The sequence below is a fragment of the Chryseobacterium sp. CFS2 genome (genome assembly GCF_036543225.1).
Taxonomy (GTDB): Bacteria; Bacteroidota; Bacteroidia; order Flavobacteriales; family Weeksellaceae; genus Chryseobacterium; species Chryseobacterium culicis_A.
In genome coordinates, this window is sequence record NZ_JAZHQU010000002.1 from 519,043 (window position 1) to 633,958 (window position 114,916).

A 114,916-nucleotide genomic window follows, 5' to 3' on the forward strand; every position below is an offset into this window, starting at 1 on the left:
CTTCCATGCCCGAATATCTTTGCGGGAGGAATCAACTTCCACGGTCCATATGAGTATGTAGCTTTGGAAAGTATGGAAAAAGCAACCGGAGTAATTATTAATATTGTAAAAGCTTAATAAATCATGAAAAAGGTCTTAGCATCAGCTTTCATTTTCACTTTTATTTTAGGCAGTGCCCAGGTTTCTGAATTTGAAAGGGCAGATTCACGCTATGAAAGGAAGAAAACGGCTCTGTATAATAAATATCCTAAGCCTAATGATTTAAGGACCAAGAAAGAGTGGCTTTTGACAGAGGATAAAATAACCGCATACAAGACTGCTTTGGATAAAGCTTCCCTTGAGGATCAAAAAATGATCACTGCAGATCCTCCTACAAAAGCAAAAGTCAGTAAAGAAGCTGAATACGATAAAGGTAAAGCCGCCTTTCAAAAGCTTTTATATGAAGCCGTAGATCTTGTCTTTTTAAACTTTTCTTCAGATTCTTATAAAGCAACATTAAACTTTGTAGTAGATTCTAAAGGAAATGCTCTTAATCCTAATGTAAAAGGAAATAATGAAGATGTGAATGCTTTTATTGAAGCCGCTTTTTACCGGATTAAAGATAAAGGCAAATGGAAGCCGGCAGAAGACAAAGGAAAGCCTGTCTCCTCAAGTATTTCTATTCCATTAGTATTGAATTTTAAAAAATAATATAAACAAAACCCGCTATTCTGATAGCGGGTTTTTATTTTTCATATAATAGAAACATAATCAAAAATCATTATGCTGTTGATGTTAATTTAACACAATTCTTTTGTACGTTTTAAATAATTCACCTAATTTTGATTAAAACTTAAAATCACTTTATATGAAAATGAAATCTAACCACTTCAAAATTGGCAGAAAATTTTACTTTTCTTTTCTTTTATCTATTTTCTGTTTGTTTATTTTAACGTCTTGTTCTCAGGATGATCCGGCGGATCTTCCTGCTGAAAAAACTACAGAGCCTGCTCCTATGAAGACTTTGGGAAACCTGACTTTACAGAAGAATGTTATTATTCTTAATGATGAGTCAGTAAATGCAATTTCCACTCATAATGATGGAGAAATTACGTTTAGCCGCATGACTCCGCAAACTGACAGTATTTCTATAGGAACTGTTATTGTAGGGACTAAGATAGAAGGTGATCAGGTGAACACCATTCTTTCAAAAGTAAGTGCTGTTTCAAAATTGAATAACCAATTTAAAATACAGACTTCCAGTGCGAAACTTGAAGAGTTTATCTACAGCGGAACACTAAGCGGAGTGTATGACCCATCAGGGAAAGCTCCTGTTAATATTGATGGCAGAATGGTAAATTACATTCATGTAGAAGGCATGGTTTCTGAGCAAATCAACCAAAGAATACATTCTATTGAAGCGAAAAACCTTCAAAATCAGAAATTAATTACCTTCAACCGTTACAATTTCAATAAAACGTTTTCATTTCCTTTATCTTCAGCAGGAACATCCAGCGTGAATGTAAAAGGAGGATTTACGCCAAAGATTGATTATAATATCACATTCTCATGGGGACATTTATCCAATTTCTATGTTAACCTCATCATGGATGATATCAAACTTCAGAGCTCTGCTAGTATTGTAGGAAGCCTGGGCTACACCGCAAGTACTACAGACTATCTGAATATCCCTATTGTACCTATCGTTTTGGGACCTACCGGACTGATCTTAAGCCCGACTCTTTCTGCCGGACCTTTTCTGGGAGTACAGGCTACAGGAAAAGTACAGGCTCAGCTTTTGGATCTTGAGGGAAATGCTAACTTCTTAGTAAGCAAAAATCCAGAGATTAACATTAATCTTCAAAAGAAATCAGAACCTGCTATCACTGTTGCAGAGGGGAATTTATCTGCTGAAGGTGGATTAGAAGCAAAAGGAGCTGTAGGGCTGATGTTTCTTACCATTCCTATTGCCAACTCAGGGTTGAAAGGAAGAGCTTCTGCCCTTTCCTCTTTAGGATTAACAATTGTTCCTCAAAGAAAAGGAGTGATTACTGTAAAAGGTAAAATCCAGGCTGATATGTTCTATGGTTTTGGAATCGCTCCTTTAAGATATGAAGGAACCATTCCTCTTTTTACAAAAGAACGTATGCTGTATCAGAAGGAATTCAGTTTTTAAGATACATATTCTATCAATCATAAGGAAGCCACTCTTGCAGTGGCTTTTCTTCTTATAAAGCAGCTACACATAATTCATTTACAATTAATTAAGACAATTTTATTATATTTACAAAGATGTACAATTTTAACTATAACATTTAATACCTAATTAAATCATGAAAACAATGAAAAAACTTTTAAGAAAAGACTTATCTACAATTCTGGGCAGCGGAATAGATGGCTGTCATATGGGAGGCAACTCTTATAATTGTCAGGATGACTGCCAGTGCGCATGGGGATATGCCTGTGAAATGTATGAAGACGGAAATCCGGGACAATGCATTGCTGTAGGTGGTGGTGGAAACCCTGGCGGCGGCGGATGTAACCCTCCTTCTATTTGTGAAGAACAGCCTTATTAGTCATAAAAAACCGGAAGTAGTAATGCTTCCGGTTTTATTTTTTTCATCAGGAAGCAGATTTTTGTCAAAGCATCTCTGCCATTCATCAAATAAAATTTCATCCCCTACTTCATAATTGTTGTTTTGCAACAAATTATTAACAACAATTAATTTATGAAGCAGCAATTTTTAGCGCTGAGCTCCCTGTTATTTTGCATCTCCTGCACTATAGAAACTAAAGCACAGCAAACCCCAGCTTTTCACATCGGAGTAAAGGGCGGAGCAAATTTCACCAAAACATCCACGGAATCTTCTTCTTTAGAAGGGAAATACGGATTCGGTTATCAGGCAGGAGTAATGACGAGAATGGACCTCGGAAAACTATATGTACAGGGAGAGGCTCTTTTCAACAAAAGAAAAACAACCTACGAATCCCAAGACGGAAGCTCTTCAAAACTTTCATGGAACGCTATTGATATTCCTGTAGTAGTAGGATATAAGTTGATTAAAACTGATGATTTTAATGTAAGGATATTTGCTGGAGGCGTATACAGCTATGCCTTCAACAATAAAATATCTACTTCCCAGGCTCTGCTGGAAGGCTTTAAAAAGTTTGACAAGTCCAATATTGGAGTTACGGGAGGCCTGGGATTAGATTATAAGAATTTCACAGTAGATTTGAGGTATGAGACCAGTCTTTCAAGCATCAGTAAAGAATTTAAGTCCAAACCCCACAGTTTTTCCCTGGGAATAGGTTATTTCTTATTCTAAAAACTTAAATTATCTTTACCATTAGAAACTGTTTTCCCTGCAGTTTCTAATTTTTTTATAACCTATTTCCAATTCCATGACAAAATCTTTTATTGTAAAAGAATACATATTTACTTTTATTTTCTGGCTTGTTTTAGCCATTGTATTGTGGTTTAATTTCCAGAGTACAACAGAATCTTACCTTGCAATGACTCAGGCTGCGATTATTGCGGCATTCTCGTTTACATTTACTCATTTTTTAACCAATAAGTTTCTTCCGAAGGCTCTTCGTGAAAAGAAAATGAAACTGTTTCTGGTGCAGCTGGTATTGGTGATTTTCATGCTTAGTCTGGTTTTCTCCATTATATTCACCTATCTTGAAGTGGAGCCCAAAGAACAACTCCCGGAAAACTTCAGAGATCATTTACCTTTTTTGTGGAAAGGCTTTTATATGTCTCTGCCTGCCTCATTTCTGATCAACGGAGCAGCGTGTGGTGTAAAATTTTACAATGAACATGGAAGAATAGAGCGTGATCATATTCTCCTTCAGCAGGCTCATCTGGAAAACCAGCTCAAACTTCTTCAGGATCAGATCAATCCGCATGTGGTGTTTAATATCCTGAATCATATTCATATCCTGATGAAAACGGATACCCAGCTTGCCGATTTTTTACTGATGAAATTTTCGGATATTCTCCGGTACCAGCTGTATCATTGCAATCAGCCACTGGTTCCTTTGGATAAAGAAATTGAGTATCTCCAAAACCTTGTTGAGGTAGAAAAACTGAGGTGGGGAAATGAACTGGATGTAAAAGCCCAATGGCAGATCAACAACAGAAAAGCTTTTATTGCCCCCTTACTTTTGGTGCCTTTTATAGAAAATGCATTTAAATATGTTTGCAGGCTTCCGGGGCATAAAGGTTATGTGAAAATCTCCTGTAAAGAAAAGAATAACAGTCTGTATTTTTATGTTGAAAATTCCTGTTCGGATATGACAACCTATAAAAAGAAAGACGGAACGGGAGGAATTGGTCTTCAAAATGTAAAAAAACGTCTAAAATTACAATATCCGGGCTCCCATGACCTGAATATCGAATCTACTAGCCACATCTTTAAAATAACATTAATACTAACATTATCTGACAGTTATGAGCTATAATATTCCCAAAATGAAATGTCTGATTATAGATGATGAGCCACTGGCAAGATTTCATCTCAAAGAACTTGCTGATCAGATTGATTTTTTATCGGTGGAAGGAACCTGTGCTACAGCGCTGGAAGCTGATACCAAAGTAAAGGAAACAGAAATAGACCTCCTCTTCCTGGATATCAATATGCCTTACCTCACTGGCCTGGAATTTTTGGAACAGCTTGAAAATCCTCCTTTATGCATTCTTACTACAGCGTATTCTGAATATGCGCTGGAAGGCTTCCGTCTGCAGGTAGTGGATTATCTTTTAAAACCCATTGCTTTCAACCGTTTTTATCAGGCGGTAAATAAGGCACAGCAGCAGTTTATCATCAGTGAAAAGCTGAAAAAAAATACTTCTCTAGATGATCCTTTTCTGTATGTGAGGCAGTCTGATAGTTTCATTAAGGTTTCGTGGGTAGATATTCTGTACATTGAGAGTATGCAGAATTATACCAAGCTTCATTTTAAAGATAAATCACTGATTATTCATCAGACCATGAAGGCTATTGAAGAATCTCTTCCCTCAGACCATTTTTTCAGGATTCATAAATCCTACCTCATCAATATTACCCATATTGACATGATTTCAGGAGGACGTCTTTTCATTAATAAAATTGAACTTCCTATATCCCGTACCCGAAAGGAAGAATTACTTAACCAGGTGGTTTATAAGAAATTAATAAGTAAATAGCTGGAAGAGAGAAGCTGGAAGCAGGGAGTTATGAAATTCCCCGCCTCCGGCATTTTTTTTATGGAAGATTCCAGCGTAGTGATACTGCAGCGTAAAATGTGCTTGAAAATCTCGGATCAGCTATTTTTTTGTCTCTGAAAATGCTGCTGATTTTCCGGTCATTTTCACTAAAGCTTCTCAATATCGCTGTTCCTCCCGTAAGACGTACAGTGAGCTTGTCACTGATTTTTAATTCCGGTCTGAGTCCTGCGGTGATCTGCTGGTAACCTAATAACATTGATTTTCCGTTTATACTTCTCTCTGCGGTCATTCCATTCAGTTCTACAACAGCTTTTAAAGCAAATTTATCGGAGAAAAGATATCCGGCTTCCATTCCTTCCGGGAAGTTAATCTTGAATTTAATCTTTCCGTTGGTTTTCCAGTCGAAATAGATCCATGGTAAAATCATAGGGACACCAAAAGCAGTGGTAAGCACCGGTCCGGCTCCTAACGAAAGGTTAGGATTAAAATGCCTGATAAATAAAATTCCACCCTGTCCCAGCACATCATCGAAATCTATTTTTTCAAGGTCTGTATATACTCCTACAGATGCCGTCATCATCATACTCCATTTTTTACCCAAAGGTCTCATATGCTGTATTCCGACCTGTGCGTTCAGCATCTGATCCGGAAATAATGCAGTTTCGTAATTTTTGTGGGCCATCTTTGCATAAGATCCGCTTAGCAGCATAGACCATGCTCTTACTTTTCCATCCTTATCTTTTTTTACAGATAACGGAATGCTGAGGTTCAGATCTACTCTCTTAAAATCACTTTTAGAATTGGTTTTTGTGCTGTCTTCCGGACGGATATAGCTGGAAGCAGGAATGTATTCGGTTTTAAGCTCTGCGGAGATGCCGGACTGTGCATTCACCCAATATCCCAATGGCAATATACAGCATAGAGTTGTCGAAAGGGTTCTTTTCATATTTTAAATTTTATGCAAAGAGAACCCTTTAACTATTTTTTACAAAAATTACTTGATTAAGTGTCTGGATTGTATGACAACAGGATCAAATAAGGGGATTAATTTTCGGATTGGGCAACTATTGGAATAGTCACTTTTTGAGTCTTAAAAATACGATACCCGAACCACACTGCAATCAATGCCATTGCGGAACGTGTTACCACCATCGGAATGATAGAATCGGCCTCTAAAAACCCTATTAATCCTGATATTAAAAAGGTAACCATCAGCTGCATAAAACCCAATAATGCTGCCGCTGTTCCTCTTCCCTCTTTAAATGGAGATAAAGCATGAGCAGAAGTGATGGGAAACAGAATACCAATAGCTAATAATGACAGATACAACATTGCAATTTCCAGGGCCACAGAAAGGTTTTCTGCCGCAATGAGAATATGAAGGGAACAGACTACCAACAATACAATAGTAGCAGAAAATAAAAGGCTTGAATTGCTTATTCTTTTGATCAGCTTAGGCGTAATATAAGCTGCTGTTATCAATGCCAATGAATTAAAAGCGAATATAAAACTAAATGTACTGCTTGAAAAACCGTGTATCTCCATAAATAGAAACGGCGCATTTGAAATGTAAATAATCAAGGATGCAAAAGCAATGCTTCCTACCATGGTACTGTTGATAAAATCTCTGTTTGAAATGATCATTTTCAACTGCTCTTTTAATCCCTTTTCATTCAACATTTCATCATCAGAAAGATGAATTCTGGTATTGGTTTCCGGCACATATTTGTACACCATGAAGAAAGTAATCAGCCCCATGATACATAAAAAGGCAAAGGAACTGTTCCAGCCCCAGAATTTAAGGAATACACTTCCCAATAACGGGGCTATAATCGGTGCAATTCCACTGATCTGCGACTGTTGTGAAAAGATAGTGACTGCTTTATTTTTATCATAGAGATCAATGATGATGGCTCTTCCGATCACAATCCCTGCGCTGCCTCCGAATGCCTGCAGAAAACGCATGGCCCATAACACATAAATATCGGATGTAAAATAAATGGCTGTTGCTCCTATAATAAAAAGCAAAAGTCCGCAGTATAACATCGGTTTTCGTCCTTTTTTATCAGATAAAGGTCCCCATAGCAGCTGTCCGAAAGCAAATCCGGCAAAGAAAACAGAAATGGATACCTGAATATGCCCGATATCGGTATTAAAAATCTTCGCCATACTTGGAAAAGCAGGAAGATAAAGATCTATACTTAGTGATTCTAACGTGTTGAGTAGTGCAAGAATAAACACTACAATATTCAAATTCTTCTTCATAAATAACAATAAGCCTTCGCAGGCGTTTTTTTCAGCTGCAAAATTGCTGTAAAAAGTATCGTTTTTCAATAAAAGAACTGAAGGAAGAACAGCACAAACTGAGGATTGCACTATGCATCAACGCCTGAATTATTTATTTACAATAAAAAATAAAGGAACATTCTGAGGATTAACCTTTTCTATCCCTGAACCCATCAGGATTCTGCCGGGTATGTTTTTTAAAAAAACGGGAAAAGTAAGAAGCATCACCAAAACCTAATTTAAAAGCAATTTCTTTTACCGTTAAAGCTCCAAAACTAAGCTCTCTTTTGGCTTCCAGAATAAGTCTTTGGGCAATCATTTTTTTCACTGTTGTTCCCCGGGAAATCCGGACAATATCATTAAGGTGATGGGCGCTTATTTTGAGCTGTTCAGCATAAAAATCAGTGTTTTTCTGAGTGATATAATGTTCTTCTATCAGTGCTACCAGTTGCTGAATCCTCGGTTTATCATCTTCCGATGTATTCTGCATCGTAATCTGATCCGTAATAATGAGACAGAAAGCTCTCAGATAGGCTTTTAAAATTTCAACACGCCCGGATCCAAGATACTCCTTTTTGATCATTGAAATCAGCATATTTCCGGTTTCACTGCTTTCTTCATCCAAAAAGAAAGGTCTGGCTCCGTTGGCCAGAACCACTTCAGTATCGCAGGCTTCTTTGAAAATTTCTTTGCTGATAGCCAAGACAGATCCTTTTTCCTTGCGGAGTTTCATATTAAAAACCTGTCCGGGAACAATAATACAGATCTGGTTGTTTTTCACAGGATAACTCTCAAAATCCAACTCAAGACTGCTGTCTGTATGAACTTCTTTAAACCAGATAATTTCAAAAAAATTATGCCGATGAATATCCTCGAAGTTTTCCGGATGTCCATTTTCTAAGGTGTTGACCTGAAATTCTTCAGACACCAGATTATGAACAGGAATATTTTTTTCAGATGAATTCATTGCTAATGTATTTGATCAAATAAAGCAAAAACCGCAGCAAAAAGTACTACGGTTTTCTTACAATATTTAAAATTAAATATAATTTTTCGGTTTTGGTATGTTATTTAACTAAAAACAAGATAATAAATTACACTCCAGACTGTTACAAAAAACAAGACAAAAACGAAAGACTCTTTCAGATTCTGATTTCTTTTTTTTATGTAGTGCTTGTACAGGGTAACTATTATAAATGTTATAATTACTAAACATGGTAATACGGTAAAAGTATACATCTTATTGGTTTAAAAAAGCATCCCATCCCTGAGCCGTAAGAGCCACGAGCTGGTTTGAACCTCTTGCTACCATAAAGTTTCCTTCTTCTTTTTCTACTGCATGTCCTATAATGGTAAAATCCGGGTGATTTTTAATTTTATCAAAGTCACCTGACGAAATGGTGAAAAGTAATTCATAATCTTCACCACCGCTTAAAGCAGTCATCACCGGATTCAAGTTCATTTCATCCGCGGTAGAGATGGTAAGACTGTCCATAGGAACTTTTTCCTCGTATAATCTGAACCCTACATTTGACTGATCTGAAAGGTGAAGGATTTCGGAAGCTAGACCGTCAGAAATATCAATCATAGAAGTTGGTTTAATATCCAGTTCTTCCAGAATCGTTTTAACGTCTGTTCTTGCTTCAGGCTTCAGCTGTCTTTCCAGAATATAGTCGTAACCTTCCATTTCCGGCTGCATATTAGGATCTGCAAGGTAAACGGCATGTTCTCTTTCCAGAATCTGTAAGCCCATGTATGCTCCGCCCAAATCTCCTGTTACGACAAGAAGATCGTTCGGTTTTGCCCCGCTTCTCTTTACAATATTTTCTTCATTTTCAATTCCTACTGCTGTAATGCTCATTACCAATCCGGAATTGGAACTTGTAGTATCTCCTCCGATCAGATCAACTTTGTATCTTGTACAAGCAGCCTGAATTCCGGCATAGATTTCTTCTAAAGCTTCTACCGGAAAACGGTTGGATACCGCAAGAGAAACCAATATCTGTGTAGGAGTTGCATTCATAGCAGCAATATCGCTAAGGTTTACCACCACAGCTTTATATCCTAAATGCTTTAAAGGAACATATCCTAAGTTGAAATGTACACCTTCTGCCAGCACATCTGTTGTAAGAACTACTTTTTTGTTATCAGGATTAATAACCGCTGCATCATCTCCTACTCCAAGCTCCGAAGATTCATTGGATAGCGGAAAATGCTCTGTCAGATGTTTAATAAGACCGAATTCTCCTAATTTTGAAATGGGCGTCAGCTCCTGTGATTTATCTTCAAACATAATTTTTTTGTATTAATGTCCAATGTAAAAAGTATGAATGATTTAAAACTGCTTCTCAAACTCTAAACCTTGAACCTTGAATTTTAAACTTTGAATTATTTAATCAATTCTGCCGGGTCAATATTATGTGGATGGAAAGGGAATTTTTTGAAATCTTCTTTCGATAGCACAATGGTCTCCGGGCTTTTATATTTATTCATTGCTTCCACTACATCATCCGGCGGAGTGGTCATTTTTCTAAGCATCATATCAATCCATACTCCTGTAGCTTCTGCAGTAGCACAGTGCATTCCGTCAGGTGTATAGAACTTGTGTACAAAACGGTAGATAGAAGAATCTTCTGCACATCCGTCTATTTCCACACTTACGATTACGATCTGATCTGCATAGATTTCTTTGAAGAAAGAATATCTTTCATGCAGGATTACCGGGCCGATTCCCCATCTGCTCAGTTGGGTAACTCCCATTTTCTCTTTAGTCATGAAAGCCATTCTAGCTTGTGCACAATATTGTACATATGATGAATTGGCTAAGTGCTTATTGGCATCAAGATCGCTCCATCTTACTTCAAATTTATGGTAGAAAATCATATGAAAATCGTTTTGGGTCTCATTAAAATTATAATCTTCAAAAATACTCAAATAAGATGGTTTATAAAAATTGTACTTTTGAAAAAATAATCTTCCGCATAGGATTACACATACATGAAACAGATCATTATTATCGGAGGCGGTGCTGCAGGCTTTTTCTGTGCATCTAATCTTGACGAAAAGAAATATACAATTACGATTTTAGAACAGAATTCGGATGTCCTTCAGAAAGTTAAAATTTCCGGAGGCGGGCGCTGTAATGTAACCCACGCCTGTTTTGACCCAAGAGAACTGGTTCAGTTTTATCCCCGTGGAAACAAGGAATTGCTAAGTGTCTTTACTAAATTTCAGCCTGGCGACACAATGGAATGGTTTGACCAGCGTAATGTTCCGCTGAAAATTGAGAACGATAACAGAACTTTCCCTGAAAGTAATTCTTCCCAGACCATTATCAATACTTTTCTGAATGAAACACAAAAGAAAAATGTATCGGTAAAAACAAAATGTACGGTAAAAGAGATTGAAAAACTGGATGAAAAGTATATTGTAAAAACCAATTCAGGGGATTTTGAAGCAGATTATATTGTATATGCTACAGGAAGTTCTCCAAAATCGTTGAAAATCATAGAAACGCTGGGGCATAAAATTATAGATCTTGTTCCTTCTCTTTTTACATTTAATATTAAAGATGAATTGCTGAAAGATCTTCCGGGAACAAGTTTTGAAAATGCCGGAATTTCAATTCCAAAGCTGAAAACTGAAGAGAGCGGACCTTTGCTTATTACGCACTGGGGACTTTCAGGACCTGCAGTTCTGAAAATTTCTGCTTGGGAAGCCATAAGTCTGGCAAAACTTAAATATAACTTTGAAATTGAGGTCAATTTTATTTCCATAGAAATAGATGAAGCGGAAGAAATCTTCCATAATTTCAAACAAAGCAATCCTAAAAAAACTATTGGACAATCAAAGATCTTCGATATTACCAACCGGTTCTGGCAGAAGATTTTAGAGATTTCAAAAGTTGATCTTAATAAACAGGTGGCTAATATTTCCGGAAAGGAAATGCAGAAAATCCTTGAAAATCTTTGCAGGAAGAAGTTTCAGGTGACCGGAAAATCAACTTTTAAAGATGAGTTTGTGACAGCCGGAGGTGTTGATTTAAAGGAAATTAACTTCAAAAACATGTCTTCAAAACTGCTTCCTAATTTTTATATTGCCGGTGAAGTTCTTAATATAGATGCCGTAACCGGAGGATTCAACTTCCAGGCTTGCTGGAGTGAAGGATGGCTGATTGCTCAGGATCTCAACAGCTTATAAAAAAACATTATTTTTACTAAAAACTATACCCATGAAAAAAAATTTCGGTTTCATTCTTCTATTCTTCCTCTTTTTAGGATATAGTCAGGAAAAAACAATTGTTTCCGACTGGACTTCCTTCACGCAAGCTGTCAATATAGAGAATAAACAAAATTGGAACTTCCGTATAACGGCAAAAATCAGAAAAGAGAATGAGGATAATGGTTCCAATTGTGGATTATGGTGCAGAATAGATAATAAAGATCACACGGTAGGCTTTTTTGAAAACCAATATTATGGAATTCAAGTAACCAATGAGTGGAAAACGTATGAAATAAAAGGGACGATCAATGCTTCTGCACAAACTATGAATATCGGAGCTTTTGCCCAAAACAATGGCGATTTTTATTTTGACGATTTTAAGCTGGAAATCAATGATGGAAAGTCAAAAAAATGGATTGAAGTTCCGCTGGAAAACTCAGGTTTTGAAAAAGAGATTACCTCTTCCAATGGTTGGTTTGAAGGAATCCATTCCCAGAAAATAAAGCACGTAAAGCATTTTACCATTGGAAATTCGGATTACAAACCATTCAGTGGCAGCAAATCTTTGTTGATTAAAGGTCAGGGCATTATCGGAACAATGCCTGATGGGAAATTTATGGATGTTAATGGCATCAAACTATATTATGAAGTCTATGGAGAAGGAGAGCCTGTACTTATGCTTCATGGTAATGGCCAATCCATCAGCGCCTTTATGAACCAAAAAGATACGTTTGCTAAAAAATATAAGGTGATCATTGTAGATTGTCGCGAACGTGGAAGGTCTACTTATGACAAAACAAAAGAACTTACCTTTGATATTCAGACAGAGGATCTTAAGCAGTTTTTAGAGAAACTGAATATCAAAAAAACAAAAATTCTGGGCTGGAGTGACGGAGGAATTCTCGCACTGTCTATGGCCATGAAATATCCGGAGATGGTAGACAAAATAGCATGCTCAGGAGCCAATATTTTTCCTGAAGGAGTCAAAGATAATGATTTAAAATCCATGAAAGAAATGCTTGCCAGCCTTACCAAAGAGAATAAAGACCATAAAAATGATATCCTTATTGATCTTTTGAATCTGGACTTGAAGTATCCCCAATGGAAGTATGAAGACCTGAGTAAAATTCAGTGCCCATCATTGATCATTGCGGGTGATAAAGATCTTATAAAAACAGAACATACAGTAAAAATCGCAGAATCTATCCCAAAAGGACAATTAGCGATTATTCCTAATGCAAATCATTATGTTCCTGAAGAAAAACCGGAACTGTTCAATGAATTAGTGATTGATTTCTTTGAAAATAAATAACCAGAATACGATAATATTAATCATGAAAAAAATAGTAGCATTCATTTTATTTTTGGGGTTTGGGCTTGTTTTCTCACAAGCGCAGGAAACCAAAACGCTACCCACAGAAGATCATTCCAGAGATAAGTTTATTCCTGAACAAAGTAAGCAGGCAGAATATCCCGGCGGGCTTTCAGCATTTATGCGTGAGGTATCTCAAAAAATAAATACAAACCGAATAAAAGGAGCTAAAGGAAGAACAAGGTCACAAGCAAAGTTTTCTGTCAATGCCAAAGGTTATATTGAAACGATTATCGTAACCGGAGATAATGAATCCCTTAATCATGAAGTAGAAAGAGTGATGAAGTCTATGAAAACCCAATGGAAACCCGGAGAATATAAGGGGAATACCGTAATGATTTGGTTTAATCTTCCTTTCATTATTAATTTTGAATAATCAGAATGTTATCTGCCAAAAGAAATATTTCTTTTTTCTTTAAAATCCTTCTCATCATAGGATTCGGATATTTCTTTTGGCTGATGCTGAAAATCACCTTAGAATATATTCCTTTTAATCCTGAAGTCAGTTTTCTGATGATCAAACAGACGGAAGTGATGGAAAGACCGGAATATCTTGCATTTTTCTACACTCATGTGTATACAAGTATTTTTGTGCTTCTCTCAGGATTTCTGGCTATTCTCAGAAGGGATTTCGGAGTAAAAAACTTCCACCGGAATATGGGGAAAGTGTATATTTTTCTCATTCTGATTTTGGCGGCTCCTTCAGGAATTTATATGGGACTCTTTGCCAACGGAGGCTTTTTATCCAAGATTTCATTTGTTATTTTAGGCTTTTTATGGTGGTTTTCAACGTTTAGAGCCTATCAGTTGGCAAGACAAAAAAAGTTCAAAGAACACAAGCAATGGATGTGGCGGAGCTTTGCTTTTACATTATCTGCTATTACCCTGAGAATGTGGAAAGTAATTATTGTATATTTATTTCATCCCAATCCCATGGATGTCTATCAGATCATTGCATGGCTGGGCTGGATTCCCAACATCCTTATTATTGATTATTTAATCACAAAAAAACTTATATGAAAATTGTAAATTATACCTTGATTTCCTTACTGGCAGTTTCTCTGGCAAGCTGTAAGAAAGAGGGAAAAACCACTGAATCAGGAAAAGATTCTCTGACCGCCAAGAAGGACTCTGCAGTAGTTCCTGAAGTACACAAAGAATATTACGGGATTTACACGGGTGAATTTGCCGGAATGGAAAAAGTTGTTGACCCAACAGACGGCTCAGAATATGATGTCAGTAACTACAAAAGAATTTCTTTAAAGATCAACAGAATCACCAAAGACAGCGTTTATGGACAAAGTATTGTGAATGGTAATCAGCGTCCGTTTAAAGGTGTTTTCAATGAAGCTACAACATCTTTTGTGCTGGATGAACCCGGCAATGATAAAACAGATGGAAGGTTTGAGGTAAAACTGAAGGGAGACAGCTTAACCGGAAAGTGGAACGCTTTTGATAAAACTTCCGTAAAAGCTCCTTTAAAAACACTGAAACTGATTAAAAAAGAGTTTGTTTACAATCCCAACTTTATGCTGGATAAGGATTCTGATCTGGTAGACTGGTCAAATTCTAAAGAGTTTACCGAAAAGTATACGGATGAGGAAACCGGGAAAACAGAAAGCTATAAAACCACTAAAAACCGCTTCGCTTCTGAAGCCATCTTCAAACTGAATGCATCCAAGCAGAAACTCACGGAAAAAGATCTTAAAAACTTAAGAAAACTGGATCTTGAGATCATCAAGAACTCTGTATTTGCAAGACACGGCTACTCTTTCAAAAAAGAAACCTACAGAAATTTCTTTGAACAAACAGATTGGTATATCCCGGTTGCAAGCAATGTAGATCATGATCTTTCCCCTCTGGAAAAAGAAAATGTGGCTTTACTGAACCGCTTTACCAAATATGCGGAGGATAAATATGACAGTTTTGGAAGATAGGTAATAGGTAGTAGGTTGCAGGGATTAGGAGCTAGGGGTAGATGTTAAGTTTTCACTTTTTGTCATTCTTACGATAAAATAGAGAATAAGACAGCCTACAGCGTAACACAGATTATCAATCCAGGAAAAAGAATTTCCGATAACAATATACATCAGGCTTCCAGGACGGAAGCCTAGTTTTTCTGCAATATTGAAATACTGGGCAAATTCTACCAGAAATGAAAAAATCAGAATTCCCAGAATCAGTTTCTGATCATTTATTTTCACAAAGCTTTTCACGAAAGTAAAAAGGAGCATCACCACAATAACATCTCCAAGATAAGCTCTTATAAAGAAAATATCACTGAGTTTGGTGGCAATTAACACCTCCACAAGAAAAATAAATACGGTCAGAAGAAGATACTTCAGGCTGAATTGGAATTTCATTTCAAATTAAGTTTAAGGCATAAAAAATCGGTATTCCAGGAATACCGACCTTATATATGTGGCAAATATATTATTTCTTTACTTTAATGGTACACCCAATGGCAACAGTTTTAGTCATTTTTACCGGTTCTCCTTTTATCAGAGCATTTACAGCATCCTGAGCATAATATTCGGATACATCATTCGGGTTATCATAATTATTGTCGATAGCACCAATGTATTTTACAATATTCTTTCCGTTCTCTTTTTTCAGTACAAAAACATGTGGCGTTTTTGTAGCACCGTATTGCGGATAGATTTTCTGTCCTTCATCTACCAGATAAGGAAAAGTAAATCCTTTCTGCTTTGCTCTTTCAATCATCTGCTGATAACCGTCTTCCGGCTGTACATTTGGATCATTCGGATTGATCGCAATTACGGGATATCCCTGATCCTTGTACTTTTTATCCAGCTCAACAATTCTGTCTTCATATTTCTTGGCGTAGGGACAATGGTTGCAGGTAAACACCACAATAAATCCTTTGGCGTTTTTAAAATCGCTCAGGGAAACCATCTTTCCATCAATATTTTTAAGCTTAAAATCTGCAGCTTCATCCCCTACTTCATAGCCTTTTCCAGAAATGGTATGGTTCTGATTTTTGTTTTTATCGTGATCTGTCGTTGTAAAGCTCAGTAATCCCAGCCCAACGATGAATGCTGTCATTAAAATTTTCAGGTTTTTCATAGTAGATTATTTATTGTAGGTTTTCTTTAATTGTTTTTTCAAGGTCTTCCTTGCTCATTTCCCCATCATTAAAATGGAATTTAGCTCCGTTTTTATAGAACACGGTCACCGGAATATTCCCATCCCAGTCTTTTTCAAATCTAGGAATCCAGGTATTCATTCTTTTGATATCATCCAGAAGGAGTACCTCAGCCGTAAGGTTTTTATTTTTAATGAATTTCAAGACTCTTTCCTTATCAGCCAGCCTGTCCAGTGAAACCAAAATCATTTTAAACTTCTGGTTATCTGCATATTTAGAATTGATTTCCATAAAATAAGGAAGTTCTTTTACACAAGGACCACAGGTGGTTGACCAGAAATTAACAACCAGCAATTTATCTTTTTCCTGCTGAATCCGCTTCTCCAGTTCTTCATATTTTATCACAGAAACTTCAGTCTGTTGTGCTTTAAAAACCGTACAGAAGATGAATACTGTAACGACCATGATTAAATTCTTCATATTCAAAATTAACAAATGCATTCTTTCTCAATGAAAATCAACCTGTTAAAATTTGTTAATAATTTCATTCATCTCATAAAATTTCTTCACCAACCATTGAATTAATAAAAATAAAATGTAAATTAGCTCAGAATCAAAACTAAATTATCATGAAAAAATCAAACATTCAGAAAAGAAAACTGACAAAAAATGAGTTAAAGCAAATCAATGGAGGAAGAGGAACACTTTGCCCGGGAACTTGTTTTTGCAATATTGATGGTGAAATGACTATAGGTGCATGTGACACCAAGGGAAGATGCTGTTAATCTATTACAGCTTTTTATATAATATACATGAAGATTGAGGCAACCCCTCAATCTTTTTTTATGAAATAATTTTTCACCAATAAAAAAGTTAACAATTTGAATGACAATACTTTGAACGTAACAAAATAACTTGTAAATTAGCTTTTACCAAATTCAAATTATTATGAAAAATTCAAAAAATCAAAAAAGAAAGCTTAGTAAGAATGAGCTAAAAGAGATCAGCGGAGGTGCTAACAGACCCATCTGCCCAAGAGTAATAAGCTGTACAGATCCTCATACGGGAGAAGAACAATACGGAGTTCCGGGTATGCAGGACGGATTTTGCTGTTAACTAAGTTTATCCTAATTAAACAAGGGAAGATGACAAATTCAATCACTCAAAAAAGAAGACTTTCCAAAGCAGAGCTAAAGGAAGTCAACGGAGGCGCAGGTGCCTGTGCAGAAGGACTATGTAAATTAAGAGGAGTAAACCACTTTCTGATCATTGGTCCACGAGGGAAAGACGGCTATTGCTGCTAATTAAGCTTTCACTTTATTTACAAAAAAATGATTGGATTACCCTCCAATCATTTTTTTTATGGCATTCAGCTTCATTAAAGCTTCAATGGGTGTCAAAGTATTGATATCTATTTTGGTAAGCTCCTCACGGATATTCTCCAGAACAGGGTCATCAAGCTGGAAGAAAGAAAGCTGCATGTTTTCTTCTGTCACCCGTTTAACGCTCTCGGAAGTATTCCCGCTTCCCTGCGTTCTGCTTGCTTCAAGGGTTTTCAGAATTTCATTCGCTCTGTTTACCACTTTAGCAGGCATACCGGCCAGCTTTGCCACATGGATACCGAAACTGTGCTCACTTCCTCCCGGAACAAGCTTTCTCAGGAAAATGATGTTTCCTTTATTTTCCTGAATGGAAACGTGAAAGTTTTTTACCCTTTCAAAGTTAATGGTCATTTCGTTCAACTCATGATAATGGGTGGCAAATAAAGTTTTCGCCTGCGTTGGATGCTGATGAAGATATTCGGCAATGGCCCATGCAATAGAAACCCCATCATAAGTAGAGGTTCCACGCCCGATTTCATCCAATAAAATCAGACTTCGTTCTGAAATATTATTCAAGATATTGGCTGCTTCATTCATTTCTACCATGAAAGTAGATTCTCCGGCAGAAATATTATCTGTAGCGCCTACCCTTGTAAAGATTTTATCCAGCAATCCGATTTCAGCATGTTTTGCAGGGACAAAACTTCCAATCTGAGCCAAGAGACACACAATAGCTGTCTGGCGTAGAATTGCCGATTTACCGGCCATGTTCGGTCCTGTTACCATGATAATCTGCTGGGAATCTTTATCCAGGAAGATATCATTCGGGATATATTTTTCTCCTAACGGAAGTGCATTCTCAATGATTGGGTGTCTGGCTTCTTTTAAATCGATTACATAGCCGTCATTCAAAACAGGCTTTGTATAACTCTCAGAAACAGCAAGTTCAGATAATCCGGCAGCCACATCAAGCTGGGCAATTATATGGGAATTTCCTTGAATCTGATCAATATAAACCATTGTTTCCGCACATACATTTCTGTATAGCGAAGTTTCCAGAACTCCTATTTTTTCTTCGGCACCAAGAATCTGGTTTTCGTATTCCTTTAATTCTTCGGTAATATATCTTTCAGCATTCACAAGGGTCTGCTTTCTTACCCAATCGTCCGGAACTTTATCTTTATGTGTATTTCGAACTTCAATATAGTATCCGAAAACATTGTTAAAATCAATTTTTAGGCTGGTAATACCCGTTCTTTCAATCTCTCTCTGGCACATATCATCCAGAAATCCGCGGCCTTTGCTTTGTAAATTTCTTAATGTGTCCAACTCTTCAGAAACACCTTCTTTAATGACATTTCCTTTGGCAATATTTACCGGAAGCTCTTCATTAAGGTAATTTTGCAGGAATTTAATAAGCTCTTCCAGATCAAATAAAGGTTCTAACCACGCCACCACATCGGCATGAGGATGCAATAAAGCTTTGATTGTATGGATATTAACCAAACTTTGTCGCAGATATCCCAATTCTTTAGGAGAAATTTTCTCTGCAGCGAGTTTTCCCATTAATCGGTCAAGATCGGAAATTGATTTCAGAAGCTGGCAGATATCGTATTTAAGAGGATCATTTTCGTTTAAAAAATCAATCAGAGAAAGCCTTCTCATGATCTCGTCCACTGATTTTAAAGGAAGTATAATTCTTCTTCTCAACAATCTTCCTCCCATCGGAGTAGACGTTTTATCAATGATATCCAGTAATGATTTTCCCTGTGGATTACTTGGATAAACAATTTCCAGGTTTCTCAGGGTAAAATTATCCATCATAAGATACTCTTCCTGAGGAATGATCTGCAGTTTTGTAATATGGGCAAGCAGGTTATGATGAGTATCTTCTACCAGATACGCGAAAATAGCACCTGCCGCTGTAATGGCTAATGGAAGATTTTCTACACCAAATCCTTTTAAAGAACTGGTTTTAAAGTGATTGGTTAACTTTTCATAGGCAAAATTGTATTGGAAAGCCCAGTCTTCAAGCTTAAAAGCATTTTTATTTTTTATCTGCTCCGGAATCTGTGTACTTCTCTGGAAAATAATCTCACTCGGATCAAAAGTATTGATAATATGCAAAAGCTTTTCCAGGTTTCCTTCACTTACCAGAAACTCTCCTGTGGAGATATCTACCAGGGCAATTCCATATTTCTCTTTTTCTTTATGTAAAGAAAGCAGGAAATTATTCTTTTTAGAATTTAAAACCTGATCATTGAAAGTAACCCCGGGAGTAACCAACTCAGTTACTCCTCTTTTTACAATCCCTTTTACCATTTTAGGATCCTCCAGCTGATCACAGATTGCCACTCTCATTCCTGCTCTTACCAGTTTTGGAAGATAAGAATCTACAGAGTGATGCGGAAATCCGGCCAGCTCTATATGCCCATCGCCATTGGCTCTTTTGGTAAGGACAATTCCCAGAATCTGAGAAGTTCTGACGGCATCCTGCCCAAAAGTTTCATAAAAATCCCCAACCCTGAATAATAATAGCGCATCAGGATATTTACCCTTGATGGTATTGTACTGCGTCATTAACGGAGTTTCTTTCTTCGCTGCTTTTGCCATAGTAAAAAATGAGCCCCAAATTTAAAAAAATAAATTCAGGGTAAGAGAATTGTTTAGCGGTTAATCTTCCCTACTTTTCTTTATCAGTAATTAATCGTACTTTTCACCCATCAAATCACATTATTTATGGAATTTCCTGTCTTAGAGACTGAAAGACTTATTTTACGTCAGCTTACTTTTAATGATACCCAGGATCTGTTTGAGTATTTTTCTCTGGATGAAGTGATGGAATATTACGATCTGGAAACTTTCAAAACAGAAGATGATTCCCTGCGCATTATTCAGCATTTTAACGGTGATTTCGAAAAGGGAAAAGGGTTTAGATGGGCTTTGGAGCTGAAATCCAATGGAAAAGTTATTGGTACCTGCGGCTATCATAACTGGTACAGGGAACACTTTAGAGCGGAAATTGGTTATGAGCTCAATCCTAAATTCTGGCAGCAGTCTTATATGAAAGAAGCTATTCTCCCTATCCTGACTTTTGGATTTGAAACCATGAGACTTCACCGGGTAGATGCTTTCATTGACCCTTCCAATATTTCTTCTGAGAAACTTTTAACGTCAATCAATTTCAGTAAAGAAGGAACCTTGAAAGATTATTTTTTTGAAAAAGGAAAATTCGTAGACGCAACAATCTTTGGTCTGATTAATAAATAAGCGGGAAGCACGAAGCTGGGAGAGGGAAGTTTCTATGGGTCGTGTAATGGCTGGCTATCTTTTAATAAAAAGGTATTTAAGTTGTACTAAGCTCTAAAGAGTCTTCCAGCTTCCAGCCTCCTTCTTCCTCTCTTCTTTATTTTCCTGCTTTCAGATGTTTTTCCAGTGCTTCCGAACTCTTTTTATAAGCCCATTTCTGTTTATAGCTCACCCATTTGGCTTTGAAAATTTTTCGCATCAGTTTATCTGTGTACCTCATAATGAAGACATGATACAGCATGTTGGCAAAAACATTCGGCTTATTGGGAAGTGCCCGTAATGAAAGGGAAAAACCAGGCTCCAGATATCTGTTGAAATGCCAGAAAGCACCCGGAATAAAGAGCGCATCCCCATGTTCCATAAATATTTCGTATCCTTTTGCATATTTCAGCGCCGGAAACTTTTCATAATCCGGGTTTTCATAATCCACATCATAAATGGTATGAACGGATAAAGGAACTTTATATAAAAACGGAGACTGTTTCTGATCAAACAACAGGATTCTTTTCTTTCCTTCGAAATGGATATGCATAAAATCACCCAGATCAACATCATAATGCATTAAAACATGGGCTTCATTTCCTCCGAAAAATAAAGTCGGAAGTCTTTTAAAAAACTTTATTCCAAGATCCGGATAGGTGAAATTTTTCAGCAGCTCAGGAAGCCTGTCTGTGATGATATAGAAAAAGATCCGCAGATCTGAAGGTTTGCTTTTTATCGTATCAATATACTCCTTCATTTTCATATGGGTAACCGGAGCATCAGAGCTTTTCGCGGCATCAGCCGGTTTATTGTCATACAACGGAACTTCCTGGTCTCCTGCCTTTTCTTTGATATACGCAAGGTTCCATTTGTCAAAAGCATCCCATCTGCTGGCAAAATTCTTAATCAAAAGAGGTTTCTGCTTTTTAAAATAATTTTTCTGAAAATCTTCTTTACTGATATCATTTACAATATCTACGTTTTCGAGGATCATGTACTTTGTATTTAATGCGAAATAAAAATAGTATTTTTTTGAAACCTGAGAAAATTAAGTTAAAATGACTGGATGCTGGAAGAGGGATGCTGGAAGTTAAGACTTGTCTGCAAACGTCTATACATCATTCTATAAATACCTTTTTATGGAAAACTTAGAGCTCTTCTTCGGCTTCAATAACTTCCCTCTTTCAGCTTCAGACTTCCGTACTTTATTAGCAGAGCTCAGATGAAAAATTTATATTTGTGGTAATAAGCGAGTTTATGAGAGTCTACAATACCAAACATTTCATTAAAATCCTTTTCAGTTTACACAAAAGTGATACGTTAAAAATCCTTTTTCCAAGTATGATTCTTGTAGGGCTGTACTCCTGGGGAATTCAGTATTTAGAGGTTGAATATCTACACCTTACGACAAAATCCGGAGTCAGTAATGTGGGTATGATTCATTCTCTGCTGGGATTTGTTCTTTCTCTTTTACTGGTTTTCAGGACTAATACCGCTTATGACCGATGGTGGGAAGGGCGCAAGCTTTGGGGAAAACTGGTCAATGACACCAGAAATCTTGCCATAAAAATCAATACTATTCTGGGTGATAACCGCCAGGATGCTGAGCAGATTGCAAGATATTTAAAATACTTTCCTCACTTTTTAGCCAAACATCTTTCCAAGGAATCTACAAGGCTGGCATTGGATGAAGATTATTCTGAAATTGAAAGCTCGTTAAAAAATCATGGACCAAGCGAAATAGTGATTCTGCTTAGCCATAAATTGAACCAATTAAAAAAAGAAGGGAAAGTTTCAGAAGTTGAAATGCTGTACTTAGATACCCACCTTTCAGGGTTTCTGGATGTATGCGGAGGTTGCGAAAGAATCAAAAATACTCCGATTCCTTATTCATATTCTTCTTTTATCAAGAAATTCATCATTCTGTATGTTTTTGCTTTACCTATTGCATACGTTATTACAATAGGCCTTTTTATGATCCCGCTGACGGTTTTTGTATATTATGTTCTGATGAGCCTGGAGCTTATTGCGGAAGAAATTGAAGATCCTTTTAATAATGACGAAAATGATATTCCGATGGAGACTATAGCCCAGAATATTGAGAAGAATGTGCATCAGATTATGAACAGAAAATAAAAAATCAAGCTTTTAAAGCTTGATTTCTTTGAGTTCACCGTCCTGTTTTATTTCTACAAATTTGCTTTCCCTGTTGGCAGCAGAATATCCGTAAAAAAAGGTACTGTATATGGGAGTAGAATACAGATAAGCTCCATATCCGTTGTAAGCATCTGAAGTTCCGGTCTGTTGCTGATAACTTGCCGTTGCGGTAAAATTCACAATGGTTTCAAGATAATATTTACCGGGTTTCAGCTTTTCAAATTTAAACCTGCCGTGATCATCTGTTAAAGCTTCTACTCTGTATTTAAAAGCTTCTTCAGACATATATACTGTTGTTTTTTTATTTTCATATTTCTTTCTCATATCATAAAATTCCTCGAAGTAAGGAGTGACAGGAAAAAGCATGATAACGGTTCCTTTGGGTGCATAATGTTTTTCTCCAAGCAATGGTTTGATCCCCCAATTGTTTTTTTGTTTTGTAGAAGCTACTCCTTCAATGGTAGAATTTCCGAATCCAAGCATTTCTCTGGCCAGTTTTTTATCAAAAAAAGCTTGAGGATAATAGGTATTTTGTGCTTCCAGGTACATAAATCCCCATAGTAATATGAATAAGGTGAATAATTTTTTCATAGTATATTTTTGAGTCAAATATAAGTATTTTACTATTTTTGAAATAAAAATAGCTATGAAGTACATGTTTTTATTGTTTTTTTCCACTTCTGTCCTGATCATGGCTCAGAAACCTTGTGGATATAAAGACGGATTGCAGGAAGGATCCTGTAAAGAATTCTATGAGAACGGACAGGTAAAAAATGTAGTGGAATGGAAAAAAGGGAAACTGGACGGAGATGCCATTTTTTATTATGATAACGGAAAAATACAATCACAGGGAGAATATAAAAAAGGATTCAAAGTAAAAGAATGGTCATATTTTGACAAGAGCGGAGTTCTTACTTCCAAAGAGGCATTCAGAAATGGAGATAAGAATATTTATGACAACAGTCTTACGGCTACTTTTTATTCTCCTGCCGGTAAAATCATTGAAATTTCCAATTATAAATTCAATAAATTACAAGGGGAAAGCAAAACCTTCCATGAAGACGGAAAATCTATAAAAGATATTGGCCAGTACGATAACGGACTTGCTACCGGAAAATGGAAAGTATTTTATCCCTCAGGAAAATTACAGCGTGAAACTGAGCTTGCCAATGATAAAAGAAACGGCAACAGAGTTCATTACCGTGAAGACGGAAGCATAGAAAAAACAGAGGTCTATCAAGACGGAAAATTAATCTCAACAAAATAATACAATTGGTACAGAAACTAAAACTGGAAGAACTTAACAGAATAGATGTAGAAACATTTAAGAAGGTTGAAAAAATTCCGTTGGTCATCATTTTAGATAATATCAGAAGCATGCACAATGTAGGTGCAGCCTTCAGAACGGCGGATGCCTTTTTAATTGAAAAAATCATTCTTTGCGGAATTACTCCACAGCCACCCCACCGTGAGATTCATAAAGCGGCATTGGGAGCAACGGAAAGTGTGGACTGGTCTCATGAAGCAGAAACCAATACAGCCATTGCTGATTTGAAAAGTAAGGGTTACGAAATCATCGGGATTGAGCAGACAACCGACAGCCAGCTTATTACTGATTTCACCATTGACAGATTGAAAAAATATGCATTGATTTTAGGAAATGAAGTGGAAGGAATTAGTGATGAAGTTCTTCCTGATATTGATGTGTTTTTAGAAATTCCACAGCTCGGAACCAAGCATTCTCTTAATGTAAGTGTATGCGCCGGAATTGTGATGTGGGAATTTGCAAAAGCATTAAAATAAAAAAACTGCATATGTCCTTAGTAGACAGTGCAGTTTGAAATAAATCTAATAAAAAGTAAAAATGAAAGGCGACAAAGGTACTTTATTTTTTTTTACAAACAAATTTTGACGGCATTTTTTTTGTTTCATCTTAAAAAAAGTCGGGGTTTCAGAAAAAGTTTCATTTAATTTTTTATAAATTAGCACAATGTTTATCAAGGACTATATCTCAAAAGACTTTCCGTGTTTTAGCCTGTCTGACTCCATAGAGTCGGCCAGAAATACGCTAGAAGATTTTGGATATTCCCATGTTTTCATCAAAAAATCCCATCACTTCTACGGAGCTATTGCTATGGACTTTCTGTATGAAGAAGATGGTGGAACACTGAAGGATCTGGAACGCCAGATTGAGCGGTTTGCGATTCTGGAGGATAACAACGTTATGGACAGCATCCGTCTGTTTTATACTTTCAGCTCTAATGTGATTCCTGTGATTAATAAAAATGAAAAATATCTGGGGTATATTACCTGTGAAGATGTTTTTCAGGACCTTTCCCGTTATCCTTTATTTTCAGAAACAGGAGCCATTCTTACCGTAGAAACTCCGGCCAGAAAATATTCAATGACGGAAATTACCAATATTGTAGAAAGCAACAATTCCAAGTTTTACGGAGGGTTTATAAGCTTTATGTCTGAGGAGGTAGTTCAGGTCACCATAAAAATCAGTAATGAAAACCTGGCCTCGATAGATGCTACATTTGACCGGTACGATTACAGAATTGTTGAAAAATACTATTCTGATGAGAAATCCGATCTGTTTAAAGACCGTTATGGTTTTTTACAAAAATTCATAGAAATATAACATGAAGGCAGCCATATATTCTCAGAAAAAAGATCTTGATACTTTTTTATATTTAAGCAAGTTTATCTCTGAACTTGAAGCCAGAGGTGTAAAATCTGTTCTGTATGATGAAATGGCTGAAGCACTTCAGTTTTCAAAAATATTCGAAACATTCAACTGTAAGCAAGATCTTTTGGATAAAGAGGTAGATCTCTTCTTCACTTTTGGAGGAGACGGAACTATTGTAAACTCTTTAACCTTCATTGAGGATCTTGAAATTCCCGTTGTAGGAGTCAATACAGGAAGACTTGGATTCTTGGCTTTCTTCACTAAAGAAGAAGCCTTTAAAGAACTGGATTCCATCTTAAAAGGAAATGTAAAAACAAGCCGCCGATCGGTAATTGAGGTAGTTTCTCCAAAACTTGAGGGAGCTTTTCCTTATGCCCTGAACGATGTTACCGTTTCCCGAAAAGAAACAACATCCATGATTACCGTAGATTCTTATATCAACGATGAGTTTCTGAATGTCTTCTGGGGTGATGGCGTGATCATTTCAACCCCAACCGGTTCTACCGCTTACTCTCTGAGCTGTGGCGGACCGATTATTTCTCCGAATAACGAAAATTTTGTCATTACCCCTATCGCTCCTCACAATCTGAATGTGAGACCTTTAGTGGTGAATGATAAAGTGGAAATAAAATTCAGGGTGGAAAGCCGTGTACCTCAATACTCACTTTCCTTAGATTCCCGACTGATACACATAGAAACCGACAAGGAAATCATCATCAAAAAGGCAAAATTCCAGCTTCTTCTGGTTCAGCCCAATAGTTTAAGTTTCTACGAAACCATCCGTCAGAAGCTCCTTTGGGGCAGAGATAAAAGAAACTAGTAATTTCTTAAAAATGATTACCTTTACACAAAATTAAAACACCTAATAAATTTATAATAAAAAGTAAAACATGAGCAGAATTTTTCCGGCAGGAGTTGCCACAGGTCAGTTAGTTACTGATATCTTTCAGTATGCTAAAGAAAACAAATTTGCATTACCTGCAGTAAACGTAATTGGATCAAGCAACATTAATGCTGTGATGGAAACTGCAGCGAAATTGAACTCTCCTGTAATTATCCAGTTTTCAAATGGTGGAGCTGCATTCAACGCAGGGAAAGGATTAAACAATGACGGACAAAGAGCTGCTATCTTAGGATCTATCGCTGGAGCAAAACATATTCACACTCTTGCTGAAGCTTATGGAGCAACGGTAATTCTACACACAGACCACTGTGCAAAGAAATTACTTCCTTGGATTGACGGATTAATGGATGCTAACGAAGATTTCTTCAAGCAGACAGGAAAATCTCTTTACTCTTCTCACATGCTGGATCTTTCTGAAGAATCTTTAGAAGAAAACCTTGAAATTTCAGCTCAGTATTTCGAAAGAATGGCTAAACTTCAGATGACTCTTGAAGTAGAAATCGGAGTGACTGGTGGAGAAGAAGATGGTGTTGACAACTCAGACGTTGATAACTCTAAATTATACACTCAGCCTGAAGATATAGCGTATACGTACGAAAAATTAAAAGCAATCTCTGATAACTTTACGATTGCTGCAGCATTTGGTAACGTACACGGAGTTTATAAGCCAGGAAACGTAGTTCTTACCCCAAAAATCCTTGACAATTCTCAGAAATATGTTCAGGAGAAATTCAGAACGGCTGCTAAACCTATCAACTTTGTATTCCACGGAGGTTCAGGATCTACTTTAGAAGAGATCAGAGAAGCTATTGACTACGGAGTAATTAAAATGAATATCGACACTGACCTTCAGTTTGCATACACAGAAGGAGTGAGAGATTATATGGTGAACAATATTGACTATTTAAGAGCTCAAATCGGAAACCCTGAAGGAGAAGAAAAACCTAACAAGAAGTTCTATGACCCAAGAGTTTGGGTAAGAAAAGGTGAGGAAACATTCTCTACAAGATTGGTAAAAGCATTTGAAGATTTAAATAACGTAAATACTTTAAAATAAGAACTGTAAATTTGTACCAATGTAAAAAGTATTCATAAGAAATGCATTTACATTGGTACATTTTACATTTATACATTAATACAAGCAAAAATGGCATTCGACTGGTTTAAAAGAAAAGCAAAAAACATTACCACTTCTACTGATGAGAAAAAGGACGTTCCCAAAGGCCTTTGGCATCAGACTCCATCCGGAAAAGTAGTGGAACATGATGAACTAAAGAGAAATAATTATGTTTCTCCTGAAGACGGATTTCATGTAAGAATAGGAAGTGCAGAATTTTTTGACATCCTTTTTGACGGTGGTAAATTTACCGAACTGGATGCCAATGTTGAAAGTATTGATATCTTAAACTTCAAAGATACAAAGCCTTACAAAGACCGTTTGAAAGAAGTAAAAGCTAAAACCAAGCTTACAGATTCCATCAGAAATGCTGTAGGAACTGTAAAAGGAACTGAAATGGTAGTTTCTTGTATGGATTTTGCTTTCATCGGTGGATCTTTGGGTTCTGTAATGGGAGAAAAGATCAGAAGAGCAGTAGATTACTGTATCAAGCATAAACTTCCGTATATGATTATCTGTCAGTCCGGAGGAGCAAGAATGCAGGAAGCCACTTACTCTTTGATGCAGCTGGCAAAAGTTCAGGCTAAACTGGCTCAGCTTTCTGAAGCTGGACTTTTGTACATCGCTTACCTTTGTGACCCTACATTCGGAGGAATTACCGCTTCTTTCGCAATGACTGCTGATATCATCATGGCAGAACCGGGAGCACTGATCGGTTTCGCCGGACCAAGAGTAATCCGTGAAACAATCGGTAGAGACTTACCGGAAGGATTCCAGACATCAGAATTCCTACAGGAAAAAGGATTTGTGGACTTCATCGTAAAAAGAACTGAAATTCAGGATACTGTTGCAAAAACAGTGAATTTATTAGCTGTAAAAGCATAGTATCTGTAACAAAAACAATACAATCTCTCTCTAATTAGGGAGAGATTTTTATTTATGAGGACTTTTAAGATATTTTTCAATACCATCAGAAGTATGAGTTTTAAAAAGATTATGCGTCTTTTATCACTGATCCTTCCCCATCCTCTTTTTGCCTTGCTAAGTTTCCATGCTACTGTGAAGGCTTTTACCATCGCACAGAAAAAGTTCCCTAAGACAGCTTCCACTAATGGAATCGGAAATGCTTTCAGACACGCTCTGTGGTGCTGCTTCATTATGATGTACTGCTGCAAAATTTCCTCTCCTAAAAAAGCGCTGGATTTCTGCAAAAGAATAACAGATATGCATGAAGAATTATTCCCGAATGAGCCTTTGGAAACCAAAATGGATCTCCATAACAACAAAATCGGAATGGATTATTTCATGGAAATTCTTCCGGGAATTCACCGCCAGTTTTTTGAAAAGAGTTTCTTTGTTGACGCATTGGTCAAAAAAATGGATGATGCAAAGGTTCTGAAACATCTTGATGATGATTTTGAAGGGCATCTTGTTTACCTGGAAGAGTAATCCTTTTATTTTAATCGCTAGGGATCGCAAGGAAAATCTAAAAACTTAATATATATTTTTTGTTCGCAAGGGCATTCCATTCAGCAATGTTCACTAATTGAAATTCTTTGCGAAGTACTTACGCCTTTGCGAACGAGAAAACTCATTTTCCCATTATTTAGAAACTTTGCGAACATTGCGTTAAAATGGGATAAAGCTGGCAAACCATCATTAGCCCTCATACCGGAATTACAAAAGACTTTAGTTATTTTTGTGGTTTAAAGTATTTTCGATAAGTTTAAACAATTAAATCAATCAGATGGTTCTCAGCAGAATTTGGTCGGCTTTCATTATCATTGCCATTGCCATTGCCAGTATAAAATACGTTTCGTCAGGTCACTACAAAACCATTTTCAATGATATGGTGGTAGGAAAAGGAGGTGATACAGTGAAGATTGCATCACAACCGATGAACAGCCTCTCCCCTGTTGTCAGAGACAGCCTGATGAAAAAAAATGATTTTGCAGACAGCAGAATTCATTATAAAACAGACTCTTTAAAGCAAAATGTAAACGTTTATCGTGTTCAGGAAGCTGATGGAGTCATCGGAACATCCGAAACAGCGGTAAAGATCTGCCTTGGTCTTATCGGGATCATGACCTTATTCATGGGTTTCATGAGTATTGCTGAAAAAGCAGGTGGAATTAACCTTTTGAGCCGTCTGATTCAGCCATTTTTCTCAAAACTTTTCCCGGAGATTCCGACAAACCACCCCGCATTTGGCCATATGCTGATGAACTTCAGTGCCAATCTTCTGGGATTGGATAATGCCGCTACTCCGTTTGGATTGAAAGCGATGGAAAGCCTCCAGACTTTAAATCCGAATAAAGAGACCGCCAGTAATTCGCAGATTATGTTTCTGTGTCTCCATGCCGGAGGTATGACTTTGATTCCCGTCTCGATTATCGCTATCAGAGCATCTATGGGATCAAAAACACCTACAGATATTTTCCTGCCCTGTATGATTGCTACTTTTGCGGCTACTTTGGCAGCGATGATTATTGTATCCCTTTATCAGAAAATTAATCTGCTTCGTCCTGTAGTCATTGCTTATGTAGGAGGAATTTCAGCTATAATTGCTTTATTGGTTGTATACCTTGTACAGCTGAGTAAAGATCAATTGGATGACTTCAGTAAAGTCTTAAGCAATGGTTTAATCCTGTTCATATTCCTTGCTATTGTGCTTGGAGCCGTTTACAAGAAAATAAACGTTTTTGATGCCTTTATTGAAGGAGCAAAAGAAGGATTCACCACCTGTGTTAAGATTATTCCTTATCTGGTTGGAATGCTGATTGCGATATCTTTATTAAGAACTTCCGGTGTTTTCGATGTCATTATTGACGGAATGAAATGGGTAGCCAACGTTGCCAATATGGATCCAAGGTTCGTGGATGGACTTCCAACCGCTTTAATCAAACCTTTATCCGGTTCCGGAGCCAGAGGAATGATGGTGGATACTATGGCAACATTTGGGGCGGATAGTTTCCAGGGAAAATTAGCCGCTGTACTTCAGGGAAGTTCAGATACAACATTTTACGTGATCGCAGTATATTTTGGTGCCGTAGCCGTTAAGAACACAAGATATACGGTAATTGCTATGCTTCTGGCCGATCTGGTGGGTGTTATCACGGCAATTGCACTGGCTTATCTATTCTTTGCTTAATAAAAAGTTTCTGGTTGGCTAGTTACTAGTTTTTTTAATCGTTAAAAAAGATATTAATGAGTTACGAAAAACTTGATATTTATAATATTGCTTTTGAGTTATTTATTGAAACACATAAATTATCGCTCAAACTACCCAACTATGAATTATACGAATTAGGTAGCCAATTGAGACGATCAGCTGATTCAATTGTTACAAATATTGCAGAGGGATATGGAAGAAACAGTTACAAAGGTGATTTCATCAGGTTTCTCACCTACTCTCAGGCAAGTTGTGACGAAACAATTTGTCATCTATCGAAAATAACCAGACTTTATCCGGAATTACACTCAGACTTTAAAGAAAAATCAGAACAATACAAACTCTTAGGAGGGAAAATCAATAACTTTATAAAATACGTGCAGTTAAACTGGAGAACCTAACCCAAACTAGCAACTAGCAACTAGCAACTAGCAACTAGCAACAAAATACCCCATTATGATTACAGATAAAGAATTTACTCTAAGACTCATCCGTCAATTAACCCAGGCACTGGAAAAACTGATTCTGGATAAACCTGAAGAAAGTTTAATGCAGAAAGAACTGGATTTCGATACTTTGATGAGAGATATCTTCAAGATGAGCTTCACGGAAGTTTCTTCGAAAACAAAAGAAGAAATGATTGCTATCGTTAACGAAAGACAGGAAAGAGATCACAAAGACTACTATGAAATGCTGGGAAATCTTTTCTATTTTAACAGCAGACATGATCAGAATAAAGATTTTCAGGATAAAGCAAAGACATTCTATGAGCTGTACCTTCAAACCAGCGGTATTTTTGCCCTCCCGATTATCAACAGAATAAATGAATTAAAAAAAGCACTTGAATAAAGTGCTTTTGTATTTTTAGAAGGTAATTTTATACGTTCCGGTAGAAGATGTACTGGCTTTCTCTGCTTTTACATATTTCTTCACCCAGGACACTGATGTAGATGCCACACAAGGATCTGAAACACCTCCTGATCTTCTCGCAGAGACCACATTTCCTGCTTTATCTACAGTATAAGCAATCGTAATTGATCCACTTGCTGTACAGCTGTGAGAGGGTTGTGCACCACCTCTTCCCATGGTTCCCGGGATATAGCCTATCAGCTTTCTGTCTATTCCTACTTTACTGTCACCATTTCCATCACCTCCCAAAGGATCTCCTGCATTTCCAATTCCATCACCTGTTCCCTGGCTTCCGGCTTTTGTTCCTCTTCCTTTAATCAGGTTTCCAATCGCTTCATTTCCTTTTCCATCTCCATTGCCTGTTTTTGAATTGGCTGTGGCGGCACCTGCTTTTTTAGTGTTTTTAGAAGCACTCGTACTGGTGGCTTCTTTTTTCTCAGCTTTTTTTGATTCTTCCTTCTTAGGAACTGTTGCTTTTGAATTATTCCCAGTGATTACCTTTTCCTTAACGTCTGCTTTCTTAGGCTCAGGAGCAGGCTCCGGTTTTACAACAGTCTTTGTTTCCGGCACAGGTGTTTCTGCAGGTTCCGGAGTTACTTCTTCTGTTGCTGCAGCAAGGCTTCCTGGTTGTTCCGCCGGCTCTTCAATTCCTTTTCCGTTTCTGTTGTCTCCAAAGTTGACCAACATAGTAGTCACCATTTCAGGCTCTTTGTCCAGTTCAGGTTTTAATTTATACAAAAAAACAAAAAGCAAAATAGCAGCCCAGATAAGAATAGAAAGCAGGGCGCTTTTTACTCTATCTTTATTTTCTTCATTTCGGTTTGCTGTATAGCTTTTCATCTTAAAATGTAATTGTTTCCGGAAACCCGGATCTGTTATTTATCTTTAACCGTTGCAATGGCAATGTTAAATTTATGTTTTTCAGCAACTTCCATTACAAAAACCACATCTTTATGCAGCGTGTTTTCATCCGCTCTGATCGTAAACGATTTATTGGTCTGGCTGGCTAGCTTAGCTACAATAATCTTCTCCAGTTCTCCTTTATTCACAGGATTATCATCTACAAAGAATGAACCATCCGGTTTAATACTTACCGTTAAAGGATTAGGTATATTGTCTTCAACAGCTCCGGCTTTCGGCAGATTTACATCAATGGCGCTTTGATTAGCCGCAGAAGAGGTAATCATAAAGAAAATCAGCATCAACAGGATAACGTCTGTCATCGCTGCTAAACTGAATTCCGGATTTGCTTTATTTCTTCTCTGAATTTTCATCGTAAGAAAATTTATAAAGGTTTATTGATAAGGTCTAAGAATTCTCCTGACATATTCTGTGCTTTCAACACAAACTTATCAATCCTTGTTAAAAGGATATTATAACAGAAGTTAGCAGGAATAGCAACTGCCAAACCTACAGCCGTTTGTCCCAAAGCGGTATAAATACCTTCTGAAAGTGTTTTCGGTGAGAAAGATCCTGTTGCATGAGATAAGTTGAAGAAAGCAATAATCATCCCGATTACCGTACCTAATAGTCCCAACATAGGTGCAATACTCGGTACTACAGCCAAAAGGTTCAGGTTTTTCTCCATATTAGCCACCTCTACCTGAGCTTGTGCTTCCATAGCACTTACAATATCAGAAACAGGACGCCCCAATCTTGAAATTCCTTTTTCTAAAATTCTTCCTTCCGGAGAGTTTTGGGTTTTGCAGTAATCTGCAGCGGCCTCTATTTTTCCAGCTTTAATAAAGTCTTCAATATTGTTCATGAAGTTGGAATCCGTTTTTGAAGTTAATCTTTTAATAAAGAAAAATCTCTCAAAAAACAGGTATAGAGAAAATATTCCCAACAGTAATACAGTGACCATCACTATTTTAGCGAAAGCTCCTCCATGGAACATAATTTTCCAGAAAGAGAACTCTAAGTTGTCTGCAGCAACTGCAGGAGTGGCGATTTGTGCAAATAAAATCTGAGAAAGTTCCGTTAACAGCATTAAATGTGAATTTTATTAAATTTTCAACGACAAATGTAGGAGAATATTATGAATTGAACTCTTAAAAATTGCTTAAAAACAACTTAAATTTTGTTACAATTTTATAAACAGCAAATTCCTTTCCAAAAATAATTTTGAAAAGAAATTCGGTGTCAAAAAGTATAGAAGCTGTTGCTAGTCTTCGTCTACCACAATATCATCTTGTCTGAACTCGCATTTTAATCTAAATGGAATTGGAGTATCTGACCCGGTATAGAAATCATCAATGGTTCCTTTCCAGATGACCTGAAGCTCCCCTTCTTCATTTCTCTCAAAAAGAAGCTCATTATCATAGATATAGGCATCTTCGTCATCGAAAAGATCTACTTCTGTGTAGGTTTCCTCATCAGAGTCATTGATTTTGATTGTTTTCCCTTCGATTTCCGCCGATTCAATAGGAAAATCGAAAACTTCAAGTGAAAGCTGCGGAAAATTGTACTGTAGTGAATCATCATCCACGTGATCCAAACTATCATCTGTAATCACTTCAACCTCTAAAAAATGTTGCTGGTTGCTGTAAACGGCCTTACAATAAGTATTTCTGATATTGTATTTTAGCGTTTCCTCCGGATGGTAAATTTTTAAAATCCCTTTCATTTTTTCTTAAAAAAGAACTGTAATAATATGATTGTTAAACGTTTTAGACAAAGATAAAAAATTGATTCAAAGTTAAAAGGATTTTGAAAATAATTTTTTAAAATCAATACAGACCATAAGTCTGCATAACCCAATAATACTTACTTTTGCTTTCATAAAGATTCTGAAAATGAAAAACATTATATCAAAAAGCATTCTGGGATTAGGATTGATCATCGGTCTTGCATCCTGCAAAAAATCGGACTCTCCTCTTACAAAAGTGACTCCCAGCAACCTGGATTCTATCGCTTCAAACTATTATGAGCAGTATCTTAAGCTTTACCCTTTAGATGCTACAGCACAAGGAGATACAAGATATAATGACCAGCTTCCTATTAACATTGATAAAGATTTTATCTCAGGAGAAATAGCATTCTACAATTCTGTGCAGAAACAACTGGAACATGTAGATTATAAAACTCTTTCTGATGAAGATAAAGTAGTATATGATGTATTGGATTATACTTTAAAAGATAAAACAGAAGCTTATGCCTATCATCCGGAATATATTCCCTTTACTCAGTTTGGAGGGCTCCCGCTAACTTTCCCTCTGTATGGAAGCGGACAGGGTAATCAGCCTTTTAAAACAGAAAAGGACTACAGTGACTGGCTGAAAAGAATGGAAAAATTCCCGGAGTGGATGAATGCTGCAACAGACAACTTCCGTGAGGGTATTAACAATAAGATTGTATTGCCTAAAAAACTGGTTATCAAAATGATTCCTCAGATGAAGGCCGAAGAAATTATAACGTCTGATATGGAAAAGAATATTTTCTACGGACCTATTAAAAATTTCCCTAAAAGTTTCACCCAGGCACAGAAAGATAAATTCTCAACACTTTATAAAGACGCTATTTCGAAAAAAATTATTCCTGCCTATACCAAAATGGGAATCTTTTTAGAAAAAGAATATCTTCCAAAAGCAAGAGATACGGACGGATACAACAGCCTTCCTAATGGAAATGAGATCTACAACTATTATGTAAAAAGCTGGACTACCACCAAAAAATCTCCTGAAGAGATCAATAAAATCGGACTTCAGCAGGTAGCAATGCTTCGTGCAGAAATGGAAAAAGTAAAACAACAGGTAGGTTTCACCGGAACTCTGGAAGAGTTTATCACTTTTGTGAAAACAGATCCAAAGGCAATGCCTTATAAAACCTCTAAGGAAGTTTTAAATGCCTTCAACGGTATTCTGACGAAGATTACTCCGAAACTGAAAACAATGTTCAATGTAACCCCTAAAACAAAGTTTGAGATCAGACAGACGGAGAAATTCAGAGAAGCAAGTGCGAGCGCAGAATATATGCCGGGAACTCCAGATGGAAAAAGGGCTGGAATTTTTTATGTTCCACTTCCGGATCCTACTAAATTCAATGTTACCTCAGGAATGGAATCTCTTTTCCTTCACGAGGCTATTCCAGGACATCACTATCAGGTTTCTTTACAGCAAGAGAACACAAAGCTTCCTAAATTCATGCGGTTCGGATGGTTTGGAGCGTATGGTGAAGGATGGGCACATTATTGTGAAACATTAGGCCCTGAGTTCGGTTTATACACAGATCCTTACCAGAAAATGGGATACCTGAGCGATCAGATGCTGAGAGCAGTACGACTGGTAGTAGATACAGGACTTCATACCGGAAAAATGTCACGCGAAGAAGCTATTAAATATTTCTTAAGCAACATTTCTTACGACGAGGGATCTGCTACAGCAGAAGTAGAAAGATATATGGCTATGCCGGGACAGGCTTTAGGCTACAAAATAGGTTCATTAAGAATCCGTGAGCTGAGAGAAAAGTATCAGAAAGAACTTGGAAATAAATTCAATCTGGCCAGCTTCCATGATGAAGTATTAAGCCAAGGATGTCTTCCTTTAGATGTTCTGAACAGAAAAATGGAGCTTTGGGCTCAAAAACAAAAATAGTTTCTTATGAAACTATTTTTGTTTTTTATCGGTATTTTATTGATTGCTTTTAGCTGTCAAAAGGATCAACATTTTGAAAATTTTATTGTTGATAAAAGCTTACCTGCTCATGATACAATCCAGCTTTTGTCAAAGTATCCCGAACTGAAACTGTATAACAGTGAAATTGTTGAAAGTACAACTAGAACAGCTTTTATTGTTCAGAAAGCATTTTATTATGATGGACTTCTTAAAGGATCATTTCTGTTTGATGACTATAAGTGTAAAGCCCAATATCAGAATGATACTTTAAATATTCTGCTGAACAATAATAATGGGTATTTTGGAAACGGCGTTTTAGTAAAAGTCTTCAACAATCAATTTTATATAAAAGATATTGATCCTAAAACTTTAAAAGGTGAAAAAAAATACATAAAATCAAAAGTTTCGGAACAGAAACTGATTCTAAACACCAACAGATTCAAAAAAAATGACAGCATTTATGGTTTCATAGATTATAAATGCAGGGTTGATAGTTTGGTTTATAAACACTTCAGAGGATATTTTAAAACAATAATACAACAAAACTGATATGATCACAGAAAGCATCAGATCTCTTTTCAACAGAGATTTAAATAAATTAAAAACAGAGATAGAAGCCTATCAAAGTGAAGAAAATCTTTGGAAAACTGATAAAAATATTGCCAATTCCGCAGGTAACCTAACCCTTCATTTGGTTGGAAATATTAATCATTTTATAGGAGCCCAGCTTGGAAATACGGGATATATAAGACACCGTGAGCTGGAATTCTCCTTAAAAGACATTCCAAAAGCTGAACTTATCGAAAAGGTTGAAGCTACAATTGCTATGATAGATTCTGTTCTGCCACAGTTGTCTGAAGAAGATCTTAAAAAAGAATATCCCCTTGTTGTTTTTGAAAGCTCTATGACCACAGATTACTTTCTTATTCATCTGGTTGCTCATCTGGATTATCATTTGGGACAGATTAATTACCACAGAAGATTATTGGATTACTAATTACCTTTTACATGAATTTTCACCCATGTCAAGGTTTGAAACCTTGACATGGGTGAAAATTTAAACGAAGCTTAACTAAAATCACAAAGTTTATCTTAGGGAGAACCCTATTTTTCAAACATCATTTTCGTAATAAAATCCTTCTCACCTTTTCCTCTTGCCGGAGAATATTCTCTTCCATAGAAAATAATCTGAAGGTGAAGCTTATTCCACACTTCTTCAGGGAATAATTTTTTGGCATCACGCTCTGTTTCCACTACATTTTTTCCGGAGGTAAGCTTCCACTGGGTCATCAGACGGTGAATGTGGGTATCCACAGGGAAGGCAGGAAATCCAAATCCCTGGCTCATTACAACTGAGGCAGTCTTATGTCCTACTCCAGGAAGTGCTTCCAGTTCTTCATAAGTCTGAGGAACAATACCGTTATGTCTTTCCAACAGAAGTTCCGCCATTTTTTTCAGATTTTTAGCCTTTGTATTGGACAACCCTATTTCTTTGATGAGTTCTTTGATTTCAAATTCTTCCAGCTTGGCCATTCTTTGAGGCGTTCCAGCAACGGCAAAAAGATCTGGTGTAACCTGGTTGACTTTCTTATCCGTAGTCTGTGCAGAAAGTGCTACGGCCACCATCAATGTATAGGGATCGGTGTGATCTAACGGAATAGGTGTGGTGGGATATAATTTATCCAGTTCTATCTGAACGAGCTCAGCTCTTTGTTTTTTTGTCATGTAAGCCTTAAATTTGAACAAAATTAAATCATTATGCTGAAAGTTGGAGATAAATTACCTGAATTTGAAGGATTAAATCAAGACGGAGAAACGGTAACCTCATCAAAATTAGTTGGAAAAAAACTGGTAGTTTTCTTCTATCCGCAAGCCAATACGCCGACCTGTACAGTAGAAGCCTGCAACCTGAGTGATAATTATACAAAGCTTGAAAAGGCTGGATTTCAGTTATTGGGAATAAGTGGTGATACTGTAAAGAAGCAGAAGAATTTCCATAGTAAATTTGCTTTCCCTTATGATCTTATTGCAGATGAAAACCGTGACATCATCGAAAAATTTGGGGTATGGCAGGAGAAAAAAACGTTCGGAAAAACGTATATGGGAATTGTAAGAACCACTTTTATTTTTGATGAAAATGGGGTTTGTACAAGAGTGATTGAAAAAGTGACCTCAAAGACTGCTGCTGAGCAGATTCTGGAAGGATAATTCTTTTTTGAAACACAAATATCGCAAATACTTTCACAAATTGCACGATTTATACCACTGTGTTATTTGTGAAAGTATCTTTTTTTGCCTTTATTATTCCGTTTCGTAGTAATTTAATTCTTCTGTTTCACCGGGAAGTGTAACATGCTTTTTGAATTTTAATCCCAATTTTTCGATCAGTTTTTGGGAAGAAACATTATCTTTTGAAATGATTGCGGATATTTTTGTTAAGCCAAAATCATCCATCCCAATAGATTTAACCTTATGAGCGGCTTCAAAAGCGTATCCTTTGCCTTCAAATTCTTCCAATAGAGAATATCCGATATCTACAATATCAAGTCCTTCTCTTTCGAAGATTCCCACTGCTCCTACTTTTTCATTTCCGTCTTTGGTTACTAAAAGATAGTTTCCGAATCCCAGTCTTTCAATCTGGGGAGCAAATCTGTTTAGGATATAGTTTTCGGCATCTTCAATGGAATTAACATTACGATTGCCGATATGTTGAATAAATTTGGGTCTGTTATAAAGTTCAAAGACAAAATCTCTGTCTTCACGAGACATTGGGCGAAGGATTAATCGTTCAGTCTCATAGGTATTATTTGCGCTTGGGTGTTTTTTTGAGCTCATCTTTCTTTGGTTCTTCTTTTTTTTCGATTTTTAAAAGTCTCGGGTTATTAGCACATTTTTTATTATAAAGTTCAATATAAGTTCCATTGTCCTTTACATGGCTTACAGCTCCTGTGGATTTATTTACTGTTACCGTATAATGCGTTTTCTGATAAGGGCATTCCTTTGAGGTCAGTTTTCCAAGATCAAGATAATAATTCGATTGATCTTCATGATAGTTGCCTGCAAGGTCCTTGAACTCTTCATCTACCATATATCCGTCAGCACCCAATACTACTGCTGCTTCCTGAGCATTATCAATTCTGCCTACAAACTTCTTAAGATCTTCAAGATTGGTAACATAATTTACCTTACCTCCTTCTGCATAAGCAATATAGTAAAAGCTGTCTTCACTAGGAAAAAGATTGAACCCTGAGAATTGAGGAGTATAATTTACCTTACCCGAAATCTTTATTTCCTCACCTTTCCCATAACTGTTGTATATCAACACCCATGAATCTACCTTATTGCCTGGGTTGATCTGCTGTAAAACGGCAGGAATGCTTGAAAATTTTTTCTTCTCCTGAGAAAATCCTAAGACTCCCAAAAGTAAAAATGTAAGAATTGTAAATCGGGTTGCAGTTTTAATCATAATTTAAAAATCAGCAGAAAATATACCAAATATTACATAAACTTCTCGCCTTTCTTAAAGTTTTTTAAGTCAAGGACATAATCTTTAATAAGCTGATCATTATCTCGCGGGCAGATAAGAAGCGCTTTATCAGTATCTACAACAATGTAGTTTTCAAGGCCATCAATAATTACTGCCTTGTTATTATTCTTTAAACGGATGATATTTCCTTTTGAGTTGTAAGAAAGTAAATGCTTAAGTTTCACGGCATTTCCGTTCTTATCTTTTTCCGTATTTTCATATACAGAGGTCCACGTACCAAGATCACTCCATCCTAAATCTGAAGGAATGACATAAACATTCTTTGCCTTTTCTAAAATCCCATTATCAATGGAGATCTTCTGAACCTTTGGATAAATGGTTTCAATACAGCTGTTTTCTTTTTCTGAATTGTATTCACAAGCCATAAAATGCTGCATCATCTCAGGCAGATAAAGATCAAAAGCATGGTGAATGCTTTTCACATTCCATACAAAAATCCCTGCATTCCAAAGGAAATCACCACTTTCCAAGAAGCTTTGGGCAATTTCAAGGATAGGTTTTTCTGTGAACGTTTTCACTTTGAAATATTCGGATCCCTTTTTTTCTACAAACTGAATATAGCCATAGCCGGTATCAGGCCTTGTGGGCGTAATACCTAATGTTACAAGATAATCATGCTTTGAAGCAACCTCAAATGCCAGTTCCACTTTTTCCAGAAAAACATCCTCTTTAAGAATCAGGTGGTCTGCCGGTAATACAATCATCGTAGCATCCGGATTGATCTCAGCAATCTTGTTGGCCATATACAGATTACAGGCTGCTGTATTCTTCATAAGCGGCTCCCCCACAATATTCTCTTCAGGAATCTCCGGAAGCTGCTGATGAGAAACAGAAACATACTCTTTATTCGTAATTACGAATATCTGTTCTTTAGGAATTACCTTGCTGATTCGGTCATAGGTCTGCTGAATCATGGTGCGCCCTGTTCCTAAAATATCCTGAAACTGTTTTGGAAATTTCTGCGTACTCATAGGCCAGAACCGACTCCCGATTCCACCCGCCATTATAACACAGTATCTATCTGATTTTAACATTCTTAGCTACATTTTTCTACCCTCGCTAAAGGTTTGAAAGAATACTTCCTTCCAGTAGCCAGGTTCTTACAAAGATAGTTTTTTTTAACCAGACCTTCCAATAAATACTTTTCGTTGCGATAGATAAAAAATTCTCCCTTTTGAAGTTGTTCAATAAAATGAAGAGTATCATCCTGTTTCTCAGTATGGAAATATCTTACCAGATCAGGGCTTGCCATGAAATTGGCTTTGGGTGATTTTGAAAATTTTATGATGATGGGTTTTAGTTCTTCATCATAAATTTCAAGGCTTTCCATAAGCATATTTCTGAAAGTTTCTTTCCATTCGTTACCATGTGGGGAAATTTTACGGCCATACTTTTCGAAAGCAATCAAATGTGCCAACTCATGAGTCAGCACAAAGAAAAAAAGCTGTGGGGTAAGTGTAGAATTTACTGTAATTTCATGAGAATTATCCGGAAGTTTTCTGTAATCTCCCAGTTTTGAATTTCGGTTTCTCGTAACCTTTATATGTATATAATAATCTGAAAACCAGATTTTTAAATATTCAAGTGTATTTTGAGGTAAATATTTTTCTAATGATTGAATTGGCATTTTACAAACTTAATGGAATTCCTGCATAGAAATTCAATAGTTTAAGACTAAAAAGATAATTATATTTTGCCTGCGCTACTGATCCCTGTGCATTTGCATAATTATTTCTCGCCACATTTACATCATAAATGGTGGTTCTTCCTGCGGTATAACTTTTATCCGCAAAATCAAGTGCCAGTTTGGAACTTTTTTCTGCTTCTACTGCAGCCAGATAGGTTTCATAATTGGCATCAGCATCAAACTGAGCCTTCTGTACATTCTGTCTTACCGTCTGTTTCTGCTGTTCTAAGGTATTCTTGGCTATACTTTCGTTTATTTTAGACTGTTCTACCTGTAATTTTGTTTTCCCTTTATTGAAGATAGGAATATTTAGTGACAATCCTACATTTTGTCCAAACTGATCTTTATATTGTTCGAAAAAATTTCCCTGCACAGTACCTGGCATAGGATCAAATTGTCTGTTATAGAAAGTGTTAAGACCAGCGCTCGCTGTTAATGTAGGCCAGAATGCTGTTTTGCTTACCTCAGTTTGTGCTTCAGCAGATCTTATACGGCTTTCGGCTGCTTTTATCTGAGGTTGTATCTCGTACGCGGTTGCCAATACCTCATCTACATTAGCAAGCTGTAAATCAAGCTTTTCTGAAATATTTACGTCTTCCACATCAAAACCCTTATAATCTGACAGTTGTAGAAGTTGAACGATGGCGAATAAAGCACGGCCAACATTCACTTCTGCTGTTTTAAGATTTTGTTTTTCTCTTGCCAATGCTGCTTCTGCCTCTGCTAAAACCGTCTGTGCCGTTGTTCCAACCTGAGTTGTAATTTTAGCTCTGTCAAACTGTTTCTGAGCATTTCCCACAGCACTCTGAGAGATTTTAACAATCTCTTTATTCAACAAGACAGTCAGATATTGTTGAGCAATCTGAAGAGAAATATCATTTTTAATGGTTTCAATATCATATTGGCTTGCTTCAACATCAAACTGAGCTTTTCTTACATTCTTCTCTAACCTCCCATTATTATAAACCAAAATATCGGCTCCCAGACCAACACTGTTATTGAATCTATCGTTTCTAAAGCTTCCGGCTCCTAATGATCCTTGCCCGAAACTCACCCCAGTCGTCATACTCCCTGTTACTGAAGGTAAATATTCTTTTTGAGCTGCTTTAAGATTGTATTCCTGGTTTTGTTTGTTATACTGATTTTGGATAACCTGAAGATTATGCTCCACTGCATAGCTTACACATTCTTTTAAGGACCATTTCTTCTGAGCGCTTAAACCCAGATAACCTAATCCAAAAACGATGATCCAAACTTTTTTCATATGTATATGTTTATTTGTTTTTAATGGTCATATGGAATCTTGTTATCTTCATCAGTCTTGTAACTGGTAAATCACAGCGATTTCATATTAAGATTTTTCAATATTAGACGAATTAAATATAAAAAAGTTACAGATTGAAAAATTATATTTTATTTTAAAAAAACTTTTGGGAATTTTGTACCATGACAAATGAACAATATCAGGAAGCTATTGACTGGCTTTTCGTACAGATGCCCAACTATCAGATAGATGGACAGAAGGCTTATAAACCCGGATTAGACAACATTACAAAGCTGTGTGCTTTCTTTGGAAATCCCCAGGATAAGATCAAATGCATCCATATCGGAGGTACGAACGGAAAAGGTTCTTCAAGCAATATGCTTGCATCTGTACTTCAGGAAGCCGGTTATAAAACAGGATTATACAACTCTCCGCACCTTATAGACTTTACAGAGCGTATTAAAGTGAATGGAAAGAACTGTAATAAAGAATTTGTCTTTGAGTTTATTCAAAAGCTGAGAACACTTCCGGAAGATATTCGTCCTTCATTTTTTGAGTTCACCACGATTATGGCTTTTGAATACTTTTACCAGCAGAAAGTAGATTTTGCAATTATTGAAGTAGGATTGGGCGGAAGACTGGATTCTACAAACATTATTAAGCCCTTGATTTCTGCGATCACGAATGTTCAGCTGGATCATCAGAATATTCTTGGAGAAACTATTGAAGAAATTGCTATGGAGAAAGCCGGAATTATTAAAAACAATATTCCTGTTATTTCCGGTGATGAAAATGAAATAGTGAAAAATATCATCAGAGAGAAAGCAGTGAAAGAAAATGCTTCATTTACAGATGCTACTCTTATTGGTACTACTCTGGAATCGGATTTGAAGGGGAATTATCAGAAAAAAAATATCAGAGTTGTCCTGGCTGCAGTAGAAGAATTAAGGAAACTTAATGTACATATATCAGAAGAATCTCTTGAAAACGGTCTGCTTCATGTCCATCAGAATACAGGATTTATTGGCCGCTGGTTTGAATTTTCAAAAAATCCGATTACAATTTGCGATACGGGACACAATCAGGCAGGTTTGGAGTATGTATTTTCACAATTAAATTCAATTAACAGACATAAGCATGTCATTTTGGGGTTTGTGAATGACAAAAAAATAGATGATGTGATGAAATTACTTCCTGAAAATTCTGAGTTCTATTTTGCAAAACCATCCATCAACAGAGGAAGACATCCGGAAGATTATGAAAATCTGCTTCAGGAGGCGAAAATTTTTTATAAAATTTTTGATTCCGTACAGGACGCGTATCTGTCTGCAAAAGAACAATGTACAAATGAAGAAATGATTTTTATTGGCGGAAGCAACTTTGTAGTGGGAGATTTTTTAGAAAAAAATTTGGAGATTAAGGAATAAGTCGTATATTTGCACCACTCTAAACAAGAGAACAAGTCTAGAGGGTTCTTAGCTCAGTTGGTTCAGAGCATCTGGTTTACACCCAGAGGGTCGGGGGTTCGAATCCCTCAGGACCCACAGAAAAGGAAACGAAACCTTTCAAAAAAATTCGGGTTCTTAGCTCAGTTGGTTCAGAGCATCTGGTTTACACCCAGAGGGTCGGGGGTTCGAATCCCTCAGGACCCACAAAAAATCTCTCAGATTTCTGGGAGATTTTTTTATTTTATCCTTACCACTTCTCCATTATTTAAAAATCTATTTACGCTTTTTCATCCTTATCAGATAAATAATAAAATATTACACGCCAATTTCTGGCGTTGGCAAGGAATAGCTTTGCTTTAGTAACATTAAAACAAAATATTAATTACTAAAACACAGCGTATGAAAAAACAGTTTGATGATGAGTGGAGTGATGACCTCTCTGAATTTAAAGTTATTTCCATAGAAGATTTAAACAAGGGATTTGTAGGGGATAAAAATGCTTTGGGTGACCATATAATTAATAAAGATAACTCTCCAGATTACAGAAGCCCTTTCCATGATTATAGAAATACACCTTTAGGCTATTCTTATCTCACAGACAATCCTGTATCTATCTTTTCTTCAACAGGGGTAAATGAGAAAGGAGAAAAGGGATATGAGTATTATGCGGAAGTTCTTTCTTGTGAAACCGGATCTCAGGTATATGGAAGCTATCAGGCCAATGCCAGAAAGAAGCAGGCGTTATTTCTATTTTACGAAAAACCTAATCCCAACAAATCAAACTTTTCTGGTGATTTTTATATTGCCAAGATGGGAGATTACTTTGTACACCTCTTCAAGAGGTTTCCAGAACCATTACCTTCCAATGTAAATGGCCAGTTTTTCAGGAATATCACTTCTATGGAAGATGAAGCTGCCTATCTGACACAGTTGGCTTATACTTTTGAGAAAGATAAAATAGATGCTACTCTTGTTCATCAGGCTTTAATGAGGGAATATCAGTTTTATACAGGAGACAGAAGGTTTGAAGAGATTATAGGAAATATCTCATCTATTCCTGCTGATGCTATTGGCTGGTGTGCAGAAAAGCTAGAAGTGTTCAAGCCTACAGAGAAAAATTATAATCCTGATTCTAAAAATTATTCGCCATTGGTTCCTATTATTGGAGGTGTTGCAGTTCCTGTTAATATAAACAAGGCTGCACAGTTCTTTGAGAACTTAGGAAATAATCCTTTTATTCAGGGAGCTGAGGTTGCTTTTTCAAAAGTTTGGTCAATGGTAAAACAGGCAGCAAATAAAGTTAAGGATGCTTCTATAGAACATCGTCCTGATGCCTTCAAAAAGCTGATTAACAAAATTACAGGTGTCATTAATAATATTAAGTCCTTTCTTACCGATTTAGCTGATGCTATTAGTGAAATAGCTAAACAAGGAGTAGAAATCCTTAAACTAGCCAATGCTTTCTATTGCGGTGTTAATAGTGGTCTAATTAGTCTTATCCAATGTTTGCTATATATTTTAGAGTTTCTTTTACAGCCTACAATTGCTTTCTCCTATCAGCAGTATCTTGAACGAAGAGATTTAATGGAAAAAGCAGAAGATGTACTGGATTGGGTAGCAGAGAATGTTCCTAAGTTCCTGCAGGTAGTTAAAGACCTATTCAAAGCAAGTGGAGGTATTTCTCAATCTGATATGGATGGAATACTGGATAAAATGAAAAAGTATTTTGGGAATATTTCTCGTTATACAGTAGCTTATTATATAGGCATTTTTGCCTTTGAGCTGCTCATTAATATTCTACTTTTGATTTTTACAGAGGGTGCAGGAAATGTGGTAAAAGGAGCTACTTATGTACAAAAAGCTGCAAGTTTACTAAAGGTTCTTGCAAGGGAAACTGTTTCTGTAGCCACATTGGGAATTACTGATTTACTGGATTTTCTTTCAAGATTTATTATTAGATTTGGAAAGGCTTGTGCTAAAGGGTTTAGAGGTTTTATAATGTTTGTTGAAGAGTTACTGCAAGGCGCTAAAAATGGTGCTAAGGCTGAGGATTTAGCCATGACAGCAGAGGAAATTGAAGAAATTGTATTAAAAGGAAAAAAAGCTCAAAGCATTTTCAATATTCTTGCTAGTGCCAGAATAGGTTTTAAGAAGCTTGGTATTGAGATTTTAGCTAAAACAGATGGTTATCTACTGAAATGGAAGGAGAAACCTATTTTCAAAGGTGATTTCACAGAAGTCAATGCTTTCTGGAATAAAATTCTGAAACCCAGAATAGGAACAGGTACGGGTGGAATTTTAAAGTATCTTGAAGTTCTTTCCAGAAACATGATTGCTCAGGAGCATAATATGTCTTGTGTTGCAGCTTGTGTAAGACAATATTGTAAAGATTTAGGAGTAAGTAACATTTTATCTGAAAATAAAATTTTTGAAATTGTAGGTATTAAGAATCTTAATGAAGGACTTGATGAACTAGAGCTTCTTAGGATATTAGAAGATATATTCAAAGATAAGGAAGTCATTGCAAGCAATTACTTTAGGAATGTTGGAGCTAATTTTTCCGAAATAGCAAAAGATATATCTAAAGAAGGAAGTTGGATTGCATTTATATATCCTGAAAATGGCATGAAACACGCAATAATGGTAGATAAAATTATTGATAATAAAGTTTATATTAGAGATCCCTGGCCTATTGAAGGGATTGGAAAAGGGCAAGGTGTTGAAGCAATTGTGGATTTAGATGACTTTGCCTATATATGGCTAAGAGGAGGAGCTAATAGATTTAAAATTAAATAATATGACAAGTTTAGAATTAATAAAAGAAGAATTAGAAAGTGAAGGTTACTCACCTGTAATTCACAAAATAAAAGATAAAGAAATCCTTTTTTTTTCACTTGAAGATGAAAATAGAACTCCCTTAATGAATACTGTTTCAAATATCATATTTGAAAATGGCATAATTACCTTAACCTATTTTGTTAAGTTGGTTGATGTAAAAAAAGAATTTAAAACCATAAAAGAACTCATGAAGTTTGTAAGACAAGTTTTTCCAATATAGGATAACTAATTTCCTAATAAAACCACTTTTGAAGTAATAGCAAAAAAGTGGTTTTATAATCATAATTTATAATAAAAGCTAATGATGAAATATTTTGTTTGTTTAATTCTAATTTTTACAGTACATACTAACTGTTTTTCACAACGTACACAAACTGTAGAAAAAGACATAAAAGAAATCACTATTTTTTAAAGAATGATAATTTAATTTCATTTTTTAAGAAGCATCAAAGTTACAGGCAATTACTGGAGGACTATCTGAAAAATGGTGATACATTGCGATATAAGAGAATGTCTGATAGCTCGGATTATAAATATAATAATGCAATGTACAGCGATAACATTATACAAAATTTTCTTAATTGCAAAAAAGTATTTACAGTTGATAACAAAAAAATTAAGATTGACTGGAAACATTCTTTTGTGAAAGAAATTTTAATAGAGGAAAACAGAATCTCAAAAAATGATATTAACCAAGAAATTTTTATTCCCGTAAAAGTTTTGGTTTCTAATACTCAAAACAATGACTTAGTGATTATTAATGTTAGCTTAATTTATGCTAAATCGGGGCCTCTAATGTCATTTAGAATTTTGGAAGATATACATATTGGATTTTCTTCCATAAAACAGTATATGAAATTTGAAAATGAAATAATGGAAAAAATGCTAACAAATGGTGTACAAAACGGTGTTAGCAGTCACCCAAAAAGAATAGATAACTCTGAATCCTTTCCTAATATACAATCCCAAAAAACGTATGGTTCAGAAAACAATAACGCCTACAAACTAATTTTAACTTTTGAGACAAAAGAAAATACTACATTACTAAGACAGGCAAGTAGGATTATAAATGGTAATCTAAAGCAAAAATCATTTGGACAATTGGAAAACTGGGAAGGAGTTATTACCTTTAATCCATATGGTAGCGAAACCACTTGGTATATGTATGAAGATGAGAAAAAAATAACCTGCTTTTCTATTGATTCCTATATAACGGATATAGACAGGCTAGAAATGATCACTTTTAATCAAACTAAGAACGATGAAAGATAGAAGTATTATTTAAGTACTCCAAGCTTGTATAAAAGATTAAAAGGATATCTATTTTTTAAATTTATTTTTGAAGGAAGGGACAGCTTTGACAGATCTATCTCCCATAGCCGCTGATTCTCATTAATTACCCGAAGCGTTCTGTTATTCAAATCAAATTCTTCGACAAAACAACAGTATTTAAAGTGTTCTACAGTTTTCCTGATATTTATCTACCTTTGCCTACATCGAATAGCCAAACTTGAAGCAGCTCCATATCATATCATTCAATTATCCCTACCCTCCTTCATATGGTGGTATTATTGATGTATATTATAAGATCAGAGCTTTATCTGATTTGGGAATAAAAATTCACCTTCACTGCTTTGTAGACCAGATTCCACTTAAGGTTGATCCGGAAGTCAAAGAGATCACGGAAAATGTGTTTTTTTATCAAAAGAAAAAGAACCCACTTCTCTATTTTTCAGGAACACCTTTCGCAGCAACTATTAGAGATTCTGAAGTTTTACTTAAAAATCTGGAAAAGGACAAAGCGCCCATCTTGTTCGAAGGCATGCAGACAGCCCATATTATACGGTTTCTGAGAGATAATGACCACAAACTCTACCTCCGTTATCACAATAACGAAACAGAATATTACAAAGGCCTTTCTCTCTCTGAAAAAAACATCTTTAAAAAGATTGTTTACAGCATGGAATCTTTGAAATATAATGGATATCAGAAAAAGCTTTTAAAGAAATTTGAAACTGTATTCTGTCTGTCAGAAAAGGAATATAACGAGGTAGAAGCATATTCAGAAAATGCTCAGCTGATTCACCTATTCCACGGGAATCAATCGGTAAAGCAACTGGATAAAAGAGGGAAATATTTTCTTTTTCATGGAGATCTCACCACTGCGGATAACAAAAGAGCGCTGATAGAGACTATTGATTTGTTTAAAACGCTCCCACAATACAAATTAATGGTTGCTTCCGACCGTGCCAGTGAAGATATTAAAAAGAGAATTTCAGCAGTTGAAAATATCAGCCTCACCCCTATTCAAACGACAGAAAATCTTCATCAGCTTCTGGAAAACGCTCAGGCCAATATTCTGATTTCTTATCAGAATTCAGGAACAAAAGTGAAGCTGTTTAATACGCTTTACAACAGCCGTTTTGTTATTATTAACGGAAATATTACAGACGATCCTGTTTTGATGAATTTATGCCTGTTTGGACGCAATATGAACGAAATTCGCCAACAAATTATCTCCTCTGCTGAAAAAGATTATCTTAACATGGAAAAAAGAAAGGAAATCTTGGAAGAAACCCACTCTGATAAAGCTAAAGCTGAAGAGATTATTAAGATTATTTTTAAAAATTGACCCTGTCTACCACTTTCTGGATATCAAACTCTTCAAGACAAGCCCAGTCGCCTCTGTAACATTCTTTATCTCCAAAAACGGAACATGGCCTGCAGCTAAGGTCTTTTACCTGAACAACATCTTCTTCACTTTGTCCGAACCCTAAAAATCCGGCATAAGGATGAGTAGCTCCCCAAATAGACACACATCTTGTTCCTACAAGACTTGCAAGATGCATATTTGCAGAATCCATGGAAATCATTAATTCCAGCTGAGAAATTTGATTGAGTTCTTCCGTAAGATTTAATTTTCCGGAGAGGTTTTTGGTATTAGGAATCTCACGTTCCCATTTTTCCAGAGTTTCTGTCTCCTTTTTCCCACCCCCAAAGAAATATATGGTATGTTTCCGGGCAAGAATTCTGACCAATTCATAGGATTTCTCCAGAGGCAGCATTTTTCCTTTATGCTGTGCAAAAGGAGCAAAGCCGATTCCTGACTTGTGTACAGAAAAAGGTCTTAATGTATGGGAAAGTTCAACTTTGAAACCCATTTCACGAAAAACATCAGCGTAGCGTTCCACTGTTTTTTTCAGTTGCACTTTTTCCAGGTTCCAGACATCCGTAAGGTGCTCTTTCTCCTCTTTACCTTTGTTTATTTTAAAAACCTTAAGTCCTTTTCTTCTGTATATTCTGTCTAAAATCTTCGTGCGGATTACATCATGAAGGTTAGCGATACAATCCGGATTAAATTCACGGATCAGTTCATTGCTAAGTTTCCTCAATCCAAAAAGACCTTTGTAATCATCCAGATCAATTCCCTTAAAAGTTACATTAGGAACTCCCGCAAACAGCGCCTCAAAATTTTTTCTGGAAACCATAATAATTTCCACACCGGGATTCTGCTCCAGAAATTCTCTGAAAACAGGCACAGTCATCGCAACATCTCCAAATGCGGAAAAACGATATGCTAAAATTTTTGTCACGGCTATGATTTCAGTTGATAAGCAACTGCATAAAACTTGATCTGCTTTGTCATCGCCATCAGTCCGTTGGCTCTGGACGGCGAAAGAAACTCCTGCAGTCCTATTTCTGCAATAAAATCGAAATCAGAATCTAAAATTTCCTGAGTGGAATGCCCACTGTAAATACTTACCAAAAGAGAAACGATACCTTTGGGTAAAATACCATCAGAATCTGCATTAAAGAAAAGTTTCCCTTCTTTAAATTCAGCATCGATCCAAACTTTGCTCTGGCAGCCTTTAATCAGATTTTCTTCTGTTTTCCTATCTTCCGGTAAGCCTTTCAGTTCTTTTCCAAGATCAATGATATACTCATACTTTTGCTCCCAATCGTCAAGAAAAGCGAATTCGTCTATTATTTCCTGCTGTTTTTCTTTAATGGTCATTTTTAAATCAAATTTCTTTTGCAAAGATAACCAATTTTGTAAAAATTATTTACTGGATGCTTTTTCAAAAAGTTGTAGGATTTTTGTTTCTTCATTCTCCCAGCAAAAAACATCTGCAGCCTTATTCAATTCATCCTGATAATACCGTCTTCCTCTTTGAAGAATAAGATTAATTGCTTTCTCAATGGTTTCAGGTTTGTGATCCGGAATAACCTCTCCCACATCAAATTGATTTTTTATCCTTTGCATCTCCGGGAAATTAATCATGACAAGCGGTACTCTAGACTGGATATAGTCACAAACTTTATTAGGAAGTGAATAATAGTAGCTTACCCCATTGTTTTCTTCAAGGCTAAATCCTGCATCAGCAGTTTTGGTTATTTCCCTGAGGTTTTCAGGTTTCAGTTTACCCAGAAAAAATACTTTATCCTGTAGTTTCTCCTGAATAACAAGCTCTTCATATTCCTTTTTCTTCGGCCCGTCACCTGCAATTTTCAGAACAGCATCTTTAATATGATGCATGGCTACAATCATTTTTTCAATTCCTCTGGACTGATTGATGGCTCCCTGATATAAAATAATTTTAGGATGGTTGTCCGGAATTTCGGGAACAGAAAGGATTTTTCTGGGAATATTTCGGACTACTACCGGATTGACATTATATTGTTCATGAAACCATTCGGCATAGCTTTCACTTTCTGTCATCATCAATTCCATGTGAGGAACCAGTTTTCTTTCAAGCACTCTCCAGAATTTCTGAGAAAATCGGTTTTGAACTGACGGCATTTCCGTGAAAATTTCATGACTGTCAAAGACAAGCGGGATGTTCAGTTTTTTGGCAATGAGATAATTTGGCAGAAGTGCATCTATATCATTGGCATGAAGGATGGTATCTTTGTCCGCTTTTTTTTTCAGTTCTTTATATAATTTCCAGTTGAACTCAAAATAAGCAGTCTTCAGACTTTTAGATTTCAACTCAATTCTTGAAAAAGGATAAGGACGCTCCATTTTTTCATTCCCACCCCAGTCATTACCGATCAGATCTATGGAATAACCATTATCAAAAAGGGTTTTACACACTTTTTCTATCCGCTGGTCGGTATACAGATTACTAAAAGCCGACGTAATTATTTTTTTCCTCATCAACCTTTCTTTCCTAGTATTAAATGATAGATCTGAATGAAACAAATCAACCCGTTTGGAATGATAACCGGCCATAACGGCCCACTAAAAAAGCCATAAATGACAAAACAAAAACAGCCAATCATGTTGACAATTCTAATTTTTCTTACATCTTTCAGTATGAAACTCAGCACGATAAAAACTGAAGCGGAATATCCGATGTAAGTAGTAATTTCAGGGGTCATGAGAGATTTTTAAGGATAACAAACTTAATCATTTTCAATAAGATAATAAAATTTTTTACTGCCATAAAGTCATTAATTGATTTTTGGTAAAATATTTGTAATTTAGATAATGAATAAAAGGTAATGTTGCCTTTGTTCTAATGAGATATATTATGGATTATAAGTTTTCACAAGGTTTGAGCCAGGTGTTCAAACAAAGCAAAAGCGAAGCTAAACGGCTGAAAAGTGAATTTCTTAATACAGAACATCTACTTTTAGGTATTATAAAAACGGAAAACTCTGCAAAAGAAATCCTTCAAAACCTTAATGCGGATTTAACACAAATCAGAAGAAAAATTGAAACTCTAAATACAGCAAGTCTTAATCCTATTTCTGAGGAGGTTACCAATATTTCTTTCACTAAGATGGCAGATCATGCTATTAAACGTGCAGAGTTAGAATGCCGACAATATAAAAGCAATGAAATTAATACCGTTCACCTGCTTTTAGGTATTCTTTATAAATATGAGGATCCTACTTCAAATATTCTGGGAGCTTATGACATCGACTACGAAGGAGTTTCAAGAGAATACCAGACTATGCTTAAAAATTCAGGGCAGGCACCACAAATGAGTGCTTACGATGATGATGATGAGAGAGAAGAATTTGAGCAAATGAGAAAGCCTACAGGAAATCTAGGGTCTGCAAAAAGTAAAACGCCTACATTGGATAACTTTGGTAGAGACCTTACTTCTTTGGCCAGAGATGGAAAACTGGACCCAGTAATCGGGCGTGAAAAAGAAATTGAGAGAGTTTCTCAGATCTTATCACGTAGAAAGAAAAACAACCCTCTTCTTATCGGGGAGCCGGGAGTTGGTAAATCGGCCATTGCTGAAGGTTTAGCCCTAAGAATTCAACAGAAAAAAGTGTCGAGAGTTCTTTACGGAAAACGTGTGATCACTTTAGACCTGGCAAGTTTAGTTGCCGGAACTAAATACCGTGGTCAGTTTGAAGAAAGAATGAAGGCCATCATGACGGAACTGGAGAAAAACAGAGATGTCATCTTATTTATTGATGAGCTTCATACCATTGTAGGAGCAGGAAGTTCTACAGGAAGTTTAGATGCTTCCAATATGTTCAAGCCGGCTTTAGCAAGAGGTGAAATTCAATGCATCGGGGCAACAACTCTGGATGAGTACCGTCAGTATATTGAAAAAGACGGGGCTTTAGAAAGAAGATTCCAGAAAGTAATGGTGGAGCCTACTTCTATTGATGAGACTGTTCAGATTTTGAATCAGATCAAAGATAAATATGAAGAACATCACAATGTAATCTATACTCCTGAAGCTATTTTGGCCTGTGTCAATTTGACTTCAAGATATATTACAGACCGTTTCTTACCAGACAAAGCTATTGATGCCATGGATGAAGCAGGATCTCGTGTTTATATCAAGAATATGAAAGTTCCTACTGAAATCATTGATTTTGAAAAGAAAATCGAAGACATCAAAGAACTGAAACAGAAAGCGGTAAAAGCACAGGATTACCTTGAAGCAAGAAAGCTGAAAGATGAAGAGGAACGTCTTCAAATGGAACTGAATGCTGCTCAGGAAAAATGGGATAAAGATGTAAAAGAGAAAAAAGAAACCGTAACGGAAGAAAATGTAGCGGAAGTAGTTTCTATGATGAGTGGTGTTCCGGTAACGAAAGTTGGTAAGAACGAGCTTGACAAACTTGCCCAAATGGATGAGAAACTGAACGGAAAAGTGATTGGTCAGGAAGATGCTGTGAAAAAAGTAGTGAAAGCTATTCAAAGAAACAGAGCTGGTCTTAAAGATCCTAACCGCCCAATCGGTACCTTTATTTTCCTTGGAACAACCGGAGTTGGTAAAACAGAGCTGGCGAAAGTAATGGCAAGAGAACTTTTCGAATCTGATGAATCTCTGATCAGAATAGACATGAGTGAATACATGGAGAAATTTGCTGTTTCAAGATTGGTAGGTGCGCCTCCGGGATACGTAGGATACGAAGAAGGTGGTCAGCTGACAGAAGCAGTAAGAAGAAAGCCTTATGCTGTGGTTCTTTTGGATGAGATTGAAAAAGCTCACCCTGATGTATTCAATATTCTGTTACAGATTTTGGATGAAGGACACGTTACTGACAGTTTAGGAAGAAAAATTGACTTTAGAAATACCATCATTATTCTTACCTCAAACATCGGAACCAGAGATCTTAAAGACTTTGGAGACGGTGTAGGGTTCGGAACTTCTGCGAAGAAAACAACTTCAGATTCCAGAGCAAGAAGTACCATTGAAAGTGCTCTTAAAAAAGCATTTGCTCCAGAATTCTTAAACAGAATTGATGATATTGTAATCTTCAACTCTCTTGTACAGGATGATATCAAGAAAATTATCGATATTGAACTGAACAAGCTTTATGGCAGACTTGAAAAATTAGGATATAAAGTTGATCTTACTGAAGAAGCGAAAGACTTTATTTCTGAAAAAGGATGGGATAAAGATTTCGGGGCAAGACCATTGAAACGTGCCATCCAGAAGTATATTGAAGACTTATTGGCAGAAATGCTGGTAAACAAGCAATTGAATGAAGGAGAAACCGTAGTTCTTGACCTTAATGAAGCAAAAGACGGATTGATCGGAAAAACGCAAAAAGCTAAGAAATCCGCAGAGAAGTCTTCTCAATCATAAATAATTTAATTTCAAATAGAAAATCCCCGGGAAAGTTTCCCGGGGATTTTTGTTTTTATACGTTTTGGCTAAAGCCCGTTTATATTGATCAATCAAATATTAAAGTCCCACCACAAAACCGATATTCGGGATCAGGCCACTGGAAAACACACTGGAATTCTGCTTCCAAAGCACATTATACATCAAACCCAGCTGCATAAAGGAGTTATTCCCGATTCTCTGCATGTATCCTCCTCCCACATACAATGCATTTTCTTCTGTATTGTATTTATAATCATAGTACTTATCTTTATAGTCAACAAAATAATGTTGATAGTTGGCTCCCACATAAAATGATCTGGCAAAATAATAATTGACAAAAGGACCTACTCCGAACATCGTTGATTTATAATAATCAGAAGTCTGCCACGAAACACTTCCAACAACTCCACCTTCAAGATCATTGGTAAGCCTGTAGCCTACTCTGGGTGAGGCCGACAAATTAAAAGCACTATTGCTTCCGAAACCTACTCCAATTCCTCCTCCGAAAGTCCATTTGCTGTTTTCCTGTACCGGTGCACCTACTGAAACCTGGGAAAATACTGATCCTGAACCTATCAGCATCATAGAAATAATAAACTTTTTCATATCTAGATATTTTATATTTTGATGATTTTTTATCTTCCCTTCACTTGCTATCAGTGCGGTAAGATGATGATCACGATTAATATCGTTTTTATCAATGTTTAAAATTATGGTTTTTTTACGACTTTATTAATCGTATTTTTGCCGCATCAAACTAAGAACTCCCGTTAAGAGTTTCGTAAAATTGAAATACAATGAAAATAGTAGTAGGCCTCTCCGGAGGTGTAGATTCTAGTGTTACAGCTTATTTGCTGCAGCAGCAAGGCCATGAGGTAGTGGCTTTATTCATGAGAAACTGGAACGATGCTTCCGTAACATTAGAAGATGAATGTCCCTGGATTGAGGACAGTAATGATGCCCTTATGGTAGCCCAAAAGCTTGGAATTCCTTTCCAGGTGATAGATATGAGTGAACTTTACAAGGAGCGCATTGTTGACTATATGTTTGCCGAATACGAAAAAGGCAGAACTCCCAACCCTGATGTATTGTGTAACAGAGAAGTAAAATTCGATGTGTTTATGAAAACGGCAATGTCTTTGGGCGCAGATAAGGTTGCAACAGGACATTATGCCAGGGTAAATTCCACTTTTGATGAGAATGGTAAAGAAATTTTCCATCTTCTGGCTGGAAAAGATAATAATAAAGACCAGTCTTATTTCCTGTGTCAGCTAAGCCAGGACCAGCTTTCAAAAGCGTTATTTCCTATCGGAGAACTTACAAAGCCTCAGGTAAGAGAAATTGCAAAAGAAATCGGGCTGGTAACAGCAGATAAAAAAGATTCTCAGGGATTATGTTTTATCGGAAAAGTAAGTCTTCCGCAATTTTTACAACAGCAATTAAAACCCAACGAAGGTGAAATTGTAGAAATTTTCAAAGATTCACCTCTTTTTTCTGAAGAAAAACCTGAATTCTCATCTAAAGAAGAAGAACTTGAGTTTTTATCAAGAAAAATCAATTATAAAAAATCTGACGGAAAAGTAATCGGGAAACATCAGGGAGCCCAGTTTTTCACCATCGGACAAAGCCGTGGCCTTGGAATAGGCGGACACAAAGAAAGCTGTTTTATTATCTCCAGAGAGATGGAAAACAATATCATTTTCGTGGGAGAAGGAAGTCACTTCCCTGGTCTCCACAAAAAAGCACTGAAAATAGATAATTCTGAGCTGCACTGGGTTCGTGAAGATATGAAGCTTCAGAATGGAGAATCTATGGAAGTAATGGCCAGATTCCGATACAGACAGGCTTTGCAGAAAGCAACGCTGTATCAGTTTGAAAATGCATTGTATATTGAGTTTGATGAACTTCAGTCTGCAATTGCGGAAGGACAGTTTGCTTCATGGTATATGGATGAGGAACTTATCGGAAGTGGTGTGATTGCATAAGGGATCCGAGGTTCGTGTTTCGGGATTATAGAATTATCGATTTGAGGGTTCTGGAATTTTTTTAAAATTTTTCTGTAACGTTTTCTAAGTTGTCTTACTTACTGAGTAAATAACAATAAAATTACTATGAAAACAACGACAAGAAACCAGTATGCTTACGTAAACAATATCCTGATCGCTATTGTATCTGCCGTTTTTGGCTATAATTTCTATCAGGCAATTGTACATCCGGAAAACTCGAATATTGCGATCAGTCTTATTTTAGTAGTCCTGACTTCCGTTATGGTTCGAAAATATGGCTATCAGCCCGTAAAAGAAAAAAAGAAAGATATTTAATATCAACCACACATTATAAAGCCCGGAACATTTTTGTTTCGGGTTTCTTTTTTATACAGATGTATCACTTCATCTTTTTATTGACATGATTCAACATAAAAATCAATGTAACAATAATTTCTGCTATTAAAATCATAACTAAAAATCCAATGGGCTTTTCCAACATCACGCCTCTTATCAGTTTGATGATTCCCAATAGGAAAATCAGTCCCGCAAAATAAAGAGTCGTTCTTGAAATCATTTCATTCAAAGAACTTAAACAGAAAACCGAAGCATAGAACCCAATAATCAGAGTTAAATAGAAATTCAGAAAGTCTGGTCCTTTAAGAATAACCGGATTAAATGTGTGATGTACTCCTACAAGCCATACAACACTTATTACAACCGGAACTGTATGAATAATGATCTTTTTCATAATGATTAGTTTTTATCCTCCGCAGCCACCACATCCTCCACAACCCCCGCAGCCGCCTCCACAACCGCCACCTCCGCTGCAGCCAGAGCTGCCACAACTTCCTCCCTCATTGTTTGGTTTATCTTTTCTGTTAGGATCAGAAACTTCATTATTTCCTATGACAGATACGATTGTTCCCAGAATGAAAATAATCCCAAATACGACTCCTGTAACAAGGAATCCGGTAAATCCTTCTCCTTCCGTACATGAGAATAAAAGCAGTACAATAAAGATCGGAGCAAAAAAAGCCATCTTTTTTATCCAGGACTGCAGTCTTGATTTTTCTTTCAGTTCTTTCCAGATTTCTTCAGGAGCTTCCTGTTTAAATACTTCCCGGTAGTTTACCAATGTATCCTGAAACCAGTTCTGATGTTTTTCTTTCTCCCTGTTTCCTCCTTTGGAAGGATGATGATGAAGTGGTCTTTTTAGAATATGGGGACAAAACTCCTCCCAATAATTCTGGGTATAAATCAGATGCATATGCCATACTTTATCTACTATTTTGCTGGGAGAAGCCCCATGGGGAATAATACAACAGAGATAAATAAACTTTTTATATTCTTCAATCGCCTTATGGGCAAAATTAAGGCTCCAGTGTTCTTCTTTTGCCAGTTTTTTTGAGAAGGGAAAATCAACACCGGGAGCATCCAGAGAAAAATCCTGTATCCGTTTCCAAAGGATTTCGTCTTTTAATACCATTTTTGTTTCCATTGTTTTGTTTTTTATTTTCTATTCAAATATCAATGGATTTTAAAATATAAAAGTCTCTTAAAAGTCTTTTTTTGTTTGATAAAAATCTTAAATTAGTCTTATAAATAGATACCATGAAAAAGGAAGATATTCATCATCTTGAGAAACTTATGAATTTCTTAAGCCGGCAGTTTTTAAAGAAAAACCATTGGGAAGATGTTACCAAAACGGAATGGTCTTATATAAGCGCAGAGCTTAACGAACTGATTATTAATGATTATTCAGAGAAAAGCATTCAAAAAAAGCCTGATCTTCTGGGCAACAATTATCTCTATGAGCATCTGATTATCAATAAATTGAAGAAATTCAGACAGAATGAAAATGCAGTTCTGAGCAGACCTAATCTTGCTAAGCTCAGTCTTATTGTCAGGGTTCTTGGGTATTCGAACTATATAGATTTTATTAATTCCAATACAGAATCCTTCAATTTTAATGATCTGAAGATTGATATGAATAATGTGAATCTGAATACCGCTCTTTTAGACCGTTTGGTAGGCTGTTGGTATTCTTATAACAGAAATCTTCCTGACAATCCTTTAATGGCAAAAGAAGACCGTATATGGCGTTCTGCGATGGAAATTTATAAGTCTGAAACCGCCGGAGAATATTTTATTGAAAGAAGCGGCGGGGATCATCATAAATATTTCGGTAAGGTAACTGCTTATTCGGATTATGTATTTATCATCATGAATAGCAATACCTTTATCCGTCAAAGGCATTTCATTTCAAGAATAAAGGATATTAAAGAAAAGCTTAAAAATCCGGACTATAAACTCCACGAAATCCACTTCATAAGCACCTGTATCAGTTTCAATCAGGAGCCGATTGCTTTGTTTGAAATCTTCAGAAAAGCCGACAGAAAAAACTTTATTTCGGACTCCGTCAGTTTCCCTATTGATAGTGATGAGATTCCTGAATCTATTATTAAACAACTTGAAGACACAGAATCTAACAGGATTGATTACAGATAGTTACCCATCAAAAATTACTTGGGTTAATAGTTCGAAAGAAAAAGATTATTTTCTGAAAAAGCGTTGTAACGTTTTAAAAGTTGTCATACTTACTGGATAAATAACAACAAAAATATCCCTATGAAAACAACAATTAAAAACCCATCTGCTTCTGCCAATAATGCTCTTATCTTCTTCGTATCAATGCTTGCAGGATATAATCTCTATCAGGAAATTTTTCATCCGGAAAAAGCAGATCTTGTATTATGTATCCTTATGATAGCCCTCACCGCTGTTACCGTACAGCAATATGAAAATAAACCCATGGAAAAAGAATAAGAGTAAACATGCTTATCAATCTATATATTATAATCACGGAGCTGGCTTGCTTCGGGTTTTATTTTATTTCTCTTATGCCCAGAATACATTTAACCACTAAAAATCAACTGATTACCGCAATAATTCTCTAACTTGATAGTTCTAATTATGAACCCCTCAATCGTCTCGCTATGGAATATTATGAATTGTATGAAGTTTTGAAGAGTCATTTTGATTCCGGAAAAGACATGATTGAACTCAAGGAACTGAATATAACGATGGAATCAATTCCTTTTGAATCTAAAGTTTCTGATCTGCTTTATGGCTCAGAAAACCAGCATTGCAGCAAACATCAACAAAAACTTAGTATTAATGAAAAGAACTATTTCTTGTACGGCAATCCTGCTGTAGACATCAGGGATTTTGAGATTGAATGTAATAAAAAGTTTAAGTATCATATTCTGAAAAGGGCCGACACTGAAACAGCCGCCGGATGCATTTTTTTCTTCCATGGCCTGAACGAAAAGAAATGGGATAAATATCTGCCATGGGCTTATGAGCTTGCCCAAAGAACACAGAAAGCCATTATTCTGTTCCCGATTGCTTTTCATATGGACCGCGCAGAAGCGATCTGGAGTGACCGCCACCACATGATGGAAGTCGCTAATTTCAGGAAGAAAAAGTATCCGGAAAACATGAATTACTCTTATGTAAATGCAGCCATAAGTTCCCGGCTGGAAGCTCATCCTCAAAGAATTTTCTGGTCGGGACTTCAGACATATTCTGATATTACGGAGGTGGTAAAAGACATTAAAAGCGGTAAAATCAATAGCATTTCCCGAGAAGCAGATCTGGATTTATTCGGGTATTCTATAGGATCTTTTCTTTCGATGATGATCAAGATGGCAGATCCACATCGCTATTTTACCCAATCTAAAGTTTTCTGTTTCTGTGGAGGAATGACCATCGACAGAATGTTTCCGATATCCAAATACATTATGGACACTCAGGCAACGGTTAAAATGCAGTCGGTTTTTACAGAACTCCTGAGTTCGGATTTTAAGTCAGATTCCCGTCTGAAACACTATCAGACTGAAGCTTTACATCCACAGGAAAGCTGGTTCAAAAAAATGCTCCGTTACAATTATTTTCAAAAGGAAAGAGAGGAAAGAATTCAGGAAATTCAATCTCAGATCAAAGCATATGTATTGGAGAAAGATAGTGTTGCCCCACCCATAGAAGCTTTAAATACGCTGCAGGGAGGTTACAGGAATATTAATGTTGATATTGAAATCCATGATTTTCCATTTGAATATTCCCATATGGTTCCTTTTCCACTTACCCATAAGCATAAAAAAGAGGTTACAGAAGCCTTTCATCAGTTTGTAAAATCTGCCAGCGATTTTTATAGCAATTAGCTATTCCCTTAATTTTCAAGGATAAAAGATAGAAAGGAATAGTTTAAAGAATAATAATATAAGCTCCATGGTGCTTGTTTTTAAGTTAATCTTTAACTGACCAACCAGTCTTTAAAATCTTTCACACGGTCTCTGCTTACTGTAATTTCCTCTTCAGGCTGAAACTCCAGATCCACTTTATAGTAAGGCGAAGTATGAATGTTTTTGATATAATCTGAACTGATAATAAACTGTCGGTTCACACGGAAAAACTTCTTCTCATCCAGAACATCTTCCAGCTCATCAAGCGTAAAATCTGAGGGATAAGTACGATCCTCGGTCTGAAGGTAAACGATTTTATTTTCACTGAAAAAGCAGCTTATTTCGTGAGTTTGTATAATTTTTAGATTATATCCAATTTTAACCAAAACTCTTGATAGTGTAGATTTTTCTTTTCTGATCAGCTGCTTGATATCCTGAGAGCCATTGGTATCGTTAGCAGGAATGAACGACTTAAACTTTTCCACTGCACCTTCCAGATCTTCATCAAGAATAGGTTTTAAAAGATAATCAATACTGTTCAGCTTGAAGGCTTTCAGTGTGTACTGGTCAAAGGCTGTCGTATAAATAATGAAACCTTTGGTGGGTGCTTTTTCGAAGATATCAAAGGACAATCCGTCCCCTAAAACAATATCTGAAAAAATCAGCTGCGGATGCTCGTTTTCAGAAAACCAGGCCACTCCCTCTTCCACTGATTCTATTTTAGCAACTACTTCAATTTCAGGAAAAATACTCAGCATTCTCTCTAATTTCCTTGAAGCAGGTTTTTCATCTTCTATAATGACAGTTTTGATCATTGAGTTTTAATTTTGGTTTTCAGGTTTTGGAAAATAAAGTTAGATAAAAGCGGACAGATTTTAATAGTTTATTGGCTTTTTCTCTTTTTTAAGCTCTTTTTCAATCATATCTTTTTCCCATTCGGAATCAAAAAGAAACAGTTTTACCGCTTTTACAAGGATAATAAACCCCCAGATTGCAAGAATGGTATATCTGTCAAACAAATGAAATCTAATCATCTTTTCGCCAAAAATATCATCAGGAATGATAAGAACGGCAAATAGGGCAAATATAAAAATGCTTTTATAGAATTTTCTGATATTGTGGGTTCTGGTTTGGGCAGCTTCGTAATCCATGATGATATAAGTTTTTTAGTTATTATTGTTTATAGTGTTTTTATTTTCTGCTTTTGATCCTTCTCCATCAGTTCTTTTATTTTTCGTTCTTCCCAGCTTTTCCCAATTCCAAATACACTGATGGCATGAAATGCAATTCCTACTCCCCATCCCAGTGCAGGCCATAGAAACCATAAATATCCGGGCGCCGTTACAAGATTCAGGATTGCTAAAAAAGGAATAACAATACCATAAGAAGTAAGGTTTCCATAAAATTCTTTTAAGTCTTTTACTCTTCTTGATGCTTTTCTGTAAGCAATTGTTTCTTTGTCAGGTAAAATTTCCATAATGTTTGGTTTTAAAAGGTTGATTTTGTTTTTTCTTGATTCAAAGGTAGGTCAGGAAAAGGTCTCCCATCAATTTTATATTACCGAATGGTAGAATATGTTCTCCGAATGGTAAAATCCTGTAATTAATAGATAAACGGGATGAGTTTCTTAGTACTTTTTCGGTATTCAATGTATTCATCCCCGAACTGCTCCACGAGAGTCTGTTCTTCAATTTTTATCCTGTAAGCAAAGGCTAAAAAAGGAGGAACAAAAGCAAAGATCAATGAAAGCCAGTTATTTAAATACAGGCCAAGTCCAAGCGAGGTCAACAGAGAAAAAGCATAGGAAGGGTGTCTCAGATATTTATAAAACCCTTCTTTTTTAATTTTATGATCCTGTCTGATGGTAACATCTACCGTAAAATATTTCCCCAGAGATCTGATGATCACATATCTGACAATAATCCCGATAAGAATAAAAAATTCACCAAGATATAGAATCCAATTACCGTCAGCCATTGGAACATGAGTGTTATAGGACATGAATATTGAACTTGCAATAGAAAATGGAATGGCCAGCCATAAGATATTCAGGGTGGATTTATCCTTGTTCTTTTGATCTTCTTTACCGGATTTCAGCATATTCTTGTAAAGGAATTCGGTGAGAAACCAAGCGGCCATTGAAATATAAAACAGCGTTGACAAAGCATTCATTTTCAATAAATTTAAATTTAAAAGTATTTTAAAAAAAGACAATTTCTTTAGTGATCTTTCTGTTTATCCATCAGTTCCTTAATCTTCTTATCTTCCCATTTCCTGATAAAATTAACACGAGGAAGAAAAACGGTAACAGCATGTGCTGCAAGTCCTATTCCCCAGAAAGTAGCGGTAAAAAAGTTTTTAAACTGAAAATAGCTTTCACCGGGTTTCAGATTCGTATAATTGTAGACTACAATCATTGCATTCACTGCGATATAAGCGAATAAATGCCCATAAAATCCCCGTAACCTTTCTACCTGTCTTCTGGCACGTTGGTATTCAATATCGTTTTCATCGAATGTTCCCATTTTTCTATTTTTTTTGTTTGTTCATAATTTCACGAATCTTCTTTTCCTGCCATGATTCTCCTACTCCAAACACCTGGAATGCATGAGAAGCAACTCCTATTCCCCATCCCAGTACAGGAAACCAGAACCAATGATTTTTGCTGCTTGTAAAAAGATTAATAAAGATTAAAAACGAGCATACGGTACAGTAAGAAATCAAATTCATATAAAAACTTTTAATCTCTTTCACTCTTTTTTGTGCCCGTTTGTAAGCGGCAGAATCATCTTCGGGTTTTGATGTGGAAACTTGTGGCTTAGCAATCAGCATTGGAAGTTTTACTTTAAAATGATCTTCAGATTTTTCTATGAAAACATTTCTCTCCGTAAGTAAGGAATAACGCTGTACAATATTGGCAAGACCAATTCCTGAACTCTCTTTGATCTGTTCTCTTATCTGCAGATTATTTTCAATACAAAGGGTCTTTCCGTCTGAAAAAATTCTGATGGTCAAAGGTTTTGATGATGTAGCAAAATTGTGCTTGATACAGTTTTCCAACAGTAACTGCAGCGCCAATGGAACTACATATTTCTGATAATCTTCTTTGGGAACATCAAACGTGAAATCTACACTGTCTTCAAACCTTGTTTTTAAAAGTTCACAATAGGTTTTGGCAAATTCTATTTCATCCTCTACTGTTACCAGCTCTTTATCTTTCTGTTCAAGTACATACCGGTAAATCTTTGACATTGAAGCGGTAAACTTCTGAGCCTGTCTTGGGTTTTCGTCAATAAGGGAGCTTAAAACATTCAAGGAATTAAAAAGAAAATGGGGATCCAGCTGGTTCTTTAAACTTTCAAACTGCGCATTGGCGGATTTGGCGATAAGCTTCTGTTCCACCACTTCTTTTCTGGAAGTCTTTTTCAGCTCTTCCATAAAACTTCTGGCATGAAGGAAAGCTGAAATCAACAACGCAATATTGATGGTAAACCAATTAAGGAAATTATATTTTCCCAGAAAAAACTCTTCTGTAGTAGCTGCTTTTTGAATAAGTACAAAATTGACATAATTGCAAAAATAGACCAGCACAAAATTGGCAACAATAATTGAAATAATACTGATAACCGCTCTTTTGGTTGTAGCCTCCGACCATGGGATTTTTTTATTCAGAAAACTGTTCAGCATTCCGTTTCCTCCTCCCAATACAAAAGAATAAATAAAAGAGATAAGCAGGGTATATAAAAAGTTTTCAAGATTCTTTTCTTCTGTAAAGACAAAAAAGAAAAACATGGAGACTGCAAGTGATACCCAGAATAGTACGATAAAGTTTTTCCGTTTCATGATCTGTTTTCTTGACTCAAAATTAGTTTTTATTAAAGGTATCAAAAATTAATTGTTACCGAAGGGCTGATTTTCATTTCTGAATGGTATAAAAAAACCTTCACGAATGAAGGTTAATGGATATAAATACAGTGAAAATTATTTTGCTTTTTCAACAGGTAAGCTTAAGAAATAATCTGCTTCTGCTTTTCCCCAGCTGGGATCTAAAGCCGTCTTGGGTTTATATGCTTTAAATTTTGCCTGAGCATCTTTAAACATTTCCAATCCTTTGGCTTTGCTTCCTCCGTACTGTTCCGGCGTAAAATACACATCTTCTGCCTTGATAAGAGCAATTCTCGGGTTTGAAGGATCTAATTTCTCTGCAATGCTCATTTCCTCAGCAGCTCTCGCTCCATCGGTCATATAACGTTGTGCAGGATTCACCATCATTCTCAGGGAATAAGACATTTTTCTCAGCAGGTGTATTTCCGCATTATCAGTTCCGGCAAGATTCTGAGCCATGGAAAGGTGTTTTTCGGCCTGATCTGCGATACCATCCAATTCCTGCATTTTGCCGTCTCTCATCTGTGTTCTTCCTTTTTGGATATAAGAAAATGCGGCATAGTATGCCGGAAGCCATTTTGTGCTCTCTTTGCTTCCTATTCTCTGGAAATCATTGGCCAGGGTCTGGAAATCTTCCGAGGTTTTACAGGTCTCTATTCTTGCAATTTTTTCAGATATTATTTTGTCATAATCTGCCTGTGCAAAAGCTGTTAAGCTCACAAAAGCTAAAGCAAAACTTAAAAGGTATTTTTTCATGATATCAAATTTTAAAAGTGAGTTATGTTTGTGTGTTCTAAGATATGTTTTTATAAATTATTATTGATGGCATCATCTGTTTTGTCTACTCCAAAACTTATAAATGCTCCAATGAATACAAAAGTGTTGACTGGCGGAACGATGGCTGAGCTTCTGGATCCATTAGCAGAGAAATTGTAACCATATACATTTTTGGATCCTAAAATATTACTGATACTCAATACAAATACCGGAAACGCTTTTGCATCTTTTTTACCGATATTGGGAAGATAATTAATACTGAAATTCAAAGTATTGTAATCTTTTAATCTTCCTTCTGTTCGGGTATAGTTAACGGTCTGTCCTTTTTCAAATTTGGAAGCGATATCGTAGTAAGGACGTCCTTTTGCATACGTATAAGATAAATTCACTCCCAGTTTCCATTCCGGAATAAATCTTTTAGCCACTGCCGAAAGGGTATGTTCGGCAGCAAAACTTGGCTGCAGGCTTACCGGATAATTAAGAAAATCTCTTTTTGAATCCAGGTATGAGTAACTGATCCAGTAATCAATATTTTCAAATGTTTTTTTATTATCTCTCCAGAAGAATTCCACTCCTTTTGCATATCCATATCCACTGTTGTTTAAAGCAGACTGGGTTTGCTGATTTTGCTCCTTATCCGGGTTAACATTAAATGTTTTGATCAACTGATCGTATTTTTTGTAAAACGCTTCAAAACGTAGAGTTCTGCCCTCTGACGCTCTCTGAACCTGAAAAATATAATGTTGAGATTGCTGAAAGTCAAGATTTGCAGGACCATTGATGTACTTGCTTTCCGGGTTTTGGTAGAAAAGTCCGTACGCTAATGAGGTTGTCCAATCTTTTGCAAGGCGGTATGCGATCGCAAAACGAGGAGCAATATTGTTCTTTCCTAAAAATGAGGAATGCTCTGCTCTTACTCCTATCTTCGCTGACAATGCATTACTGAAACCAAGATCCGTTTCCACGAAGGCCGCAGAAATTAAATCTGTATAATGTTTCTGTATGGTCTCAAAATTCAGATTTTCATCGGTATTATTCAATTCAAATCCTCCTCTCACGGCACTTATTTTGTTGATTTTTCTTTCCAGAACAGCTTTGAAATTCAGATAATTTCCATCAGTCAGAAGCTGGCTTCTGTTCGCTTCAACATCATTCGTTTCTGTAGAAAAATGAAGGTCAGATTTATTGTATGAATAAGAACCACCCACATTCAGAAGATACTTTCCAAATTTCTGTTTAAATGACAGATTATGAAAAGTATTTTTTCCGTTCAGTTTTACCAGACTGAAAGCGGATCCGGGTTCAAGACTTTCTGATCTTACACCCATTTTATTGGAATTAAACATTCCATAGTATTTAAAGAAACCTCCTGACTTTGTTTTAAATCTGAAATTCACATCTCCGTTAAGTCCTTGTGGTGCTTCAAAAAAATCGGTATTAAAATTGAATACCTTTTGCATCAGGCTTAAAAGAGAATACCCTGCTGTAGCGCCATAGGAATAGTTTTTATTATCTCCCAGCTTTTGAAATCCGGCACTCAAGAAAATAGGTGAAACACCTAAACTGTAAGAACTCTCATCCGGAAGATCAACACTTTCCAGCATCAATGCTCCTGAAAGAGCCTGCCCATATAGCGCAGAATATCCACCACTTGAAAATATATTTCCTTTAAAAAGTGAAGTATTGAACTGATCTCTACCCGCAATCCCCGGAACAGAGTTCGAAAAATAATTGTTGATAAGACTACCATCCATAAAAATTTTAGATTCCGTTCCTGTGCCTCCGCGGATAAACAGACCTTCCGTTCCCCCTACTTTCTGCACTCCAGGAAGATAGGTCAATGCTGAAGAAATCTGTCCGTCTGCTCCTGCCGTTGTATAAATATCAATTGGGGTAAGCAGCGCTGTTGCTCTTTTCTTATCGCTGGCTTCAATAGATCCGGCAGAAACAACTACTGCATCAATCTCACTGATCTGTTCTTTAAGATCAATATTCAACGAAACATCTTGGTTTTCAATAGAAATATCTCTCTCTACATTTTCATATTTCGGATGGGCAAACGTTATTTTGTGAGGTCCTTTTTCCGAAGTTTCAAAGGTAAAATTACCCTGAGCATCTGTGGTAGCACCGTCATAAGTATCTTTTAAAGTCACGTTTACTTCACTTACTCCTTTATTTTTGAAGGATACTTTTCCTGATATTTTCACCTGGGAATATCCCATAATGGAGGTGAGAAGGAGAATCAGAAACAGGATGTTTTGTCCTTGTGTTTTCATTTTTATTGTTTTCTGGATCAAAAATAGGATAAGAAATGCCCTTCTGTAAAAAAATTATTACTGAAAGGCATTCTTTTGCTTCCGAATGGTAATTAATGAACAGGAATACAAAAATCCACGATCATCTTTCCTTCCGGATGTTCTTTAAAATTGGTGTGATAGATCTCATAGGGAAAGGTTCTTCGTGTAGAATAATTGTTCTCATTCATCCACAAAAACATAGAAACCCAGCATTGTTCAAAGTCATCCAAAGTAACTTCACCACTTCCCACAATGTATTTTCCGCCATGTATCGTTTCGGGAAATACTTCTCCCTCCTGTTTTAAAAGTCTTTCATCCAAAAGCATACAGGCATGGATTCTTACTTTATCGAGAGGTGTTATTTTGCAGCTGTCATGATACACAGAAATCATTTTCACATTCTCCCGAGGAAAAAGGCTTTTCTTTTTTGCCCAGTCTATTAAAAGGTTGAAAGAAGGTTCTACATTGGCAATTCCAAGGCTCATCACGGATGCCAGATTCATTTCCGGCATTTCTTTTACTTCGATTTTTAAATTCATTTTAGTCCAGTTTAACAGGTTTTCAATGTTGCAAATGTATTGGCTGAAAACTGTATCCACTTGTCCGTTCTTGCTTTGTATTTGTAAAATCTTGTGAAACTTCTCCGGAGCTGATCTGCGAAATTCTGTGGGAGCCAGACCGTAATATTTTTTAAATGTCTTACAAAAAACTGAATGGTTAGAGAAACCCAGATCCCAATAGATATCTTTGATTTCCCTATTTTTATGAACCGCCAGATGAAGGGCACTTTTTTCTATTTTCTTTCTGGTAATATAGTTCTGAAGGGTTTCCCCTGTAACCAGCTTAAATATTCTGTGAAAATGAAAAGGTGAATAGGCACTTACCTCTGAAACTTTTTCCAGAGACAGATCTTCATCAATATGGCTGTCAATATATTGAATTGTTTTTACAATCCGTATTTTATATTCTTCCACTTCAAAGTTGTTAGTTCACAAAGATATTTTTCCATAGCGGAATTAAGTTGTCTTTTATTGCTATTATCAGAGCCCTGTTTCATTTTTATAGTAAAATATCTTCTTCAATGTATTTAATAAGCGGCATCACCTCTTTAATTTTCTGATCTGAAGAGGCAATACAGCTATGATACTCTTTATGAATGAAAATCTCTTTGGTAAAGAACTTTTCACCCAAAATATGGCATTCATTATTGACTATTTCAAAAGAATCCAGCGGAAGCATCATTCCGGCTCCATGGGCCTTTATTACGGCTTCTTTTCGTGTCCAATACGTGAAAAATTGTTTCATCTGATCCTCAGAATCTTGGATTTCCTGAAGCTCTTTGTCGGTCATTTGAAATATAAAATCCTGATAGTTAATTTTCTGATCATTACATTCAATATCTATTCCCAAGGTATATTCTGCAATAGCACAGGCAACAAGATCTTTGGAATGGGATATATTAAAATGAAGATCATTTCCTTTTAAATAAGGTTTTTTATTAGTGAGAACATCTGTTTCAGTATCAGAAATGTTATAATAAGTCTTTAATCCATATTGTAAAAGGACTTTTCCCAGTAAGGAAAGCTGAGCATCCTGCCACCTCCTGTATCTCAGGATATTCTGTTTATTTTCCTGAGAAAAAACAGGCAGATACCTGTCAAGAAGAGACCGGTGATTTGTTTCATTAATGAATGTATACAGAATAATCATGCTCTAATTTTTGTTACTGCAGATCCTGGATTAATAAGTTACTTTCTAAAGACTAAAAATAAGCTTTTTTTCGCCTCTTTTTAAAGAAGTTATCCTTCAGACAACCTTTCAGAATTTAAGGTTAAAACAAGCCGGATTGCAGTACCGTTCAAACTAAGTTTTTCAAAAAAGAGTGAGATCATAAAGCCTTTTGGAAAATCTTTTTTAAATTTATCGTAAAATCACTATAAATCATTTAACAAATGAAAGTACAAACATTAGCATTATTGGCGGGATTTGCCGTTTTTGCCGTTTCGTGCGGAACAACAAAAACATACTCGGTAAATGCCAAAAGCGGAACACAGACAGGAGGAACAGCGAAGTTTACTCAAAATGGAAATGAAGTAACAATGAAGCTGGATATTACCAACCTTACTCCTGGAATCCATGCAGTACACATTCATGAAAAAGGAGACTGTTCTGCAGCAGACGGAACTTCTACAGGCGGTCACTGGAATCCTTCCAAGAATGATCATGGTAAATGGGGAGCTGAACATTTCCATATGGGAGATATAGGAAACCTGGTTGCTGATCAGAACGGAACTGCAACATTGACTTTCAAGACAGACAAATGGTGTCTGGGCTGTACAGATGAATCTAAAAACATCATCGGAAAAGGTCTTATTGTACACGCAGCAGCGGATGATTTCCATACTCAGCCTACCGGAAATGCCGGAGGAAGAGTGGGATGTGTAGAAATTAAGTAATCTACTGTATTCAATAAAAAAACCGCTAATTTTTCATTAACGGTTTTTTTATGTTTAGGATTTAGCTCCCATATCTGATACAATATTCATTGCTTCCTGCAGGTAAAGATCTTTTTTCAGATTCTTGATCCACATTTCAGATTTTTTCTTGAAAGCTTCATCTTTTTTCTCTCTTTCAATTTCACTTGGATACATCATGAACTGAAGTCCGTTTTCAAATTTTGTCAGAGCCTTGAACTTTTCAATCTGAGACTTTCTGTTCTTCATCAGCTCGTTGAACTTGGTGATATTCAAAGTGATATTTTCTTCTTTATCCAGTTTTTCTCTCCATTGAGCAGATTCTAATAACAACTGATAATTGCTGTTTTTAGCCATTCTGTCTGCACTTGCTTTTTCCAGCGCCTGGATATTGAAATAGTTCAGTTTCTCGAATTTCGTAGGTGGAATTTTATCCCATGCCAGCGCATAATCATCATATCGCTCTCCTACTTCAGCATAGGTAAAGAAGTCTTTCATCTGAATATCAGAAACGATTCCTTTTCTCTGTGTAGATTCTCCCGTAATTCTGTAGAATTTCTGAATTGTCAGTTTTAAAGATCCAAAATCATCTTCGGTATTCAGGAATCTGTTCAGGTCAACAAAAGTCTGAACGGTACCTTTTCCGAAAGACTGCGGAGATCCTATGATCATTGCTCTTCCGTAATCCTGCATTACTCCTGCAAGGATTTCTGAAGCTGAAGCAGAAAGTTCATTTTGCATGATTACAAGCGGACCTGTCCAGATCGGAGTTTCATTTTTGTTCTTAAGCGTCTGTATTTTCCCGTTTCCATCCTTCACCTGTACATAAGGACCAGCTTCCATGAAAAGCCCCATAATATCCCCTACTTCAGTTAAAGAACCTCCACCATTATTTCTAAGGTCAAGAATGATTCCCTGAATGTTCTGTTCTTTAAGCTTAATGATTTCATTTTTGATGTCATCAGAAGCGTTTCTTCCTTTGGCATTTTCAAAATCAGCATTAAAGCTTGGAAGGTTGATAAAACCATATTTTTTCCCATTGGGAGTATTCACTACGATACTTCTTGCGAAAGTATCTTCAATAGCTACTTCCTCACGGATCATGGTTACATCTTTAATCGTTCCGTCTTTCTTCTGAACCGTTAATGTTACAGGTGTTCCTTTCTCTCCTCTGATCAGTCTTACGGCTTCATCAGAAAGCATTCCTACAACATTTACAGCATCTTCTTTCGGTTTAGATTTTACTTTCAGGATTTTATCACCCTCAGAAAGCTGTTTAGATTTCCATGCCGGTGCTCCAATGGTAAGAGCTCCTAAATACAGGTTTCCTTTTTTCTCCTGAATCAGGGCTCCGATACCAATTACTTTTCCGGTAAACTGAGTATCAAAATCTTCTTTATCCTTTGGAGAATAATAGTTGGTGTGCGGATCGAATACCTCTGTATAAGCATTCATATACACCGTAAACCAATCCATTTTCTTTCTCTTTTTGAATCTTGTAAAGGTGTCTTTTACAAGGTCTTTTACTTCATCAGTCGCTTTTTTGATTTTTTCATCCTGAGTAAGAACTTTAAACTTGATGGTATCTTTCAGCTTGTACTTTTGAACAGAGTCTTTCTTTTCTTTCTGAGCTTCTTCTTTACTGTTCATCGACTCAACTTCCTGAAGGATGTTGTATTTGATGAATTTTTTCCACTCATTATACTGTTCTTGCTTATTAGCAGGTACTTTTTTTAGTTTTGGCTCAAGGGTAAGCGTTTCATCTTCCTGAAGATTAATAGGCTTACTGAAGATATCCTGTGTGATTTTATCAATCTCATCCACTCTTTGGTAGAGTCTGTCAATCGTAAGTTTGTAGAATGTCAGATCACCTTGCCCGATATAGTCATCAAGCTTTGTTTCATGCTTGCTGAATTCATCCATATCAGATTGCAGAAAATATCTTTTTGCTGGATCTACCAATTCGAAATAATGCTTATAAACGTCCTTCGAATAGGCATCATTGATAGACTTTGGACTATAATGCAGATAAGAAAGTGTGTTTTTTACGCTCACCATTATCGTCTGCATCTTTTCATCGTCATTCTTTGGCGAGTTGAAACAAAACATTAGACTGGTTAATGGAATAAGGAGTAAAAATTTATTCAGTTTGAAATTTTTCCACATAAACTGTCTTTATTTATTAATTTTTTTAAAATAAGTATAATAATTAGTAGCAGTAAGTTTGGTACTGTTACAAATGATCAAATTTAATACCTTATTTACAAATATCGACAGTTTTGATCATTTTTATTTAAAGAGATTTGCAAATAATCAAGACAGTATGAGTTGTTTCCTATTATCAGACAGTTTCACTATACAATCATACTGTTCATTCTTTTTCAGACATATCTGAATTTTCATTTTTTAATCAAAAAACAGAAAATACATACCACAAAAATTAAATTTCAGCCATAAAGGCATAAAATATGTAGAGAATTAACCATACAAATTCAAAATATTAAGTCATGAAAAGTTTATTATGGTTAGTAGCAGTCATCTGCATCGTTGTTTGGCTATTGGGAATGTTAGGAATAGTTCCCGGAATGAGCACAGGATATTTAATTCACGTTTTACTGGTCATTGCCATTATTGTTATTCTTTATAATATTATTTCCGGCAGAAAACCTCTCGACTAGTTTATTATTTTGTAAAACCATTTAAATTAAAACTGAAATGAAATTCATATTAAATTTACTTCATTTCAGTTTTATTTTCTGCACTTTGTACTTTTCCTTATTTATGCTTAATTCTCTATTCTATAAGCCATAGTATGAGAATCTTATTTCTCTTTTCACAACAGCCAATCCCAATCTGGTATTTTATTGCGTCTGATTTTTACCTACATTTGATGTGTTGAAAATCGGTCTGTTCAATTCTGAAAATGAACAGATTCACTCTATTTGAATAAAAAAAAATTAAAGATAATTTATGGAAAGACCACTTATTCTGGTTACTAATGATGATGGAATTACAGCTCCTGGTATCAGAAATCTTGTAAATTTTATGAATGAAATCGGAGAAGTAGTTGTTGTAGCCCCCAACTCTCCTCAAAGTGGAAAAGGCCACGCTATTACCATTAATTCTACCCTTAGCTACGAAGAAGTTACGCTGGAAGGCCCGCAGACAGATTTTTCCTGCAGCGGAACTCCGGTAGACTGTGTAAAAATGGCACTTGATAAAATTCTAACGAGAAGACCTGACATTGTAGTTTCCGGAATCAATCACGGAGCAAATTCTTCTATCAATGTAATTTATTCGGGGACGATGTCTGCTGCTGTAGAAGCAGGTGTAGAAGGAATTCCTGCGATTGGATTTTCATTACTGGATTTCAGCTGGGAAGCTGATTTTAGCCAAGCTAAAGAATTTATTCAGAATATCGTAAGAAGAACCCTGGAAAATCCAATGCCTAAAGGAATTGTACTGAATGTGAATATTCCTAAACTTCCGAAAGAAGAAATAAAAGGGATAAAAGTATGTAAACAGGCAAATGCCAAATGGGAAGAAAGTTTTGATGAGAGAATCAATCCACACGGGAAAAAATATTACTGGCTAACAGGATATTTCAACAATATGGATGATTCTGAAGATGCTGATGAAACGGCATTGGCCAACGGATATATTTCTATTGTTCCGGTAAAGTTCGATCTTACAGCCTATGAATACATGAAAACATTAGAAGAAGTGATGACTTTTGAAGGGATAAAAGAGGCAAAATAATTCTGAAATATCAGAGTCTTCTATTTAATCTACGCTAATGCAAAGCTTTTAAATAATTAAAATACGGTTTGAAAACAAGTTTTTCAAACCGTATTTTTTGTTTCATAAACCGGAAAATCCATCATCATAGAAACTCTCTGTTCAAGATTATTTACTACCTTTATTCTGACAAATAATTACAAAATGCGTATAGAATATGACATAAAACTGGGTTTCAAGGATGTAATGTTCCGCCCTAAACGTTCTACTTTAAAATCCCGTTCAGAAGTTGATTTACAAAGAGAATTTACCTTTAAACATACGAAGAAAAAATGGACAGGAGTTCCTGTAATTGCAGCCAATATGGATACGGTAGGAACTTTTGAAATGGCTGTTGAACTGGCAAAGGAAAAAATTATTACAGCGGTTCACAAGCATTATACTCCTGATGAATGGAGTCTGTTTCTGGAAAGCCAGCCTGAAAGTATTCATCAGTATATTGCTTTAAGTACAGGAACAGGAAAAGCAGATGAAGAAAAAATAAGACATATCCTCGAAAAGCATCCAAAAATTGAGTTTCTCTGCATAGATGTAGCCAATGGCTATTCTGAGCATTTCGTTGGATTTGTGAAGAAGGCAAGGGCTAATTTCCCGGATAAAATTATTATCGCAGGAAATGTGGTTACCGGAGAAATGGTGGAAGAACTTCTTTTAGTGGGTGCAGACATCATAAAAGTAGGTATTGGTCCCGGATCAGTGTGTACAACCAGAGTAAAAACAGGAGTGGGATATCCTCAGCTTTCTGCTATTATTGAATGTTCTGATGCTGCTCATGGTTTGGGAGGTCATATCATTGCAGATGGAGGATGTAAAGTTCCTGGTGATGTAGCAAAGGCTTTCGGTGGCGGGGCAGATTTCGTAATGCTGGGCGGAATGTTTGCCGGACACGACGAAAGCGGCGGAGAGATGATTGAAGAAAACGGTAAAAAATACCGTCTTTTCTATGGGATGAGTTCTAAAACGGCAATGGACAAGCATTCCGGAGGTGTAGCAGAATACCGCGCTTCTGAAGGGAAAACTGTAAAAGTGGCTTATAAAGGTCCGGTTTCAGAAACTGTAAAGGATATTTTAGGAGGAGTAAGATCCACCTGTACATATGTAGGTGCTTCAAAGCTTAAAGAGCTTTCCAAGAGAACTACTTTTATCAGAGTTCAGGAACAGGAAAACCAGGTTTTTAAGGACTAGAAATAAGATAAAAGGCTTTAGATAATATTCTAAGGCCTTTATTTATTCTTTTGTTCGGATATATTTTTTATTGAAATATTTTTGAAGCTGGTCATTTACATAGGTTTCCTGCTCTTTTACAGAAGCCATTTCATCGATATATAAAATTCTCGGAACTTCTTTGATCTTATCTACCACCACAGAATCCTGTGAAGAATTTTTAATCATATCAACTCTTTCATTCATCTCTCTTTCGTACTCCCTAAGATCTGTGGTAAAAAGCTCCATCATTATATTTTCACCATTAAAATCAATGTTAAAATAAGCATATTTCTCTGGAAAAATTTTAAGCTCAGGAAGAAACACAATACAGAGAGAAATCCACCAGACCTTTTTAATTTTTTCAAATCTAAAGAAGATAATCAGTGAAAAAGTAATTAAAAAATAGAAAAGAATACTTTCAAACTGTCTTGCAATAGAAGTAAGAATATAGCTTGTAAATAATAAAGGAAGCAATGAAACCGACCAGAATAGAAATGCTTTTTGAAATGTTATCTGAGTAGAGATTTTTTTAAGTTCTTCTTCAAAAACCTTGATAAATAATGGAAGTACCATAATCACTTTCAATCCTACATACAGGGTATCAGCACCAAAAAGAGCAATTCTTTTCAGCCATATTACCATTCCTTTTTCCTCCTCTCCCATTCTGTTGAAATTTCCCGGGGCAAGAAAACATACAAGTAAAAATAAAGTTCCTAGCAGCACCAAAAACAAATTTTCTCTATTGCGTTTCTGATAATAGGAGACTAGCAAAAGTCCTTCAAGAATTAATGCCAGAATTTCATTGGAACCCATCAGAATGATGATAAGAAAAGCTGAAGGGTAAAGCCATATTTTCCTTCCCGTATCTTCTCTTTTTTTAAGAAAATAGAGTAAAATCCCTGATAAGATAACAGGAACGAAATATACATTGGATCCCGTAATCCAGAAATAGTGCTCCGGAAGACTTACCAGAAGTATTGTATAAAAGAAAAACAAAAGGAATCCTTTCTTAACAGACTCTTTCAAAGAATAGCCGAAATATTCTTTAAAGTTTAATGCTGAAACTCCAATAAAGGACAGCATTAAAAAAACAGGATATATTTTCGGAAGAATATTATTAGGGTCGAAAAAGACAGGATTAAACATATTGATAGAATACCCGAAATATCTTCCGCCCCATTGTGTATAGGTATTTATAAAGCTTTTTAGCAGCCCTACTTTTCTGGTAGTATAGGACCAGAAATAATCATCGGTCTGATATACATTAAAAAAACTAATGTATGCCAGACCGACGCCTATTAAAACCGACAAGAATACTACTATATTCTGTGCTTTTTTCATTTTCTAAGTTAACATTCCACCGTCAACATTTAATGTCTGTCCGGTAATGTATGCTGACATTTCGCTGCCTAAGAATACACATGCATTTGCGATATCTGCAGGTTGTCCTCCTCTCTTCATCGGAATTTCCTCTCTCCATCCCTGAACTGTTTTTTCATCCAGAACAGCAGTCATTTCCGTTTCAATAAATCCGGGAGCAATAGCGTTACATCTGATATTTCTTGATCCTAATTCCAGTGCCACAGATTTTGTAAACCCGATTACCCCAGCTTTAGAAGCTGCATAGTTGGCTTGTCCGGCATTTCCTTTTACCCCTACTACAGAAGTCATATTGATGATAGATCCTGATCTGGCCTTCATCATCGGCTTGATTACCGCTTTTGTAAGGTTGAAAACTGAATCTAAGTTTACTTTGATTACTTTATCCCAATCATCTTTGGACATTCTCAATAACAGGTTATCTTTTGTAATCCCTGCATTGTTTACCAAAATATCAATCTGCCCAAACTCTGCCATTACTTCTTCCACCAGTTGCTGAGCAGCATCATAATCTGATGCGTCAGACTGATATCCCTTAATTTGGGTTACAGAACTTAAAGCTGCTTCTAATTCTTTTGCTTTGTCTACAGAGCCTGCGTAGGTAAATGCTACTTTTGCCCCTTGCTGAGCAAACATTTCAGCGATACCTTTACCGATTCCTCTTGTAGCTCCGGTAATTAGTGCTACTTTTCCTTCTAATATTTTCATATCTATTGACAATTATTTTCTTTTATAACTCGTTCAGCTTGTGACAGCTGCCTCTTCATGTTTCTACAATTCCTTTCTAGAATTAAACGGTTTGCAAAGATATTATAAAATGTTATTCAACCCATTTAAATTGTTAAAATACTGGATTTTTTTGATGATTATTTGGATTTTCTTTAAAGCTGAACGGAATTATTTTTAAATCTGGTGAAATAAATAAAGTCCGTTTTTTTACTTTTATCCAATCTCAATACCTCTTTCTGCCAGAAATATTTATCGTAAATAATTTCTTTCAGAGGCTCATTCTGAAAGTTTGAAACCCCGAATTTTCCTTCTTTTTTAACCACAATTTCATTTTCAGCGTTTCCAAATGTTATAATATCTTCGTAAACAAAAGGGACAATTTCTGTTCCTTTTCCATCTAGAATACCATAAAAATTCCCTGTATTTCTGCAAACCAAAGGTTTTGAATACTGATTAAGAGGATTAAAATATTCAAAATCCTCATTTTTTATCTGGCTGATATTTTTCAATTCCGTCAAAGATTGCCCTGTCACAGAAAATTTGTAATACTTTTCTTCCTTTCCAATGATAAGATTATCAGGATAAAAACCAAAAATCTGAACGCCATCTCCTACAATATTCTTAAGATCTTTATCGAGAAATTTCTCTTCATTTCCTTTTTTAAGGTAGATAAATTCTTTTCCGGAAATGGTAAAACTTCTGATAAAATCATATTCCTGAGGAAGAATAATATTTCCTTCCAGATCTATAATGCCGGATTTCCTGATCTTATCATTATAAACACTGAAATAATTGCTCAATAAAGGATTTAAATACTTAAAAGTCTGTGCATACAGTTTTTGGTCTTTCTTATTGAAAACAGTGGTTTTACCATTTTTTGTAAGATAGATATATTCCTTTTTCCCAAAATATTCCGGGGTGATATCATTATATATTTCTTCGGCAATTGTATTTCCATCAGTATCAATCAAACCATATTTTCCTGTAGCTTTATTTTGACTAATCAGATAAGGATAAGCATTGATATTGACGATCTGTTTAGAAAATTTATGCAGAGTCTGTCCATTAGTTCCAATGATTTCGTTTTCATTCTCTTCATTAATGATCAGTGCTCTGCCCTCTTCAAAACTATAATCTTCTTTAAATTCACGGGTGCTGAGCTGTTTTCCTTTAAAGTCATACAGCAGCCATTTTTTATCTTTTGAAACCAAAAGTCTGTTCTTCCCTGAAAAACGGATCTTTTCAGAATAAGGAATGATTTCCTTTCCATTAAAATCATAGACGGCTTCTCCATTTTTTTTTGATGAAATGATACAATCTTCACTCCACCAAGGTGTATTAAACTCCTGATCATTCAAAGGGATAAGTTCATTCCCTTTTTCATCAATAATAGCCGATTTTCTGCTGTTCCCTTCATCAGAATACAGAATAAACCGGTTTTTAAAAACATGTAAAATACCTCCTTTGTAAGGAGACTCAAATGTAATCGTTCCCAAAGAGTCTACAATTCCCTGTTTCTTATAACCGGTATCATAGAATGTTCCATATCCTTCCGAATAGGAACTGACCTCTTTTTCCGTCTTTTTAGACAGGATCACTTTCATATACTGATTAGTCTGTGCTGTACAGACTACAGAACATAATACAAAAACTAGTTTTTTCAAGGAAAATTAAATAGAATTATTGACAATAAGAACGATCTCCCCTTTTAAAGTTTTACTCTTGGAAAATTCAATTAATTCATTGATTGTCCCCCGTTTAGTTTCTTCAAATTTCTTAGAAATCTCACGGCTTAAACTTGCTTTGGTTTCTTCCCCGAAGAATTCCTTGATCTGTTCAAGAGTCGTATTGATTTTATGGGGACTTTCGTAAAGTACGATGGTCTTTTTTTCTTCAGCAAGCTGCTTCAGTTTTGTTTGTCTTCCTTTTTTCTGAGGTAAAAAACCTGCAAATAAAAATTCGTTATTAGGAAGTCCTGAAACCACTAATGCCGGAATCAGAGCTGTTGCTCCCGGAAGGCAGATCATATCAATATGGTTGTCTGCCCCTGCTTTTGCCAGTAAATATCCAGGATCTGAAATACCGGGCGTTCCTGCATCGGTAATAATAGCGATATTCTGGCCGTTTTTAAGGTCTGCAATCACTTTCTCCGTTGCCTGATGCTCATTATGTAAATGATAAGATTTTAAAGGCTTGGAGATTTCAAAATGTTTTAAAAGTATACCGGAAGTTCTGGTATCTTCACATAAAATATAATCTACTTCTTTCAGAACATTGACTGCCCTGAATGTCATATCTTCAAGATTCCCAACAGGTGTGGGAACAAAATATAGGATTCCGCTCAAAATTATAAGAATTTATTTTCTACCAATATCCAAAGTCTCTGTGCATATTCATCCACCTTATTCCATTTTCTTTCGTAATACAGATCACTAAGATATTCTTTGGCTTCTTCCAGTGTTTTGAATTGATTCAGCTGATATACTGTGTCATTCAGATCCGTCTGGCTTCCTTCAAAAAGCATCTTCGTGAAGGCAAGTCTGTCATTCAGATCCAGCTTAAATTCAGGCTTCAGCTTGTCTGCTTCCATGAAATGCGTTGGAATATTGGATTTCAGAATGCTTCCCGTATCTTCTTTTACAACCGGAATCGTTTTTTCTTCCTTAGGAAGTTCCAGGTGATCGTCATCAAAAAGTGACTGAACAGCCTTCATTCCTTTGATATTGGCGAGTTTTATTTTTTTCTCCCGATGGTATTCTTCTAAATTTTCGAAGCTCTCATCAGAAGGATGTTGGTCTGTTTCTTCGGGAACAGGTTTATCAATTTCCACAATCTTTCTTCGGTCATAGACTTCAGCAAGGATGCTTTCTTCTTTGATTTCTTCCACTGAATGGTCATTTTTTATCTCACTCAGAATATTTTCCACATTGGAAGTTTCTGTTGCCATTTCTCCCTGTTCTATTGAAACGTTGGAAGCCACAAACTGCTCTTCGCTTTCTTCGATCAGTATTTCATCTTCCAGTGTTTCACTATCAAAAATACTTGGAATAGTTTCTGTGACTGAAGGTTTAGCCTCATTTACTACAGCGAAATCAGTTTCTTTTTTTGATTCCTGTTCTGAGATTTCTTCCTCTTCATCTTCTATTTCATTAAGCTGATTATTGAAAACCGCTTCTTCTTCCGTTACCTCGTTATGAAACAAATCTTCATTAAGATCTTCATCTGAATCAGGCGTGGAATCTGCAAGAATTTTGTCTTCGTCTACAAAGCTAAGAACAGCTCTCTGTTCTTCTGAAATTTCATTTTCATCAATTTCGTTCAGCTGGTTATTGAAAACCGCTTCTTCTTCCAGCGCTTCATGATCAGAAGTTTGTTCCTGATTATTTTCAGGCTCTCTTTCAGGGTTGTTCTCTTCCACAAAATGTACAATATTTTCATGGAATTCGTTTTCAACAATTTCGTTCAGCTGATTATTGAAAGTAGCTTCTTCTTCTAATCCGTCCGAAAAAACTTCATTTTCATCAATTTCATTCAGTTCATTATTGAAAATAGCTTCCTCTTCCGTCACTTCATTACCGGTATCATGATGTTCTGTCTCTCCTGAAGCAAAAGAGATATACTGATTATCCGGATTCTGCCCCGAATTTTCGGCTATAAAGTATTCAATATTTTTTTCCAGCAATTTCAAAAAAGAAATCCTGTTAGCAAGCTCATCTACAAGATCTTGCTTAGAAAGTAATTCGTCTATATTACCTATTTTGTCCAGATTATCAATGATATTCATGGATTCAAAAAAAATCTTTTCCTTTAAATCTTGGATATTCTGCATAATAAGATTCTTATTAAAATTGCTTACTTTTGATGTTAAAAATATACGGCTAATTTAACAAATGTTTTTAGAAAATACAATTAATCATTCCAAACAAAGTGGTTGGATGGAAGTGATTTGTGGCTCTATGTTTTCCGGTAAAACCGAGGAACTTATCCGCAGATTGCGAAGAGCGGAAATGGCAGGACAGAATGTGGAAATTTTTAAACCAAAAATGGATATACGATATTCTGAGGAGGATGTAGTATCCCATAATCAGAATAAAATCCGCAGTACCGCAGTAGAAAATCCTAATGAAATTCTTCTGTTGGCTTCCAATTGTGATGTAGTAGCCATTGATGAAGCTCAGTTTTTTGATGAAAGTATTGTTGATGTTGCCAATCAGCTTGCCAATAGCGGTATCAGAGTGGTAATTGCAGGACTGGATATGGACTTTTTAGGTCGTCCGTTCGGACCAATGCCTAATTTGATGGCAACTGCAGAGTACGTTACAAAAGTGCATGCTATTTGCAAAAGAACAGGTAATCTTGCCAATTATTCCATGAGAACTTCCCAGGGAAATGACCTGGTAGAATTGGGAGAAACTGAAAGTTATGAGGCTGTAAGCCGCCGTGTTTTTATAGACGAAGTGCTTTCAAAAAGAAAATAAATGGGTAAAAGGCAAAATAGCTACCTTATACAATAGCTGTTTGCATCAAACCATAAATATGTTCACTTAATATAAAATGAGAAGCGAAAAAGCTCTATTGTAAAATATTAAAAAGGGAATGTGATGATATAATGGTCTTTATTCCTTTTTGCAGTTTCGCTCAAAATAAAGCAGAAAGGGTACCAATGAATTATACAGTACAACACATTGCAGAGATCACCAATGCACAGATCATTGGGGACAAAAATTTATTGATCAAAAATATAGCCTACGACAGCAGGATTATTTATTCTACCAAAAATACAGCGTTTATCGCGATCAATACCCCTAAAAATTCCGGGGAAAAATTTATTGAATCTGCTATAGACAGAGGTATCAACATCATCATTTCTGAACATCAGCATCTGGAGTTTGAAAATATAACCTGGATCATTGTTGAAAATTCCATAGAGTTTCTTCAAAAATTAGCCCAATATCATTTCGAAAATTCTCACCTACAATCCATCGGAATTACGGGAAGTAATGGCAAAACTATTTTAAAAGAATGGTTGTATCAATGTTTATGGAATGAATTTCCTACTGTAAAAAGTCCAAAAAGCTTTAATTCTCAGATTGGTCTTCCGTTGTCTCTTCTTCAGATCAACAGCTCACATCAGCTGGGAATTTTTGAAGTGGGAATTTCAAAACCCCATGAAATGGAAAAGCTTGAAAATATTTTCCATCCTCAGATCGGATTGCTTACCCACATCGGAACGGCCCATGCTGCTAACTTTTCTTCCGAAGAAGAATTGATTGATGAAAAAATCAGACTTTTTAAAAATTCTGAAGTTGTTATTTATAATGGTGATAATTCTTTGGTTGATCAAAAAATTAAAAAATCCTATTCTGATAAAAAATTAATTTCTTACGGTTTTAAAAAAGAGAATCAGGTTTTCATCAAAAACAATATTTCCAAAGATGAAAACATTATTGTTGACTATTTTGGAGAAGAAATCAGTTTTCCTGCTCATCAGAGAGACGAAGCGACATTAACCAATGCTCTGGCGCTTATCACAGTCCTTAAGGAACTGAATATCGAAAATAAAAAGATCGTCGAAAAAATCAACCTTTTAAAAGCCGTTGAAATGAGGCTTGAAGCAATAGAAGGAATTAAAGGCAATATTGTCATCAACGATTCTTTTAATCTTGACCTCGATTCTTTGAAGACTGCCCTTCAGTTTTTGAATGAATATAATAAATCTAAAAAATCTCTGGTCTTAACTGATATTGTAGGAGTGAATTCCAACGCAAAAGAATTATATGAAGAAGTTTCTGAACTGGTGAATGAACAGCATTTTGATTCGGTCTTCTTAATTGGTGATGAAATTTCAAAGTTCAGTGAATTATTTAAAACTAAAACATATACTTTCATTGATACTAAAGAGCTCATTGAAAGTAAACATCTTACTGAATTAGAAAATCAGATTATTCTGCTGAAAGGAGCCAGAAAATTTGAGATCGAAAAACTTAAAGATATTCTCGAACTCAGAAAGCATGATACTGTATTGGAAGTAAACCTTAATGCTATACTTCATAATATTAATTATCATAAATCACTGCTGAAACCGGGAACTAAAATGATGGCAATGGTAAAAGCCAATGCCTACGGTCTGGGAAGTTATGAAGTATCAGAGTTTCTGCAGCATCACCATATCGATTATCTTGGTGTAGCGTATGCCGATGAAGGAGTTGAACTTCGTAAAAAAGGGATCACCACTCCTATTATTGTGATGAATCCGGAACAGCACAGCTATCAGACAATCATAGAATATAATCTGGAACCTGAAATTTACAGTTTCAGAGTACTGGAATTATTTTATGAAGCAGTTCAGAAATCCGGATACGACAAGAAATATCCTATTCATATTAAACTCGAAACCGGAATGCACCGTCTTGGTTTCAAAGATTTTGAGCTGGATCAGTTAAGCGAAACTTTAAGCCAGAAAAACGTAAAGGTACAAAGTATGTTCAGCCATTTATCATCTTCTGATATGCCTGAAGAAAAAGAATTTACCTTGAAACAGCTGGAGGTTTTCGATAAAAATTCCAGCTATCTTACTGAAAAGTTAGGTTATGCTCCTATCCGTCATATTCTGAACTCAGCAGGTATTACAAGCTATAAAGATCATCAGCATGATATGGTAAGAATTGGTATCGGAATGCTGGGAGAATCTGCAGATCCTGAAATTCAGAAGCAACTACAGTCTGTTGTAAGTTTTAAAACCGTAATTTCACAGATATCAACTGTTGAAAACGGTGAATCTGTAGGTTACAGCAGAAGATATAAAGCGGATCATCCTACAAGAATAGCAACAATTCCGGTAGGATATGCTGATGGAATACCAAGGCTGATTGGAAATCAGGTAGGAAATGTAGGTGTTAATAAAACGCTGGCACCAATTGTCGGAAATATCTGTATGGATATGATGATGATTAATGTAGACCATATTCCCAATGTAAAAGAAGGTGATACAGTAACTGTTTTCAATGCCAAACCAAGTTTAAAAGAATTCGCAGGCTACTGCAAAACGATAACCTATGAAGTATTAACCTCCATTTCGCCCCGGGTGAAACGGATTTATATAAAAGATTAATTATGAAAAAACTCCTGATTCTGCTTTTCATATTCCCACTGTTATTGATCCATTCTCAGGTAAAAAAAGATTTGGTGATTCCGAAAAATCCAAAGATAGGGCTGTCACTCGCCGGTGGTGGTGCCAAGGGTTTTTCACATGTCGGAGTTCTTAAAGTATTAGATTCATTGGGAGTGAAGGTGGACTATATCTCCGGAACAAGTATGGGAGCTATAGTGGGAGGATTATATGCCGCCGGCTATTCCGGGAAAGAAATAGAAAAAATTGTCATGGATACAGATTTCTATTCTTTAATCATGGATCCCAAATCACGACAGGAAGCCAGCTTTTTTAATAAGTCTGTAGACAAATACCTTTTATCCATTCCGCTCAAAAACGGAAAAATTACACTTCCCTCTTCTATCAGTACCGGACAAAGAAATGTTTATCTTCTGAAAGAACTCTTTAAGAACGTTTCCAATATCGAGGACTTTTCCAAAATGCCTATTCCATTCATGTGTGTTGCAACCAATCTTGAAAGCGGCAATATGCAGATATTTGAAAAAGGAGATCTGGTACAGTCTATCATGGCAAGTTCTGCATTTCCTTCTTTAATGGATCCGGTAAAAATTGGTGACAGTATTTATATTGACGGAGCAATGACGGTAAACTATCCTTCAAAGCCTTTAAAGGATAAAGGAATCGATATCGTAATTGGGGTGGATCTTAATCAGGATCTCTCAAAAAGAGAAGATTTAAACAATATTATAGCCATTCTGAACCAGGTCATTGATTTCGGAATAAAAAAAGATACCCGAAAACAATATAAATATACAGACATCAATATCAAACCCAATCTGAAAGGAATGTCTGCCACCAGCTATGATGATAAAAAGAAAATTCTTGACAGTGGATATGTAGAAGGATTAAAATATTCTCAGGTATTAGACCAGCTGCCCAAGCGTCCGTTTGACCGTCTCAGACAGCGTATAAACCCTATTTATTCCAATGTATACAAAATAGACAGCATTTCTATTGAAGGAAGTAAAATCTATGGCAAAAACTACACGCTGGGGAAAATGGGACTTCGTCTTCCCTCTTTACAAACTTATGGAAGTATTAATAAAATGATTGATAAATTGGTTGCTACCAACAACTACAAATTTATCAATTATGATATCGTCCAGGAAAATGACGCCAATTACCTGAAGCTCTATGTGACAGAAGATGATACCCGTCATTTTCTAAAATTTGGACTCCATTATGATGAAGTCTTCAAGACCGGACTTCTTTTGAACTATTCAGCAAAGAGGCTTTTATTTAAAAATTCAAACCTCTCACTGGATGTTGTTGTAGGAGATCGTATGAGATATTACCTGAACTATTTTATTGATAACGGATATATTCCAGGGTTTGGTCTCTATTCATCAGGAATGAGCTTTGATATAAAGAATGTAGATAACTATGTAGTAGACCGCTGGGAATGGATCAGAAATGAAGCTTATATACAATCTGTATGGAAGGATAAGTTTGCCATTGGTGGTGGTATCAGTCATGACTATTTTAAAGCAGAAAACAGCAATGGAGACAACAGACGTTACAGCCGTTTTTTGAATCCTTATATCTTCATAAAAACCGATACCCAGGATGATAAGGAATTTCCTTCAAAAGGGGTTTATTTTGCAGCTGAAGGAAAGGTAGTTGACCTTTTAAAATCTGAAGTTGACAAAAGAATTATTCAGATTAAAGCAGACCTTAGACTCAATATTCCACTTAGCAAGCAATTCAGTTATCGCCTGAATCTATTTGGAGGGGTTACTATCGGTGAAAATCTTCCTGCTTATTACCAATTCAGATTAGGCGGAATATTTGAACAGAATCTCATGAATTTTAAAAGCTTTGGAGGATTTTATTTCGCCCAGCTTTATACAAATAATGTAATAATGGCATCTAACGATATCCAGTTTAAATTTAATAAAAACTATTTTATCAGTGGAAACTTTACCTTTGCAAACTTATCAAACGATATCAAGTTTGAAGATGCTGTTAAAGTAAATTATAGCTCACTGGGAATAACGGCTGGTTACAAATCACCTTTCGGGCAGATCAAAGTAAACTTCAGCCACTCACTTAAAAATAACCAAAAAGGGATATTCAGTGTTATTTTAGGACACTGGTTTTAAAAAAAATGATACAATTCTTTTATGAAAACTTACCAGAGTCGGTAAGTACAGATTACAAAAAATGGCTGGAAGATCTTATTCTTTCAGAAGGAAAAAAATTGGGAGAAATCAATTACATTTTCTGTGATGATGAATATCTTCTTAAGATCAATCAGGATTATTTGCAGCATGATTATTATACAGATATCATCACTTTTGATTATGTAAAAGGCAAGACAATAAGCGCTGAGATTTTCGTATCTTTGCAGCGTATTTCTGATAACGCCTCTACCCTTTCCCGAGATTATGAAGAAGAATTAAGAAGGGTTTTAGCCCACGGAATTTTACATCTGGCAGGCTATAAAGACAAGACGGAAGAGGAAGAAAAAGAGATGCGGAGAATGGAAGATCTGTACCTTGATAAATACAGGGATTTAAAGTTTTAAATTTGAACAATCACTTAAAGTCCCATATCTAAAGTACTCTATTCTAGCAACAATATACATTTACCTAGAGTGCATTCTCCAAAAATGTTTCACGTGAAACATTGATTATAAAGATAAGGTTTAAAGCTTAAAACAAGCGAGATAAAAATGATTTCAGAAATATATGATGTGATAGTAGTAGGTGCCGGACACGCAGGTTGTGAAGCAGCAGCAGCAGCAGCCAACCTCGGTTCAAAAACACTACTTGTTACAATGAATATGCAGACCATCGGACAGATGAGTTGCAACCCGGCAATGGGCGGAATCGCAAAAGGACAGATCGTAAGAGAGATTGATGCAATGGGAGGATATTCCGGAATTGTAGCAGACAAATCTGCTATTCAATTCAAGATGCTGAATCTTTCAAAAGGTCCTGCGATGTGGTCTCCGAGAACCCAAAATGACAGAATGCTTTTTGCCGAAGAATGGCGCTTAGCATTAGAGAATACTCCCAATCTTGATTTCTTTCAGGATATGGTGAAACAACTGATTGTTGAAAATAATAAAGTAGCAGGAGTTGTTACTTCTTTAGGAATTGAGATCAGAGCAAAATCTGTAGTTCTTACTAACGGAACTTTTCTTAACGGATTAATTCACGTTGGAGATAAACAATTAGGAGGAGGAAGAATGGGTGAACCAAGAGCATTTGGAATTACAGAACAATTGGTCACTTTAGGTTTTGAAGCAGGAAGAATGAAAACCGGTACTCCACCAAGAGTAGACGGAAGAAGTTTGGATTATTCAAAAATGGAAGAACAGAAAGGAGATGAAAATCCTCAAAAATTCAGCTACCTTGATACTCCGAAATTAACAAAACAATTAAGCTGTCATATCGTATATACTAACGAAACAGTACACGATATTTTAAGAGAAGGTTTTGACAGAAGCCCAATGTTCAATGGAACGATTCAAAGTTTAGGCCCAAGATACTGTCCAAGTATTGAAGATAAAATCAATCGTTTTGCAGAAAGAAACAGACATCAGCTTTTCGTAGAACCGGAAGGATGGAAAACTGTAGAAATCTATGTAAACGGATTCAGCTCTTCTCTTCCGGAAGATGTACAGATCAAAGCCATGAAACATATTCCAGGATTTGAAAATGTAAAAGTTTTCCGTCCAGGTTACGCTATAGAATATGACTACTTCCCTCCTACCCAATTGAAGCATACTCTGGAAACAAAATTAATTGATAATTTATATTTTGCAGGACAGATCAATGGAACAACCGGATATGAAGAAGCTGCAGGACAGGGATTAATTGCCGGTATCAATGCACACAATAAAGTTCATGATAAAGGTGATTTTATTCTTAACAGAGACGAAGCGTATATCGGAGTATTAATTGATGATTTGATCACAAAAGGAACTGAGGAACCCTACAGAATGTTTACTTCCCGTGCCGAATACAGACTCCTTTTAAGACAAGATAATGCAGATATCAGATTGACTGAAAAAGCATATCAATTAGGATTAGCAAAAGAAGACAGATTACGACGCGTAGAAGCCAAAATATCTGAAAGTCAATCACTTGAAGAGTTTCTTCGCGAAACTTCTTTAAAACCTGGCGTTATCAACCCTATTCTTGAATCTATTGAGAGTAACCCTGTAGATCAGGCATACCGAGCAGCACAGTTTCTTACCAGACCTAATATAACTTTAGAAAAGTTGGATGAAATTGATTCTATTAAAGAAGTTTCTTCTCAATACAGTGACGAAGTAAGAGAACAGGCAGAGATTAATATAAAGTATAAAGGATATATTGAGAAAGAAAAAGAAAATGTAGCGAAGCTGAACCGTCTGGAAAACATTAAAATTCCGGAAGACTTTGATTATACGAAGCTAAGTAGCCTTTCTGCAGAAGCAAAACAGAAGATGTCTAACGTACGTCCGAAGACCATTGCACAAGCAGGAAGAATAAGCGGTGTCTCACCAGCCGATATAAACGTTTTACTAGTCTATTTAGGACGTTAAAAAAGAAATGTTTCACGTGAAACATTAAAAAATATAAAACAAAAATTAAGGTATTTATGAGGTTCTACCAGCCTCTGGATATCTTAATTTTTTTATCATATAAAAGATATTTACTTCAATGAAAATAAAAGATCATTTTCTTTCACAGGAAATATTTGAAATTAAAGAGACAGATACAAAAGGAGTCTTCAAAACCACTCCTATCCCATCCAATATTTCCAGATATTATGAAAGTGAAGATTACATTTCTCATCATCAGGATTCCGGAAGTCTGAAAGAAAAATTATATAAATTCCTTCAGTCTTTCAATCTTCAGTACAAAAAAAATATACTGATTGACAGAATAAAAAAAGGATCAAAAGTTCTTGACTATGGATGCGGTGCCGGAGAGTTTGTAAAATACATAGAAAATGATTTTGAAGTTTTTGGTTTTGAACCAGACTCCGATGCAAGAAAAGCAGCACTCAGTAAAATAACAAAAGCTACAATTTTAGACGACATTCATAAAATTGAAGATAAAAGCTTAGATGCTATTACACTCTGGCATGTATTTGAACATATCGAAAACCAGGATGAAATGCTTTCTATTTTTCACAGCAAATTAAAAGAAAAAGGAATTCTTGTTATCGCTGTTCCCAACCCTACTTCTTATGATGCCATACACTATAAAGAATATTGGGCAGCCTATGATGTCCCAAGACATATTTATCATTTTTCAAAAAACGGTATGGAAAATCTGATTTCCAAAAATCCAGACTGGAAAATGAGAAAGATCAAACCTTTGGTACTAGATTCCTACTACATCTCCATGTTGAGCGAAAAATACAAAAAATCACCCCTATTTTGGGCAAAAGCTGTGGTCTACGGAACGATTTCGAACGTAAAAGCATTATTTTCGAACGAATTTTCAAGTTTGATATACATTATCGAAAAAAGATAGAAAAGCGATTTTAGACCCATTTATGACGGTCGATTTTCAGCATTTTCTCTCTTAAAAATAAAAAACTCAGGATTTATTTCTCCTGAGTTTTCTTTTTATTATAAATTTTCCAGTTTATATTCTTTTAACTTTTATCCCAAAAATCAAATTTACAATCCTCTTTCTTAATTATTTGAAATACTCCCCTACTCCATTTCATAAAGTAAGAAAAAAAATAATCCATTCTTATTCTCTTTTTTAATTAAAGCTTTCCTTCAAATTATTGACCAATTTTTTCAAATGTATTCTCCAAACAGGAAATTAAGCAAAAAATGAGCTTTTGAAAAGTAAATTCAAACAAAAATACCGTAAATATCTCTTTAAAATAAAAATAGATATAAATACTCGGGGAAATATAATTTCTGGATTCTAGGAGTAATTATAGAGATCAATTTTTAAGTATTTATTTGAAAAAAAGAAAATTCTAAATTCTAAATTCTATAATATTTTTTGAACATGTTAAGTTTAGCTCAAAAAATAAAATCAAAAGAAAAATTAAAACCATGAATTTACAAGTACCCTACTCTATTCGATCTATACTTGAAAAAAATATAAATTATTAATTTCTTTAATCAGTACATCGCTCAAAAAAACTATACTACTAAAAATTCAACTCATATAAAATTTTAAAATCTGATTTTCACATTGATTTCAGCTCTCATTTTTCATCATTAAATAAATAATTTCTACTCTTCAGCAATAATATCAGATAAAAACAAGTATAAAATTAATATAAAAATAGTTTAATTACTATAAATCAACAAAATACAACACTATCACTAATATGTGAAATAAAACATTTATGAATTTACTCATAAAATTACTCTAAAACCCAAAATGGTTCACAAAATATGAAAATCAACAAGCCAATATTCATACAAAAATTAAATTTCAAAAATTCGAAAATTCATAAGTCTAACCATTCAGATTAAATTTAAAAATATTATAGGTTATTCCATCGGTTTTAAGACTACCCATAAAGTGCTCTCTTACGTCTCATAAATATTACTAATTATCATTTCATTTATTCAACCAATCTCTTCCAAGACATATGAGTGAATAATGAAAAAACATGCAATCAGCTCCAGGAAAAATTAAAATTTCATGGTAAAATTATAGTCATTTACCGCAAAAATAACGGTATAAAAAGGAGAAATAAAACTGTAAAACTGATCAATTCAAAAGTAATATTCTGAGTATAGAATTTTTGAAAAAGCTAAGTATCTGGAAAAGAATTCAACTCTACCCCATATAACTATAAGTTATATCTAAATATTTATGAAAACTACGATCAATAAAGGATTTTTATAAAGTTTCATAAAGAAAAAAAGCCTGCTAATATAATTAGCAGGCTTTGAAATATTGTATTTTAATTTCTATTAATTGTTGATTGCAGCTACCCCTGGCAACTCAAGTCCTTCAAGACTTTCAAGCATTGCTCCACCTCCGGTAGAAACATAACTTACCTGATCTGCATATCCGAATTGCTTCACAAAAGCAACACTGTCTCCTCCTCCTACTAGAGAGAAAGCTCCAAGTCTTGTTGCTTCAGCAATGCTTTCACCTAAAGCCACTGTTCCCCCAGCAAAATGAGACATTTCAAAAACTCCGATTGGTCCATTCCAAAGGATAGTTCTTGAATTTAATAAAACATCATTGAACTGATCTCTTGATTTATGACCCGCGTCAAGTCCCATCCATCCTTCAGGGATTGCATAAATATCAGCTTCTTTTCTCTCCACATCATTACTAAAGCTTTCAGCGATGATGGCATCAGAAGGAAGATATACTTTTACTTTATGTTCTTTTGCTTTACCTAAAATCTCAAGTGCTAAAGGAAGCTTGTCTTCTTCTACAAGAGAATTACCAATTTTTCCTCCAAGAGCCTTAATAAATGTAAATGCCATACCTCCTCCAATGATCAGATTATCGATTGCAGGAAGAATATTTTCTATAATGGTAATTTTAGTTGAAACTTTAGAACCTCCCAGAATTGCCGTAATAGGTCTTTCTCCACTCTTTAATACTTTATCGATTGCCTGAAGCTCTTTAGCCATCAGTAAACCGAAATATTTAGTTGACGGAAAATATTGAGCAATTACCGCGGTAGAAGCATGAGCTCTGTGTGCTGTACCAAACGCATCATTTACATAAGCATCTCCCAGCTTAGAAAGTTTCTCTGCAAAGGCAGCATCTCCTTTTTCTTCCTCATTATGAAAACGTACATTTTCCAATAACAAGATCTCCCCTGGCTTCAGTTCTGCAGCTGCCTGCTCTGCCTTCTCTCCTATACACTCATCTACAAATTTCACTTCTTGTCCTAAAACAGAAGAAACTTCGCCCACAATATGTTTAAGAGAAAATTCATCTTTCACTTCTCCCTTAGGTCTTCCCAGGTGAGTAATTAAGATGACAGAACCACCATCATTAAGGATCTTCTCCACTGTTGGTTTCACAGCAACAATTCTTGTATTGTCTGTCACCTTCAGCTGATCATCCTGCGGAACATTGAAGTCCACTCTTACCAGAGCTTTCTTATCTTTAAAATTGAAATCATTGATTGTTTTCATAAGTAGATTTATTTTTTTCAAAGTTCTATGAAACCCCTTGGCCAGATTCCGGTTTACTTCTCCGTAAATCCCGCAAAGACAATTTCCTAAATCTCATTGAATTTTCGTTTCACAAATGTAAGGTTTTAAACTTTTTCAACACTTTGATTAAAATAAAAGTTTTCAAAAACTTTCCCCGAACCCAATCACCCATTAATCAACAATTTTATCTCTTTTAAAAAAAAGAATAATGTAGTTGTTGTTGAGTGTTGTTAGTTTCGGGGATAAGTTTTAGCGTAATAATTGATAACATTCAACTTGTATTGAATTCATATTTAACTCACAATATAAATCCTTGTAAACCCGCTATTTCACATACTTATTAACAAATGTTGATAACTTTGAGATGAAACGATTATTAGTTATTTTATTATGGAAAAATCTGGGGATAGCTGGAGAAAACATCTGGAAAGTTGTGGTAAAAATTTGCGGAAAGAATTTCTATTACGAAATAAATTGGTCTTTAAAAATAGAAAGTTGAAAAAAGTTTTCCACAGTTATTCACATACCTTTTCACAATTAATTCAGGGTTTACTAACACGAATTGTTATTATTCTTACCTTTGTAAGGAAATAGAATCTAATAAAGCTTAATAAGAGTATTATGAAAAGAAAAATTGCTATCGCAGCGGACCATGCAGGCTATGAATATAAGGAGATTGTTAAGAACTACCTTTCAGAACGTTTTGAAGTTCAGGATTTTGGAACGTTTTCCACAAACAGTGTGGATTATCCGGACTTTGTACACCCTGCTGCAACCTCTGTGGAAAACGGAGAAAATGAGCTGGGAATTCTGATCTGTGGAAGCGGAAACGGGGTTCAGATCACTGCGAACAAACATCAGAAAATAAGATGTGCATTATGCTGGATGCCGGAGATTGCAACACTGGCAAGACTCCATAATGATGCCAACATGATTTCTATGCCGGCAAGATTTATATCAAAAGAACTGGCGATTGAAATTGTAGATAAATTTCTCTCAACAGACTTCGAAGGTGGAAGACACCAGAACAGAGTTGACAAAATTGCAGTTTGCTAAATATAATAAGGCTTGTAAATCACATTACAAGCCTTATTTATTTTTTATTCGTACATTTGCAGTGTCCAATAGAAATTACACTCTATTATTCTCCAAAGCCTTTCTTATATTTGAAATCTATTTAATAGAAGGTTTTTCTCTTTTCTTCTCCAGAATTGTATTAAATTTATACAAAACTAAAGCTCCCGTTGTAAGCGAAATTAAAAATGATTTCTGATAATTTGCGGAAAGAATCTAATGATGAAATTGAATGACCTTATACGAAGGAATGAATAAGGAAGATTTAGAAAAAGGTTTTATGTAAGATAAAACCAAAACAATGTAAAAGAAAATTAACATGCCAAAAAAAAGAAAATATATAAGTCATAAAAATGATTTAAAATTGATGGAGATCGGAAGACTGATCCTCCGATTTATGAATGCGAATTCATCCAAAATTTATAATTACAAGCAGATCGCTGACGGAATAGATTATAAAAATCCAAGACAAAGAGAACTTGTCATCCAGGCACTGCATAAACTTCAGGGATCAGAAAAGATCAAAGAAGTGGAAAAAGGAAAATATATTGTGAACCTGAAAATCGCAGGAACGCTTACCGGAATTATTGACTTCAACCAAAGTGGAAATGCTTATGTAAGTGTAGAAGGATTGGAAGATGATGTCTTTGTTCATGCCAAAAATGTGAAGGATGCCTTGCAGGGAGATAAGGTTCTTATTATAACTTATCATTATAAAGGAAAGAAACTTGAAGGCTCCGTTCTTGAAGTTTTAGAACGTAACAGAACGGAATTTGTAGGAACATTTCAGAAGGTATTACATAAAGATTTTGGGTTTGTGGTTTGTGATAAAAAATCAATCAACACGGATATCTTTATTCCAAAAGGAAAATTCAGCACTGCTGAAGATGGTGATAAGGTCATTGTAAAAATGACAGAATGGAGACCAGGGGATAAAAATCCGGAAGGGGAAATCATTCAGGTATTGGGAGCTCCGGGAGAACATGAAACGGAGATCCACTCTATTCTTGCAGAATATGGTCTGCCTTATGAATTTCCATCGGAAGTAGAAGCTGATGCAGATAAAATCGACAGAAGTATTACTGATGAAGAGGCTGCAAAACGCTGGGATATGCGTAACATCTGTACATTTACGATTGACCCTAAAGATGCTAAGGACTTTGATGATGCTTTATCCATAAGAAAACTGGAAACTGGAAACTGGGAAATCGGAGTTCATATTGCAGATGTCTCTCATTATGTAGTTCCGGGAACGATTCTGGATGATGAAGCGTATCAGAGAGCAACCTCAGTATATCTTGTTGACAGGGTTGTACCGATGCTTCCGGAAGTGTTGAGTAATGATGTTTGTTCCCTTCGTCCACACGAAGATAAATATACTTTTTCAGCCGTTTTTGAACTGAATGACAATGCGGAAATTCAGAAACAGTGGTTTGGAAGAACGGTTATCCACTCAGACAGAAGATTTACCTATGAAGAAGCTCAGGAAAGAATTGAAACCGGACAGGGAGATCTGGCCGAAGAGATTAATACGCTTGACAAACTGGCCAAAATTTTGCGTCATGAACGTATCAGAAAAGGAGCCATTACATTTGACAGAAGTGAAGTAAGATTCAATCTTGATGAAAATAATGAGCCAATTGGAGTTTACTTTAAAATCAGTAAAGATTCCAATCACCTGATCGAAGAATTCATGCTTTTAGCCAATAAAAAAGTATCTGAATATGTATCTCTGAGCAGAAAAGGTGAAATCACTAACAATACATTTATTTACAGAGTTCACGATGATCCGGATCCTGCAAAACTGGAATCTTTGAGGGATTTCGTTGCTACTTTCGGATACAAAATGGATCTTGCCAATACCAAAAAGGTGGCGGCATCTTTGAACAAACTTCTACATGACGTAAAAGGAAAAGGCGAAGAAAATATGATCGAAACGCTTGCGATGAGAAGTATGAGCAAAGCGGTATACTCTACAGAACCTATTGGTCACTACGGTTTAGGTTTTGAGTATTATTCCCACTTCACCTCTCCTATCCGTCGTTATCCGGATTTGCTTGCACACCGTCTTCTTCAGCATTATCTGGACGGAGGAAAATCTCCAAACAGAGGTGATCTTGAAGAAAAGGCAAAACACTGCAGTGCAATGGAAAGACTGGCTGCAGATGCAGAAAGAGATTCTATCAAATTCATGCAGGTGAAATTCATGGAAAAACATTTGGGAGAAACTTTCAAAGGAGTTATTTCTGGAGTGGCAGAATTCGGTTTCTGGGTGGAAATTCCTGAAAACGGTGCTGAAGGTTTGATCAAACTAAGGGATCTTGTAGATGATTCATATATGTATGATGCAAAAACACATGCTGTATACGGAATAAGACACGGAAAAAAATACCAGTTGGGTGATGAAGTTCAGATCAAGGTGGTAAAAGCTAACCTGATTCAGAAGCAGCTTGATTTCAAGATTGTAGACAATGACCAAGATAGATAAATCTATTGTCTTTAGTATATTAAATGCAATATTATTGATAACAGTCATTTTTAATACTGTTATCAATTTTTATCTTTTTGTACTGGTTATTGTCGTTCTTGTTATATTATGTAATATTTTAATTAAAAGAAATATTATCGATATCAATAAACAAGGGAGAAAATATTTTTTTGGAGTCACTTTTCCTCAGATAATTAATGGATTTTTTTTGATAAACTATCTTACAGGAATGAATCCTACCAAAGAAACATACTGTTTTAAAAACATGATTTCAGAGGTTGGAAGTATACGCAGCCATCAGAAAGGAAAGACAACTTACGTTTATTTGAGTGGAAACGCCTATGAATATTCTTATATGACAAGAAGTTTTTGGATTGATTATAAAAGAATGCTGTTTAAAAATCAGGTTATTTATACCTTTGAACGAGGTATTTTTGGTCTTAAAATCAGAAAAGATTTCGAATTCGTTTTTAATGAAAATTGTCAGGATAAATAAAAATAAGACTAATCAATATAACCAGTAAAAATATAACAAGAAAGAGGTTGTTCCTATCAGGAATGATCTCTTTCTTTTTTATAATCAATGAAAAACAAGTTTAGTGAGCTGTTCCTGCTGCGAATACTTCCCTATTCCTACTTATTTGCTTCAAAAATTTACATTAAACTCTGATTAAAATCAAGTGGATATATTGCAACTTTATTGAATAATTAAATCATAAAGTATAACTTTGTATAAAACGAAATGAATTTTTTTTCATTTTAAAATACCACTTAATGCTAGAACTTGTACTATCTGCCATCATATTAGGATTTATGCTGAGCCTGGTTTTCATAGGACCTATATTTTTCCTGTTAATTGAAACCAGCTTTTCCAGAGGCCCCAGACATGCCTTATCACTGGATCTTGGTGTTATTACGGCAGATTTATTATGTATTGTAGCAGCGTACTATGCCAGTACAGATATCGTCACTTTAATTGATAAACATCCGGGATTTTATAGGATCACTTCTATTCTTATTTTTATCTACGGGATCGTAATGCTGGTTACCAAGACGAAAATGCATATGCCTGGTGAGGAAAGGATCATTGGACAGAATTATTTTAAAACATTTTTCAATGGTTTTTTCTTTAATCTCTTAAATGTTGGTGTTATCCTTTTCTGGCTGGTAACAGTAATTTCTGTAAGGAATCAATATCCGGACACCAGCAGTTTTATTTTATACATAGGCATAGTATTGGGCACATACCTTTCAATAGATCTTGCGAAGATATTTCTTGCCAAGCAATTTCACGATAAATTAACACAAAAACTAGCCAACCAAATCAGAAGAGTTGTTGGCTGTATTCTTATTGTATTCAGTTTCTTTATCTTCCTGCAAAGTTTCAAGAAGTTCAACCAGTTTGAAAGACAGCTGGAAGAAGCAGAGAAGAAAGAAGTAAAATATCAAAAAACAAAATGAAAAAAATGATCTTTCCTAAGTCTCTTAAAAAAGGAGACAAAATAGCTGTTATTTCCCCTGCAGGATCGGTAGATGCCTCTCAACTGGAAAAGGGAATAGAAATGATTAAAAGTAGAGGTTTTGAACCCATTCTCGGGGAACATCTTTACACCAAATTTTCAAACGGATACAATTATGCCGGAACAGAAAAGGAAAGAATAAAAGATATCAACTGGGCTTTAAATGATACAGAGGTTAAAGCTGTATGGGCTTCCAGAGGAGGCTATGGCTGCCAGCATCTGATTCAGCATCTGAAACCGAAAAACTTTACTGAAAACCCGAAATGGTACATTGGCTACTCTGATAATACGGTAATTCAAAGTTATCTGTTGAAAAAAGGTTTTGCCTCCATTCACGGACAAACGATTAAAACTTCGAGTTTTGGGGTTACGGAAGAAAGCTATGACCTGATTTTTGATATCTTAAAAGGGAAAAAACCAAAATATAGCCTTGAATCTCATCAATTCAATAAAGAAGGGAATATTGAAGGAGAATTGGTTGGAGGGAATTTAGCCCTTATTTATGCCCTTTTAGGAACTAAATATTCATTCGACTTTAAAGATAAAATCTTGTTTATTGAAGATATCGGAGAAAACTTTTATGCGCTTGATCGTATGATTATGACGCTGGAGCTGGCCGGAGTATTCAATAAAATCAAAGGACTCATCGTTGGAGGCATGACCAATATGGGAGATGAAAAGGAGAATAAAAGCTATGAGGAAAGCTTTGATGAGTTTGCTTATAAGCTAATTTCTGAGAGAATTTCAAAGTATAAATTTCCTGTGATATTCGGTTTCCCCAATGGACATATTAAGGACAATAGGCCGCTATTAATAGGTGGAAATGTTAAAGTGAAGGTTGGCACTAAGGTCAAAGTAGAGTTTTAAATATCACCACTCTCCTATCTCCAAACTCTTAAACATACAATATGGCTCATCATAACGATTTTGGAAAAATAGCAGAGAATCTTGCTGCTGATTATCTTCAGAAAAAGGGGTACAAAATCCTGGTCAGAAACTTCCGTTTTCAGAAAGCGGAGATTGATATTATTGCTGAAAAAGATAATGAGATTATTATTATCGAAGTGAAGGCAAGATCTACTGATGTCTTTATGCTGCCCCATGAAGCCGTAACCAAAACGAAGATAAAATCTATTGTCTCGGCTGCCAATCATTATCTGGAAGAATTTAATAAAAATAATGAGGTAAGATTTGATATTATCTCTGTTCTCCCCGATGAAAACAAAAATTTAATTATTGATCATATCACAGATGCTTTTCAGGCATTTGATGCAAATTAGTAAATCAAAATAACAATGTATGAAGGTCATACAGTCTTGCTATTGGTAAAGTATTCCATTCATACATTTAATAAACAATTTTATGAAGACAATATTCATCACCGGAGCTACTTCCGGTATAGGAAAAGCCACTGCAGAACTTCTTGCAAAACAAGGGAACCGAATTATTATCTGTGGAAGAAGAAGTGAAGTGCTGGAATCTGTGAAAACAGAGCTTTCACAATTTACCGAAATATTTAGTTTAATGTTTGATGTAAGAAATCTTGAAGAAGTTGAAACAGCGGTTAATTCCCTTCCTGAAAACTGGAAAGATATTGATGTTCTGATTAATAATGCAGGGAATGCTCATGGATTAGATCCTCTGTCCGCTGGTAAAACAGATGACTGGGATTCTATGATTGATGGCAATGTAAAGGGATTGCTCTATGTTTCTAAAATGATTATCCCAATTATGAAAACTAAAAATTTAGGTCATATTGTAAATATCAGTTCTGTAGCAGCGAGACAAACTTATGCAAATGGAGTAGTGTACTGTGCAACGAAGAAAGCAGTAGACGTGATTTCTGAGGGAATGAGATTAGAACTTACTGAATTTGGAATCAAAGTAACGAACATCCAGCCGGGTGCTGTAGAAACTGATTTCTCTCTGATAAGATTCAAAGGAGATAGTGAGAAAGCTTCAACCGTATATGCGGGCTATGATGCTCTGAAAGCTGAAGACATTGCCGATGCAATTGCCTATTGTGTGAACGCACCAAAGCATGTTACGGTTTCAGATATGACCATCTATCCAAGTGCTCAGGCAGAGCCGAGAACGATTTATAGAAAATAGTCCAAAATAATGGAGTAAATTTGCGGAATATTAAAAGCGATTTTGCTCTTGCAATATTGCAGCTTAGCTTAAAATAAAAAAATGAAAATTCTATATCTGGAAACATCGTCCAAAAACTGTTCAGTAGCTGTATCAGACAATGAGAAGCTCCTATGTCTTTGTGAAGAGGTTTCTGAAAACTATAAACAGTCTGAAAGTCTTCATACCTATGTTGAGTGGGCATTGGAAGGAGCGGGGATTTCACTTAAAGATATTGAAGCTGTTTCTTTAGGTAAAGGTCCGGGATCCTATACCGGTTTAAGAATTGGTGCTGCTTCTGCAAAAGGATTTTGCTATGGGCTCAAGGTTCCTCTGGTAGCTGTAAATTCTCTTGAAAGCATGATAGAGCCGTTTTTAGGCGATAACTACGATTTGGTTGTGCCTTTGGTTGATGCAAGGAGAATGGAGGCTTATACGGCCGTTTATGATGGTAATACAGGGAAGGAATTCTCTGAGACCGAAGCTAAGATTTTAGATGAAGCTTCTTTTGAAGAATTAAAAGATAAAAAAGTATTGTTTGTAGGGGATGGTGCTAAAAAAGCAAAAGAAATACTGAATCTTCCGAATGCTGTTTTTAAAGAGGATGTTTATCCTTCCGCACAATATCTCATCAGGAAAACACTGGCAAAAATAGAAAACAAGGAATTTGAAGATATGGCTTATTTCGAACCTTTTTATCTCAAAGATTTCCATGGAGTAAAGAAAAAGAAAAGCGAAGAGTAATCTTCGCTTTTTTATTTTATTGAGGTCTTGGTAGTGACTTTGACCCTGATTTCGTTTTGTCATTTTGCGGTGGAGTAGTAGCTCCATTTTGTGGCTGGAGATTGACATTTTCCAGTTTCTGTACTTTTCCGTTGTTCATTTGTGGAATACCGGTATTTTGGGTACTTGGCTGTACAGGAGCTCCTGAAGGTCGCTCAGGAATTGAATTTCCTTTATTATCCGTTGCCTGGAAGCTCAAATCACTTTTCAGATAATTCAGCATTTCTTTGGCTCTTATTCCTTCAGATGTTTTAGAATAATTCAGGGCAATCTGCTCAAGCTGCAGAATCATTACTTCCTTTCCACTGGATTTTCCTGCGTTGAATGCATTTAAAAGGTAAAGCTTAGGTACCAGGGCATCTTTCGGAAACTTCTGGATCGTTTGATCAATTATATCTTTACTTTCTGCAAATTTTTCTGATTCAAACAGTGCATATGCCTTTTTATATTCGTTTTCAACTTCTTCAGTTGATTTTACAAATGATTTATTCTTAGGATTTCTCGCAAACTCAGCATAAGAAGTATAGGGATAATCTGCTAATAGGATTTGTTTTGCTCTTTCAGAAGCCTGTGGATTTTTTTCATAATTCATGGCAAAAATCTCATACAGGGCCTGTAACATTACCTTTTCTTCCGGTTTTACATCTACAAGATCATAAAGTGTTTTCGTAGCTAGGGGAGTATTGGTAAAATAGTTCTGATACATAATTCCCAGACCTAATGAAGCCGTATCTCTGTCCTTTTTTAACTGAGATAATTTACCCTGATCCGAAGGAATCTGTTCGATATAATACGCAGGCTCAAAACGTCTTGGATTAGGTGCTGAATTAACTCCCAATGCTTCATTCTTCATATCTTCAATAGAGGCCATTTTCTTGGAAGAACGCCAGTTGTCAGCAAGAGCACGGTCTCCCCAGATTTGCTTAAATGAAGATGTTCCTTTGCTTACAGTACCTGAATTACTGAAGTAAAAACCTTTTGTAGTTATTCCAAAATCCTCAAAAGAATTGGAACTATTGGCAAAAATAGAATTGGCACTATAATCTCCGGTATCAAATCCTTTGCTTCTTTCCGCACGCCTTCTTTCCTGTTCTTCTTTTTCTTCTTTAACCTTTAATTTTGCAATGTATTTTGTGAAATAATCTGTTTTCTGGGCATCGCTCATCTTTGCCAGAGAAAGAATACTGTCATTCTTTTTGATCAGATAGTAGTTTCTGGAAATCTTTTTAATATATGCGGACTGATCTTTTAACAGGATTTTAGAAGGTTCATAAGTCATTACAGCCAATGCAGAATCATAGTAGCTTCCGGCTCCGATATAATCATTTTTGTCAAGGTAGCTTTTTCCTATTTCATAATAAGCCAAGCCACGGATCTGAGGATCAGAAACCTTTTCAAAAAGAGATTTTCTGAAGAATTGCTGAGCTTCGTCTTTTTTTCCTGCTTTATTGGCCATTAAACCCAAAGCATAGTAAAATTCATTCTTTCTGGAGCCATACATCCCTTTTTTACTGATTCCTTCCAGATAATTTTTGGCACCGGCATAATCGCCTTTACCGTTAAAAGTTTTGGCAATAGCAATCTGGGATTTTACTTCAAATTCAAAATCACTAGCGTATTTATAAGCCGCAGTATAGCTTTCTCTTGCTTTATCATTTTGGTTAAGATTTTCCAGAACCTGACCTCTCAGATAAGCAATTCTGCTTTTCAGTTTTCTGTTGCCATTCAGCTCAAAAGCATCATCAAGTTCTTTGGCAGCTTCTTCTTTTTTACCGGCCTCAAGAAGGGATTCAGAATAATAAATGCTCAGCAGTTTTGCATAGCTCTTACTGATATCTTCTCCTTTCAGTTTGGCAAAAGTTTCATGTGCCCTGTGATAATCTTTGATTTTATCATAAGCCAGACCCTGATAAATTCTTGCCAATGCAATCCTTTTATCATCTTTCATATGAGTGAAAACATAATTGAGAGCATCCAGGGCTTCCAGAGATTTACCTCGATAAATTCTTGCCTGGGCGAGGATCATATAGGCATCGAAAATCTGCTTATTTTTTTCTTCACCATTCCTGGTTACAGAATATTTATTGATTGCTTTTAAAGCTTTAGCTTCTGCAATTTCAAGTGTAGTCGCTCCTTTACCTTGTTCACCATCTGGTCTTGCAGGTCCATTTCCTGAAGCCCCAGGTCTGTTGGGAGCTCCGGAATCCCCTCTTCCCGAAGGTCTGTTGGCTACTTCAGCCATCTTCATAGAATTTTCTGCAAAAGCTTCCGTTTGCCCAAGATCACTTCCCAAAGGCTGTTCTTCATAAGTCAGAATGGGAATGTAAGGAGCATAGAAGTTGTCTTTATGTCCTTTGTCTCTGGTCGTAAATTCACTGTTTAACGCATCTTTCGCATTAAACAGAGTGTTGTAATATGTGGAAAACCCTTTTAATACTCTTGAACGCTGCTCTGGCTTTTTTGTTTTGGTAGCACAGGAAGCAACAAGGCATATCACTAAAAGGAATAATATATTCTTTTTCATTATTCAATATAACTCGCTAATCTACTTTTTATTATCAGCATTTGATGATTTTGTAAAAATAATAAAATTTTATAATGAATAATATTTATATTTCTTGCGAAAATATTTTATTTCTTCTTTAACTGACATTTGGATTTTCAAAAATCTCTTACATCAGAGCGGTTTCTTTCAATATTTTATAAACAAGATGAGTAGGAAGCCCCATAATTGTATAATAACTTCCTGTAAGGCTTGTGATCTTTGCCATTCCCAGCCATTCCTGGACACCATAACTGCCGGCTTTATCAAAAGGCTTATACTTCTGAATATAATAGTTTATTTCTTCATCCGAAAGCTCAGCCAGCGTAACATCTGCTACATCAGTTTCTGTAAAAGATGTATTGGCTGTTTTGATGGTAATTCCCGTATAGACCTGATGAGTTCTTCCCGAAAGACTTTGAAGCATTGCAAAGGCATCATCTTCATCTTTAGGTTTTCCCAGAATTTGATGGTCAATAGCAACTACCGTATCAGCAGTCAGAAGTACTTCATCTGCCTCCAGACTTCTGAAAGCTTCTGCTTTTAAGTCAGAAAGGTAAGCTGCAGCTTCCTCTATTTTGATGTTTTCAGGGATAATTTCCTCACAGTCTATTTTTACGACTTCAAATTCAAAACCAAGGCTGGAAAGAAGTTCTTTTCTTCTTGGTGATTGGGATGCTAAAAGTAATTTCATGCCGGTAGTTATACAGATTGGGTATTATCATCATGCCAGTTCCCCTGAACTTTCATCACTTGTTCAATCACATCGCGTACTGCACCGGTTCCTCCTTTTTTCGGGGAAATATAATCGGAAATTCCTTTTACTTCAGGAACTGCATTTTCAGGGCATGCCGCAATCGCTGAATTTTCCATGATATGAATGTCCGGAAGATCATCACCCATCGTCAGAATCTCTTCATTTTTTAGATTGTATTTCTTCTTAAAATCTTCAAAATCCTCCATTTTATTGTGAGATTTCGGATAGTAATCCTGAATACCCAGATAATTGATCCTGTGTTTTACCATTTCATCATTTCCTCCTGTGATAACACCGATCAGATAATTATTTTTTAATGCTTTCACCACTGCATATCCGTCCAGTACATTCATTACTCTGCACATATTTCCTCCGGGAAGCAAGTAAACACTTCCGTCGGTGAAAACTCCGTCAACATCAAATACAAATGCTTTAATATCTTTTAATTTCTCTTTATAACTCATACATTTTCTGAATAGAATGATTCATTGTTTTATAAATTTCAAGACTTTCGTCTTTTAATAACTGTTCATGCAGCTGTAAAATTCTTACATCATTTCTCACTGCAGGTCCGGTTTGTGCCTGCTTAGGTTCAATTTCATGAATTTTCTGAACTGTTTCATCAATCAGCGGCAGGAAATAATCAAACGGAATATCCTGGGAATCTGAAATTTCTTTAGCTCTAGAAAAAAGATGATTCACAAAATTGCAGGCAAAAACAGCAGTCAGATGAATATATTTTCTTTTTTCGTGATTGCTTTCCATCACCTTTTCTGAAATCTTTGAGGCAAGGTCAAACAATATTTTTTGATCTTCTTCATTTTCTGCTTCTATGAAAAAAGGAATTTTTTCATACTCCAGCTCTTTGGATTTTGAAAAGGTCTGCAAAGGATAGAAGCTTGCTTTACGATACTCACCAGCCAGAACTTCTTTAGGAAGCGATCCGGATGTATGGGCAACCAAACAGTTTTTTTTGGTAATGATCTTCGAAATTTCTTCTACAGAATGATCACTTACACAGAGAATATAAAGATCCGCTTCTTCCAGCCGGTTTGTGGAATAAGGAATAGCTAATTCTTCAGAAATTTTATTTAATTCTTTTTCGTTCCTGCCAAAAATCTGGGCAATGGGAATGCTTTTCAAAGTGAAAGCCTTTGCCATATGGTAGGCCACATTTCCGGAACCGATGATTACAATTTGCATATAACAAATATAAGATTTTAAGCCGAGTCAGAAAAGGAAGACAACTTCAGAAATTCTGTACTTCAATATAGGCACGTTTATTGCGTAAGTGTCTCATAATATTTTTAATATTTAAATTGAAAATTAAACAAGTAATTTAACTTTCAGTTATTTTTGTAATCCAAAACAATGTAAGGCATCTTATGAAGATTAAGGACGCGGAAATTATTTCGTTGATGCAGAATCCACGGACCCAGGATAAAGGTGTCCGTGCCTTGATGGATGCCTATCAAAGCAGATTGTACTGGCACATAAGAAGAATTATTGTGGACGGAGATCTTGCACAGGATACTTTGCAGGAAACTTTTATTAAAGCTTATCAGAATTTTCATCAGTTCAAAAATGATAGCCAGTTGTATACCTGGTTGTACAGAATCGCTACCAACGAAGCACTACAGCAGGTCAACAAAATGAAGAAAATGCAGAAAACTGATGAGGATCCGGAGTATCACATGCAGAATCTCGTTGCAGATAATACGGAAGGAGATGCTGAAGAAATACAGATTTTACTGCAGAACGCTATACAGAGTCTGCCCGAAAAGCAGAAACTGGTATTTATGATGCGGTATTATGATGATTTGCCCTATGAAGAAATATCAAAAATTGTAGATATGTCGGTAGGGACTTTGAAAACAAATTATCATTATGCCAAACAGAAAATAGAAGATTATATTAAAGAAAATTACGAAAAATAATTTTTGACCCAACAAAGATGAAAGAGTTCGACATAGAAAAATTAGAGCGTAAAAACATTTACACAGTTCCTGATAATATGTTTGAAAATATTCAGGAGAGCGTTATGAATGATATAAAGACAAGTAAAAAAGCACCTGTCTTTAAGCTGAACTGGATGTATGCAGCAGCGGCATCACTGGCTTTGATTTTTGGAGCAACTTATGTTTTTAATTCAGATAATAATTCCACAGAACAAACACTGAACACTAAAACAGCGTATGTTGCCAATAACGGAGAGCCAAAAACAGAAAGTGAGCTGGCTTATGAAACTTTAAAATCGGATTTAACTTCTGTTGAAAATAATAATCAAACAGTTGGAAATCAAAAGGATAATGCTATTTACGCTTCGGAAAGAGTAAATGAAACAAAAAAAATAACAGAAACACCAAAACCGGTGAAAGCTGTAAAGAAAAAAGAAGAAACACGAATGAATGAATATCTGGACTCGTTTTCTAATTCTGAAATTGCAGAGTTAGCAAGTAATTCGACTCAGGACGTTTATTTGGATATTTATAATTAAAAGAAAATGAAAAAGATATTATTGACGTTTTTGATTATCTACGGCTTTGGATTAAATGCCCAAAGAACGGATTATGATTGGAAAAAGATGGATCCTAAGCAAAGGAAAGAAGTCATCAATAATCTTTCTCCAGAAGAGAGAAAAGATCTCCTTAAGAAATTCAGGAACAATATGATCATGGATAATCTGAATGTTGATCCAGATGATAAAGCCGAATTTACCCAATTATATAACGAATATCTGGATAGTCAGAAGCAGATAAAAAGCCAGTTTAATTCAAACTTTGATCCTGAAACGTTAACGGATGAGGAAGCAAAGGCTAAATTGCAGCAAAGTTTTGAAGTAGGTCAGAAGTTATTGGATAACAGAAAGAAATACGCAGATAAAATGCAGCAGGTAATTCCCTGCCAGAAAGTTCTGAAGCTGTTTCAATCTGAAAAAATGATGAAGGATAAAATGGATGAAAGAAAACCTCACGGTAATAATAACAATGCTTCGGGACCTAAACAAAACCCATAATAGTTTATTTTTTTAATGTTGGACGGCTCTCACAGATCTTTTTGTGAGAGCCGTTTGATTTTACTCTAAATTCCTATTTTTACCGTAAAGTTTATTTATGAAAAAAACACTTTTCTTTTTATTATTTTCGATAGTATTATTTGGACAGAAAACAGAAACGATTGATCTTTCAAAATCCATTAAAGACAGCAAAAACTCTATTAAAAGTCTTACGGTAATAGATCAGAGAGCAGATCGGGAAGTTGGAATGATCATGTACCATAAGGACGAGGTGAAAATTATTTTCGAAAATAATGCCAGCAAAGACATACAAGACTGGTTTTATAAATACAATCCGGTGAGAGGGAATAATGACATGGTTTTCGTGCTTGAAAATTTGAAAATTTCAGAAGACAGAAAAGAAAAGTATTCTATCGGAAAGCTTGAATTAAGAGCAAGCACATTTAGTAAGAAAGAAGATGGCTATCATTTTATTGACAGAAAAGATACGATAGTAACTGTTTCATCACGTATAACACCTTATTTAGCTCAAAATCTGGCAAGAAAAGCGACTTTAATTCTTACTGATCTGTTTAAAGAATCTTATAAAGGAATGCCATGGGAGTTTAGTATTCAAGAAAGTGATCTTCCTAACTATGCTTCTATATTAAAAGAACAACTTAGTATTCTGAAAGCAAACGAATTGAAAGAAGGAGTATATAAAGATTATTACAGCTTTTTTACTCATACTCCTGAACCGGGATTTACTTTGCAGGCTAATGATAAAGGATTGGTGACAAAGGCAGTAAAAGGAGAGGATAAAACGGTAATAAGACATTTTTATGCTTTTGTGCATAATGGGATAGCATACAAAAATATCCCTGTTGGGTATACTGAGATTTTTAAAGATGAGAATGGTGTTTTTATTGAAGTAACTAAAGCAGAATTATTTCCTGAAACCACTACAAGTGCTGTCACCATTGGTGTTGGAGCAGGAGGTCTCGTTGGTGGTGTTATTGGCGCAGTTATAGATGTCAGTTTCTCAAATAAGAAGAAGAATACTTTAGGCCCTAAAGTTTATCTTGATCCTTTTACAGGAAATTATTTGTTACCGGAAGACTTTGGTAAAACGAAATAATATTTGAAAAAAAGGGAAAATTTGAGCTTCTCTTCTTATTGTTATCTGTGTTTCAGTGAAAAGAAAGAATTAAGAATGAAAAATTCTCTTGCATTTTCTTATCTTTGCAAATTACAAGATTCTTAAATGAAAAACATACGAAATTTTTGCATAATCGCTCATATCGACCATGGTAAAAGTACCCTGGCAGACCGTCTATTGGAGTACACGAATACGGTTACCCAAAGAGAATTACAGTCTCAGACGCTTGATGATATGGATTTGGAGAAAGAACGTGGGATTACAATTAAATCACACGCCATCCAGATGGATTATGAGTATAAAGGAGAAAAATATATTTTAAACCTTATTGATACACCGGGACACGTAGACTTCTCTTATGAAGTATCCCGTTCTATTGCTGCCTGTGAAGGAGCTCTTCTTATCGTAGATGCTGCACAAAGTATTCAGGCACAAACCATCAGTAATCTGTATCTGGCACTGGAAAATGATTTGACGATCATTCCTATTTTGAATAAAATTGACCTTCCGTCTGCCAATCCTGAAGAAGTAACCGATGAAATCATGAATCTGATCGGATGCGAATATGAAGATGTATTAAGAGTTTCGGGTAAAACAGGAGAAGGTGTTCACCATCTTTTAGAGCAGATCGTAGAAAGAATTCCGGCACCGGTTGGAAATCCTGACGGTCCGCTTCAGGCTTTGATCTTTGACTCTGTTTACAACCCTTTCAGAGGAATCGAAGCCTATTTCAAAGTTGTGAACGGAAGTATTACTAAAAATGAAAAGATCAAGTTCTTCGCCACCGGAAAAGAATATGGAGCTGATGAAGTAGGAACATTGAAATTGAAGCAGGTTCCAAAGAAAACCATTCAGTGTGGAGATGTAGGATATCTGGTTTCCGGGATTAAAGATGCCCGTGAGGTAAAAGTAGGAGATACGATCACTTCTTTTGAAAACCCTGCTGATGGTCCTATCGATGGATTTGAGGAAGTAAAACCAATGGTATTTGCTGGTATTTATCCAATTGATTCTGAGGATTTTGAAGAGCTGAGATTCTCTCTTGAAAAACTAAGACTGAATGATGCTTCTCTGGTTTTCGAACCGGAAAGTTCTGCCGCTCTTGGTTTTGGTTTCCGTTGCGGATTCTTAGGAATGCTTCACATGGAAATTGTTCAGGAACGTCTTGACAGAGAGTTTAATATGAACGTGATCACAACGGTACCGAACGTTTCTTATTTTGGATATACTAAAAAAGAACCTGAAGTTCCGATTCTGATTAACAACCCATCTGAAATGATGGATCCTTCTACAATGGATAGAGTAGAAGAACCTTTCATCAAGGCTTCTATCATTACAAAATCCGATTTCGTGGGAGCTGTTATGACTTTATGTATTGAAAAGAGAGGAGAAATTGTTAACCAAAGTTATCTGACATCAGAAAGAGTAGAATTAATTTTCAATATGCCTCTTGCTGAGGTGGTATTCGATTTCTATGACAGATTAAAATCAATCTCTAAAGGATATGCGTCATTCGATTATCACCCGATTGGGTTCAGAGCTTCCAAGCTTGTAAAAATGGATATCCTGATCAATGGGGATATGGTGGATGCGCTATCATCTTTGATTCACGATTCTAACGCTTATTATATTGGTAAAAGAATGTGTGAAAAACTTCGTGAGCTGATTCCTAGACAGCAGTTTGATATTGCTGTTCAGGCTGCATTAGGTACGAAAGTAATTGCCAGAGAAACGATTAAAGCTTTAAGAAAAGACGTTACTGCAAAATGTTACGGAGGAGATATCTCCAGAAAACGTAAATTATTGGAGAAACAGAAAGAAGGGAAGAAGAAAATGAAGCAGATTGGTAGAGTAGAAGTACCACAATCGGCATTCATGGCTGTATTAAAACTGAATGATTAATTCATTATAAAAATAAAAAACCGCTTCACACGAAGCGGTTTTTTTATGGATTTATTTCTTACGGGTATATTTTATTTCCATGGTTTTGTACTCTTTTCCTGTCTTGGAATCAGGGCCGTACATTTCCAGTTTTTGAGTATTATCATCCACAAATGTGAAAACTTCTCTGAAATCACAATCCTTTCCAGGTCTTGAAGGATCGGTCATTTTTCCTTTAAACTCAACTGATTTTGTAGAAGGATTCCAATCTCCTTCGCTATGCATAATTCCGGTTCCCATATTGTCTATCCAGGTACTGACAAACTTCTTTTTGGAATTGTCATATCCCACAATGCTCATTCCCTCAAATGGCATTCCCATAAAGTTGCCTTTGTGATTAGTCATCTGATAACGTCCGCCATACATCATTTTATTAGTAGCCTCGGATTTACTTACCATAGGTTTTCCTCCATTTTCCATCCACATAGTAGTTTCTCCGGCCCAGTTCCCATCAGATTTTGCAAGCATTTTTTGCATTTCCCCAGGAGTGGCATATTCCGTCCAGTTTTTCATAGCCGTTGCGGAGTCTACGGGTTTCCATTCAGAATTGGTTGCGGTAGAGTCTGTTTTATCAGTAGCATTCGCAGCTGTTGTTTTTCCTTTCTCACATGCTGTTAATAAAAAAGCAACAGAAAGAATTGTTAATACATTTTTCATAATAATTTAGTTTTAAGATGGTTAGAATAATAACTTAAAGATAGGAACTTTTATTATAACCGAAATTATTTTTTACTATCAGCATAAATCGTAGCTTTGTGTATTCGTAACGCAAATCAATTTTATGGAGTCCCCAAAAAAATTACAGGATATAAAAGTGGCTGTAGACGCCGTTATTTTCGGATATTTTGATAAAAAAGATCTTCAGATCCTTCTGATTAAAAGAAATATAGAACCCTTTAAAGGAGGCTGGGCTCTTCCGGGAGGACTTGTTCTCGATGATGAAAGTGTAGATGATGCAGTAAAAAGAGAACTCTATGAAGAAGCTGGCATAAAGCCTGATTTTTTAGAACAACTCTACACATTTGGTAATCTGGGTCGTGATCCGAGGAACAGAGTGGTTTCTGTGGCGTATCTGGGGCTTGTAAACCCATCTTACCATGAACTCTTTGCTGATTCAGATGCTGAAGATGCACAATGGTTCAGTATTAATAAACTTCCTTCTGTGGCTTTTGACCATAAAACAATCATTGAGACTGCTTTAAAAAGGCTGCGTACAAAAATTCAGTATCAACCCATCGGTTTCAATCTTCTCAATGAAGAATTTCCTTTTTCAGACCTTGAAAATCTTTATAAAACCATTGTGGGGCAGGAAATTGACAGAAGAAACTTCCGTAAGAAAATCATGAGCTACGGACTGCTTAACGAAACAAATAACGTCAAAAAAGAAGGCAGCGGCAGACCCGGAAAGCTTTTTACTTTCAATAAAGAAAAGTATAAAGAGCTGGAAGAGCAAGGTTTTTATTTTGAAATAAAATAGTTATAGCTAAACACAAATTTCATTAATAATGTGTCACTAATGTTCACAAATATATTAGAACAAAAAGTATTATAATATATTCAATAGGAACGGGCTTAGCCCGTTTTTTTATCATTCAATTCAATTCAATTCAATTGGCTTTAGCCGAAACGCATCAAATTGGTGTCATTTGTGATTAAAATTTGTGCTATTCGTGTTTGTTGAAATTAAATTTTTGTCCCTGAAAATCAATTGATTAAATTTATTAGCGTAAAATTAACACAAATAAATTTGGTGCAAAGACTGATAATATTTTAAATTTGTGTAGAAATAACGCAATCATGAAATACACCCTACAAAATATTACAGAACGATTTCAGAAGAAGGAAAGGATAAAATTTCTTTTTTTCTGGGGGCATTCGGCAAAAGATAGTATTACCAAATCATGTTTCAGTCAATGGTTCCCGGGAAGATTTGAAGAAAACGGGATTATTTATAAGACCGCAGAACATTATATGATGGCTGGAAAGGCCAGATTGTTTAATGATCCTGAAACGGAAGCGGAAATTTTAAAGTCGGATACTCCTAACCAGGCAAAAGCTCTGGGTAGAAAAGTAAAAAACTTTAATGCGAAACTTTGGGATGAACATAAATATGAACTGGTAACCCAAGGAAACCTTTTGAAGTTCTCTCAGAATCAGAAATTTAAAGATTTCCTTTTGTCAACCGGAGATAAAATTCTGGTAGAAGCAAGTCCCTATGACAGAATCTGGGGTATCGGAATGCTGGAAACAGATAGCAGAGCTGAGAATCCTTTATTATGGAACGGAGAAAACCTCTTAGGATTTGCTTTGATGGAAGTAAGAGATCAATTAAGAAGGTAAAAACACACACAACACCAACACAAAATAGGAATTATGGAAAAAATAGAATTACACCCACAGATATTTCTGATAGAAGATTTTCTTACGGAAACCAAATGTGATCAATACATCAGTCTTTCACAGGAAAAGGTTTTTGAAGAAGCAAAGATCAATGTATTTGGGCGTCAGCAAATGAACAAAGGAATCAGAAATAATGACCGATTGATGATTTTTGATACTGCCATTGCTCAGGATCTTTTTGACAAAGCAAACCAATTCTTACCTCAGGAATGTGATGGATATCAACTGTTTAACTTTAATGAAATGCTCAGAGTCTATAAGTACGCTCCGGGACAACAATTTAAGATGCACAGAGACGGAAGCTATATCCGAAATGAGAAAGAGAAAAGCTTTTATACCTTTATGATCTATCTGAATGATGATTTTGAAGGAGGAGAAACAGAGTTTGAAAACCTATTTACAGTAGCTCCCAAAAAAGGAACAGCCCTTATTTTTCATCATCCTTTAAGGCATGAAGGAAAGACTTTAATCAGCGGATTAAAATATGTATTGAGAACAGATATCATGTACTCAAAAGTATAAATTATCCGTAAAAAAGAAAGGCATTGCTATGTCTTGTTTAATTAGCGTATTATTAACACAAATAAAAATGTTTGATCATGGAAGATGAATTAAAACCAAGATTTATCGAATCATTACAAAGAAATAATGATCAGATCAGAGAAGACCGTGCAAAGATTATCGGAGCAGATTCCGAGTTGATCTACAGACGCAGAGTTGAAGATATCGAATTAAAAATCAAAAGACTTGAGCGCGAACAGGAAGGACTTATTGATATCAGTCCTTTAGACAGAAACAGTCTGACTTTTGCGGATTTCAATCCCGAAGCATTCGTTCAGAAAGACATGGAATTATCATTAACAATCAGAAATCTGAATATTCAGCTTGAAGTAACCCAGAAGAGATTTGAATATTTATTTGGAAAAAAATTATAATCATGGGAAGTACAAGATACGATTTAGACGCTCGTTATGACAGAGCAAGAAAAGCAGGGTACGGAACAAAATCCGCAGGTGAAATTTTCACTCAGAATGCCAAAAGAATGGCCCACGAATCAATGAACCCTCACGGAATTTCTTTTAGAGAATCCAGAGATTCGGAAGTTCATCCTCACTCAGTTCCGATTATTTTAGGATTAGATGTTACGGGAAGTATGGGACATATTCCCCATGAATTGATTAGAGATGGATTGCCCAAACTAATGGGCGGAATTATCCAGGGTGGAGTTCCGGATCCAGCCTTATTATTCCTGGGAATTGGAGATCATGAATGCGATGGTTACCCGCTTCAGGCTGGGCAGTTTGAGTCAGGCGATGAAGAATTGGATATGTGGCTGACAAGAACCTATATTGAATCCGGAGGAGGTGGAAATGCCGGTGAAAGTTATCTTTTAGCATGGTATTTTGCAGCATTCCACACCAGAACAGATGCTTTTGAAAAAAGAGGGCAAAAAGGATTACTGTTTACCATTGGCGATGAACCTTGTTTGAAAACGCTTCCTGCTTCAGCCATCAGAGAAATTATGGGGAAAGGGCAGCAAACGTATACCCATATTGAATTATTGGAAGAAGCAAAGAAAAAATATGAAGTATACCATATCACTGTTTTGCATTCTGATCAGGCACTCAGAGCAGACCGGGGATGGAGAGAATTGTTAGGACAAAACTGTATATCTATTGAAGATCACAGAGAAATCCCTAATGTTATCAAAGGAATTATCTGCGATAAGTTTAAAAATAAAACCTTGGGAACAACAGGTTTAGATCAGTTTCAGATGCTTTAGAACAAGGCAATTGACGTTTAAAATAAAAGGACATGAAAAAGGCGCAAATCGTAATAGGACTAGG

The 114,916-nt window shown here is 35.8% G+C and carries 121 protein-coding genes and 2 tRNA genes (2 of these 123 running past the window's edge); 73 read left to right on the forward strand and 50 right to left on the reverse strand.

Annotated elements, in window-relative coordinates; genetic code table 11:
* The 7 genes from pepT to ODR02_RS05735 form a co-directional block, all read left to right on the forward strand.
* Positions 1-117 carry the 3' end of a peptidase T gene (gene pepT / locus ODR02_RS05705; protein WP_309511819.1) on the forward strand. 1,131 nt of this gene lie to the left of the window's left edge, so the window shows 117 of its 1,248 coding nt (coding positions 1,132-1,248); its start codon lies off the left edge, out of view; its stop codon occupies positions 115-117.
* Positions 118-123: 6 nt separating this feature from the next.
* On the forward strand, positions 124-690 hold the full coding sequence (locus ODR02_RS05710; RefSeq protein ID WP_209786444.1) for a hypothetical protein: 567 nt from the start codon (positions 124-126) through the stop codon (positions 688-690).
* 157 nt (positions 691-847) lie between these two features.
* Entirely contained in the window at positions 848-2,155 is a 1,308-nt protein-coding gene (locus tag ODR02_RS05715; protein ID WP_309511820.1) for a hypothetical protein, read from the forward strand.
* A 166-nt stretch (positions 2,156-2,321) separates the two neighbouring features.
* Positions 2,322-2,555, forward strand: a complete 234-nt coding sequence (locus ODR02_RS05720; RefSeq protein WP_209786446.1) for a hypothetical protein — start codon at positions 2,322-2,324, stop codon at positions 2,553-2,555.
* A gap of 153 nt (positions 2,556-2,708) precedes the next feature.
* Positions 2,709-3,305 carry a porin family protein gene (locus tag ODR02_RS05725; RefSeq protein WP_309511821.1) on the forward strand — a complete coding sequence of 199 codons (597 nt, stop codon included), beginning with the start codon at positions 2,709-2,711 and terminating at the stop codon, positions 3,303-3,305.
* 76 nt (positions 3,306-3,381) lie between these two features.
* Positions 3,382-4,443: a sensor histidine kinase gene (locus ODR02_RS05730; RefSeq protein ID WP_209786448.1), complete on the forward strand. Its 1,062-nt coding sequence runs from the start codon at positions 3,382-3,384 to the stop codon at positions 4,441-4,443.
* Entirely contained in the window at positions 4,433-5,167 is a 735-nt protein-coding gene (locus ODR02_RS05735) for a LytR/AlgR family response regulator transcription factor (protein WP_209786449.1), read from the forward strand. The genes ODR02_RS05730 and ODR02_RS05735 overlap by 11 nt, the downstream gene beginning before the upstream one ends.
* A gap of 58 nt (positions 5,168-5,225) precedes the next feature.
* Here the strand turns inward: ODR02_RS05735 and ODR02_RS05740 are convergent, their stop codons facing one another.
* The 5 genes from ODR02_RS05740 to ODR02_RS05760 form a co-directional block, all read right to left on the reverse strand.
* On the reverse strand, positions 5,226-6,134 hold the full coding sequence (locus tag ODR02_RS05740) for a DUF6268 family outer membrane beta-barrel protein (RefSeq protein ID WP_309511822.1): 909 nt from the start codon (positions 6,132-6,134) through the stop codon (positions 5,226-5,228).
* A gap of 98 nt (positions 6,135-6,232) precedes the next feature.
* Complete coding sequence (locus ODR02_RS05745; protein ID WP_309511823.1) at positions 6,233-7,453, reverse strand: multidrug effflux MFS transporter; 1,221 nt, start codon at positions 7,451-7,453, stop codon at positions 6,233-6,235.
* 169 nt (positions 7,454-7,622) lie between these two features.
* On the reverse strand, positions 7,623-8,441 hold the full coding sequence (locus ODR02_RS05750; protein WP_209786452.1) for a helix-turn-helix domain-containing protein: 819 nt from the start codon (positions 8,439-8,441) through the stop codon (positions 7,623-7,625).
* 273 nt (positions 8,442-8,714) lie between these two features.
* Positions 8,715-9,767, reverse strand: a complete 1,053-nt coding sequence (gene thiL / locus ODR02_RS05755; RefSeq protein ID WP_209786453.1) for a thiamine-phosphate kinase — start codon at positions 9,765-9,767, stop codon at positions 8,715-8,717.
* 95 nt (positions 9,768-9,862) lie between these two features.
* The gene (locus ODR02_RS05760; protein WP_209789236.1) at positions 9,863-10,357 is read right to left on the reverse strand and encodes an acyl-CoA thioesterase; all 495 of its coding nucleotides are present in this window, start codon (positions 10,355-10,357) and stop codon (positions 9,863-9,865) included.
* A 114-nt stretch (positions 10,358-10,471) separates the two neighbouring features.
* On the opposite strand from ODR02_RS05760, the gene ODR02_RS05765 reads away from it, so the two are divergent.
* The 5 genes from ODR02_RS05765 to ODR02_RS05785 are packed head-to-tail and all read left to right on the forward strand — an operon-like array spanning position 10,472 to position 15,004.
* The gene (locus ODR02_RS05765) at positions 10,472-11,674 is read left to right on the forward strand and encodes an NAD(P)/FAD-dependent oxidoreductase (protein ID WP_309511824.1); all 1,203 of its coding nucleotides are present in this window, start codon (positions 10,472-10,474) and stop codon (positions 11,672-11,674) included.
* A gap of 31 nt (positions 11,675-11,705) precedes the next feature.
* Positions 11,706-13,007 carry an alpha/beta fold hydrolase gene (locus ODR02_RS05770; RefSeq protein WP_209786455.1) on the forward strand — a complete coding sequence of 434 codons (1,302 nt, stop codon included), beginning with the start codon at positions 11,706-11,708 and terminating at the stop codon, positions 13,005-13,007.
* A gap of 22 nt (positions 13,008-13,029) precedes the next feature.
* Positions 13,030-13,443: a hypothetical protein gene (locus ODR02_RS05775; RefSeq protein ID WP_209786456.1), complete on the forward strand. Its 414-nt coding sequence runs from the start codon at positions 13,030-13,032 to the stop codon at positions 13,441-13,443.
* Between the two features lie 5 nt (positions 13,444-13,448).
* Positions 13,449-14,087: a DUF2306 domain-containing protein gene (locus ODR02_RS05780; protein WP_309511825.1), complete on the forward strand. Its 639-nt coding sequence runs from the start codon at positions 13,449-13,451 to the stop codon at positions 14,085-14,087.
* Positions 14,084-15,004 (forward strand): YARHG domain-containing protein, encoded by a 921-nt coding sequence (locus ODR02_RS05785; RefSeq protein WP_209786458.1) that lies wholly within the window; start codon positions 14,084-14,086, stop codon positions 15,002-15,004. The genes ODR02_RS05780 and ODR02_RS05785 overlap by 4 nt, the downstream gene beginning before the upstream one ends.
* A gap of 24 nt (positions 15,005-15,028) precedes the next feature.
* Here the strand turns inward: ODR02_RS05785 and ODR02_RS05790 are convergent, their stop codons facing one another.
* The 3 genes from ODR02_RS05790 to ODR02_RS05800 all read right to left on the reverse strand — a co-directional run bounded on the left by ODR02_RS05790 (position 15,029) and on the right by ODR02_RS05800 (position 16,653).
* A complete protein-coding gene (locus tag ODR02_RS05790) occupies positions 15,029-15,430 on the reverse strand; it encodes a ribosomal maturation YjgA family protein (RefSeq protein WP_209786459.1) in 402 nt (133 codons plus the stop codon).
* 70 nt (positions 15,431-15,500) lie between these two features.
* Positions 15,501-16,154, reverse strand: coding sequence for a thioredoxin family protein (locus ODR02_RS05795; RefSeq protein ID WP_209786460.1), 654 nt, complete (start codon positions 16,152-16,154; stop codon positions 15,501-15,503).
* 10 nt (positions 16,155-16,164) lie between these two features.
* Complete coding sequence (locus ODR02_RS05800) at positions 16,165-16,653, reverse strand: TlpA family protein disulfide reductase (RefSeq protein ID WP_209786461.1); 489 nt, start codon at positions 16,651-16,653, stop codon at positions 16,165-16,167.
* Positions 16,654-16,802: 149 nt separating this feature from the next.
* Here ODR02_RS05800 and ODR02_RS05805 point away from each other — a divergent pair, with 149 nt between their 5' ends.
* The 3 genes from ODR02_RS05805 to ODR02_RS05815 all read left to right on the forward strand — a co-directional run bounded on the left by ODR02_RS05805 (position 16,803) and on the right by ODR02_RS05815 (position 17,477).
* Positions 16,803-16,958: a bacteriocin gene (locus tag ODR02_RS05805; protein WP_123864437.1), complete on the forward strand. Its 156-nt coding sequence runs from the start codon at positions 16,803-16,805 to the stop codon at positions 16,956-16,958.
* Positions 16,959-17,121: 163 nt separating this feature from the next.
* The gene (locus ODR02_RS05810; RefSeq protein WP_209786462.1) at positions 17,122-17,289 is read left to right on the forward strand and encodes a bacteriocin; all 168 of its coding nucleotides are present in this window, start codon (positions 17,122-17,124) and stop codon (positions 17,287-17,289) included.
* Positions 17,290-17,318: 29 nt separating this feature from the next.
* Complete coding sequence (locus tag ODR02_RS05815; protein WP_209786463.1) at positions 17,319-17,477, forward strand: hypothetical protein; 159 nt, start codon at positions 17,319-17,321, stop codon at positions 17,475-17,477.
* A gap of 36 nt (positions 17,478-17,513) precedes the next feature.
* Here the strand turns inward: ODR02_RS05815 and mutS are convergent, their stop codons facing one another.
* Positions 17,514-20,108 (reverse strand): DNA mismatch repair protein MutS, encoded by a 2,595-nt coding sequence (mutS, locus tag ODR02_RS05820; RefSeq protein ID WP_209786464.1) that lies wholly within the window; start codon positions 20,106-20,108, stop codon positions 17,514-17,516.
* A 126-nt stretch (positions 20,109-20,234) separates the two neighbouring features.
* Between mutS and ODR02_RS05825 the strand changes: the two genes are divergently transcribed.
* Positions 20,235-20,765 (forward strand): GNAT family N-acetyltransferase, encoded by a 531-nt coding sequence (locus tag ODR02_RS05825; protein ID WP_209786465.1) that lies wholly within the window; start codon positions 20,235-20,237, stop codon positions 20,763-20,765.
* A gap of 136 nt (positions 20,766-20,901) precedes the next feature.
* Here ODR02_RS05825 and ODR02_RS05830 read toward each other — a convergent pair whose 3' ends face one another.
* A complete protein-coding gene (locus ODR02_RS05830) occupies positions 20,902-21,780 on the reverse strand; it encodes a cupin-like domain-containing protein (RefSeq protein WP_209786466.1) in 879 nt (292 codons plus the stop codon).
* Positions 21,781-22,043: 263 nt separating this feature from the next.
* Here ODR02_RS05830 and ODR02_RS05835 point away from each other — a divergent pair, with 263 nt between their 5' ends.
* Entirely contained in the window at positions 22,044-22,922 is an 879-nt protein-coding gene (locus ODR02_RS05835) for a bestrophin family protein (RefSeq protein ID WP_209786467.1), read from the forward strand.
* Between the two features lie 12 nt (positions 22,923-22,934).
* Here the strand turns inward: ODR02_RS05835 and ODR02_RS05840 are convergent, their stop codons facing one another.
* Positions 22,935-23,534 (reverse strand): hypothetical protein, encoded by a 600-nt coding sequence (locus tag ODR02_RS05840; RefSeq protein ID WP_245169802.1) that lies wholly within the window; start codon positions 23,532-23,534, stop codon positions 22,935-22,937.
* A gap of 55 nt (positions 23,535-23,589) precedes the next feature.
* Here ODR02_RS05840 and ODR02_RS05845 point away from each other — a divergent pair, with 55 nt between their 5' ends.
* From ODR02_RS05845 to ODR02_RS05890, 10 genes are all read left to right on the forward strand, one after another.
* Positions 23,590-24,210: a toxin-antitoxin system YwqK family antitoxin gene (locus ODR02_RS05845; RefSeq protein WP_245169803.1), complete on the forward strand. Its 621-nt coding sequence runs from the start codon at positions 23,590-23,592 to the stop codon at positions 24,208-24,210.
* A 5-nt stretch (positions 24,211-24,215) separates the two neighbouring features.
* Positions 24,216-24,746 (forward strand): RNA methyltransferase, encoded by a 531-nt coding sequence (locus tag ODR02_RS05850; RefSeq protein ID WP_309511827.1) that lies wholly within the window; start codon positions 24,216-24,218, stop codon positions 24,744-24,746.
* A gap of 187 nt (positions 24,747-24,933) precedes the next feature.
* Positions 24,934-25,587 carry a CBS domain-containing protein gene (locus tag ODR02_RS05855; protein ID WP_209786469.1) on the forward strand — a complete coding sequence of 218 codons (654 nt, stop codon included), beginning with the start codon at positions 24,934-24,936 and terminating at the stop codon, positions 25,585-25,587.
* A gap of 1 nt (position 25,588) precedes the next feature.
* Entirely contained in the window at positions 25,589-26,455 is an 867-nt protein-coding gene (locus tag ODR02_RS05860) for an NAD kinase (protein ID WP_105682973.1), read from the forward strand.
* A gap of 70 nt (positions 26,456-26,525) precedes the next feature.
* Positions 26,526-27,596: a class II fructose-bisphosphate aldolase gene (fbaA, locus tag ODR02_RS05865; protein ID WP_309511828.1), complete on the forward strand. Its 1,071-nt coding sequence runs from the start codon at positions 26,526-26,528 to the stop codon at positions 27,594-27,596.
* A 90-nt stretch (positions 27,597-27,686) separates the two neighbouring features.
* A complete protein-coding gene (gene accD, locus ODR02_RS05870; RefSeq protein WP_047095043.1) occupies positions 27,687-28,541 on the forward strand; it encodes an acetyl-CoA carboxylase, carboxyltransferase subunit beta in 855 nt (284 codons plus the stop codon).
* Positions 28,542-28,595: 54 nt separating this feature from the next.
* A complete protein-coding gene (locus ODR02_RS05875; protein WP_209786472.1) occupies positions 28,596-29,105 on the forward strand; it encodes a DUF6973 domain-containing protein in 510 nt (169 codons plus the stop codon).
* A gap of 298 nt (positions 29,106-29,403) precedes the next feature.
* Positions 29,404-30,807 (forward strand): nucleoside recognition domain-containing protein, encoded by a 1,404-nt coding sequence (locus ODR02_RS05880; RefSeq protein ID WP_309511829.1) that lies wholly within the window; start codon positions 29,404-29,406, stop codon positions 30,805-30,807.
* Positions 30,808-30,863: 56 nt separating this feature from the next.
* Positions 30,864-31,229, forward strand: coding sequence for a four helix bundle protein (locus ODR02_RS05885; RefSeq protein ID WP_209786474.1), 366 nt, complete (start codon positions 30,864-30,866; stop codon positions 31,227-31,229).
* Between the two features lie 55 nt (positions 31,230-31,284).
* Positions 31,285-31,677, forward strand: coding sequence for a hypothetical protein (locus ODR02_RS05890; RefSeq protein ID WP_105700338.1), 393 nt, complete (start codon positions 31,285-31,287; stop codon positions 31,675-31,677).
* A gap of 15 nt (positions 31,678-31,692) precedes the next feature.
* Here the strand turns inward: ODR02_RS05890 and ODR02_RS05895 are convergent, their stop codons facing one another.
* From ODR02_RS05895 to ODR02_RS05910, 4 genes are all read right to left on the reverse strand, one after another.
* The gene (locus ODR02_RS05895) at positions 31,693-32,577 is read right to left on the reverse strand and encodes a ferric siderophore ABC transporter substrate-binding protein (protein ID WP_309511830.1); all 885 of its coding nucleotides are present in this window, start codon (positions 32,575-32,577) and stop codon (positions 31,693-31,695) included.
* 35 nt (positions 32,578-32,612) lie between these two features.
* Positions 32,613-33,011, reverse strand: a complete 399-nt coding sequence (locus tag ODR02_RS05900; protein ID WP_309511831.1) for an ExbD/TolR family protein — start codon at positions 33,009-33,011, stop codon at positions 32,613-32,615.
* An 11-nt stretch (positions 33,012-33,022) separates the two neighbouring features.
* Entirely contained in the window at positions 33,023-33,727 is a 705-nt protein-coding gene (locus ODR02_RS05905) for a MotA/TolQ/ExbB proton channel family protein (protein WP_077413278.1), read from the reverse strand.
* A 174-nt stretch (positions 33,728-33,901) separates the two neighbouring features.
* Complete coding sequence (locus ODR02_RS05910; protein WP_209786478.1) at positions 33,902-34,363, reverse strand: hypothetical protein; 462 nt, start codon at positions 34,361-34,363, stop codon at positions 33,902-33,904.
* A 169-nt stretch (positions 34,364-34,532) separates the two neighbouring features.
* Between ODR02_RS05910 and ODR02_RS05915 the strand changes: the two genes are divergently transcribed.
* Genes ODR02_RS05915 through ODR02_RS05925 form a run of 3 tightly spaced genes read left to right on the forward strand, consistent with a single transcriptional unit; the run spans position 34,533 to position 37,347 of the window.
* On the forward strand, positions 34,533-36,329 hold the full coding sequence (locus ODR02_RS05915; RefSeq protein ID WP_309511832.1) for a DUF885 domain-containing protein: 1,797 nt from the start codon (positions 34,533-34,535) through the stop codon (positions 36,327-36,329).
* Positions 36,330-36,335: 6 nt separating this feature from the next.
* Positions 36,336-36,899: a hypothetical protein gene (locus tag ODR02_RS05920; protein ID WP_209786480.1), complete on the forward strand. Its 564-nt coding sequence runs from the start codon at positions 36,336-36,338 to the stop codon at positions 36,897-36,899.
* A 1-nt stretch (position 36,900) separates the two neighbouring features.
* Complete coding sequence (locus ODR02_RS05925; protein ID WP_209786481.1) at positions 36,901-37,347, forward strand: DinB family protein; 447 nt, start codon at positions 36,901-36,903, stop codon at positions 37,345-37,347.
* Positions 37,348-37,454: 107 nt separating this feature from the next.
* Here ODR02_RS05925 and ODR02_RS05930 read toward each other — a convergent pair whose 3' ends face one another.
* Positions 37,455-38,075: an endonuclease III domain-containing protein gene (locus tag ODR02_RS05930; protein WP_209786482.1), complete on the reverse strand. Its 621-nt coding sequence runs from the start codon at positions 38,073-38,075 to the stop codon at positions 37,455-37,457.
* 33 nt (positions 38,076-38,108) lie between these two features.
* On the opposite strand from ODR02_RS05930, the gene bcp reads away from it, so the two are divergent.
* On the forward strand, positions 38,109-38,558 hold the full coding sequence (bcp, locus tag ODR02_RS05935; RefSeq protein ID WP_209786483.1) for a thioredoxin-dependent thiol peroxidase: 450 nt from the start codon (positions 38,109-38,111) through the stop codon (positions 38,556-38,558).
* 93 nt (positions 38,559-38,651) lie between these two features.
* On the opposite strand, the gene ODR02_RS05940 is transcribed toward bcp, so the two are convergent.
* Genes ODR02_RS05940 through ODR02_RS05960 form a run of 5 tightly spaced genes read right to left on the reverse strand, consistent with a single transcriptional unit; the run spans position 38,652 to position 42,848 of the window.
* On the reverse strand, positions 38,652-39,185 hold the full coding sequence (locus tag ODR02_RS05940) for a GNAT family N-acetyltransferase (RefSeq protein ID WP_209786484.1): 534 nt from the start codon (positions 39,183-39,185) through the stop codon (positions 38,652-38,654).
* On the reverse strand, positions 39,154-39,816 hold the full coding sequence (locus tag ODR02_RS05945; RefSeq protein ID WP_209786485.1) for a hypothetical protein: 663 nt from the start codon (positions 39,814-39,816) through the stop codon (positions 39,154-39,156). Before ODR02_RS05945 ends, ODR02_RS05940 begins: the two co-directional genes overlap by 32 nt.
* Positions 39,817-39,848: 32 nt before the next feature.
* Positions 39,849-40,931 carry a mannose-1-phosphate guanylyltransferase gene (locus tag ODR02_RS05950; protein ID WP_228421711.1) on the reverse strand — a complete coding sequence of 361 codons (1,083 nt, stop codon included), beginning with the start codon at positions 40,929-40,931 and terminating at the stop codon, positions 39,849-39,851.
* Positions 40,932-40,933: 2 nt separating this feature from the next.
* Positions 40,934-41,524, reverse strand: coding sequence for a SprT-like domain-containing protein (locus tag ODR02_RS05955; RefSeq protein ID WP_105682958.1), 591 nt, complete (start codon positions 41,522-41,524; stop codon positions 40,934-40,936).
* Between the two features lies 1 nt (position 41,525).
* Positions 41,526-42,848, reverse strand: coding sequence for a TolC family protein (locus ODR02_RS05960; protein WP_209786486.1), 1,323 nt, complete (start codon positions 42,846-42,848; stop codon positions 41,526-41,528).
* Between the two features lie 182 nt (positions 42,849-43,030).
* On the opposite strand from ODR02_RS05960, the gene ODR02_RS05965 reads away from it, so the two are divergent.
* From ODR02_RS05965 to ODR02_RS05995, 7 genes are all read left to right on the forward strand, one after another.
* A complete protein-coding gene (locus ODR02_RS05965) occupies positions 43,031-44,275 on the forward strand; it encodes a bifunctional folylpolyglutamate synthase/dihydrofolate synthase (RefSeq protein WP_309511833.1) in 1,245 nt (414 codons plus the stop codon).
* Positions 44,276-44,317: 42 nt separating this feature from the next.
* Positions 44,318-44,392: transfer RNA gene (locus ODR02_RS05970), tRNA-Val, on the forward strand.
* 33 nt (positions 44,393-44,425) lie between these two features.
* Positions 44,426-44,500, forward strand: a tRNA-Val gene (locus tag ODR02_RS05975).
* 195 nt (positions 44,501-44,695) lie between these two features.
* Positions 44,696-47,092: a hypothetical protein gene (locus ODR02_RS05980; protein WP_309511834.1), complete on the forward strand. Its 2,397-nt coding sequence runs from the start codon at positions 44,696-44,698 to the stop codon at positions 47,090-47,092.
* 1 nt (position 47,093) lies between these two features.
* Positions 47,094-47,354 (forward strand): hypothetical protein, encoded by a 261-nt coding sequence (locus ODR02_RS05985; protein ID WP_209786489.1) that lies wholly within the window; start codon positions 47,094-47,096, stop codon positions 47,352-47,354.
* A gap of 326 nt (positions 47,355-47,680) precedes the next feature.
* Entirely contained in the window at positions 47,681-48,406 is a 726-nt protein-coding gene (locus tag ODR02_RS05990; RefSeq protein WP_309511835.1) for a hypothetical protein, read from the forward strand.
* Between the two features lie 238 nt (positions 48,407-48,644).
* The gene (locus ODR02_RS05995) at positions 48,645-49,766 is read left to right on the forward strand and encodes a hypothetical protein (RefSeq protein WP_309511836.1); all 1,122 of its coding nucleotides are present in this window, start codon (positions 48,645-48,647) and stop codon (positions 49,764-49,766) included.
* On the opposite strand, the gene ODR02_RS06000 is transcribed toward ODR02_RS05995, so the two are convergent.
* From ODR02_RS06000 to ODR02_RS06015, 4 genes are read right to left on the reverse strand one after another with little or no spacing between them, the layout of a single operon-like run.
* Entirely contained in the window at positions 49,756-50,679 is a 924-nt protein-coding gene (locus ODR02_RS06000; protein ID WP_408915153.1) for a glycosyltransferase family 9 protein, read from the reverse strand. The two genes, ODR02_RS05995 and ODR02_RS06000, sit on opposite strands and share 11 nt — an antisense overlap.
* Before the next feature lie 50 nt (positions 50,680-50,729).
* Complete coding sequence (locus ODR02_RS06005; RefSeq protein ID WP_105682954.1) at positions 50,730-51,149, reverse strand: SufE family protein; 420 nt, start codon at positions 51,147-51,149, stop codon at positions 50,730-50,732.
* A gap of 45 nt (positions 51,150-51,194) precedes the next feature.
* The gene (locus ODR02_RS06010; RefSeq protein WP_309511838.1) at positions 51,195-52,292 is read right to left on the reverse strand and encodes a glycosyltransferase; all 1,098 of its coding nucleotides are present in this window, start codon (positions 52,290-52,292) and stop codon (positions 51,195-51,197) included.
* Positions 52,292-52,516 (reverse strand): uroporphyrinogen decarboxylase, encoded by a 225-nt coding sequence (locus tag ODR02_RS06015; protein WP_105682952.1) that lies wholly within the window; start codon positions 52,514-52,516, stop codon positions 52,292-52,294. The genes ODR02_RS06010 and ODR02_RS06015 overlap by 1 nt, the downstream gene beginning before the upstream one ends.
* Positions 52,517-52,668: 152 nt before the next feature.
* Here ODR02_RS06015 and ODR02_RS06020 point away from each other — a divergent pair, with 152 nt between their 5' ends.
* Positions 52,669-55,203, forward strand: coding sequence for an ATP-dependent Clp protease ATP-binding subunit (locus tag ODR02_RS06020; RefSeq protein ID WP_209786494.1), 2,535 nt, complete (start codon positions 52,669-52,671; stop codon positions 55,201-55,203).
* Between the two features lie 99 nt (positions 55,204-55,302).
* Here ODR02_RS06020 and ODR02_RS06025 read toward each other — a convergent pair whose 3' ends face one another.
* Positions 55,303-55,830, reverse strand: a complete 528-nt coding sequence (locus tag ODR02_RS06025) for a hypothetical protein (protein ID WP_105682951.1) — start codon at positions 55,828-55,830, stop codon at positions 55,303-55,305.
* A gap of 191 nt (positions 55,831-56,021) precedes the next feature.
* On the opposite strand from ODR02_RS06025, the gene mnmA reads away from it, so the two are divergent.
* Positions 56,022-57,209, forward strand: a complete 1,188-nt coding sequence (mnmA, locus tag ODR02_RS06030; RefSeq protein WP_309511839.1) for a tRNA 2-thiouridine(34) synthase MnmA — start codon at positions 56,022-56,024, stop codon at positions 57,207-57,209.
* 126 nt (positions 57,210-57,335) lie between these two features.
* Positions 57,336-57,545 carry a hypothetical protein gene (locus ODR02_RS06035; RefSeq protein ID WP_209786497.1) on the forward strand — a complete coding sequence of 70 codons (210 nt, stop codon included), beginning with the start codon at positions 57,336-57,338 and terminating at the stop codon, positions 57,543-57,545.
* Positions 57,546-57,609: 64 nt separating this feature from the next.
* Here ODR02_RS06035 and ODR02_RS06040 read toward each other — a convergent pair whose 3' ends face one another.
* Both ODR02_RS06040 and ODR02_RS06045 read right to left on the reverse strand, forming a co-directional pair.
* Complete coding sequence (locus tag ODR02_RS06040) at positions 57,610-57,960, reverse strand: hypothetical protein (protein ID WP_209786498.1); 351 nt, start codon at positions 57,958-57,960, stop codon at positions 57,610-57,612.
* A gap of 12 nt (positions 57,961-57,972) precedes the next feature.
* Positions 57,973-58,710 (reverse strand): glycine-rich domain-containing protein, encoded by a 738-nt coding sequence (locus ODR02_RS06045; RefSeq protein ID WP_309511840.1) that lies wholly within the window; start codon positions 58,708-58,710, stop codon positions 57,973-57,975.
* A 113-nt stretch (positions 58,711-58,823) separates the two neighbouring features.
* On the opposite strand from ODR02_RS06045, the gene ODR02_RS06050 reads away from it, so the two are divergent.
* The 3 genes from ODR02_RS06050 to ODR02_RS06060 all read left to right on the forward strand — a co-directional run bounded on the left by ODR02_RS06050 (position 58,824) and on the right by ODR02_RS06060 (position 61,435).
* Entirely contained in the window at positions 58,824-59,720 is an 897-nt protein-coding gene (locus ODR02_RS06050) for a hypothetical protein (protein ID WP_309511841.1), read from the forward strand.
* A gap of 120 nt (positions 59,721-59,840) precedes the next feature.
* Positions 59,841-60,038: a hypothetical protein gene (locus ODR02_RS06055; protein ID WP_309511842.1), complete on the forward strand. Its 198-nt coding sequence runs from the start codon at positions 59,841-59,843 to the stop codon at positions 60,036-60,038.
* 170 nt (positions 60,039-60,208) lie between these two features.
* Positions 60,209-61,435: a DUF6051 family protein gene (locus ODR02_RS06060; RefSeq protein ID WP_309511843.1), complete on the forward strand. Its 1,227-nt coding sequence runs from the start codon at positions 60,209-60,211 to the stop codon at positions 61,433-61,435.
* Positions 61,436-61,527: 92 nt separating this feature from the next.
* On the opposite strand, the gene ODR02_RS06065 is transcribed toward ODR02_RS06060, so the two are convergent.
* The 10 genes from ODR02_RS06065 to ODR02_RS06110 all read right to left on the reverse strand — a co-directional run bounded on the left by ODR02_RS06065 (position 61,528) and on the right by ODR02_RS06110 (position 70,125).
* Positions 61,528-62,271, reverse strand: coding sequence for a LytR/AlgR family response regulator transcription factor (locus tag ODR02_RS06065; protein ID WP_105682943.1), 744 nt, complete (start codon positions 62,269-62,271; stop codon positions 61,528-61,530).
* A gap of 60 nt (positions 62,272-62,331) precedes the next feature.
* A complete protein-coding gene (locus ODR02_RS06070) occupies positions 62,332-62,607 on the reverse strand; it encodes a 2TM domain-containing protein (RefSeq protein WP_209786503.1) in 276 nt (91 codons plus the stop codon).
* Between the two features lie 29 nt (positions 62,608-62,636).
* On the reverse strand, positions 62,637-62,933 hold the full coding sequence (locus ODR02_RS06075; RefSeq protein WP_105682941.1) for a 2TM domain-containing protein: 297 nt from the start codon (positions 62,931-62,933) through the stop codon (positions 62,637-62,639).
* 125 nt (positions 62,934-63,058) lie between these two features.
* Positions 63,059-63,628, reverse strand: a complete 570-nt coding sequence (locus tag ODR02_RS06080; protein WP_309511844.1) for a methyltransferase family protein — start codon at positions 63,626-63,628, stop codon at positions 63,059-63,061.
* 47 nt (positions 63,629-63,675) lie between these two features.
* Entirely contained in the window at positions 63,676-63,981 is a 306-nt protein-coding gene (locus tag ODR02_RS06085) for a 2TM domain-containing protein (protein WP_309511845.1), read from the reverse strand.
* A gap of 4 nt (positions 63,982-63,985) precedes the next feature.
* Positions 63,986-65,299: a 2TM domain-containing protein gene (locus ODR02_RS06090; protein ID WP_209786506.1), complete on the reverse strand. Its 1,314-nt coding sequence runs from the start codon at positions 65,297-65,299 to the stop codon at positions 63,986-63,988.
* A gap of 138 nt (positions 65,300-65,437) precedes the next feature.
* A complete protein-coding gene (locus ODR02_RS06095) occupies positions 65,438-66,097 on the reverse strand; it encodes a hypothetical protein (RefSeq protein ID WP_309511846.1) in 660 nt (219 codons plus the stop codon).
* Between the two features lie 50 nt (positions 66,098-66,147).
* Entirely contained in the window at positions 66,148-68,394 is a 2,247-nt protein-coding gene (locus tag ODR02_RS06100) for a TonB-dependent receptor (protein WP_309511847.1), read from the reverse strand.
* A gap of 92 nt (positions 68,395-68,486) precedes the next feature.
* On the reverse strand, positions 68,487-69,389 hold the full coding sequence (locus tag ODR02_RS06105) for an AraC family transcriptional regulator (protein ID WP_309511848.1): 903 nt from the start codon (positions 69,387-69,389) through the stop codon (positions 68,487-68,489).
* An 85-nt stretch (positions 69,390-69,474) separates the two neighbouring features.
* Positions 69,475-70,125, reverse strand: coding sequence for a 4'-phosphopantetheinyl transferase family protein (locus ODR02_RS06110; RefSeq protein WP_309511849.1), 651 nt, complete (start codon positions 70,123-70,125; stop codon positions 69,475-69,477).
* A gap of 242 nt (positions 70,126-70,367) precedes the next feature.
* Here ODR02_RS06110 and ODR02_RS06115 point away from each other — a divergent pair, with 242 nt between their 5' ends.
* Positions 70,368-70,871 (forward strand): superoxide dismutase family protein, encoded by a 504-nt coding sequence (locus ODR02_RS06115; RefSeq protein ID WP_062672846.1) that lies wholly within the window; start codon positions 70,368-70,370, stop codon positions 70,869-70,871.
* 54 nt (positions 70,872-70,925) lie between these two features.
* Here the strand turns inward: ODR02_RS06115 and ODR02_RS06120 are convergent, their stop codons facing one another.
* A complete protein-coding gene (locus tag ODR02_RS06120) occupies positions 70,926-73,055 on the reverse strand; it encodes a carboxy terminal-processing peptidase (protein ID WP_209786511.1) in 2,130 nt (709 codons plus the stop codon).
* 341 nt (positions 73,056-73,396) lie between these two features.
* On the opposite strand from ODR02_RS06120, the gene ODR02_RS06125 reads away from it, so the two are divergent.
* From ODR02_RS06125 to ODR02_RS06135, 3 genes are all read left to right on the forward strand, one after another.
* Positions 73,397-73,567: a lmo0937 family membrane protein gene (locus ODR02_RS06125; protein ID WP_047426491.1), complete on the forward strand. Its 171-nt coding sequence runs from the start codon at positions 73,397-73,399 to the stop codon at positions 73,565-73,567.
* Between the two features lie 292 nt (positions 73,568-73,859).
* Entirely contained in the window at positions 73,860-74,648 is a 789-nt protein-coding gene (surE, locus tag ODR02_RS06130) for a 5'/3'-nucleotidase SurE (RefSeq protein WP_209786512.1), read from the forward strand.
* A gap of 183 nt (positions 74,649-74,831) precedes the next feature.
* Positions 74,832-75,872 carry a GMP reductase gene (locus ODR02_RS06135; protein WP_209786513.1) on the forward strand — a complete coding sequence of 347 codons (1,041 nt, stop codon included), beginning with the start codon at positions 74,832-74,834 and terminating at the stop codon, positions 75,870-75,872.
* A gap of 42 nt (positions 75,873-75,914) precedes the next feature.
* Here the strand turns inward: ODR02_RS06135 and ODR02_RS06140 are convergent, their stop codons facing one another.
* The 5 genes from ODR02_RS06140 to ODR02_RS06160 all read right to left on the reverse strand — a co-directional run bounded on the left by ODR02_RS06140 (position 75,915) and on the right by ODR02_RS06160 (position 81,831).
* On the reverse strand, positions 75,915-77,234 hold the full coding sequence (locus ODR02_RS06140; protein ID WP_309511850.1) for a DUF6056 family protein: 1,320 nt from the start codon (positions 77,232-77,234) through the stop codon (positions 75,915-75,917).
* Positions 77,235-77,237: 3 nt separating this feature from the next.
* Positions 77,238-77,981, reverse strand: a complete 744-nt coding sequence (gene fabG / locus ODR02_RS06145; RefSeq protein WP_209786515.1) for a 3-oxoacyl-[acyl-carrier-protein] reductase — start codon at positions 77,979-77,981, stop codon at positions 77,238-77,240.
* A 173-nt stretch (positions 77,982-78,154) separates the two neighbouring features.
* Positions 78,155-79,666, reverse strand: coding sequence for a WG repeat-containing protein (locus ODR02_RS06150; RefSeq protein ID WP_309511851.1), 1,512 nt, complete (start codon positions 79,664-79,666; stop codon positions 78,155-78,157).
* Positions 79,667-79,672: 6 nt separating this feature from the next.
* Positions 79,673-80,347 (reverse strand): 16S rRNA (cytidine(1402)-2'-O)-methyltransferase, encoded by a 675-nt coding sequence (gene rsmI, locus ODR02_RS06155; RefSeq protein ID WP_209786517.1) that lies wholly within the window; start codon positions 80,345-80,347, stop codon positions 79,673-79,675.
* Positions 80,348-80,349: 2 nt separating this feature from the next.
* Positions 80,350-81,831: a hypothetical protein gene (locus ODR02_RS06160; protein ID WP_309511852.1), complete on the reverse strand. Its 1,482-nt coding sequence runs from the start codon at positions 81,829-81,831 to the stop codon at positions 80,350-80,352.
* A 61-nt stretch (positions 81,832-81,892) separates the two neighbouring features.
* Here ODR02_RS06160 and ODR02_RS06165 point away from each other — a divergent pair, with 61 nt between their 5' ends.
* From ODR02_RS06165 to ODR02_RS06190, 6 genes are all read left to right on the forward strand, one after another.
* The gene (locus tag ODR02_RS06165; RefSeq protein ID WP_209786519.1) at positions 81,893-82,480 is read left to right on the forward strand and encodes a thymidine kinase; all 588 of its coding nucleotides are present in this window, start codon (positions 81,893-81,895) and stop codon (positions 82,478-82,480) included.
* Between the two features lie 185 nt (positions 82,481-82,665).
* Positions 82,666-85,113, forward strand: coding sequence for a bifunctional UDP-N-acetylmuramoyl-tripeptide:D-alanyl-D-alanine ligase/alanine racemase (locus ODR02_RS06170; protein ID WP_309511853.1), 2,448 nt, complete (start codon positions 82,666-82,668; stop codon positions 85,111-85,113).
* Between the two features lie 2 nt (positions 85,114-85,115).
* On the forward strand, positions 85,116-87,275 hold the full coding sequence (locus ODR02_RS06175) for a patatin-like phospholipase family protein (protein WP_309511854.1): 2,160 nt from the start codon (positions 85,116-85,118) through the stop codon (positions 87,273-87,275).
* A gap of 5 nt (positions 87,276-87,280) precedes the next feature.
* Complete coding sequence (gene ybeY, locus ODR02_RS06180) at positions 87,281-87,700, forward strand: rRNA maturation RNase YbeY (RefSeq protein ID WP_034694045.1); 420 nt, start codon at positions 87,281-87,283, stop codon at positions 87,698-87,700.
* 147 nt (positions 87,701-87,847) lie between these two features.
* Positions 87,848-89,710, forward strand: a complete 1,863-nt coding sequence (gene mnmG / locus ODR02_RS06185; RefSeq protein WP_309511855.1) for a tRNA uridine-5-carboxymethylaminomethyl(34) synthesis enzyme MnmG — start codon at positions 87,848-87,850, stop codon at positions 89,708-89,710.
* Between the two features lie 118 nt (positions 89,711-89,828).
* Entirely contained in the window at positions 89,829-90,650 is an 822-nt protein-coding gene (locus ODR02_RS06190) for a class I SAM-dependent methyltransferase (protein ID WP_309511856.1), read from the forward strand.
* 1,418 nt (positions 90,651-92,068) lie between these two features.
* On the opposite strand, the gene ODR02_RS06195 is transcribed toward ODR02_RS06190, so the two are convergent.
* On the reverse strand, positions 92,069-93,259 hold the full coding sequence (locus ODR02_RS06195; RefSeq protein WP_209786523.1) for a phosphoglycerate kinase: 1,191 nt from the start codon (positions 93,257-93,259) through the stop codon (positions 92,069-92,071).
* A gap of 642 nt (positions 93,260-93,901) precedes the next feature.
* Here ODR02_RS06195 and rpiB point away from each other — a divergent pair.
* The 8 genes from rpiB (at position 93,902) to tsaB (ending at position 101,236) form a co-directional block, all read left to right on the forward strand.
* Positions 93,902-94,336 carry a ribose 5-phosphate isomerase B gene (gene rpiB, locus ODR02_RS06200; protein ID WP_105682920.1) on the forward strand — a complete coding sequence of 145 codons (435 nt, stop codon included), beginning with the start codon at positions 93,902-93,904 and terminating at the stop codon, positions 94,334-94,336.
* A gap of 337 nt (positions 94,337-94,673) precedes the next feature.
* On the forward strand, positions 94,674-96,842 hold the full coding sequence (gene rnr / locus ODR02_RS06205) for a ribonuclease R (protein ID WP_209786524.1): 2,169 nt from the start codon (positions 94,674-94,676) through the stop codon (positions 96,840-96,842).
* Between the two features lie 208 nt (positions 96,843-97,050).
* Positions 97,051-97,338, forward strand: a complete 288-nt coding sequence (locus ODR02_RS06210; RefSeq protein WP_309511857.1) for a hypothetical protein — start codon at positions 97,051-97,053, stop codon at positions 97,336-97,338.
* Positions 97,339-97,616: 278 nt separating this feature from the next.
* Positions 97,617-98,303, forward strand: coding sequence for a LysE family translocator (locus tag ODR02_RS06215; RefSeq protein WP_209786526.1), 687 nt, complete (start codon positions 97,617-97,619; stop codon positions 98,301-98,303).
* Positions 98,300-99,229, forward strand: coding sequence for a S66 peptidase family protein (locus ODR02_RS06220; protein ID WP_209786527.1), 930 nt, complete (start codon positions 98,300-98,302; stop codon positions 99,227-99,229). Before ODR02_RS06215 ends, ODR02_RS06220 begins: the two co-directional genes overlap by 4 nt.
* A gap of 41 nt (positions 99,230-99,270) precedes the next feature.
* Positions 99,271-99,642, forward strand: a complete 372-nt coding sequence (locus tag ODR02_RS06225) for a YraN family protein (protein WP_209786528.1) — start codon at positions 99,271-99,273, stop codon at positions 99,640-99,642.
* A gap of 82 nt (positions 99,643-99,724) precedes the next feature.
* Positions 99,725-100,474 carry an SDR family NAD(P)-dependent oxidoreductase gene (locus ODR02_RS06230; RefSeq protein WP_209786529.1) on the forward strand — a complete coding sequence of 250 codons (750 nt, stop codon included), beginning with the start codon at positions 99,725-99,727 and terminating at the stop codon, positions 100,472-100,474.
* Between the two features lie 81 nt (positions 100,475-100,555).
* Positions 100,556-101,236 (forward strand): tRNA (adenosine(37)-N6)-threonylcarbamoyltransferase complex dimerization subunit type 1 TsaB, encoded by a 681-nt coding sequence (gene tsaB / locus ODR02_RS06235; protein WP_309511858.1) that lies wholly within the window; start codon positions 100,556-100,558, stop codon positions 101,234-101,236.
* 16 nt (positions 101,237-101,252) lie between these two features.
* Here the strand turns inward: tsaB and porW are convergent, their stop codons facing one another.
* The 4 genes from porW to ODR02_RS06255 all read right to left on the reverse strand — a co-directional run bounded on the left by porW (position 101,253) and on the right by ODR02_RS06255 (position 105,777).
* Positions 101,253-103,799, reverse strand: coding sequence for a type IX secretion system periplasmic lipoprotein PorW/SprE (porW, locus tag ODR02_RS06240; protein ID WP_309511859.1), 2,547 nt, complete (start codon positions 103,797-103,799; stop codon positions 101,253-101,255).
* A gap of 148 nt (positions 103,800-103,947) precedes the next feature.
* Positions 103,948-104,511, reverse strand: a complete 564-nt coding sequence (locus ODR02_RS06245; RefSeq protein ID WP_105682911.1) for a Maf family protein — start codon at positions 104,509-104,511, stop codon at positions 103,948-103,950.
* A gap of 8 nt (positions 104,512-104,519) precedes the next feature.
* A complete protein-coding gene (locus ODR02_RS06250; RefSeq protein WP_105682910.1) occupies positions 104,520-105,038 on the reverse strand; it encodes a KdsC family phosphatase in 519 nt (172 codons plus the stop codon).
* Positions 105,028-105,777 (reverse strand): Rossmann-like and DUF2520 domain-containing protein, encoded by a 750-nt coding sequence (locus ODR02_RS06255; protein ID WP_209786533.1) that lies wholly within the window; start codon positions 105,775-105,777, stop codon positions 105,028-105,030. The genes ODR02_RS06250 and ODR02_RS06255 overlap by 11 nt, the downstream gene beginning before the upstream one ends.
* Positions 105,778-105,959: 182 nt before the next feature.
* Between ODR02_RS06255 and ODR02_RS06260 the strand changes: the two genes are divergently transcribed.
* From ODR02_RS06260 to lepA, 5 genes are all read left to right on the forward strand, one after another.
* Positions 105,960-106,511, forward strand: coding sequence for an RNA polymerase sigma factor (locus ODR02_RS06260; protein WP_034694015.1), 552 nt, complete (start codon positions 105,960-105,962; stop codon positions 106,509-106,511).
* 17 nt (positions 106,512-106,528) lie between these two features.
* Positions 106,529-107,071 carry a hypothetical protein gene (locus ODR02_RS06265; protein ID WP_309511860.1) on the forward strand — a complete coding sequence of 181 codons (543 nt, stop codon included), beginning with the start codon at positions 106,529-106,531 and terminating at the stop codon, positions 107,069-107,071.
* Positions 107,072-107,077: 6 nt separating this feature from the next.
* Positions 107,078-107,590 (forward strand): hypothetical protein, encoded by a 513-nt coding sequence (locus ODR02_RS06270; protein ID WP_105682907.1) that lies wholly within the window; start codon positions 107,078-107,080, stop codon positions 107,588-107,590.
* Positions 107,591-107,687: 97 nt separating this feature from the next.
* Complete coding sequence (locus ODR02_RS06275) at positions 107,688-108,707, forward strand: hypothetical protein (RefSeq protein ID WP_309511861.1); 1,020 nt, start codon at positions 107,688-107,690, stop codon at positions 108,705-108,707.
* 126 nt (positions 108,708-108,833) lie between these two features.
* Positions 108,834-110,630, forward strand: coding sequence for a translation elongation factor 4 (gene lepA / locus ODR02_RS06280; protein ID WP_105702314.1), 1,797 nt, complete (start codon positions 108,834-108,836; stop codon positions 110,628-110,630).
* Between the two features lie 51 nt (positions 110,631-110,681).
* Here lepA and ODR02_RS06285 read toward each other — a convergent pair whose 3' ends face one another.
* A complete protein-coding gene (locus ODR02_RS06285) occupies positions 110,682-111,326 on the reverse strand; it encodes a DUF1579 domain-containing protein (protein WP_209786537.1) in 645 nt (214 codons plus the stop codon).
* A 124-nt stretch (positions 111,327-111,450) separates the two neighbouring features.
* On the opposite strand from ODR02_RS06285, the gene ODR02_RS06290 reads away from it, so the two are divergent.
* The 6 genes from ODR02_RS06290 to ODR02_RS06315 all read left to right on the forward strand — a co-directional run.
* Positions 111,451-112,146 (forward strand): NUDIX hydrolase, encoded by a 696-nt coding sequence (locus ODR02_RS06290; protein WP_034694004.1) that lies wholly within the window; start codon positions 111,451-111,453, stop codon positions 112,144-112,146.
* A gap of 320 nt (positions 112,147-112,466) precedes the next feature.
* Entirely contained in the window at positions 112,467-113,009 is a 543-nt protein-coding gene (locus tag ODR02_RS06295) for an NADAR family protein (protein ID WP_209786538.1), read from the forward strand.
* A 33-nt stretch (positions 113,010-113,042) separates the two neighbouring features.
* Positions 113,043-113,591: a 2OG-Fe(II) oxygenase gene (locus ODR02_RS06300; RefSeq protein WP_309511862.1), complete on the forward strand. Its 549-nt coding sequence runs from the start codon at positions 113,043-113,045 to the stop codon at positions 113,589-113,591.
* 77 nt (positions 113,592-113,668) lie between these two features.
* Positions 113,669-114,004 carry a hypothetical protein gene (locus ODR02_RS06305; protein WP_120232302.1) on the forward strand — a complete coding sequence of 112 codons (336 nt, stop codon included), beginning with the start codon at positions 113,669-113,671 and terminating at the stop codon, positions 114,002-114,004.
* A gap of 2 nt (positions 114,005-114,006) precedes the next feature.
* Positions 114,007-114,852 (forward strand): hypothetical protein, encoded by an 846-nt coding sequence (locus ODR02_RS06310; protein ID WP_309511863.1) that lies wholly within the window; start codon positions 114,007-114,009, stop codon positions 114,850-114,852.
* Positions 114,853-114,884: 32 nt separating this feature from the next.
* Positions 114,885-114,916, forward strand: the 5' portion of a protein-coding gene (locus tag ODR02_RS06315) for an adenylosuccinate synthetase (protein WP_309511864.1). 1,039 nt of this gene lie beyond the right edge of the window; 32 of the gene's 1,071 nt are visible here — the first part of the coding sequence; the start codon lies at positions 114,885-114,887; the stop codon falls past the right edge of the window.

Excerpts from the sequence above, each read along its gene's own strand:
- ODR02_RS05710 (WP_209786444.1), top strand. The coding sequence starts at position 124 with ATGAAAAAGGTCTTAGCATCAGCTTTCATTTTCACTTTTATTTTAGGC.
- ODR02_RS05715 (WP_309511820.1), top strand. The coding sequence starts at position 848 with ATGAAAATGAAATCTAACCACTTCAAAATTGGCAGAAAATTTTACTTT.
- ODR02_RS05720 (WP_209786446.1), top strand. The coding sequence starts at position 2,322 with ATGAAAAAACTTTTAAGAAAAGACTTATCTACAATTCTGGGCAGCGGA.
- ODR02_RS05725 (WP_309511821.1), top strand. The coding sequence starts at position 2,709 with ATGAAGCAGCAATTTTTAGCGCTGAGCTCCCTGTTATTTTGCATCTCC.
- ODR02_RS05730 (WP_209786448.1), top strand. The coding sequence starts at position 3,382 with ATGACAAAATCTTTTATTGTAAAAGAATACATATTTACTTTTATTTTC.
- ODR02_RS05735 (WP_209786449.1), top strand. The coding sequence starts at position 4,433 with ATGAGCTATAATATTCCCAAAATGAAATGTCTGATTATAGATGATGAG.
- ODR02_RS05740 (WP_309511822.1), bottom strand. The coding sequence starts at position 6,134 with ATGAAAAGAACCCTTTCGACAACTCTATGCTGTATATTGCCATTGGGA.
- ODR02_RS05745 (WP_309511823.1), bottom strand. The coding sequence starts at position 7,453 with ATGAAGAAGAATTTGAATATTGTAGTGTTTATTCTTGCACTACTCAAC.
- ODR02_RS05750 (WP_209786452.1), bottom strand. The coding sequence starts at position 8,441 with ATGAATTCATCTGAAAAAAATATTCCTGTTCATAATCTGGTGTCTGAA.
- thiL (WP_209786453.1), bottom strand. The coding sequence starts at position 9,767 with ATGTTTGAAGATAAATCACAGGAGCTGACGCCCATTTCAAAATTAGGA.
- ODR02_RS05760 (WP_209789236.1), bottom strand. The coding sequence starts at position 10,357 with ATGATTTTCTACCATAAATTTGAAGTAAGATGGAGCGATCTTGATGCC.
- ODR02_RS05765 (WP_309511824.1), top strand. The coding sequence starts at position 10,472 with ATGAAACAGATCATTATTATCGGAGGCGGTGCTGCAGGCTTTTTCTGT.
- ODR02_RS05770 (WP_209786455.1), top strand. The coding sequence starts at position 11,706 with ATGAAAAAAAATTTCGGTTTCATTCTTCTATTCTTCCTCTTTTTAGGA.
- ODR02_RS05775 (WP_209786456.1), top strand. The coding sequence starts at position 13,030 with ATGAAAAAAATAGTAGCATTCATTTTATTTTTGGGGTTTGGGCTTGTT.
- ODR02_RS05780 (WP_309511825.1), top strand. The coding sequence starts at position 13,449 with ATGTTATCTGCCAAAAGAAATATTTCTTTTTTCTTTAAAATCCTTCTC.
- ODR02_RS05785 (WP_209786458.1), top strand. The coding sequence starts at position 14,084 with ATGAAAATTGTAAATTATACCTTGATTTCCTTACTGGCAGTTTCTCTG.
- ODR02_RS05790 (WP_209786459.1), bottom strand. The coding sequence starts at position 15,430 with ATGAAATTCCAATTCAGCCTGAAGTATCTTCTTCTGACCGTATTTATT.
- ODR02_RS05795 (WP_209786460.1), bottom strand. The coding sequence starts at position 16,154 with ATGAAAAACCTGAAAATTTTAATGACAGCATTCATCGTTGGGCTGGGA.
- ODR02_RS05800 (WP_209786461.1), bottom strand. The coding sequence starts at position 16,653 with ATGAAGAATTTAATCATGGTCGTTACAGTATTCATCTTCTGTACGGTT.
- ODR02_RS05805 (WP_123864437.1), top strand. The coding sequence starts at position 16,803 with ATGAAAAAATCAAACATTCAGAAAAGAAAACTGACAAAAAATGAGTTA.
- ODR02_RS05810 (WP_209786462.1), top strand. The coding sequence starts at position 17,122 with ATGAAAAATTCAAAAAATCAAAAAAGAAAGCTTAGTAAGAATGAGCTA.
- ODR02_RS05815 (WP_209786463.1), top strand. The coding sequence starts at position 17,319 with ATGACAAATTCAATCACTCAAAAAAGAAGACTTTCCAAAGCAGAGCTA.
- mutS (WP_209786464.1), bottom strand. The coding sequence starts at position 20,108 with ATGGCAAAAGCAGCGAAGAAAGAAACTCCGTTAATGACGCAGTACAAT.
- ODR02_RS05825 (WP_209786465.1), top strand. The coding sequence starts at position 20,235 with ATGGAATTTCCTGTCTTAGAGACTGAAAGACTTATTTTACGTCAGCTT.
- ODR02_RS05830 (WP_209786466.1), bottom strand. The coding sequence starts at position 21,780 with ATGATCCTCGAAAACGTAGATATTGTAAATGATATCAGTAAAGAAGAT.
- ODR02_RS05835 (WP_209786467.1), top strand. The coding sequence starts at position 22,044 with ATGAGAGTCTACAATACCAAACATTTCATTAAAATCCTTTTCAGTTTA.
- ODR02_RS05840 (WP_245169802.1), bottom strand. The coding sequence starts at position 23,534 with ATGAAAAAATTATTCACCTTATTCATATTACTATGGGGATTTATGTAC.
- ODR02_RS05845 (WP_245169803.1), top strand. The coding sequence starts at position 23,590 with ATGAAGTACATGTTTTTATTGTTTTTTTCCACTTCTGTCCTGATCATG.
- ODR02_RS05855 (WP_209786469.1), top strand. The coding sequence starts at position 24,934 with ATGTTTATCAAGGACTATATCTCAAAAGACTTTCCGTGTTTTAGCCTG.
- ODR02_RS05860 (WP_105682973.1), top strand. The coding sequence starts at position 25,589 with ATGAAGGCAGCCATATATTCTCAGAAAAAAGATCTTGATACTTTTTTA.
- fbaA (WP_309511828.1), top strand. The coding sequence starts at position 26,526 with ATGAGCAGAATTTTTCCGGCAGGAGTTGCCACAGGTCAGTTAGTTACT.
- accD (WP_047095043.1), top strand. The coding sequence starts at position 27,687 with ATGGCATTCGACTGGTTTAAAAGAAAAGCAAAAAACATTACCACTTCT.
- ODR02_RS05875 (WP_209786472.1), top strand. The coding sequence starts at position 28,596 with ATGAGGACTTTTAAGATATTTTTCAATACCATCAGAAGTATGAGTTTT.
- ODR02_RS05880 (WP_309511829.1), top strand. The coding sequence starts at position 29,404 with ATGGTTCTCAGCAGAATTTGGTCGGCTTTCATTATCATTGCCATTGCC.
- ODR02_RS05885 (WP_209786474.1), top strand. The coding sequence starts at position 30,864 with ATGAGTTACGAAAAACTTGATATTTATAATATTGCTTTTGAGTTATTT.
- ODR02_RS05890 (WP_105700338.1), top strand. The coding sequence starts at position 31,285 with ATGATTACAGATAAAGAATTTACTCTAAGACTCATCCGTCAATTAACC.
- ODR02_RS05895 (WP_309511830.1), bottom strand. The coding sequence starts at position 32,577 with ATGAAAAGCTATACAGCAAACCGAAATGAAGAAAATAAAGATAGAGTA.
- ODR02_RS05900 (WP_309511831.1), bottom strand. The coding sequence starts at position 33,011 with ATGAAAATTCAGAGAAGAAATAAAGCAAATCCGGAATTCAGTTTAGCA.
- ODR02_RS05905 (WP_077413278.1), bottom strand. The coding sequence starts at position 33,727 with ATGCTGTTAACGGAACTTTCTCAGATTTTATTTGCACAAATCGCCACT.
- ODR02_RS05910 (WP_209786478.1), bottom strand. The coding sequence starts at position 34,363 with ATGAAAGGGATTTTAAAAATTTACCATCCGGAGGAAACGCTAAAATAC.
- ODR02_RS05915 (WP_309511832.1), top strand. The coding sequence starts at position 34,533 with ATGAAAAACATTATATCAAAAAGCATTCTGGGATTAGGATTGATCATC.
- ODR02_RS05920 (WP_209786480.1), top strand. The coding sequence starts at position 36,336 with ATGAAACTATTTTTGTTTTTTATCGGTATTTTATTGATTGCTTTTAGC.
- ODR02_RS05925 (WP_209786481.1), top strand. The coding sequence starts at position 36,901 with ATGATCACAGAAAGCATCAGATCTCTTTTCAACAGAGATTTAAATAAA.
- ODR02_RS05930 (WP_209786482.1), bottom strand. The coding sequence starts at position 38,075 with ATGACAAAAAAACAAAGAGCTGAGCTCGTTCAGATAGAACTGGATAAA.
- bcp (WP_209786483.1), top strand. The coding sequence starts at position 38,109 with ATGCTGAAAGTTGGAGATAAATTACCTGAATTTGAAGGATTAAATCAA.
- ODR02_RS05940 (WP_209786484.1), bottom strand. The coding sequence starts at position 39,185 with ATGAGCTCAAAAAAACACCCAAGCGCAAATAATACCTATGAGACTGAA.
- ODR02_RS05945 (WP_209786485.1), bottom strand. The coding sequence starts at position 39,816 with ATGATTAAAACTGCAACCCGATTTACAATTCTTACATTTTTACTTTTG.
- ODR02_RS05950 (WP_228421711.1), bottom strand. The coding sequence starts at position 40,931 with ATGTTAAAATCAGATAGATACTGTGTTATAATGGCGGGTGGAATCGGG.
- ODR02_RS05955 (WP_105682958.1), bottom strand. The coding sequence starts at position 41,524 with ATGCCAATTCAATCATTAGAAAAATATTTACCTCAAAATACACTTGAA.
- ODR02_RS05960 (WP_209786486.1), bottom strand. The coding sequence starts at position 42,848 with ATGAAAAAAGTTTGGATCATCGTTTTTGGATTAGGTTATCTGGGTTTA.
- ODR02_RS05965 (WP_309511833.1), top strand. The coding sequence starts at position 43,031 with ATGACAAATGAACAATATCAGGAAGCTATTGACTGGCTTTTCGTACAG.
- ODR02_RS05980 (WP_309511834.1), top strand. The coding sequence starts at position 44,696 with ATGAAAAAACAGTTTGATGATGAGTGGAGTGATGACCTCTCTGAATTT.
- ODR02_RS05985 (WP_209786489.1), top strand. The coding sequence starts at position 47,094 with ATGACAAGTTTAGAATTAATAAAAGAAGAATTAGAAAGTGAAGGTTAC.
- ODR02_RS05990 (WP_309511835.1), top strand. The coding sequence starts at position 47,681 with ATGTACAGCGATAACATTATACAAAATTTTCTTAATTGCAAAAAAGTA.
- ODR02_RS06000 (WP_408915153.1), bottom strand. The coding sequence starts at position 50,679 with ATGACTGTGCCTGTTTTCAGAGAATTTCTGGAGCAGAATCCCGGTGTG.
- ODR02_RS06005 (WP_105682954.1), bottom strand. The coding sequence starts at position 51,149 with ATGACCATTAAAGAAAAACAGCAGGAAATAATAGACGAATTCGCTTTT.
- ODR02_RS06010 (WP_309511838.1), bottom strand. The coding sequence starts at position 52,292 with ATGAGGAAAAAAATAATTACGTCGGCTTTTAGTAATCTGTATACCGAC.
- ODR02_RS06015 (WP_105682952.1), bottom strand. The coding sequence starts at position 52,516 with ATGACCCCTGAAATTACTACTTACATCGGATATTCCGCTTCAGTTTTT.
- ODR02_RS06020 (WP_209786494.1), top strand. The coding sequence starts at position 52,669 with ATGGATTATAAGTTTTCACAAGGTTTGAGCCAGGTGTTCAAACAAAGC.
- ODR02_RS06025 (WP_105682951.1), bottom strand. The coding sequence starts at position 55,830 with ATGAAAAAGTTTATTATTTCTATGATGCTGATAGGTTCAGGATCAGTA.
- mnmA (WP_309511839.1), top strand. The coding sequence starts at position 56,022 with ATGAAAATAGTAGTAGGCCTCTCCGGAGGTGTAGATTCTAGTGTTACA.
- ODR02_RS06035 (WP_209786497.1), top strand. The coding sequence starts at position 57,336 with ATGAAAACAACGACAAGAAACCAGTATGCTTACGTAAACAATATCCTG.
- ODR02_RS06040 (WP_209786498.1), bottom strand. The coding sequence starts at position 57,960 with ATGAAAAAGATCATTATTCATACAGTTCCGGTTGTAATAAGTGTTGTA.
- ODR02_RS06045 (WP_309511840.1), bottom strand. The coding sequence starts at position 58,710 with ATGGAAACAAAAATGGTATTAAAAGACGAAATCCTTTGGAAACGGATA.
- ODR02_RS06050 (WP_309511841.1), top strand. The coding sequence starts at position 58,824 with ATGAAAAAGGAAGATATTCATCATCTTGAGAAACTTATGAATTTCTTA.
- ODR02_RS06055 (WP_309511842.1), top strand. The coding sequence starts at position 59,841 with ATGAAAACAACAATTAAAAACCCATCTGCTTCTGCCAATAATGCTCTT.
- ODR02_RS06060 (WP_309511843.1), top strand. The coding sequence starts at position 60,209 with ATGGAATATTATGAATTGTATGAAGTTTTGAAGAGTCATTTTGATTCC.
- ODR02_RS06065 (WP_105682943.1), bottom strand. The coding sequence starts at position 62,271 with ATGATCAAAACTGTCATTATAGAAGATGAAAAACCTGCTTCAAGGAAA.
- ODR02_RS06070 (WP_209786503.1), bottom strand. The coding sequence starts at position 62,607 with ATGGATTACGAAGCTGCCCAAACCAGAACCCACAATATCAGAAAATTC.
- ODR02_RS06075 (WP_105682941.1), bottom strand. The coding sequence starts at position 62,933 with ATGGAAATTTTACCTGACAAAGAAACAATTGCTTACAGAAAAGCATCA.
- ODR02_RS06080 (WP_309511844.1), bottom strand. The coding sequence starts at position 63,628 with ATGAATGCTTTGTCAACGCTGTTTTATATTTCAATGGCCGCTTGGTTT.
- ODR02_RS06085 (WP_309511845.1), bottom strand. The coding sequence starts at position 63,981 with ATGGGAACATTCGATGAAAACGATATTGAATACCAACGTGCCAGAAGA.
- ODR02_RS06090 (WP_209786506.1), bottom strand. The coding sequence starts at position 65,299 with ATGAAACGGAAAAACTTTATCGTACTATTCTGGGTATCACTTGCAGTC.
- ODR02_RS06095 (WP_309511846.1), bottom strand. The coding sequence starts at position 66,097 with ATGAAAAAATACCTTTTAAGTTTTGCTTTAGCTTTTGTGAGCTTAACA.
- ODR02_RS06100 (WP_309511847.1), bottom strand. The coding sequence starts at position 68,394 with ATGAAAACACAAGGACAAAACATCCTGTTTCTGATTCTCCTTCTCACC.
- ODR02_RS06110 (WP_309511849.1), bottom strand. The coding sequence starts at position 70,125 with ATGATTATTCTGTATACATTCATTAATGAAACAAATCACCGGTCTCTT.
- ODR02_RS06115 (WP_062672846.1), top strand. The coding sequence starts at position 70,368 with ATGAAAGTACAAACATTAGCATTATTGGCGGGATTTGCCGTTTTTGCC.
- ODR02_RS06120 (WP_209786511.1), bottom strand. The coding sequence starts at position 73,055 with ATGTGGAAAAATTTCAAACTGAATAAATTTTTACTCCTTATTCCATTA.
- ODR02_RS06125 (WP_047426491.1), top strand. The coding sequence starts at position 73,397 with ATGAAAAGTTTATTATGGTTAGTAGCAGTCATCTGCATCGTTGTTTGG.
- surE (WP_209786512.1), top strand. The coding sequence starts at position 73,860 with ATGGAAAGACCACTTATTCTGGTTACTAATGATGATGGAATTACAGCT.
- ODR02_RS06135 (WP_209786513.1), top strand. The coding sequence starts at position 74,832 with ATGCGTATAGAATATGACATAAAACTGGGTTTCAAGGATGTAATGTTC.
- ODR02_RS06140 (WP_309511850.1), bottom strand. The coding sequence starts at position 77,234 with ATGAAAAAAGCACAGAATATAGTAGTATTCTTGTCGGTTTTAATAGGC.
- fabG (WP_209786515.1), bottom strand. The coding sequence starts at position 77,981 with ATGAAAATATTAGAAGGAAAAGTAGCACTAATTACCGGAGCTACAAGA.
- ODR02_RS06160 (WP_309511852.1), bottom strand. The coding sequence starts at position 81,831 with ATGCAGAATATCCAAGATTTAAAGGAAAAGATTTTTTTTGAATCCATG.
- ODR02_RS06165 (WP_209786519.1), top strand. The coding sequence starts at position 81,893 with ATGTTTTTAGAAAATACAATTAATCATTCCAAACAAAGTGGTTGGATG.
- ODR02_RS06170 (WP_309511853.1), top strand. The coding sequence starts at position 82,666 with ATGAATTATACAGTACAACACATTGCAGAGATCACCAATGCACAGATC.
- ODR02_RS06175 (WP_309511854.1), top strand. The coding sequence starts at position 85,116 with ATGAAAAAACTCCTGATTCTGCTTTTCATATTCCCACTGTTATTGATC.
- ybeY (WP_034694045.1), top strand. The coding sequence starts at position 87,281 with ATGATACAATTCTTTTATGAAAACTTACCAGAGTCGGTAAGTACAGAT.
- mnmG (WP_309511855.1), top strand. The coding sequence starts at position 87,848 with ATGATTTCAGAAATATATGATGTGATAGTAGTAGGTGCCGGACACGCA.
- ODR02_RS06190 (WP_309511856.1), top strand. The coding sequence starts at position 89,829 with ATGAAAATAAAAGATCATTTTCTTTCACAGGAAATATTTGAAATTAAA.
- ODR02_RS06195 (WP_209786523.1), bottom strand. The coding sequence starts at position 93,259 with ATGAAAACAATCAATGATTTCAATTTTAAAGATAAGAAAGCTCTGGTA.
- rpiB (WP_105682920.1), top strand. The coding sequence starts at position 93,902 with ATGAAAAGAAAAATTGCTATCGCAGCGGACCATGCAGGCTATGAATAT.
- rnr (WP_209786524.1), top strand. The coding sequence starts at position 94,674 with ATGCCAAAAAAAAGAAAATATATAAGTCATAAAAATGATTTAAAATTG.
- ODR02_RS06215 (WP_209786526.1), top strand. The coding sequence starts at position 97,617 with ATGCTAGAACTTGTACTATCTGCCATCATATTAGGATTTATGCTGAGC.
- ODR02_RS06220 (WP_209786527.1), top strand. The coding sequence starts at position 98,300 with ATGAAAAAAATGATCTTTCCTAAGTCTCTTAAAAAAGGAGACAAAATA.
- ODR02_RS06225 (WP_209786528.1), top strand. The coding sequence starts at position 99,271 with ATGGCTCATCATAACGATTTTGGAAAAATAGCAGAGAATCTTGCTGCT.
- ODR02_RS06230 (WP_209786529.1), top strand. The coding sequence starts at position 99,725 with ATGAAGACAATATTCATCACCGGAGCTACTTCCGGTATAGGAAAAGCC.
- tsaB (WP_309511858.1), top strand. The coding sequence starts at position 100,556 with ATGAAAATTCTATATCTGGAAACATCGTCCAAAAACTGTTCAGTAGCT.
- porW (WP_309511859.1), bottom strand. The coding sequence starts at position 103,799 with ATGAAAAAGAATATATTATTCCTTTTAGTGATATGCCTTGTTGCTTCC.
- ODR02_RS06245 (WP_105682911.1), bottom strand. The coding sequence starts at position 104,511 with ATGAAATTACTTTTAGCATCCCAATCACCAAGAAGAAAAGAACTTCTT.
- ODR02_RS06250 (WP_105682910.1), bottom strand. The coding sequence starts at position 105,038 with ATGAGTTATAAAGAGAAATTAAAAGATATTAAAGCATTTGTATTTGAT.
- ODR02_RS06255 (WP_209786533.1), bottom strand. The coding sequence starts at position 105,777 with ATGCAAATTGTAATCATCGGTTCCGGAAATGTGGCCTACCATATGGCA.
- ODR02_RS06260 (WP_034694015.1), top strand. The coding sequence starts at position 105,960 with ATGAAGATTAAGGACGCGGAAATTATTTCGTTGATGCAGAATCCACGG.
- ODR02_RS06265 (WP_309511860.1), top strand. The coding sequence starts at position 106,529 with ATGAAAGAGTTCGACATAGAAAAATTAGAGCGTAAAAACATTTACACA.
- ODR02_RS06270 (WP_105682907.1), top strand. The coding sequence starts at position 107,078 with ATGAAAAAGATATTATTGACGTTTTTGATTATCTACGGCTTTGGATTA.
- ODR02_RS06275 (WP_309511861.1), top strand. The coding sequence starts at position 107,688 with ATGAAAAAAACACTTTTCTTTTTATTATTTTCGATAGTATTATTTGGA.
- lepA (WP_105702314.1), top strand. The coding sequence starts at position 108,834 with ATGAAAAACATACGAAATTTTTGCATAATCGCTCATATCGACCATGGT.
- ODR02_RS06285 (WP_209786537.1), bottom strand. The coding sequence starts at position 111,326 with ATGAAAAATGTATTAACAATTCTTTCTGTTGCTTTTTTATTAACAGCA.
- ODR02_RS06290 (WP_034694004.1), top strand. The coding sequence starts at position 111,451 with ATGGAGTCCCCAAAAAAATTACAGGATATAAAAGTGGCTGTAGACGCC.
- ODR02_RS06295 (WP_209786538.1), top strand. The coding sequence starts at position 112,467 with ATGAAATACACCCTACAAAATATTACAGAACGATTTCAGAAGAAGGAA.
- ODR02_RS06300 (WP_309511862.1), top strand. The coding sequence starts at position 113,043 with ATGGAAAAAATAGAATTACACCCACAGATATTTCTGATAGAAGATTTT.
- ODR02_RS06305 (WP_120232302.1), top strand. The coding sequence starts at position 113,669 with ATGGAAGATGAATTAAAACCAAGATTTATCGAATCATTACAAAGAAAT.
- ODR02_RS06310 (WP_309511863.1), top strand. The coding sequence starts at position 114,007 with ATGGGAAGTACAAGATACGATTTAGACGCTCGTTATGACAGAGCAAGA.